The following is a 115343-nucleotide window of genomic DNA, read 5'->3' as shown; positions in this document are numbered from 1 at the left end:
TTTCTTGAGGGGGAGCCGCTAGTCGGAGGGCGAGTCAGGGTTCTGGCCGCAGGCTCTTGAGCTATCCAGGATACAAGCCCCGTGCTGTTTGAGCGCGACGCTTATAGCTCGTCCGGGGGACGAGCTATCGCGCGAGTTCACGGGGCGCCTGGATAGCTCAAGAGACAAGGGTACCCGTGCGCAGCACGGGCCAGGGCCCCGCCTGCCGACTAGCGGCCCCCCCTCAAGAAAACTGAGGCATTCTTTACTAAAGGCTGAAACAGAGGCGGTTTTTTAAAAATACGGAGAGTGCCAGTAGTTACCTTGAACACTTGAACCCAGATGTTGCGACAGCTTTTACCCCCTCGCCCACAACAGCGATATCTGACAGGTTCCCGAAATAAAAAAGGACGCCTACTGGCGTCCTTTCCTTAACCTTTAACAAGCAAACAATCCAATCTCAAATCCTACAAAGTCGCATTACCCTTGCTCTTGCGCTTGAAAATCTTCCACAAGGCCCCAGCCACGACAGGCACCGCGGCAGCCGCAATACCAATCAGCACAATGGTATTCAAATGCGCCTTGATGAAAGGCACATTACCAAAGAAGTAGCCCAGGGTAATCAAGCTGCAAATCCACAGTACCGCGCCAGTAATGTTGTACATCTGAAAGCGCATGGCATTCATATGGCCCACACCCGCTACAAAAGGCGCAAAAGTACGGAACAAAGGCAGGAAGCGGGAAATGACGATGGTCTTGCCACCATGCTTTTCATAAAAAGCATGGGTTTTGACCAGAGCACGACGATCCAGGAATCGGGATTCCTGGGTAAAGACTTTCGGGCCTATATACCGCCCCACGTGATAGTTCACGGTATTACCCAGCACGGCTGCCACGATCAGCAGGCCACCCAGCATGACCGGGTCCAACATGCCCGAAGCGCCAAAGGCCCCGGCAATAAACAACAGGGAATCGCCCGGCAGGAAGGGCAAAACCACAAGCCCGGTCTCGCCAAATATAATCAAGAACAGAACAAGATAAATCCAGGCTCCATACTGCTCGACCCACACACCCAGGTACTGGTCAATATGAAGGATCATGCTGAGTAAATCGGGCATAGTTCCACACCAAAATAACAATCCAGCCAGTCCAATACTGGCCAGACCGACACCATAGAGCAAGCGGTTAAAATAAGCCGCTACCGTTTGAAACCCGTTGAACGTGTAATGTTCAACCCTGAATACACACAAGGCCAGCCGCCCTATGTCATCAAGACGCCGTATTATCCCACTCCCGGACCTGCTTGTAAGCCAAATTGCGGCCGGTGAAGTTATCGAGCGCCCGGCATCTGTCCTGAAGGAATTGCTGGAAAACGCGATTGACGCCGGAGCCAGTGCCATCGAGATTCGCCTGGACGGCGGCGGCATACGCCGCATCTCTGTCAGCGACGATGGCCACGGCATCACCCAGGAAGAATTGCCCCTGGCGCTGCTGCAACATGCCACCAGCAAGATTCGCTCGCTGGAAGAACTGGAGTCCGTGGCCTCCATGGGCTTTCGGGGGGAAGCCCTGCCCTCAATTGCCTCGGTAGCCCGCCTGACGATCAACTCGCGCACTCAGGACGACCCGCACGCCTGGGAGTACTCACTGGGTCAAAGCGAACCCCAGCCCGCCTCCGGGCAGATTGGCACGCATGTGGATGTACGCCAGCTGTTTGACGAGATCCCCGCCCGTCGCAAGTTTTTGCGCACGGAAGGCACGGAGTACGGCCACTGCGTGACCGCGCTGGAGCGCATCGCCCTGGCACAGCCGCAAATCGCTTTCCGCCTGTTTCACAATGACAAGCCCCAACGCCACTGGCGCAGCGGCACACTGGAGCAACGCCTGCTGGATATCTTGGGCAAAGAGTTTATTGAGCAAAGCCTACCTGTCGCCCAGGAGCAAGGTCTGATCAGCTTGCGTGGTCTGGTGATTCACCCCGCCCATGCTCGCCCCAGTGCAGACAAACAGTTCTTGTTCGTGAATGGCCGTTTTGTGCGTGATCGTACTGTGTCACATGCTATACGCAGTGCTTATGCCGATGTACTGCATGGAGATCGCCAGCCTGCCTATGCCTTGTTTCTGGACATTGCCCCATCCACGCTGGATGTGAACGTACACCCCGCCAAGCACGAGGTTCGCTTCCGTGACAGCGGTGCCGTCTACCGCTTTGTGCTGCAGTCTGTTGGACAAACCCTGGCGCAAGGTAGCATGGCCGGGGAAACGCCAGTTGCCGCCATGCCTTTGCCTGAAGGCGCTACTCAGCCTCCTGTAACGGGCACACCCTACCCTTCGGCCACGCCTGGCACACCCAGCAGCTCCTACACCAGCAGCGAACCCGCCATGCCGTATAGCCATCCGGCCCGCCAAGGCTGGCAATCCAGTTTCAGCCTGCGCGAGCCATCTGGTGGCGGCAATGTCGACTGGAAAAGCATGTATCGCCCGATTGAACCTGCTCCCAGCAACACGCCAGTCACCAGCTATCAAAGCGAGGCAGACAGCACAACGGACGAGTTTCCCTTGGGCATGGCCCTGGGGCAGTTACACGGCATCTATATTCTGTCCGAGACACGCCAGGGCATGATTCTGGTGGACATGCACGCCGCACATGAACGCGTGGTTTACGAACAATTGAAACAGGCTCTGGATGGCCGCGAACTGCCTCGTCAGGATCTGCTGGTGCCGGTCGTATTCAGTTGCTCGGAAAGTGATATCGCCTTGCTGGATGAGCATCAGGAAACCCTGGCCGATCTAGGCCTGAGCATGAACCCGGCAGGCCCCACCACCATGGCCGTGCGTGCCGTCCCCGCCCTCCTGGCCCAAGGCGATATCGAATCGCTGGCCCGTGCCGTACTGCGCGATCTGGCCCAGGTAGGCTCGTCACGCCACCTGGATGAGCAACGCAACGAACTGCTCTCCACCATGGCCTGCCACGGCGCCGTACGCGCCAATCGTCGCCTGAGCATCCCCGAGATGAACGCCCTGCTTCGCAAGATGGAACAAACTGACCGGGCCGACCTGTGTAATCACGGCCGCCCCACCTGGTTCCAATGGAAGCTCAGCGAGCTGGACAAACTTTTTATGCGTGGACAATGAACGATTTACCCATTCTGTGCCTGGCTGGCCCGACGGCCAGTGGCAAAAGCGCAAGCACGCATATCCTGGCGCAACACTGGCCGATTGAAGTGATTGTGATGGACTCGGCCACGATTTACCGTGACATGGACATTGGCACCGCCAAACCCAGCGCCGAAGAACAAGCCGCTATCCCCCACCACTTGCTGGATATACGCGACCCGGTAGAGAGTTACTCAGCCGCAGAGTTCGCCACCGACGCAACCCGTCTTATTCAAGAAATCCGGGCGCGCGGGCATTACCCTGTGCTATGTGGCGGCACCATGCTGTATTACAAAGCCTTGCGCGAAGGCTTGAACGATTTACCGCAGGCAGACCCTGCCATTCGCCAGCAACTGGATGAGCGTGCCCAGGAAATTGGCTGGCCCGGCTTGCACGAGGAACTGACCCGCATCGACCCGGTGACGGCTGCCCGACTGGCTCCCCGCGACAGCCAGCGCATTCAACGTGCGCTGGAGATTTTCCATATCAGTGGCAAGACCATGAGTGACTGGCTCAAGGACAAAGCCCAGCCGCAAGAAGAGAGTCACCAATACGTCACCATGAGCCTGGAGCCAGAAGATAGATCCTGGCTGCATAAGCGCATTGCGGCTCGCTATCACGACATGATCGAGCAAGGACTGCTGCAGGAAGTGGAGAAGCTGTACCAGCGCCCTGATTTGCATCCCGGTCTGCCCTCCATTCGCTGTGTGGGCTATCGGCAACTGTGGTCGTATCTGGACGGCGAAGTCAGCCTGGACGTGGCGATCGAACAGGCGATTGCCGCGACTCGCCAACTAGCCAAACGTCAATTGACCTGGCTACGCTCCGAACCCGAGCGTCTGCAATTCAACTGCCAGAGCCCGCAAGCCGCCGAGCAGATTGTGCAAGCGGCACGCCAGATCTGGCCAGCCTGATACACCAGGCTCGCTCGTAGGAACGGCCCCTTGACGGCCGGATAGTATCCGACTGCCAAGGGGCCGTTCAAAGAGACCGTTTTTTTACCCGAAACGACTCTTACACCGAAGCGCTGCTCAGCTTGGGCAAGACTTTGGTACGCATGGCCACGTATTGGAACGCCCCCCCCAACAAAGCGCCGATCAGCCAGCCGTAACCCGCCATATTCGCCAGCGCAGGCACCCACACGGTCGCTACCGAGAACACGGCCGCCAGGAAGAAAGCGGCCATTGCACGCTTGTTCCAGCCGTTCTGGAAGTAGTAGGTACCGCTTTCTGCCAGGCTGAACAGATCCGACACCACGACACGCTGTTTGCGGATCAAGTAGAAGTCCACAATCATGATGCCGTACAAGGGAGCCAGCAAGGCGCCCAAGGTGTCCACAAAACCCGTAATGCCGATAGCGCTGATCAAGGGCAGCCACAAGGCACCGATAAAGAAAGCAATTACGGCTGTCAGAATGCCGCCCATCTTGGCAGAGATCAGCTCGGGCTTGAGGTTGGCCAAATCAAAGGCCGGTGGAATAAAGTTCGCCACCAGGTTGATACCCACGGTTGCGGCAAAGAAGGTCAAAGCCGCGATCACCGTTAAAGCCAAACTATCGACGCGATCCACAATATCGGTAGGGTTGGTCAAGGTTTCGCCAAACAACACAGCTGTACCGGCGGTAATGAACAAGGCCAGGAAGGAGAATACGGCCAGGCTGACAGGCAAGCCCATGAAGTTACCGATACGCATGCTGCGCTCGTCTTTCACAAAGCGCGAGAAGTCGCCGTAGTTGATCACAACGGCAGCAAAGTACGCCACCATAGTGCCCACCACCGCACCAAAGGCCATCAAGGGTCCGCCTTCGTAAGAGCCTTTACCGGCAAAGATCTCACCCACTTTATCGAGCAAACCACCGCCAGCCTTGTACCAGATCACGGCCAGCAAGGCGAACATCACCAGATACACCAACGGGCCCGCCCAGTTCAGGAAGCGCGTAATCCACTTCATGCCCATCAGGAAAATACCCAGCTGCAGGATGCAAACCACCACGTAAGACGCCCACCCCACCCAATCCAGCCCCAGGAACAAGGCTCCGCCGGGATGATCCAGCAAGGCATTGAACAACAGCGCCAAGGCCGTGGAGGCAAAGTAGGTCTGCACGCCATACCAGAAAATGGCCACAATCCCGCGCACCAGAGCAGGAAACTTGGCGCCCTTCACCCCCATGCTGATACGGGCAATCACAGGATAGGGAACGCCATACAGCACGCTGGGTTTACCGCTCAGATTCACCAGCCCCATCACAATAAAACCGGCCAGCAAGATGCCAGCAAATACGGCCCAACCATTCAGACCATAAGAAATAAACAAGGTGGCGGCCAAGGTGTAGCCAAACAGACTTTGAATATCGTTAGACCAGACGTTGAAAATCTCGAACCAGCCCCACAAGCGTTTTTGTCGTGGCAAAGGCGCCAAGTCTTCGTTGTGCAAAGCAGGATGCGGGTCTTTCAAAGATAAATCGCTGTGCTCCATTTTCTTCCCCCTAAGAAATTGCTTCTAACATTTCAGCTGAAATTTCTATGTGCTTGCCGTTACTGTAGGAGCCTTGCTGTTCGGGGAACATTATGGAATGTACGAGTAATACCTAAATTCGGATTAGCTCGAAAAACGACATAATCAAATCCATATAATATTTATTTGAAAAACAAATACATCAGATTCGATGCGGTAATACAGGGCAATTCAAAGCAGGATGCAGGAATAAAAAAAGCCAGCTTGATGAGCTGGCTTTTTTACTGACGGAAAGATCAGAGGTTTTTAGACCACTTCGGTCTGTGCCTGACCTTCCTGACGCTCCAGGATTTCGCCCAATTGGTAGACGGTTTCGCCTTGCTCGGACAAAGTGGCGCTGATGGCGTCTGCCTTGTCAGCAGGAACAATGATGATCATACCGATACCGCAGTTGAACACACGGTACATTTCTTCGTCGGCCACGTTACCGTTGCTTTGCAACCACTGGAACAAGGCAGGCATGGTCCAGGAATCGCGCTTCAGACGGGCAGTCAGGTGCTTTTGCAGAATGCGTGGCACGTTTTCCAGCAAGCCGCCACCCGTGATGTGAGCCAGGCCCTTGATGTCCGCACCGTGGGCAGCCAAGGCAGCCAGCACGGATTTCACGTAGATGCGGGTGGGTTCCATGACCACGTCAGCCAAAGGACGGCCATCAAGCTCGTCGGTAGGCTTGGCGTTGGCGTGCTTGAGAATCTTGCGAATCAGGGAGTAACCGTTGGAGTGGGCACCGCTGGAAGCCAGACCCAGAACCACGTCACCAGGAACAATGGACTTGCCATCGATAATGCGCGATTTTTCTACCGCTCCCACTGCAAAACCGGCCAGGTCGTACTCGCCTTCGGGGTACATGCCGGGCATCTCTGCCGTTTCACCACCGATCAGGGCACAAGCGGACAGTTCACAACCCTTGGCAATGCCGCCAACTACTTGAGCTGCCGTGTCGACCGACAGCTTGCCGCAGGCAAAGTAATCCAGAAAGTACAAGGGTTCTGCGCCCTGGACTAGAATGTCGTTGACACTCATGGCCACCAGGTCTATACCCACAGTGTCGTGGCGCTGCCAGTCAAATGCCAGGCGTAGTTTGGTACCAACACCGTCGGTGCCGGACACCAGAACGGGCTCTTTAAGGTGGGTAGGCACTTCAAACAAAGCGCCAAAGCCTCCGATTCCAGCCATGACGCCTGCACGCATGGTTTTGGCAGCCAGTGGTTTAATACGATCGACCAGGGCATCGCCCGCGTCGATATCCACGCCTGCATCGCGGTAGGTCAAGGAAACAGAAGTAGTGTTTTTCATGGGAAAAGCCGTGGGATATGTGAAAATTGCGAGTTGGACGAAATTGTACGACACATGACCGAGCAACTGATTCTGGATATATCTCCAGCACCGCCTGCCTCTTTGGACAACTTTGTTGCCGGAGCGAATCAGGCTGCGTTGCAGGCTCTGCGTCAATGCAGTCCAGGACGCGCGGTTTACCTGTGGGGACCGCCCGGCGCAGGTCGAACACATCTGCTGCGGGCGATGGCCAGTCAAGACGACAGCCGCTATTTTAGTTCAGATACACCCTCCCAGCCCATCTTTGACATCGCTACCGATGACAAAGCCCCTCCCAGCCTCTTGGCCATCGACGATATCGAACGTTTTGACGAGCACGGACAGGCTGCCGTATTTGCACTGTACAATCGCTGGCGCGAGTCGGCCACCCGGCCAGACGCCTTCACGCTGCTGGTCTCCGGCGACCGGGCTCCCAAAACCATGTCCGTGCGCGAGGACTTGCGCACACGCCTGGGCTGGGACCTGGTATTCAGGCTGGAATACCTGTCGGACGCCCATCGGGCCGAAGCCATGCAACAGCGAGCCGCTGCCCGCGGTCTGCAGCTGCAAGCGGAAGTGCTCAGCTGGATACTGACTCACTACGATCGCGATATGAACCGCTTGAGCGCACTGATCGATGCGCTGGACAATTATTCACTGGTAAAGAAACGCCCCATCACTTTACCCCTGCTCAAAGAACTTCTGGCCAACAGCCAGACCCAATCTTCTAGTTGAGTCATGACTGCTTCTTCTTTTATTGCCCTGTTTGATCTGGACCACACTCTGCTTCCTTTAGATAGCGATTACCAGTGGGCTGACTTCCTGGCCCGTACCGGCCGCGTCGGTGACCCCGCTGAAGCCATTCGTCTGAATGAAGACCTGATGGAACGCTATAACCAGGGATTGCTGACGGCCGAGGAATCGGCCGAATTCATGTTGGGCCTGCTCACCAATGCCAGCCAGGAAGAGTTGCTGGCCTGGCAGGACGAATTCATGCAGGCCGTGATCCTGCCCTCGATCAGCCCCGCTGCACGCGAACTGTTGGCCCAACATCAGGACCAGGGCCATCTGGTGGCAATCGTGACCGCTACCAACGAATTTGTGACACGCCCCATTGCTGCGGCATTGGGCGTAGACCACCTGATCGCCACCACCCCCGAAATGAAAGACGGCCGCTACACCGGCAAGATCAGCGGCGTGCCCAGCTTTCAGGCTGGCAAGATCACCCGTGTGGAGCAGTGGCTGCAAACCATGGGCAAAACTTTGGCCGACTTCGAGCGCAGCTGGTTTTACAGCGATTCGCCCAACGATCTGCCCCTGATGGAAGTGGTGACCGACCCCGTGGCAACCAACCCCAGCGACAAGCTGCGTGCCGTGGCCACCGAACGCAATTGGGTCGTCATCGATTTGTTCGCTGACATGATGGACAGCAAATCGTAAAATCAGACGCATGCTCAAGCGAACAATAAAAACATTTGTCGACCGGCTGCTCAAACCAGCCAAAAGCGCGCGTCCCAAAGGGCCGCGCCGCTACACACGAGAAGAACATGGCATAGACCGGCGTCTGGTCTCGCGTCATGCCATCAAAGTGTGCGAGGTCCTGAACCACGAAGGCTATCAAGCCTATGTCGTGGGCGGCGCAGTGCGCGATTTGCTGGTGGGCCTGGAGCCCAAGGACTTTGACGTGGCGACCAACGCCACGCCCGAGCAAATCCGCCCCCTGTTCCGTCGTGCCCGCATCATTGGCCGCCGCTTCCGCCTGGTACACGTGGTGTTTGGCCAGGAAATCATCGAAACCTCGACCTTCCGGGCCGACGATAGCGGCAAGCAAACGGACGAACATGGCCGCATCCTGCGCGATAACGAGTACGGCACCATCGAAGACGATGCCGCACGCCGCGATTTCACACTGAACGCGCTGTACTACGATCCCCTGACTGAAACCGTCATCGACTACCACAACGGGGTAGCCGATCTGAAAGAGCGTCAGGTACGCATTATTGGTGATGCGGAAACCCGCTATCGCGAAGACCCGGTGCGCATGCTGCGTGCCGTGCGCTTTGCCTCCAAGCTGGATGCCACCATTGAACCGGCAACGGATGCGCCCATTCGTTCCTTGTCGCGTCTGATCGAGAACGTACCCGAGTCCCGTCTGGCTGACGAAACACTCAAGCTGCTGAACTGCGGCCACGCCATGGACTGCATCCAGCGCCTGCAGGCGCTGGGTCTGCACAGCAAGCTCTTGCCTATGGTCGAGCCGGTTCAACGCCTGCCCGCTGGCTCTGAATTCCTGGATATGGCCCTGGCCCGCACCGACACCCGCGTTCGTGCTGGCAAATCGGTCAGCCCCAGCTTTATCTATGCCTGCCTGCTCTGGAAGCTGGTCAAGCAAGAGTGGGAACGACGCAGTGCCCAGGACATGCATCCCCAGCAGGCCTTGCTGGAAGCCGCCGACCTGATCCTGGAAAAACAAAGCCGCATCATGCCGATTCAAAAGCGCTTCCAGTCGGATATGCGCGAAATCTGGTTCATGCAGCCCCGTTTTGAGCGCATCGCCAATCGCGCTATCTGGCGCATGACGGAACAACCTCGTTTCCGTGCCGCTGTGGATTTTTTACAACTACGCGCCGAAGCCAAAGAGGTGGATAGCGTGCAGGCGCAGTGGTGGATGGATCTGGCCGATGCTGGTGACGAAGAACGCAGCAATATGATTGCCGTACGTAAACCCGCTGGCACCGCCGCTACCGGCTCGCGCAGCGGCCAGCGCCGTACCCGCCGCCGTCGCTCCAACGCCAAGCGCAGCAACGCAACGGGTGGAAGCGAATCGTGATTCCAGGCAGCACCACCGTTTTCGTCGCCATGGGCGCGAATCTGGGCGAAGCACGACAAACTCTGGAAACAGCAGCGGCTGAACTGGCCGCTACTGCTGGCATCCAGGATCTGACGCTGGCCCATTTCTACGGCACGGCTCCCGTCGATTCCAGTGGCCCGGATTACGTCAATACAGTCGTTCGCTTCACCTGCACCCTGGCTCCCGAGACCTTGCTGGACCGTCTGCAACACATCGAGCAAGAGCACGGCCGCACGCGCCTGTACCGTAATGCCCCCCGTACCCTGGATCTGGACTTGCTGCTTTACGGGCAAGAGCAGATCAACACAGAGCGGCTGATCGTACCCCACCCCCGCATGCATGAACGTGCTTTTGTGCTGGTACCGCTGGCTGATCTGGCTCCTGAACTTGAACTGGCTCAAGGCCACATCAGGGAGTTACTGATCAACGTGCAAGACCAGGAAATCAAGCGGATGAGTTGATACCTGCGGCCAGGCCTGCGTCCGTAGCGGAGCCTGTCGCCAGCCGCCAGCCCATTTGCAAGACCTGGGTAATACTGCTGACAATTTCCTCGCGGCGGGCCGCAGAGTCCACACGCAGCGCATACGAAGGATGCCAAGCTGCAATTACCCACGTCTGCCCTAAAAGAAACGGCTTGGCCAAATACTGAGCAAGCGGCACTTGGGTTCCCAGCAAAGCAGTCAAGGCCGTCGCCCCCAAAGTGACGATGACAGCAGGTTCAAGGCGCGCCAGTTCTTCCTGCAACCAGTGCCCACATGCCTGCACTTCGGCTTGAGAGGGGCTGACATGCAAACGCTGCTTGCCTCGCCCTTTCCATTTGAAATGCTTGACGGCATTGCTCAGATACAACGCATTGCGTTCAATACCGGCACGCTGCAAAGCCTGATCCAGAACCTGCCCTGCAGGACCGACAAAGACACGCCCTGCCAAATCCTCGTAATCACCGGGTTGCTCGCCCAGCAACATCATACGCGCTGTTGTCGGGCCTTCTCCCGGCACGGCTTGCGTAGCGTGCTCCCATAGGCCGCAGCGACGACAGGCTTCCAGTACAGACGGTTCACTGCGGTAAGGCTGTGCGCTGTGGGCCTCCACGGCGACTGACTTGCCCGGCATCCGGGCTACCGCACTAAACTGCCCCACTCGCCGGGCGCCATTACGTGCCTCGCTAATCATGGCGGGAATCAAGCTGGCTTCGGGCAGGCCTTTCCAGAATCGCACTGGCATGCTCTGCTGCAGAGCGGTTTCATTCAGCCGAGCCGGATTGAAAATGCTTTGGTAATAGCGCAACCACAAGGCCTCCACCTGATCATCGGCCGGGCCCGCCCGTAACGCCTCTATATTGTCGGGGGCATCCTGCAGCTGCAGATTCTGACCATCCCACAATGCAAGCCCTTGCGGCGTCGCGATACACCACGACGTGCCCCCCATGCGTTTGGAGAAATAGTCCGCAATCCACTCCAGCACATCATGCTCGGGTTCAAACCAGGCCCAGTACTCGGGCTGCATGCCCTTGCCACAATGGCGGAACCGTACATAAGCCATCATGTCGTGTTTTTCCTTACGTACCGCTTTAGCCATCTCGTACAAACGGGCACCATCTTCGTCTGCTACCGACTCCACACTGCGATCACCCTGATGCCAGCGCCACAGGACACGGTAAAGTAAAGCCCAACGCGCTGGCGCACGACACAGGGCCGCATCCTGCAGCAAGGCTGCCAGCCCTTTGGAAATACGCACAGACACACTGGAAACGGGCTGCTGCGCCTGGGGCTCTTGCAAGGAAACAGGCGGGGAAAGCGGCGTATGGATTGCTTCATACTCCAGCCCGATTTGCTGCCCTTGCCGCCCCGAATCCGGGCTTGCTTCTGCCCAACAAAGCTCCTCCGGCGACCAGCCCTCGGCCAACGCGCGTAATGCCTGCTCACGCCAGGCCAGATAACCGCCGTTCACCATCAGAGTCATCATGACTGTTGGCTCCTGCTGCCAGAAAGAAGCAAGGTCGTCACACAAGGAGGATTCATAGCAAGCTCAGTTGCTGCGGATTGCTCGAGAGCATGCGTCGCAGCTTGTCTGACGCAGCCTCAGCAAGGCCAGGACGGTAATCCTGGACCACTACAAACGGCTGCAATGTCTTGATGGAACACCGCAAGCGAATCAAGTCCTGATATCGGATCGCCCGCATCTGACGAAGCTCGACCAAGCGCTTGGCATTGCGTATGCCTATACCCGGAACACGCGCAATCAGACGCTCGGGCGCCCGATTCAGATCTACCGGAAAAACCGCTCGATTGGACAAGGCCCAAGACAGCTTGGGATCAATATCCAAGGGTAAATCGCCCTTATCCTGAAACAGCTCCTCGGCCCGGAAACCGTAGCTACGCAGCAGGAAATCGGCCTGATAAAGACGATGCTCCCGCAAGAGCGGCGGCGGCTGGGCTGGCAGCGCCGACGAACTGTCCGGGATGGGGCTGAATGCCGAGTAATACACCCGCTTGAGCTTGTAGGCCCCGTACAAGGTCTGCGCCGTTTTCAAGATATTGCGGTCATCCGCTGCATCCGCACCGACAATCATTTGTGTACTTTGCCCGGCAGGCACTTTAGGCCGCTTCTCCTCCTGAGCCTGTTCCTGGGACAGACGAATGACGCCCATGGCGCGCTTGATCGTATGCCCACTTTTCTCGGGCGCAAGACGGCTCAGGCCAGCGTCTGTGGGAAGCTCGATGTTGACGCTGAGGCGGTCTGCATAAAGACCAGCCAACGTAATCAGTTGGGGATCAGCATCCGGAATGGTTTTAAGGTGGATATAGCCGCGAAAATGGTGATCTTCGCGCAAGGAGCGCGCCACCTCGACCAGACTCTCCATGGTGTAGTCCGAACTTCGTATGATGCCCGAGCTCAGAAACAGACCATCTATATAATTACGCCGATAAAAATCCAGCGTCAGATCAACCACTTCAGCAGGCCGAAAACGCGCGCGTGGCACGTTGCTGGAGCGCCGGTTCACGCAATACAGGCAGTCATACTGACAAAAATTGGTCAGCAGTATTTTGAGCAGCGAAACGCAGCGCCCGTCAGGCGTGAAGCTATGACAGATGCCGGCCCCCGTACTGGCCCCAAGACCCGTACGCCCACGGGAATCCCGTTTGGGCGCGGCACTGCTGGCGCAAGAGGCATCGTACTTTGCCGCGTCGGCCAGAATCTCGAGTTTGCGCGATAGCTCCATGATCGAAATACTGTATATAAAAACAGCATTATACAGTTTTCGGTCAAGGCGTCACTTATCAAAAAAATGCTCAAAGAGGCCAAGCGGCCTGGCCTGTCCGGCAAAGGACAAGCCAGGCAAACCAGCTCAAGCTAAAGGATCACGCGTCCAAAAGCTTGATCAAGGCCTCTTGATGATTGGATCGAGCTTCCAGCAATTGCCGCCCTTCTTCGGTCAACATGGCTATCAGGGGAGCGGGGAAAGGGGAAGGAGTCTGCGTCGTTTGCGGGATGGCTTGGACTAATCCCAGCGACTGTAATTGTTCAAAAACTGCTTGTTTCTTGTGCCAGGGGGTTTGGCGTAAGCGCACGAGCTCAAGAGTGTTCCAGATTGTGGGGTTGAGCTGCGGAATAGTGATGGAGCGCTGAAGTTGCGTCATACAAGGCCCTTAATTAAGACCACCCATACCGACGTTGTGTGCCCATAAGGGAGGTCAGCCAGAAAGCATCCCTATACCGTACAACATAACGATGTACAGAATATTTCAAGGAGTTCTGACAGACATCGTCGCAGCGCTCCTCCAAGACTCCAATAAGCAATAACCCGCGCTTGCGCCCTGGCAAACCCGGAAAAATCAGTCCGGGCCCGTTTTTTCTGCTCATTTTTTTTGATGCAAAATTGTTCCGAAAAGCAGCAAAAACACAACAAACGATCCGGCTCCAGCCAACCCCAGATTCGCGCTTAAACCGTAGGCATCCACAGTCTGCCCGCCCAGCCAGGAGCCAAGCGCTATGCCGATATTGAACACAGCCACGTACAACGACGTAGCCACCTCAACAGCATTGGCAGCGGCCTTCATCATCCAGCTCATCAGCCCTACCGACACCCCGCCATACGCCAGGCCCCAAAGCAGCAAAATCGCACCTCCACTCAGCGGTGACCTACCCACTGTCAAGAAAAGCAAAGCAGTGATGCTTAGACCCAACGCTATCGCCATCAAGCTGGCTTCAGTGCGTTTGGCCGCCGACATCCCGATCAGGAAATTGCCCACAATCCCGGCCACTCCATAAGCAAACAACAAGGCTCCTATCCATTGAGCACCTATGCCGGAAACAGACAGCAAAAGAGGACGTACAAAGGTAAATGCGCTGAAATGCCCCGCGACCAGAATCAGGGTCAAGAGCAAACCAAACCATAACTGCCGATTGCCAAACTGCTCGGCGAACTGACGCCATGTGGTCGAGCGCGACACGGACAGGGGCGGAATCACGGCCAGATGGAAGATCAACACCAAAGCGCTCAGCAGCGCCATGCCGCCAAACGCCCAGCGCCATCCAGCCAGCTCGCCCATCAAGGCGCCCAGTGGCACGCCCAACACAGAAGCGGCGGCAACCCCACCGAAGATGATCGAGGTTGCCAAACCTACAGACTGAGCCGGAACCAGACGGGATGCCAAGCCACCTGCAATGGCCCAGATGCCTCCCATACAAAAACCAACCAGAACACGGGCGGCCAGCATCCAGGCGATGCTGGGAGCCAGGGCGGAGGCTATATTGGCCATCACCAGCAAGGCCAGCAAACCGCACAGAATGCGGCGTCTGTCCACGCCACCAGAGGCCAGCACCACCAGAGGCGCAAACAGGGCTGCCAACAAGGCAGGCAAGGAAATCAGCAAAGCAGCCGTCCCCGTGGAAGTCTGCAAACTGTCTGCAATAGGAGTCAGTAAACCTACGGGCAGCATTTCCGTCGTGACCACAGAAAAAGTGGCTAGGCCAACGGCGATAACGGCCAGCCAGGACTGCCGCTTGCTGGGCTGCCCGGTCATGGATAGAGAAGAGGTATTCATCGCTACATGCTCAAAGAAAGAAGTCTAGACAGCGCAGGAGCGGGCTACTACGGGTGCGCGCAAACTTTGATAGCTGCACAAGGCAAGCAAGACGATCAGGGCAGCGGCATAGAGCGCAACCATAAAGCCGGAACTGGCTCCGCCCTGATCCACCATCCGCCCCGAAGCGGCAGCCCCCATAGCCACACCAATATTCAGACCAGCCAGCAGCCAGGTCATGCCCTCGGTTAATTGCTGCTCCGGCACCACACGCTCGACCAGCGACATGGCCACAATCATGGTGGGGGCGAAAAACAGACCAGCCAGCAAAACCGCCCCTGCCAGCTGTACCACGCTGGCCACCAGCAATAAAGGCAAGGTCGTAGCGGCGGTAGCCAAACCGCCCAACAGCAGCAGGCGATGCAAAGGGATGTTCAGCTTCAAACCACCAAACACCAGACCTGCTGCGCAAGAACCCAGGGCGTAAGCCGACAGCACCAGGCTGGCCGCCCCCGGCTGCCTCATCTGCTGGGCAAAGGCCACGCTGACAATATCCACGGTGCCCACAATCACGCCCATGGCGACCATCAGCAATGCCAGCAAACGCACACTATTCAGACGCAGGACCGAAGGGCGGCTGCCCTGCTCCTGCGCTTGGATCGGCGGCTCAGTCCCCCTTTGCAACAACAGAGCCGATACACCGGCAATCAGCAGTAGCGCGGCAGCCAGCACACCGGCTTGTGGAAACACCAGGACCGCCAAACCCACCGACAAAGGCGGCCCGGCAATAAAGGTGACTTCATCCAGCACGGTTTCCAGCGAATACGCTGTTTGCAAGCGATCCTGCCCACGATAAATTGCCGTCCAGCGAGCACGCACCATGGCCGACATGCTAGGTATGAAACCGGCCAGCACCGCGCCTGCAAACAAGGTCCAGTCAGGCGCTTGCCACCATGTCGCCCCCAACAAGAGCAATAAGCCCAGAACACTAATGGCTGTTGCTAGCGGCAGAACACGGCTTTGCCCACGCCGGTCCACCCAACGGGACACTTGTGGCGATAGCAGCGCATAGCTCAATACAAAGGAGGCGGAAACCGCCCCCGCCAAGGCATAGCTGCCCCGCAGTTGCGACAGCATGGTGATGATTCCTATCCCTATCATGGGCAGTGGAATCCGGGCCAGCAGCCCGGCCAGGGCGAATCCCCGGGTGCCAGACGCAGCAAAAAGTTCTCGATAAGGCTGAGCCATTACATTCTCCGTGAGCGCCCGCTTGCCACGACACGGTGATGCGTCGACAATACATACAAGGCGTATGTTTAAAATGATATATACATACGCCACGCATGTAAATATACATTCAGCTCGTATGTAAGGAGAAACTATGGCACGCCGTACCCGCGCCGAGATGGAAGAAACCCGCGCCACCCTGCTCGCCACCGCTCGCACGTTCTTTACGGAACGTGGCTATGCCGACACATCCATGGACGAGTTGACGGCGCAAGCGGGCCTGACACGTGGTGCGCTCTACCATCATTTCGGTGACAAAAGGGGTTTGCTGGCGGCGGTGGTCGACCAGATCGATGCGGAAATGGACGAGCGCCTGCAGGCTATTTCAAACAATGCCGAGGACGCCTGGGACGGGTTTGTACGCCGCTGCCATGCCTATCTGGAAATGGCGCTGGAACCGGAAATGCAGCGCATTGTCTTGTGTGATGCCAAGGCCGTACTGGGGGGCGCATCACCCGAATCGCATCAGTACTGCGTGGGTTCCATGGAAGGCTTGATTCAGGCACTGATGGATCAAGGTCGGATTGAACAGGCAGATCCCCACGCCCTGGCTTCCCTGATTTACGGCAGTCTGGCCGAAGCCGCCTTCTGGATTGCGCAGGGAGAGGATGGGGATGCCCGCTTGGTAAAAGGGCTGGCTGCACTGGATTTATTACTGCGCGGCTTGCTGATCAAGTCCTGAACGGGCGATGCTGAAAAAGCCAGTACCCAGGCAAAGGGCGGGTCTGGGATCATCTGCTTCTAACGGCAGGCAGATCAACAGATCGAATTCTTTTTTACGCGACCTCCTGAGCCGCCAGAAATATACGGCCCTGGCATCTATAGCGGTAATGAACCTCTCCTAAAACCAGAACATTCAGGCAGCCAAGCAAAGCTCATACAAACGACAGACATAAAAAAACCCGCATTGAATGTTGTGCTGACACTGCTTTTACAAACAGGCCAAAAACACTCAGGCGGGTTTTGTATCGATAGCGCCGGGAAGCCCAAGCCTCCCATTTCACGTCTTACACAGCGACCAAAGAGATCTCTGCGATACGCTTGCGCCACTCGGCAGGACCGGTGTTATGCACGGATACGCCTTGCGAGTCCACAGCCACGGTCACGGGCATGTCCTGAACTTCGAACTCGTAAATGGCTTCCATACCCAGGTCCTCGAAAGCCACCACTTTCGCATTGCGAATAGCCTTGGAAACCAGGTACGCGGAACCACCCACGGCCATCAGGTAAGCCGATTTGTGAGCACGAATCGCTTCAATCGCGGTTGGGCCACGCTCGGCCTTGCCGATCATGGAGATCAAACCGGTTTTAGCCAGCATCATCTCGGTGAACTTGTCCATGCGAGTGGCGGTGGTTGGGCCTGCTGGACCAACAGCCTCGTCACGCACAGGATCAACCGGGCCTACGTAGTAAATCACGCGGTTGGTGAAGTCCACAGGCAGGGACTCGCCCTTTTCCAGCATGTCCTGAATACGCTTGTGAGCGGCGTCACGGCCAGTCAACATCTTGCCCGACAGCAGCAAGGTCTGACCTGGCGTCCAGGAAGCCACTTCTTCAGGGGTCAGCTCATCCAGGTTCACCTGGCGGGACTTGTTGTAGTCCGGCGCCCAGTGAATGTCAGGCCAGGCCGACAGTGGTGGAGGTGCCAGCTCGGCGGGGCCATTGCCGTCCAGCGAGAAATGTACGTGACGGGTTGCCGCACAGTTGGGGATCATGGCCACAGGCTTGGACGCCGCGTGGGTCGGGAAGGTGTTGATCTTCACGTCCAGCACAGTCGTCAAACCGCCCAGGCCTTGAGCGCCAATACCCAGAGCATTGACCTTCTCGTACAGCTCGATACGCAGCTCTTCCAGCTTGCTTTGCGGGCCGCGTTGCAGCAGCTCGTACATATCGATGTCTTCCATCAGGGCTTCCTTGGCCATCAGCATGGCTTTTTCAGCCGTACCGCCCACGCCAATACCCAGCATGCCCGGAGGACACCAGCCAGCGCCCATCGTAGGAACCGTCTTGAGCACCCAGTCCACCAGAGAATCGCTGGGGTTGAGCATCACGAACTTGCTCTTGTTTTCCGAACCACCGCCCTTGGCGGCCACTTGAATGTGAACCTGATCCCCAGCGACCAGTTCCACATTCACAATACAGGGTGTGTTATCGCGCGTGTTTTTACGGGTGAACAAGGGGTCGTTCAGGATGGAGGCACGCAGTGGATTATCCGGATTCAGATAACCGCGACGCACCCCCTCGTCACAGAGCTCCTGCAAGGAACGCTTGGTATCAAAGCGCACACCCATGCCCACTTTCAGGAATACGTTCACCACCCCGGTGTCCTGACAGATGGGGCGATGGCCCTCGGCACACATGCGCGAGTTGGTCAGGATCTGGGCGATGGCATCTTTGGCCGCCGGGTTCTGTTCGCGCTCATAAGCGCGGGCCAGATGTTCCAGATAGTCGGTGGGATGGTAGTAACTGATGAACTGCACCGCATCAGCGATGGACTGAATCAGATCGTCTTCTTTGATCGTGGTCATGGTGGCGTCTATATAAAAAACGGGATGAACAAGGGGAAACTATTTGCCCTGCCAGACAGGCTCGCGCTTCTCGGCAAAAGCCGTCGCGCCTTCCTTGGCGTCTGCAGAGGTAAAAATGCCGGCGATACGGGGGCGCTGCAGATCGAACAGATCCGACTGACGCCAGTCGCGCGACTGGGAAATAATGCTCTTGGCGGTTTGCACGGCCAAAGGACCGTTGGCGGCGATCTGCTCGGCCAGTGCCAGCGCCTGCTCGGTGGCTTTTCCGGGTTCGGCCAGACGGCTGACCAGACCCAGCTCGGCCATGCGGGCAGCGGGGTACATACCCCCGGTCAGCACCATTTCCATGGCCATGTGGTAAGGAATACGGCTAGGCAAGCGCACCATGCCGCCCGATCCGGGGACAATGCCGCGTTTCACTTCAGGCAGGCCAAAGTTGGCGCTGTCGGCCGCAACAATCAGGTCGCAGGACAGGGCAATTTCAAAACCACCGGCCAGGCAGTAGCCTTCTACAGCAGCGATCAGGGGCTTGGCTGGCGGGCGCTCGCAAATACCGGCAAAGCCACGGTCGCCCACATAGGGACGCTGACCTGTCTTGGCAAAGGCTTTCAAGTCCATACCGGCGCAAAACGTATTGTTTGCCCCCGTCAGCACGCCCACGGCAATGCCGGGATCCGCATCGAACTCATCCAGGGCCTGGGCCAGTGCCTGCGCGGTTTCCAGGTTGATGGCATTACGTGCCTCGGGACGGTTCAAGGTAATCAACAATACCTTGCCGATACGTTCAAGCGTGACAAGTTCACTCATGGACCTAGCCTCCTTTAGACTGCTGCCCGAGATTCTGTTTCAAGATCAGGTCAGCAAATAAGCAGTATTTGGACAAACGCATATGATACGTCTAAAAACAACTTGACCGCCCGGTACACAGCGGCCTTGCCCATGGCCCGGACGGCTAAAATAGCCCATTGCGGGCGCTTTTCTGCTGCAAGGGCGCAGTTCACGCTAAAATAGAAAAATTTTGCAGATTCTCGCTTTACTGGCCATTGCTCATGCTCACCTTTCAGCAAATCATACTTACGCTCCAGCAATACTGGGACAAGCACGGATGCGCTCTGCTTCAGCCCTACGATATGGAAGTCGGTGCCGGAACCTCTCATACGGCAACCTTTTTGCGGGCCATCGGCCCTGAACCGTGGCGCGCTGCCTATGTGCAGCCTTCGCGCCGCCCCAAAGACGGGCGTTACGGGGACAACCCCAACCGCCTGCAACACTACTACCAGTTTCAGGTCGTGCTCAAGCCCGCACCTGAAAACATTCTGGACTTGTATATCGGCTCGCTGGAAGCCTTGGGCATCAACCCCAAAGCGCACGACATCCGTTTTGTTGAAGACGACTGGGAAAACCCGACACTGGGCGCCTGGGGTCTGGGCTGGGAAGTCTGGCTCAATGGTATGGAAGTCACCCAGTTCACCTACTTCCAGCAAGTAGGCGGTCTGGACTGCACGCCAACCACGGGCGAGATCACCTACGGTCTGGAGCGTCTGGCCATGTACTTGCAAGGTGTGGAAAGCGTCTACGATCTGGTCTGGACCGAAGGTCACAACGGCCAGCGTATTTATTACCGCGACGTGTTCCACCAGAACGAAGTGGAGCAATCCACCTACAACTTCGAGCACGCCAGCACCGATGTACTGTTTGCGCATTTCAACGACTACGAAGCCGAAGCCAAGCGCATCATTGACGTGCCGCTGGCCCTGCCCGCTTACGAGCAAACGCTGAAAGCTGCCCACACCTTCAATATGCTGGATGCCCGCGGCGCCATCAGTGTGACCGAGCGCGCTGCCTATATTGGCCGTATCCGCAATCTGTCCCGCGCTGTCGCACAGGCTTACTACGACTCCCGCGAACGCCTAGGTTTCCCCATGCTGAGCAACAAATCCTCGGAGGCCAAGTAATGAATGCCTCCACGACACAGCCTTTGCTGATTGAACTGTTCACCGAAGAACTGCCCCCCAAAGCGCTGCAACAGCTGGGGCAAGCCTTTAGCGAAGGTCTGCAAAAAGTATTGGGCGAGCAAGCCCTGCTGGCCCCGAACTGTGAAGTGCGCGCCTATGCTACGCCTCGCCGTCTGGCGGCCTGGTTCAGCGCTGCGTACCAGCAAGCCGAAGACCAGCCTTATACCGAAAAGCTGATGCCCGCCCATATTGGCCTGGATGCCAATGGTGAGATCGCCCCGGCACTAGCCAAGCGCCTGGCTGCCAAAGGCCTGGAGCATCTGAAGGCCAGCGACCTGCTGCGCGAATCCGATGGCAAGCAGGATTACCTGTACGCCAGCGGCATTGCCACTGGCGCCGCCCTGAAAGACGGTCTGCAAGAGGCCATGGAATGGTCCATTACCCACCTGCCCATCCCTAAAGTGATGCGCTATCAGTTGGCCGATGGTGTCAGCAGCGTGCGCTTTGTACGCCCTGCTCACGGCCTGGTCGCCCTGTGGGGGTCGGACATCGTTCCCGTCAGCGCCCTGGGCCTGCAAGCCGGTCGCCAGACACACGGTCACCGCTTCATGTGCGATGCCCCCTTCGACATCCGTGATGCCGACAGCTGGGCCGCACAAGTCCAGGAGCAAGGCTGGGTGGTTCCTTCCTTCGAAGTTCGTCGCGAGCAGATTCGCACCGACCTGGAAGCTGAAGCCAAACGCCTGAACTCCACCTTGGGCAACGATCCCGAAGTGGAAGCCCTGCTGAACGAAGTCACCGCTCTGGTCGAATACCCCACCGTGTACGTGGGCCAGTTCGACGAGCAATTCCTGCAAGTGCCTTCCGAATGTCTGATTCTGACCATGCGTCTGAATCAAAAGTATTTCCCGCTGTTTGACCCCGCCACACAAAAGCTGACCAATCGCTTCCTGATCGTCAGCAATATGAAGGTGGACGATCCCAGCAACATCATCGAAGGTAACGAGCGTGTGGTGCGCCCCCGTCTGGCGGACGCCCAATTCTTCTTTGAAACCGATCGCAAGCAAACTCTGGCCGAGCGTGTTCCTACGCTGGCCGGCAGCGTGTACCACAACAAGCTGGGTTCGCAGTTGGACCGCATCGAGCGCCTGCAGTCCGTGGCTGGCTACATTGCCAAGCAACTGGGCGCGAATGAAGAGCACGCCCGTCGTGCCGCTTTGCTGGCCAAGGCGGACTTGAACTCCAATATGGTGGGCGAATTCCCCGAGCTGCAAGGCGTGATGGGCGCTTACTACGCCCAAGGCGATGGCGAGCCCGAGGACATCGTGCTGGCTATTCGCGAGCAATACCGTCACCGTCTGGACCAGCCTGTCACAGAAGCCAGCCTGACCCAAGCCATTCTGTTCCTGGCCGAGCGTGCCGAAGTTCTGGTCGGTATCTGGGGCATTGGTCTGGCTCCAACTGGCGAACGCGACCCCTACGCCCTGCGCCGTGCGGCGCTGGGCCTGATCAGCGCCTACGAACAACTGCAAGCCGGTTCCCAATTGAAGGCCAATAGCCTGAATCTGGATACGCTGCTGAACACCACCGCTTCCTTCTTCAAGGACGGGGTTCTGGCCGATGACACGGTCGATGCGGTTCAGACCTTCATTTCCGAGCGCTACCGCAATCAGCTCAGCAACGATTACGAGCGCAGCGTGGTCGATGCCGTGCTGGCCCTGCGCCCACCGCTGGAACAGGTTCACTCCCGCATTCAGGCTTGCGCCTCTTTTGCCCAACGCCCTGAAGCCGAGAGCCTGGCTGCCGCCAACAAGCGCGTCAGCAATCTGCTCAAGAAAGCCGAAGGCGAACTGGCAACACTGGACGACCAACTGCTGGTCGAGCCCGCCGAGCGTGAGCTGGCTACCAAGATTCAGGAATTGCAGCCCGTTGCCCAGGCCCAGTTTGAAGCCGGTGAATTTGATGCTTCCCTGGCCACGCTGGCCCAGGCCCGTGGTGCCGTGGACAACTTCTTCCAGGACGTCATGGTCATGGCCGAAGACCCTGCCATCCGTGCCAATCGCCTGGCCTTGCTGGCCAAGCTGCATGCACTGATGAACCAGGTTGCGGATCTTTCCAGGCTGGCTAACTAGTGAAACTTGCCATCATTGATCGGGACGGTGTCATCAACCATGACAGCGATGCCTTTATCAAAAGCCCACAAGAGTGGGAGGCCATCCCAGGCAGTCTGGAGGCCTTGGCTCGCCTGACCGAAAACGGCTGGAAGGTGGTCATTGCCACCAACCAGTCCGGTCTGGCGCGTGGTTTGTTTTCCATGACCACGCTCAATGCCATCCATGCCAAGATGCGCCGGGAACTGGCCTTGCTGGGTGGCTTTATCGACGCCATCTTTATTTGCCCGCACGGCCCGGATGATGGCTGCACCTGTCGCAAACCGGCCCCCGGCATGTTTCGCGACATTGCACATCGCTATGAAGTGAACCTGCAAGCCGTACCCTCGGTGGGCGATTCCTTGCGCGATCTGCAAGCGGCCAGCCAAGCCGGTTGTGCCCCCTGGCTGGTCCAGACCGGCAAAGGCATGCGTACCCTAGAGAAAGGCGGCTTGCCCGAAGGCACGCGCGTCGAGGCCGATCTGGCCGCTGTTGTCGACAAATGGCTCCACGGAAACTGATATGGGCATTATCCGCGCTTCACTCTATCAACTCTTTTTGTTGATTACCGTTATCCCCTACGCCTTTGCCTGCCTGATTATTGCGCCACTGCCCCTGGATATACGCTATCGCTTTACCACTGGCTGGCCACGTCTGGCTGTCTGGGGTGCGCGCACGATCCTGGGCATACGCTGGCAGACCAAGGGCTGGGAAAACCTGCCCGATGGCAAGGCCATCATCCTGTCCAAGCACCAGTCGGCCTGGGAAACGCTGTTCTTCCCTTCTTACATGCCGCGTCAGGTGTGCTTTGTGTACAAGCGTGAACTGCACAAAGTCCCCTTCTTTGGCTGGGGGCTGGCCTTGCTGCGCATGATCCCTATTGATCGTGCCAAGGGCCGGGATGCCTTTGAACAGGTGATCAAGATCGGGCAGCAGCGCATTGACGAAGGCCGCTGGCCCTTGTTGTTTCCCGAAGGCACCCGTACCGCCCCAGGCTCTACCGGCCGCTACAAGATGGGTGGCGCCTTGCTGGCCAGCCGTACTGGCACGCCCATTATTCCCGTGGCGCATAATGCGGGCGAATGCTGGCGTCGCAATGCCTTTATCAAGACGCCGGGCTTGGTTACTATCTCCTTTGGTCCTCCCATTGATCCTGCCGGGCTGACCCCTGAAGAAGTAAACCAACGCGTACAGACATGGATTGAAACCGAAATGCGCGTCTTGAATCCGGAACGCTATGACGGTCCCCCCACAACTGGCTCTGTTTCCTGACACAGCCTTTCCCCACCCGGCGAAGCGGCAAGAAAAGCCGCCCGCCGGTTCTGCTCTGCCCCCCAAAAGTGCCCTGACTGTCCGGCCCGAAAGCTTGCCGGAAGGTGTGCAATGGCAGCAGGTGGAGCTGGATGGCCACACCATTGGCTATCAGCTCAAACGCTCCCGCCGCCGGACTCTGGGGTTGACCATTAACGACAGTGGCCTGACCGTTGCCCTGCCCTCCTGGGTCAAGATCAGTCAGGCCGAGCAGGTGCTGCACAGCAAAAGCGCCTGGATACTGCGCAAGCTGCGCGAATACCAGCAGCGTCGTGAACAACTGGCCTTGCAAAGCCTGCAATGGGTCGATGGCGACACCCTGCCCTTTATGGGCGAGCCCATCCGCCTTAGCCTGAACCCGCAGATTCAGCAGGTACATTTCGACGGACGAGCCGGTCAGGTTCAAGGAGGTCAACGCCTGTCCCTACCCCTACCCGTCGATGCCGAACCACAACGTGTTCAGGAACTGACTCAGGCCTGGCTGCAAAAACAGGCCAAACAGTGGTTTGAGCAGCGGCTGCAACATTATTTGAACCTGTCGGGCTTGAGTGCCAGCAAATTGCGACTGGCGGCCCCCGCCAAACGCTGGGGCTCCTGCAACAGTGACGGCACGATCATGCTGAACTGGCGCCTGATACACTTTCACCCATCCATCATTGATTACGTCGTCGCTCACGAGGTCGCGCATCTGCAAGAGATGAATCACGGCCCACGTTTCTGGGCCTTGGTCGAAACTCTCTACCCTGATTTTGTCAATGCGCGCAATCAGTTACGACAATATGATCCAGGCACCCTGCCCCTGCTTTAAGGCAGGTTGAACTCTAGGAGCTCTACCTTATGCGTATCCTGCACACCATGCTGCGTGTCGGCAATCTGGACCGTTCTCTGGCCTTTTACACCGAAGTGCTGGGCATGAAATTGCTGCGCCAGTCCGACTACCCGGACGGCCGCTTCACCCTGGCTTTTGTTGGCTATCAGGACGAGTCCGAAGCCGCCGTATTGGAGCTGACCCACAACTGGGACACCCCCTCCTACGATCTGGGCGACGGCTATGGCCACATTGCACTGGAAGTGCCTGATGCCTACAAAGCCTGTGAGGACATCAAGGCTCGTGGCGGCAAAGTCGTACGCGAAGCCGGCCCCATGAAGCACGGCACCACTGTGATCGCCTTTGTGGAAGACCCGGACGGCTACAAGATTGAACTGATCCAGGCCAAAGGGCGCGTGGATTAAAGCAAACAGAACCGGCCTTAACTGGCCGGTTTTTTTATGCACCCCTGATGATTCAACTTGGCACAAAGGTGCCTGAATCATATTTTGCGACTATTTGTGCCGCTACCCTTACATACCGTAGCCGCTAAAACCCGCCTGTATTCTGCGACAATCTAGCTTGGCTTTTCACTGCCCTGTTTTCTGCCAACACTATGCTCAATACTCTTTGGCTGTTTTTCTTCCTGATTGCCGCCGTCAGCGGGTTTTACCAGTGGCTGGTCGGGGGAAATAGCGAAATTTTTGCGCAGATGGTGCGCAGCCTGTTCGATATGGCCGCCCTGTCCGTGCAACTGATGCTGCTGCTTTTTGGCACGCTCACCCTGTGGTTGGGTTTCTTGAAGATTGCCGAGAAGGCCGGGCTGATCGACACCCTGGCCCGCTGGCTAGGCCCCTTGTTCAGCCGCCTGATGCCCGGCGTGCCTGCCGGTCACCCCGCTCTGGGGCTGATCACTCTGAACTTCGCGGCCAATGGCCTGGGTCTGGACAATGCCGCCACGCCCATCGGCTTGCGGGCCATGAAATCGCTGCAAACGCTGAACCCGCATCCGGACACGGCCACCAACGCCCAGATCCTGTTTCTGGTGCTGAATGCCTCGTCGCTGACGCTGATCCCCATCAGCATCTTCATGTACCGGGCTCAACAAGGTGCACCCGATCCTACAATGGTGTTCCTGCCCATTCTGCTGGCCACCACCGCCTCTTCCCTGGCGGGCTTGCTCAGCGTTGCCCTGGTTCAGCGCCTGCGTTTATTTGATCCCGTTCTGATGCTGTGGTTCGGCGTTTTTGCGCTGATCCTGGGCTCTTTCATGGCCTTGCTGGCAACACTCAGTGCGGCAGCCATCCAGTCGCTGTCCTCTCTGATGGGCAACCTGACCTTGCTGTCCATCATCTGGCTTTTCCTGCTGATGGGCTGGCGACGCAAGATTCCTCTGTATGAGGCCTTTGTAGAAGGTGCTAAAGAAGGCTTTGGCGTCGCCAGGGATCTGTTGCCCTATCTGGTGGCCATGCTGTGCGCTGTGGGCGTGCTACGCAGCTCTGGCGCTCTGGATATCGTGCTGGACGTGATCCGCTGGCTGGTGAACCTGACCGGACTGGATACGCGTTTTATTGATGCTCTGCCTACGGCCCTGGTCAAACCCTTTTCAGCCGGTGCCGCTCGTGCCCTGTTGATTGAAACCATGCAGCATCACGGCGTGGACAGCTTCCCGGCCCTGCTGGGTGCGACCGTGCAGGGCAGCACAGAGACAACTTTCTATGTGCTGGCGGTCTACTTTGGTGCGGTCGGCATCCAACGTGCCCGCCACGCGGTTTCCTGCGCCTTGATTGCTGATCTGGCAGGCGTGCTGGCCTCGATTGCGGTTTGTTATTGGTTCTTTGGCTAGAAGCCAGGGCTCTGCATGAGGACAGGAAACTCTGCCACTGCAGACTCAGCCAGGAATGGCCGATCATTCCGTATGGCCTCAACGGTGTCCCTCATAAAAAAACACCCCAAAACGGAATCTATATCCTGTTTTGGGGTGTCGTTCATTATGGAGTTTTGTCTATCAGACGGCTTGGATAACGCCCTTATCCATCAGGTGATCGGCCAGGGCAATGTACTGTTCCAGGGACAAATCAGCCGGTCGGCTGGTAGGTGCAATTTCCAGCGCCTCCCAGTCGATATGAGCCGTCCAGTCACCCAGACCACCGCGCAACATCTTGCGTTTTTGCGAGAAGGCCCGCGCCACAACCTGGCTGAACACACGCGCGTCACGCGCCTGGGGACGATCTGCCGCCAGGGGCACCATACGCACGACTGCCGACACAACACGCGGTGGCGGGTTGAATGCCTCGGGCGGCACTTCAAACAACTTCACCATGCGATAGCGCGACTGCAACATCACCGACAGGCGGCTGTAGTCTGAAGAGCCGGGTTTGGCGACCATGCGATCAATCACTTCGCGTTGCAGCATGAAGTGCTGATCCACCACGGCATCGGCATAGTCCAGCAAATGAAAGAGCAAGGGGCTGGAGATGTTGTACGGCAGATTACCCACAATACGCAGATTCGGGCCTAAAGCACCGAAGTCCACACTCAAGGCATCAGCCTCAAAGATTTCCAGCTTGCTGGGCGAATAGTGATTACGCAGACGGGCAGCCAGATCACGGTCAATCTCGACCACACGCAAACGCTCCAGCGCCTGCGTCAGCGGTCGGGTCAGGGCCGAGAGGCCCGGACCAATTTCCACCATATTATCGACAGGCCGAGGGCCAATCGCACGGATGATCTGGTCGATGATGGCCTCATCTTCCAGAAAGTTCTGTCCAAAGCGCTTGCGCGCCTGATGCTGGGCCATACTTATCCTTAGCGACGGCGGGTGCTGGACTCGGGGTCCAAACGGTTATCAATGTAAGCGCGGCCACGCAGGCTGTTCAGCCAATCTTCAAAGGCAGGCTCGGCACGCTGCTGGAACAGAGCCTGACGGGCCTGCATGCGCTTGTACTCACCTTCCATATTGCGGGTACGGCGCTCGATCACCTGGATCAGGTGCCAGCCAAACTGGGACTCCACCACGGCGGTATCGTTACCGGGTTGCAGCTTGTTCATGGCTTGCTCAAACGGAGGCACTGTCTCACCAGGCGAGAGCCAACCCAAATCACCACCTTGTGGTGCGCTGCTGTCTTCCGAGTACCGCTTGGCCAGATCCTGGAAGGACTCGCCATTGCGCAAACGCACTTGCAGTTGCTCAATACGCTGACGAGCCTGCTCGGAAGTCATAACCTTGGACAGCTTGACCAGAATATGGCGAGCATGAGTCTGGGTCACCATCATGGGACCGGACTGCGCCGATGCCGCACTGGGCACAGGCGAAGTATTGCCAGGCGCAGCACCGCCTCGCTCCAGCACCTTCAGAATATGGAAACCTTGACCACTGCGAATCAGGTCGGAAACCTGGCCGGGGGCCAGGTTATGGACAGCTTGTGCAAATAAGTCAGGCCAGTCGGACAAGGAACGAGTTCCCAACGCACCACCGCTCAGGGCCTCTTGACCATCCGAGTTGGAGGCAGCCAAACCGGCAAAGTCTGCGCCGGAACGAACCTGGGCCAGCAGGCCCTCTGCTTTGGTCCGCAAACGCGCTTCTTCGCTGGAGTTCGCGCCTTCCGGCACTCGCACCAGGATCTGCGCCAGACTGACAGGTGCATTTTGCGCCTGTGCCGCCGATTGCCCCAAATTGCCCAAACCTGCGCCACCTTGAGAGCGCAGGTAAATATCAATGTCGGCGTCCGTAATATTGATGCTGCTGTCGACCGCACGCATGCGCAACTGATCCAGCAGGATTTCCTGCTTCAGATTGGCACGGTACTGCTCCCAGCTAATGCCATTCTTTTCAATCTCAGCTCGCAACTGGGCTTCGGTCATATTGTTGCGCGAAGCAATCATGCGCACACCTTCATCCACTTGCTGTGGACCGACTGAAATCCCCATGGCGCGAGCTTCCTGCTGCTCCAGGCGCTCATTGATCAGCCGTTGCAAAACCTGTTTGCGCAAGATGTCATGATCAGGAGCAGGAATTTTCTGCTGCTTTAACTGTTCCAGCACCTGTGCGGCTTCCAGATCAACCTGACGCAGGGTAATCACCTCGTCATTGACCACGGCAGCAATGCCATCCACAAACTGGGAGGGAGCAGCGGGTGCCGCCTTGGCTGCAGCGGGCTTGGACTGCGCCTGAGCCATTTGAGCCGTGCCCAGCCCCATGACGGCCATCAAAGCCAATGACAGGGTACGGTTTTTCAAGCTGAAACGCATATTATTCATACCTCTCATGAATCATTTTTTCCTGTACGGGATTGGTGACGGGTTCATAGCCAATCACACGGTCACGCAGCATTTTGATAGGGTCGTTGCCAATTCCGCCCAAACCGGATAGCTCCAGCTGGAAGAACAGGGCCTTATTGGTTTCCCTGGCCGAAACCGCATAGCGTTGCATCACCACACGAGCCGCCCAACAACAGTCGCCTTTATACTCCAGCCCCAGCACCGTTTGCGTGCCACGGCTTTCCTGGATGGAATAATCGTAACGTCCCACAGCGTACACCTTGTTGCTCAACGGCCATTGGCCCGTCATGGAGACGTATTCCTTGCCACGATGATCTTCATCAGTCGGCGTGAAGTTGGGGTCAACGACTTGACGGGGGTCACGCTCATAACGATAGTTCACACCCAGTGTTGCCAGGCGTTTAGGACGCCAACGAATACCGGAGGCCAGACGGTTGCGGCGTTTTTCGTCTGGATTGAACTGCGCATCGAAGTTGACCGAGAACGTATTGGTCAAAGCCGCACTGGCACCGACCAGATAGTCTGAGCGGGTGCTGGTACGCGCTTTTTCAGCGCCCAGTGTTACGGTTTGCTTATCAAAATACAAGCGCTGAGCAGCCTGCAGAACCAGACGCTCATAGCCCGTGTCAGCATCCAGCCAGCGGGACGTCAGGCCGACGGTGACCTGGTTTGCATTGGAGATACGGTCCCAACCACCGGAGAAAATGTTTTCACTGAAAGCCTGGGCAAAGTTGAAACTGGCCAGACTGGTGTCGTACAAGGGCAGCGAGGATTGGTCGCGATAAGGCACGTACAGATAGTAAACACGCGGCTCCAGGGTTTGAATGGAGTCGTTGCCAAACAAGGTGGTGTCACGCTCGAAGGTCATGCCGGTATCCAGGGACAGGATAGGCAAAACACGACTTTGCGTACGGGCCCGGTCCGCGAAACGCGCCATATTAGGATCACCCACATACCAGTCTGTCTGGTACTGGCTCATGTGCAGGCCCGCTTTGGGCGTAATGTACCAGCCTGGGCGAATGACAGGATAAGCCACCGTTGTGTAGGACGAGAAACGCGTACCATCTGGAGCCAGACGGGTACTGCGCATGCTGTCAAATTCGCTTAGATTGCCACTGTAAAACGGCAAACGGAAACGGGTTGCGTAGTTATCGCTGACTACATCAAAGCCACCCCAGTTATAACGGGATGCACCCAAATACCACTCAGGCAATTTGTCGTACTGTGGCTGACGATATCCAGTAGAAGAATCCTGCAGGGTCTGATACCGCGTCGCACTGACGTGAGAGCGGAAATACTTGGAACCACCCCAACCCAGAGTCACCGTGCTGGCCAGATCCTGAATGGTGGAATCGTTCAATCCAAAACTGCTGAAGTCACGGAAATAATCATCATCCGAGACACGGCGGATATCCGCATTCAAATAGAAACTGGCAGGCAGGCTCTGGCGATATTGCCCCATGAACAACCAGCGTTTATAACCCAGCTCCTTGTCATCAGGCAGATAGTTACCGGTCAACTCTCCGGAGAAGCTGTCACCCAGATAACGGAACTCCCCCCCCAACATGGCGCCGCGTTTAGCCATGAAGCGGGGCGTCAGGGTGGCATCGTAATTAGGGGCCAGATTCAGGTAATACGGCACGCTCAGGTCTATGCCACCCCGCGTCGTCATGCCGTAAGTAGGCAAAAGGAAACCGGACTTGCGCTCTTTACGGAGCGGAAAGGTCAGGTAGGGAGAATACAACAGGGGCATACCCTTGAAGTACAAGACGCCATTACGCGCCACCCCTTCGTTTTCCTTGGAATACAGATCAACCTTGGGCGACTGGATATACCAGGCAGGCTCAGGACATGGACAACCCGAGTAATTCACATCGGATAGCCGCATATGGTTGGAACTGAGAATATCAGCCTGCGTCGCGGTACCGCTACCGCCGGTGGCCCCCAGCCAGAACTCCGGGGACGACATGCGCCCTGTATCCGCGTCCAGGTTGTAATCAAACTCCGGGCTGCGCACCAGGGCCCCATCACGCATGATCAGGCCGTTGCCGCGTACTTCCACCTGGCCGGTTTTTTCCTGATAGTCGATCCGGTCGCCTTTGACGACAGAATCAATGCGCCGGACCTGAGCACCGCCTTCCAGACGCAAGGTGCCATCTTCCAGTGTTTTCATCTGGTCGCCTATCAGATAGACAGCCATATCCTCTTCCTGGAGCTTGCGCACTTGCAAACCGGGGGACGTCTTTAAAGACGGACGCACGGACGACTGAGCCTGGGCGACCCCCATGCCTGTCATCATCAACACGATATACCACGCCGCAACTCGCACTAAGACTGCGCCTCCAGTTGTGTCCTGCATTTATGTCCTGCATTTGTTCCACCAGAGACGAAAAACCCTGGCGACCCGGTATTATAGTTAAGCCTGCCGTTTAGCGGCACTGCTAAACACTAATCCGTTACGATCTTCTGCTTCCCCTTATTTATGTCTGCTTCTATTTCTGCCGCTACCGACCCTCGTTTGCAGCAAGCAATTACCTGGCTGAACACCCTGAAGTCCCGGTTTGGACTGGATCTGGACAGCCTGCAAGCGGCCTCCAGCGACGCCAGCTTTCGTCGTTACTTTCGCCTGCAAGCCCTGGACCGAACCGTCGTTCTGATGGATGCGCCTCCGGCCACGGAAGACTGCAAGCCCTTTGTGCACGTTACCGAACTGCTGGCACCGACGGGCATCCACGTGCCCGAAATCCTGGCAGCAGACACTGAACAAGGCTTTTTGCTGCTCAGCGATCTGGGTCAGGACAATTTCCAGACCGCACTGAAAACCCCCATGCCGCAAAGCGAGCTGGACAAACTGTACCGCAGTACGCTGTTGACCTTGGTGAAATTGCAACAAGCCGACACCACGGGTTTGCCTCCCTACAACGAACAGCGTTTGCTGGAAGAACTACAGGTGTTCCCCGAGTGGTACATCCAAAAACATCGCCAGTTTGAACTAAGCGAAAAAGATCAGGAGATGTTGCGCAAAACCTTTGCCGAGCTGGTTCAGGCCAATGTGCAAAGCGCTACTGTACTCGTGCACCGGGATTTCCACAGCCCTAATTTGATGATGCCCCTGCCCGGCCAAAGCGAGCCCGGTGTTATCGACTACCAGGACGCCCTGGCTGGCCCCATCACCTATGACATTGCCTCCCTGGTGATGGACGCGCGTGTTACCTGGACGGAAGAGCAGCAACTGGACTGGGCAATTCGCTACTGGCAAGCCGCCATGGAAGCCGGCCTGGATGTGCCTGCCGACTTTGCCGTGTTCCACCAGCAATACGAATGGATGGGCCTGCAACGCAATCTGCGCATTCTGGGTGTGTTTGCCCGCCTCTCTCTGCGTGACGGCAAACATCATTATCTGGACCATATGCCCCGCCTGCTGGGCTATGTACATCAGGTGGCCAGCCGCTACGAGTGCTTTAACGGTTTGCTGCGCCTGCTGAACCGCCTGGAAGGTCGCCAAACTGTTTTGGGCATGACGGTCTGATGCGCGCCATGATTCTGGCGGCCGGTCGAGGCGAGCGCATGCGCCCCTTGACCGACACCTGCCCCAAACCCCTGATTCCGGCAGGTGGTCGGCCTCTCATCGTCTGGCACTTGCGCGCGCTGGCCAAAGCCGGCTTTCGAGAAGTCATCATCAACCACGCCTGGCTGGGTGAGCAGATTGAATCCACTCTGGGTGATGGCAGCCAATGGGGCCTGCGCCTGGGCTACTCGCCTGAATCATCTGCCCTGGAAACGGCCGGTGGCATTGCCAAGGCACTGGATTTTTTCCAGGACCAGCCTTTCCTGTTAATGAATGGCGATATCTGGTCCGATTGGGATCCTGCCCAAGCCTTTGCCATGGCCGAACGTTTGCAAGCTGGCCCGGAGCAGGCCTGGTTGATCCTGACCCCCAACCCGCCCCACCACCCCGAAGGCGACTTTGGCATGCAAGAAGGACAATTGCACCTATGCGCCAAAACCCTTGGGGGTGCCCGCAGCGCCACCTTGAGCGGCATAGGGGTCTACAAACCCGAACTCTTTGCCCATCTGCCCAAAGATCAGCCTGCCAAAGCCGCCCCCCTGCTGCATGCCGCCATCGAGCGCCGGCAGGTGCTGGGCAGTCTGCATGAAGGTTTCTGGATGGATGTCGGTACCCCCGAACGATTAGCCCAGTTAAACCAACACTTGGAATCGTTAGCACCCTCACAGTAAACTGATATTTTCCAGGCTAGCTGGCAGACGTTTCCAAGCACAACAAAGGGCAACAAAGCCAGCCATCCCGCCTCCATAGCCCCAATGACGTCTATGCTAATGGGTTTTGTAATCGGGACTTGATTTGCTTTGAGTCCCTTGTCTGACAGGAACGTCTGTTCTCATGCTTGGTTCCTCCAAACGCACCGTATTCAAACCCACCGCCTACGGCTCCAGCCGTCGAAAACGCCGTATTCCACGCTGGTTTGTCCTGCTTTTGACAGGTATTACCCTAGGTGCTGGTGGCCTGCTGTTCTTGCAAAAAAGTTATGGCCCTACGCGCCTGACCGTGGAGCAGTCGGAACAACTGCACTATGACCTCAACAGCGCCAACGCTGACAAGCAACGCCTGCAGGCTCAGTTGAACCAGACCAGTCGCGAACTTGAAGATGTCAGCCAGAAGGAAGACAAGCTGGGCAAACAGACCAGCGATCTGCAAGCCATGGTCACCAAGCTGGAAAAGGATATCGCGCTATTTGCCGATGCCATGCCTCCTGACCCACGCGGCACCTCCCCGGGCATTCGCGCTGCCGAGTTCTCGGTTACGGACGGCCAACTGAACCACTTTGTGCTGCTGATGCAGGACAAGGGCAAGGACGCCGAATTCACCGGCACCATGGAGTTGGTTGCTGCTGGCCGCTACAGCAATGGTCGCAGCGGCAATGTGGACCTGCCCAGCCAGCCTGTCAGCGTCGGCCGTTATGCCTACATCAATGGCTCTGTAGAACTGCCAGCCGGCTTTACGCCCCGTCAGGTCACGATCCGCATCAAGCCGGATGGTGCGAACCGCGTCGTTGCCACGCGCACCATCTACGTGACGCCTTCCCGATAAGCACGAGCCTGTCACGCACAGGCTGGTAGTCACAAGAAAGCCCTTCAGGCCCTTGGCTTCATCGCCAAAATCCTGAAGGGCTTTTTTATAGCCGACGATCCAGCCAGACTCTTAAGCCACGTGCTGCAAAAAGTCTTTCAAACGTTGGCTAGGTGGATTGCTCAGCAACTCCGCAGGTGGACCATCGTGCGCCACCCTGCCCTGATCAATAAAGATCAGACGGCTACCCACACGACGCGCAAAATCCATCTCGTGTGTCACCACCACCATGGTCATGCCCTCTTCCGCCAGCAACTGCATGACCTTGAGCACTTCCTGACGCAGTTCCGGGTCCAGTGCGGAGGTAGGCTCATCAAACAGCATCAGCTTGGGTTTGATCGCCAGGGCACGAGCAATGGCGACCCGCTGCTGCTGGCCACCGGACAGCTCGTTAGGATAATGATTCATACGCTCGGCCAGGCCGACCTTGGCCAGCAACTCCGTCGCTTCCTCGCGTGCCTGAGAGCGGCTGGTTCCACGCGTATGGATGGGCCCGAACATGACGTTTTCCAACGCGCTCATCTGCGGAAACAGATTGAACTGCTGGAACACCATCCCTGCTTCCCGGCGCAAGTCGCGCACCTGAGCGGGCGTGCCATTGACGCTCAAACCATTGACCACGATATCGCCAGCCTGAATGTCTTCCAGCTTGTTGATGCAGCGCAGGAAGGTGGATTTCCCCGATCCGGACGGGCCAACCACCACAACCACTTCGCCTTTATCAATATTCAGACTGATATCGTCGAGCACGATATTGTCGCCAAAGCGCTTGGTTACCTTCTTGAACTCGACAATACTCATACAATCCTCATGCGATGTTCAATAAACTTCAGAGTCAGGGCAATCAGGCTGGTCAGGATCAGGTAGATCACCGCCACCGCTCCCCAAATCTCCACCGAACGGAAGTTGTTCGCAATAATTTCCTGGCCCTGACGAGTCAGCTCAGCAACCCCAATCACAATAAATAGCGAAGAATCCTTCAAGCTGATGATGCACTGGTTACCCATGGCGGGAATCATGCGGCGAAACGCCACCGGTCCAATAATGTGGCGCAAGATCTTGTGAAATGGCAGGCCCATGGCCTCTCCGGCCTCTTTCAGGCCCTTGGGCACAGATTGCAAGGCACCACGCACAATCTCGGAAATATAGGCCCCGGAGTTGATCATCAAGGTAAAGATCGCCGCGGTCAGCCCGTCAATTCGGATACTGGCCAGCATGGGCAGTGCGAAGTAGATGAACATCACCTGCACCACGATAGGCGTGCCGCGTATGAACAGCACGTAAAGCTGGCACAGGAAAGAGAGCACATACAACAGATAGCGTCTGAAAAAGCCCAATAGCGACAGAGCGATCAGCGCCTGTATGGAGCTCCAGATCCAGGCTGGCACAAAGCTCAGCCAATTGCTCATCAGCCAGGACAGGCCCTTGAGCGCAAAGCCCAGTGCAAACACGCCCAACACGAACAAGGCGGCTCGGCGCCAGGTGACCGGTACCCGAATATAGGTGGTAATCACCCCGGTCAGAAAACCCAATATAGCGCCACCCACCAACCCCAAAAGGGTAATGAGCAGCGTCATTTTTGTACCTTCCAGCAGGCTGGGTAAAGCCCCCCAGATAGCGTCCCATTCAAAAGTCACAGTGCTACCTTTGTCTTTGAATAAACGCCCACAACAGAGCGTCAAAAAATAAAAGCGGTGATCCCGTTACGACACGCGATCACCGCTTGGCATGCGCTTGGCTTTACGCCTGTTTATTCAGGCTGTTTACCAAACCATTTCTGGTAGATTTTGTCGTAGGTGCCATCAGCACGAATATCTTTCAAAGCCTGGTTCACGACCGGAACCAGTTCGCTGTCCTTGGGAAAGGCAATACCGTAGAAGTCACCACTTTTCACGGCACCAGTGACCTTCACACGATCTTTGCCGCCAGTCTGGGCGTAGTACTGCACGTTAGGCGTATCGTGCACCACCGCGTCCACACGGCCAGTTGCCAGCTCCAGGAAGGCATTGTCGATATTGGGGAACAGCTTGAGCTTGGCAGTAGGAACCGAGCGCTGCATGAAGTCCACCGTGGCGGTGCCGATCTTCACCGCCACAGTCTTGCCTTCCAGATCGGAGGCAGTCTTGATGGCCGAGTTATCGGTGTTGACCAGAATGGCCAGACCGCTTTCGTAGTAAGGATCGGAGAAATCGATCACTTGCTTGCGGTCATCACGAATGGTGATCCCGGCCAGCGCAGCATCCAGATTGCGAGTTTGCAGGCCCGGAATAATGCCGTTGAAGTCCATGGGCTGGAAGCGGTAATTCAGATTGGCCTTCTTGGCGACCGCATCCCACAGGTCGATGTCAAAACCGGTGTATTTACCGTTTTGCTTGAACTCAAAAGGCACAAACGCCGTATCGGTTGCGACCACCAGCTCTTTGCCTTGTTGTGCCAGAGCCTGCCCAGCGGGCAAAGCCAAAGCCAAGGCCAAACCGGCCATCAGGGTTTTCATTTTCTTATTGAACATCCGTTACTCCTCTGTAGGGACTGACCAAAAACCAGCCAGTTCGATGTTTTACCCAAGTCAGCGCAGGCTCATGACCTGCCCCAGCGTTGATCTATCCTACCCGAAGCAGCACAACTGTTTGTATTTAATAGTTTTAAAAAAAGAAAAACCTCGGGAAATCCCGAGGTTTTTTCATACAGCGAGTCGTATCAACACTCAAATTCAGAACGCAGGAACAATAGAACCTTTGTACTTGTCAGCGATGAATTTCTTCACGTCTTCGCTATGCAGAGCCTGGATCAGCTTGGCCACGCGTGGGTCATCCTTGGACTTGGCAGCTACAGCGATCAAGTTGGCGTAAGGGGAGTCTGCACCTTCGATAGCCAAAGCATCCTTGGTGGGGTTCAGACCGGCTTCCAGCGCGTAGTTGGTGTTGATCAGGGCGATATCCACATCAGCCAGAACGCGAGGCAAGGTAGCGGCTTCCAGCTCCTTGAACTTCAGCTTCTTGGGGTTCTGGTCCACATCACGCGAGGTTGCCAGAATGTTGGAGGGATCTTTCAGAGTCAGAACACCGGCTTTTTGCAGCAGCAGCAAGGCACGGGCACCGTTGGAAGGATCGTTAGGGATCGCCACCAGCGCGCCTTCTTTCAGCTCATCCAGGCTCTTGATCTTGGTGGAGTAAGCACCGAAGGGCTCAACGTGAACCACAGCCACCGACACCAGATCGGTTTTGTGTTCTTTGTTGAACGTATCCAGGTAAGGTTTGTGCTGGAAGAAGTTGGCATCGATATGGCCGTCAGCCACTTGCTGGTTGGGCTGCACATAATCGGTGAACACCTTGATATCCAGGTTCACACCTTCCTTGGCCAAAGCAGGCTTCACAAACTCCAGCAGCTCGGCATGCGGCACGGGGGTAGCAGCAACCGACAGGGTCTCGGCAGCTTGGGCCACACTGGCCAGCAGAGCCGACACGGACAAGGCCAGAACGGGAACAAATTTCTTCAAAGACATGAGCGACTCCAGTTTCAGAAAGGCAAGACTATGACGATAGCTGCCAGGACTTATTTTCGGCTCAAGCGAGCCACCATGGCGTCTCCAAACACCTGCAGGAGTTGCACCAGCACCACCAGGATAGTCACGGTCACCACCATGACATCCGTTTGATATCGTTGATAACCAAAGCGCAAGGCCAGGTCACCCAGGCCACCGCCGCCGATCACACCGGACATGGCCGAATACCCCACCAGGGCAATGGCGGTCACAATCAGGGCCGCCACTATGCCAGTCGTCGCCTCAGGCAGCAAAGCCAGCAAGACGGTCTGACGGGAGTTCGCTCCCATGGCACGGCAGGCCTCATTCACACCGGGGTCCAGTTCACGCAGGACGTTTTCCACCAAACGGGCAAAAAACGGCGCGGCGCTCAGGACCAAGGGTGGAATAGCGCCCTGCACGCCCAACGACGTACCGGCCAGAATGCGCGTCAAAGGAATAATGACGATCAGGAGAATCAGGAACGGCACGGACCGCAAGATATTCACGATCAGGGACAAGCTCTGGTAGATCCAGGCATTGTCCAGCATCTGCTTGCGGCTGGTCAGAAACAGCAGCACGCCTAATGGCAAACCAATAATTGCGGTAAAGCCCAGCGAAATACCCGTCATCAACAAGGTATCAATCGTGGCTTCACCAATCAGCGCCCAATCCAGGTTGCTAAAGTTCATGGTCGCAATACCTCAAATTGGACATTCAATTCAGTCAGCAAGGCATCCAGCCCTGCTTTAGCCTGCACATCGCCTTCCACGGCCACGACCAGTTGTCCGTAAGGCTCGGTCTTGATGCGGCCAATGGCCCCCTGCAAGATGCTGACATTCAGCCCCAGCTGGCTGGTAATGCGGCTGATCAAAGGCTCCGTTGTCGCCACACCGCGCACGCTCAAGCGCATGACACTACCGGGCACACCTTCTGCCAAGGCATGCCAGTCGTCAGCGTTCACGCCGCTTTCACTGAGCAAGGACTGCGTAGTGGGATGATGCGGGTGCAGGAACACATCCAGCACTTCACCACACTCCACGATCTTGCCGGCATCAATCACGGCAACCCGATCACAGACAGAGCGAATCACGTCCATGCCGTGCGTAATCAGGACAATCGTCAGCCCCAATTCCTGATTGATCTCACGCAGCAAACGCAAGATCGACTGGGTGGTTTCTGGATCCAGTGCCGAGGTCGCTTCGTCGCACAGCAAAAGCTGCGGCCGATTAGCCAGGGCACGGGCAATACCGACGCGCTGCTGTTGTCCGCCCGACAACTGACGGGGATACTTATTGGCATGGTCCTTCAAGCCCACCAGCTCCAGCACTTCCAGAGCGCGAGCGTGACGTTGGGCGCGATCCACCCCTGCCAGGCGCAGAGGAAAACAGACATTATCCAGAACCGTGCGGGAATGGAGCAGATTGAAATGCTGGAACACCATACCCACGCCCTGTCGGAACGCGCGCAACTGCGCACCCGAAAAGCGTGTGATGTCCTGATCCTGTACCCAGACCTGACCTGAACTGGGTTGCTCAAGCAGATTGAGCATGCGGATCAGCGTACTTTTCCCAGCACCCGAGCGACCAATAATACCGAAGACCTCTCCTTGGTGAATCTGCAAGGAAACGTCGTTCAAAGCATGAACGGTCTTGCCTGCCAGGGAATAGGTTTTTGAGATGTGTTCAAGACGAATCAAGATGAACTCAGCCTAGTTAGTCAGTCGAGTTATAAAAGCCTGAGCTGTAAGCGAAATTTACCATAAAGCAAATTTGACTATGACCAGATAGATATAACCCAAGGAAATATTGAAACCATACTGAGGGCTGCACTGTATAGCAAGATTTCCGACCGGCCAATGCGCGGATGTGACCTTGGCTGTGCAAGGCAAGCGCCCAAAGAAAAAGGCCGCTAAGAGCGGCCTTGTTTCTACGTTTCAGTTTAGTGGTGGGTCGTGCGCGACTCGAACGCGCGACCAACGGATTAAAAGTCCGCTGCTCTACCGACTGAGCTAACGACCCCCGACTGAAAGATGAAATTATGGCCTGATTCGAAGGAACCGTCAAGCACTAAATGCAAAATAATTGGGAAAAAGGCGTTTTTCTTTAAAAAAACTGAAAACAGCGTCTTGCCAAGGCCCCGCCCCTGCCCTTTTCCCTGTTTCAGAAACAAAATCGGAACATCTATCCAGGAGTATTTACTGCTGAAAATAGAAAATGCCTCCCGAGACTGAGGTCAGACCCCAATGCCGGGAGGCATTCAAAGACGATCAGGTTCGTCTAGCGCTTAACGGGCACGAGAAATACGGACCTCGGCACCACGGCGTTTGACCTCCAGCCCTTCGGACGGCAGGATCTTCAATCCTTCCAGACCCTTGATGTAGCTGGAACCCTGCATCTGCATGACGCGAATCTTGTTGCGCATCACAACCGGGCTGTGCTCGGGCATGCCAAACATCCAGACCTCATCCAGCAAACGAGCCGAGTTGAACTCGGATGTATGCTTGACCACCGGTCCCAGACACAGCATATGGCCTTCGCGTCCAAAGACCGGCAAGCGATCCAGACCCACAGTCATTTTCAGGATGGTGCCGCCTTCATAGCGCCAGCCTGTGCTCAGATCCCACCAGGCATCGCCCTCAGGCAGATAGACCTCAACATCCTGACCAGGCTGCAAGACAGGAGCCACCAGCAAGGCAGGACCCAACAAATACTGGGTATCCCACAAGCGAGCCTGGGCATCTGCCGGGAAGCTTTGAGCCATGGAGCGCTGTACCGGCAAGCCTGTACGCACGGCGTCTTCAATAATGCCCAATACATAAGGCACCAGACGGAAACGCCACTCCAGCCAATGAGCAACCTGAGCCTGGGTTTCTTCGTCAAACGCATCAGGACGCAAGGCAGGAATACCTTGCAGACTGAAGTTTGCCGAGAAAACCGACATGGCCAACCAACGCAGATACAGTTCTGGCGTCATTTCGCTAGTCGATGCTGATGCATTGCCCCAGCCATGAATCTGAATAGGCACGCCGCTATTACCCGTAGCCAGGGCCGACTTCAGGGATTGCGTCAGACCTGCCCAGGTGTTTTCCACCTGCGGGCCCAACTGCCAGGCAAAGCGCTGGGAAGATGGGCTCAAGTCACGGCTGGCAACCACGCCTTCTTGCGGTGTCTTGTGACCGGCAACAGCATCAAACAGGGCCTGACGTGCCAGCACAGGGTAAATCGCACGCAACAGGGCGCCCGACTCGCCACCACGGCTGGTGATGGCATCCGGAATATCAAAGCGGGCATTGCACAGCACGGCACCCAGACCATCGTCGACCATCTGACGCTGGCGCTCGGTCCACATGCGGAACACGTCTTTGTGGGTCAGGTCCAGCAAACCGTAGTCGCGTCCACCGCTTAGCTCATCGCCAGGGAAGACATAGGCGCAGCCGTCGTCATCATTGATAAGCAACCAACCGCGATCTTCCCACTCTTCGAACAAGCTGGTGCCCGCCAGTACGCAAGGACGAGTCCAGGCGGCCAGCTGCAACTGATCATTCTGCAAGGCAGAGAAAGCGTCGCGAGGGTCAGCCATGCGGGCGGCATCCCACTCCAGCGTAGGCTTGTCCTGCTGAAAATCGTAAGGCTCCGGTGGCGGCAAGACGGCCACATCCAGCGCAATACCCCGCTCGCGGCACTGATTGGCCAGCTCACGCAAGGACGTTACATCCTGCGCCTGAGCGCCATCCAGCCACAAGCCCATAGGCGTGACACCGGGCTGACCGGCACGACCCGTCAAGGCCGAGTACTGATTGATGATTTCGCTGGGATCACCCAGGAACAGGAAGAAATCCAGTTCGGCAGCGTGTACACGAGCGCGGTACGCATCCAGGTCTTGCTGACCCAGATCATGTTCAACCCGCTCGAAGGTATTGATGTATAAACCCCAGCCTTGGGTGCTCCAGAGCAAAGGCAGGCTGCGGTCGTCCGGACGATCGGTATCAACCGTTTCCTCGCGGCGGTCCAGTTCGCCCAGGGTTTCGCCCAAACCATACAGGGCGTCTTCCTCGGCCAGGGCCAGAACCAGCTGCCAGCAACTATTGGGCTCCTGCTCGAGCATCAATGGCTGATCGCCACTGCTCAAGAGCAGTTGCTCGCCACGCCGGACTTCAAAGCGCCACGGATTGGCCTGAATGTGCAGGGCAAGCTCGCCCTGCTCAATCCGCCAGCCCGAATCGGCTGCTTCCAGTTGAAATTCGCTGACCGCCTCATGGCGGGCCAGCAGCATATCGCCCAAAGCTTTGGCACGGGTACTGAGCTTTTCATTATCGAGCCGGGTAGCCGGCATACAGCGGAAACGAAAAACACCCGGCGCATGAGCTTCGATGCGCAGCGCAAAATCGGTTTCGACAAAAGCGAAATCGGCCTGGGCCGGTTTCGTCGTCAACAAACTCAGATGATTAAACAATTGTGTCACGTCGTCAGAGTGGAGCGAACGGCACGATGCTGATCGCAGGGTCACGCTCAAGATTACTTAACAAGGCCACTATTTTGACGTATTTGCGCTACAAAGGAAAATGTTGCTTCACATTTCGCCGAAATAATTCGAAAAAAGGGCCTTAGCGAGGTATTAAGGCTTGCTCCAAACGCCGCTCCAAAGGAATGGGTTCCTCCAGACAATAAGCGGCAAACAAACTGGCTGCCAGCAGGCTCCAACTCAAACCACGTGAGCCGTAAGCCGCAGCCATAAACAAACCGGGCAGGCCCGGCACAAAACCCATCACGGGCAAATGATCACTTAAAGCACAGCGCCAACCGGCCCATCCTTGTGCAGGTGTTGCCACCGTCACAGCGGGATTGGCCAGCATGACAGAAACTTTTTCTATATTTTGCTGATGGCCCTGGCGGCTGACCTGGGCAGATTCACCAAAACGTTCGTAGGTGCTGCCGATAACTTGCCCCTGCGGGTCTACAGGCAGGATATAGCCCTGACCACTTAAAGTCACTTCACCACGAGTCAAAGCCTGGTCGGCAGGCAAGTATGTCACCTGCCCGGCCAGACGTTGCATGGCCGCCAACCGTGGTAGAGGATGCTGGGCCAAGAACTCGTCGGGCAGCAAACTCAGGCTTTGGGCTGCCGCGGCTATCACTACACGATTGCTGCTTTCCAGGCGCTCCCCCTGCTGATTGCAGATATCCCACACCCCCGGCTCCTGGCCGGCTCGCAAGGACACCTGCTCTGGCAGACATTGAATCAAGGGGTGATCCAGCAGATGAGCCACCAGTGCACCGGGATTCACTACCATGCCTTGCGGAAAATACAGGCCACCGCCTTGCAGCGGCACCCCAGCCAAGGCCGAGCCCTGCTCACGATCCAGCCATTGCACCCAATCCTGGTCCAAGGCCAAACGCTCCAGCGCCTGCTGAATTTCGGCATCACTATTGCCCGCCTGCCCAAACACCAAGGTTCCGACTCGACGCGGGCGAGCCGCTTCCGGCAAGTCTTTCCAGCCCTGCCAGGCATGCAGAACAGCATTACGGCTCAAGCGGGCCAAGGGGGCATCATCCAGGGCGAACACGGGGGAGATAGCAGCCAGACGGTGACCTTGATGCGTCGCATCCAGGCCCTGGCTCAGTGCCGGATCACAAACCAGAACGGGCACACCTTTGCGGGCCAACTCCCAGGCACAGGTCGCCCCCGCCAAACCGGCACCAATCACTACCGCCCGCCCTTGCTGTGGTGGCAAATTGCTGCGTCGTCCCAGGTGGGGACGCAAGCGAGCGCGAATGGTGCACCACTTCCCCCCGGCACCGGGGACTTTTTCCACTTCAAAACCTACCGAGGCCAGATCACGTCGCACCTGCCCGGCACAGCACCAGGAAGCCGCTGTCGCCCCCGGCGCAGCCAGACGCACCAGTTGCCCCAGGACCGACCGCGACCACATGGAAGGATTGCCACGGGGCGCAAAGCCATCCAGGTAAAACGCGTCCGCATGGCAGTGCAACTCGCGCATCATGGTTTCGGCTTGCCCAAAGGCCAAGGTCAGTGTGACTTGTCCCCTATCCAGCTCCAGCCTGTGTATGCCCGGCACCAGTATGGGCCAGGCTGCCAGCAGTTCCTGGGCTTGGGTCTGCAACTCCTCGGGCAAGCGGGCGTACAGAATCGCCAAATCTGAATGGCGGAAAGGATGAGCCTCAACCGACACGAAATGCAGCCGCTGGCTGCGCTCCGGGTCCTGACGCCAGGCCTGCCAGGTAGCCAGAAAGCTGGCCCCCAGTCCAAAGCCGGTTTCACAAATCGTAAATTGGGATCGCCCCCGCCAACGCTCGGGCAGACCATTACCGTGCAGAAACACCCGTCGTGCCTGCCCCAAAGGGCCATCTGCCGGGTGATAGCTATCCTGATACACCGCGCTGACAGGCACGCCACGCTCATTGAATTCCAGAACAGCCGGGACCAGGGGCTCAAACGCAGAGGCAGCCATTAATTTTCTTGCCCATAACAACACTCACACACGCTCTAACCCCTTAAACTGGCCTTAATCAAACTGACACCAACAAACACGTACAATGAAAAGTCTCAGCTTCAGACTTTTCTTTTTTAAAACCGGATTGCCATGCCATTGTCACGTTTACCGCTCAGCGCCTGCCTGGACGCTGCTGTTACCGCAGCCCATGCCGCCGCCGCTATTTTACAAGCCTATGCGTCGGACCGTAGCTCTCTGGTGATCAGCAACAAAATGCACAACGATCTGGTGTCGCAAGCCGATCACGAAGCCGAGCAGGCCTGCATCAGTGTGCTGATGGAGCGCACCCCGGACATTGATATCGTGGCCGAGGAAAGCGGCGGCGTGAATACAGGCCGTCCCACCTGGTATATCGACCCGCTGGATGGCACGACCAACTTCCTGCACGGCATCCCCCACTATGCCGTCTCAGTAGCACTGATTGCTCCTGCCGGCACCCAAATGGATAACGGCGTACTGACCCAGGACACCCCGGTCATTGCCGTGGTCTACGACCCCAATCGCGAAGAGCTGTTTACCGCCATGTACGGTGTGGGCGCCTGGTTGAATGGCAGCCGTATTCAGACATCCTCATCGAAAAAACTGGCGGACTCGGTCCTGGCCACAGGCTTTCCTTTCCGCGACTTCTCTTTTTCCGACCAATACATGCCCAGCCTGAACGCCTCCATTACAGGCAGCCGTGGTGTGCGCCGCATGGGTGCCGCCGCACTGGACCTGGCCTGGGTGGCTTGTGGCCGTTACGACGGTTACTGGGAAATGGGTCTGGCCCCTTGGGACGTTGCCGCTGGCACCTTGCTGGTGCGTGAAGCCAAGGGTGTGTGTCAGGACCTGTATCAGGAAGAGCCCTGGCCCGTCAGCGGTCACGTCTACGCAGGCAATGCCCACATTGCCGATGAGTTGCTGGGCATGGTGCGTCCGTCGCTGACACAGCGTCCGACCAAACCCAAGCCTTAACGCCTTATTCGGGGCCAGTTGCCAAACCTCCTGCTCTGATCTTCATCGCCCGATAAAAAAGCGAGCCATTTAAAACGGCTCGCTTTTTTCATACAGATCAGGTTGCAGGCCAGGTTTAGCGATTTGCTGAGTAATCGTCCCGCCAAATCAAGCCTGCGCTTCAGGCTTGATTTGCTCATCCCGCAGGACGCGGCGCAAGATCTTGCCCACATTGCTCTTGGGCAGTTCATCACGGAACTCAATAATGCGGGGACGCTTGTACGCCGTCAGACGCTCTTTGCACCATTGCTTGATATCGGCTTCAGTCAAGGACGGATTACGTTTGACCACGAACAGCTTGATGCTTTCACCACTGTGCTCGCTGGGCACCCCCACCGCCGCCACTTCCAGCACATCAGGATGCGCCGCCACCACGTCTTCAATTTCATTCGGATAAACGTTGAAGCCCGACACCAGAATCATGTCTTTCTTGCGATCCACTAGACGAATACGTCCCTGCTGATCCATGACACCGATATCACCTGTCTTCAAGAAACCATTAGGCGTAAAGACATTGGCGGTTTCCTCCGGCTGGTTCCAGTAAGCCGACATAACCTGCGGCCCTTTGACGGCCAGCTCGCCTTGTTCGCCCATGGCAACCGGTTGCCCCTGTTCATCCAGCAAGAGCACATCGGTTGAAGGCAAGGGAAATCCAATCGTGCCACTGTAATCGCGTGAATCCGTCGAGTTCACCGCCACCACCGGGGAGGTTTCCGACAGACCATAGCCTTCAATCAAAGGGCAGCCCGTCACAGCCAGCCAACGCTCGGCCACGGCTTTTTGCAAGGCGGCACCACCGGCCAGACACAGTTTGAGCTGCGCAAACGGCAAGGTACGGAATTTTTCGTGATTCGCCAGCGCATTGAACAAGGTATTCACCGCTGGAACGACTTCAGGCGGATTGCGTTTCCAGGCCTTGTAAACCGAATTGAGATCGCGCGGATTCATCACCAGCACCATATGCATACCTGCATACATTGCAAACAGACCGCAAACCGTCAGCGCAAAGATGTGATACAGCGGCAAGGCCACCATCATGGTGTAAGCCGGACCTTTAAAGTCGCCCAAAGCGGGAAAGCCCACGGCCTCCACCTGCAAGACGTTTGCCATCAAATTGCGCTGGCTCAACATGGCGCCTTTAGGGCGGCCCGTTGTACCGCCCGTGTATTGCAACAGCGCCAAATCATCCGGTTTGGCGGGCTGACGGCTCAGGCTCAATTTGCTGCCCTGCTCCAGCACGGCCTTCAGACTGTGCGAACCCGGCAAAGAATAAGACGGCACCATGCGTTTCAAATAACGCACGGCGAAATTCACCACGCTGCCCTTGAGCCCCATCAGATCACCCACGGTACTCAACACCACGTGGGCAGGCTTCACATTGTCAGGAACTTGCTGCAGCACATGCGCAAAGGTTTCCAGAATCACAATGACCTGAGCCTGGCTATCGGCCAGTTGGAACTCCAGTTCGCGTTCGGTGTATTGCGGGTTGGTATTGACGCCCACCATGCCCGCCCGCATGGTGCCCAGCAAGCAAATCAGGAAGGGCAAACCATTGGGCAGCATCAACATCACACGGCTGCCACGCTCCAGACCCTGTGCCTGTAACCAGGCCGCGAAGGCATCCGCGCTGCGGTCCAGATGTTCATAGGAAATGTCATGCCCCATAAAGGTCAGCGCAGTCCTGTCCTTATGCTTTTTCATGGCGGCATCCAGACAATCGATCAAGGTCTGCTCGGCGCCTAACTGAATCTCATGGGGCACGGAGGCCGGATAATGCTCGAGCCAAGGTTTTTGCTGAGTATCCAAGGGCTTGTCACCTAATACGTGTTTATTTATGGTTAACTCTACTCTACTTTATTGTTCAAACCCAAGGACAAGCCCGCATCATGAAGCTGTTTGAACCCATTTCCGCCTGGTCGCATGAAATTGCGGCTATCCGGCGCGATCTCCACACCTACCCCGAACTGGCTTTCGAGGAAACCCGGACGGCCGATCAAGTCGCGTCCTGGCTGGAGAAATGGGATATTCCGGTACATCGTGGCCTGGGCGTGACAGGCGTTGTCGGTATCCTGAAGGGTACGGGCAGCGAAGGTCCATCCGTGGGGCTGCGCGCCGATATGGACGCCCTGCCCATGCAGGAGCTGAACGAGTTCGAACACAAAAGCCGTCACGACGGCAAGATGCATGCCTGTGGACACGATGGACATACCGCCATGCTGCTGGGTGCAGCGCGCTACCTGTCCGAGCACCGTGATTTTGCGGGCACCATCTATCTGATTTTTCAGCCTGCCGAAGAAGGTTTTGGCGGCGCACGCGAAATGATCAAGGATGGCTTGTTCACGCTGTTCCCCATGCAAGCTGTTTTTGGCCTGCATAACTGGCCCGGCATGCCTGCCGGCACCTTCGGGGTTTTGCCAGGCGGCATGATGGCCTCCAGCAATACCTTTGAAATTCGCATTGAAGGCAAAGGCGCCCATGGAGGCATGCCCCATCTGGGCGTGGACCCCATCATGGCGGCCGTGCAACTGGCGCAAAGTCTGCAAACCATTGTCAGCCGCAATGTGGACCCCCTCGAACCCGTGGTGCTGAGCATTACCCAGATTCATGCCGGCTCTGCCGATAACGTTATTCCCAACGAAGCCGTCATGCGCGGCACGGTACGCACCTTCTCCACCGAAGCCCTGGACCTGGTCGAGACCCGCATGCGCGAACTGTGCGAGCAAAGCTGTGCCGCCCAGGGTTGCAAGGCCGAGTTCGACTTTGACCGCCGCTACCCTCCCACCATCAATAATCCCGAGCAAGCGGCCTTTTGCGCACAAGTCATCAAGGAGCTGGTTGGCCCCGACAAGCTGCGTCAGGACATCCGCCCTTCAATGGGCGCCGAAGATTTCTCCTTCATGTTGCAAGAAGTCCCCGGCTGCTATGTCTGGCTAGGCAATGGCGATGGCGACCACCGCAGCCAGGGCCACGGCATGGGTCCGTGCATGCTGCACAACGGCAGCTACGACTTCAACGACGCCCTGATTCCTATTGGTGCCAGCTATTGGGCCAAATTGGCTCTGGACTGGCTGGCACAACACCGTTGATGCTTTAACAAATGTTTCATAGCGGGGCCAAAGCTTGCCGTTACAATGGCAGGTTCTATTGTTGACGGCGTGCGCTCCGCGCGACGGGCATCTGTCCCACCACCCTTTCTTCCAATACGGGAGTATTTGTGACTACTTCAAGCAACATCTCTTCGCTCCCGGACGGAGCCCCCACCCTGCGCGTCATGCCCATGCCCACAGACGCCAATATTCACGGTGACGTGTTTGGTGGCTGGATCATGTCCCAGGTGGACATTGCCGGAGCGATTCCTGCAACACGACGCGCCCAAGGCCGGGTTGCCACCATTTCCGTGAATGCCTTCACCTTCAAGCAGCCCGTGTTTGTGGGTGATTTGCTCAGTTTCTACACAGAAATCATCAAAACAGGCCGCACCTCCATTACGGTTTCGGTGGAAGTGTATGCAGAACGCAAACGCCTGCAACTTGAAACGGTCAAGGTAACGGAAGCCACGCTTACCTATGTGGCTACCGATGACGAGCGCCGCAGCCGCCCGCTGCCCCCTCTCTAAGTATTCGTGACAGGCAGGCCTATGCAGGAAAACCTGGTACCCCCTACTTCGCCCAGTGACACTCCCAAGCCACGCCGCCTGGAGCCCGAGGATGCGCAGCAGGCACTTTATCGCCTGAAAAACATCCTCAAGCGCCAGGAAGTGGTGGAATCGCTGGCCCAGCGCCAGTTCGAGGACGACGACCGCTCCAACCTGCTTGAGGGCTTGATCCATCGCCAGCATGAAAGCGAGATCAAGGCCATCCTGAACGATCTGCACCCGGCCGACATTGCCTTCATTCTGGAGTCCTTGCCCGAGCTGGAGCGCCAGGCCATCTGGCAATTGGTGGATGCCGAGCACGACGCCGACGTGCTGCTGGAAGTAGCCGACTGGGCACGTGAATCGCTGATTCGTTCCATGGACGCCGCGGACCTGATCGCGGCCGCCGGCAATATGGATGCCGACGAAATTGCCGATCTGGTCCCTGACCTGCCGCCCGATGTGGTGGCAGCCGTGCAGCGCGGCCTGACGGACGAGGAGCGTGCACAGTTGATCGAAGCCATGGGCTACCCCGAAGACACCGTGGGCGCCATCATGGACTTTGACATGGTGCGCGTGCGCGAGGATGTCACCCTGGAAGTGGTCCTGCGTTACCTGCGTCGTTTGCAGGAACTGCCAGACCACACTGACCAGATTTTCGTGGTGGACCGGGCCGATAAACTGCAAGGCACACTGTCCCTGACCCGCATGTTAGTCAGCGAGCCTGAAACCCTGGTGTCCTCTGTCATGTCAACCGATTATCTGACTCTGAATCCACTGGATTCGGACTCGGATGCGGCCGGGGCCTTTGAGCGTTATGACCTGGTGTCTGCTCCTGTGGTGGACGATATTGGCCGCCTGATTGGCCGAGTCACCATTGACGAAGTAGTGGACGTGCTGCAAGAGGACTCGGAAGAACAGGCCCTGTCTCGTGCCGGTCTGCAAGAGGACGATATTTTCTCGCCCATCCGTACGGCGATCCGCAACCGGGCTCCCTGGCTGCTGATCAACCTCTGTACAGCGGCAACGGCTTCCTTCATTGCCTCGCGCTTTGAGGATACCGTCAGCCACATCGTGATCCTGGCTTTCCTGATGTCGATTGTGGCCGGTATTGGTGGCAACTCCGGCAACCAGACCATGACCATGATCATTCGTGCCATTGCCACCGGCCGAGTCACAGGTTCCAACGTCCTGCCATTGATCAAGCGCGAACTGCTGGTGACCTTTCTGGTTGGTGTCTGTGGCAGCGCGGTAACGGCATTCTTTGCCTGGTTTATCTCCGACTCGATCGCCATTGCTGCCGTGATGATGGCCGCCATGATCGGCAATATGTTGATTGGCGCGGCGCTGGGCGTGATGATCCCGATTCTGCGTGATCGCTTTGGCAATGACCCTGCTGTGGGCTCCTCGGTATTGCTGACCTTTGCGACGGACTCACTGGGTTTCTTGCTGTTTCTGGGGCTGGCAACAGTTTTCTTGCTGTAAATCACCTGCAGGCATGATTAAAAAAAGCCGGCTTCTGGCCGGTTTTTTATTTCTGCATCAAAGGGAATCAATCGACTCTTTTAATCTTTTGGCCCCAGAGGGCCTGAAAATCCGGCCACTGGAACATCTAAATATCGGACTGCTGAACGTTGAATTTCAGTATGTGTGCTTCATCTTATTAAGCACAAGCTCTTTACCCTTTCCCGAAGGGAAAAACTTGATAGCCCCCCAAAAAAGTTACCTCAGACTCAAACGCGAGCAACAAACTGTCCTTCCGAACAACTAAGAGCGTGAGGACGACTGTCGGGCCTCTTCCAAGAACACCTCCAGACTTTCCTGTGTCCCCACGGCCTGAGCTCTTTGCAAAGACTCGGTCTGCGCCGTGTGCTCAAAAAAATCCAGTACGCCATTGGTCACTCGCGGCGCAATGCCTGCCAACTCCAGCTGACGACGCACTTGCAGAACCTCGTCACGGCGGCGCACGCCGTGCACCAGATGGCTGCGCAGGCAGGACTCCATGAAGTCCTGCAAGCCCCGCTGATTCAAATCCTCCAGGACTTCATACAGCTCGGCCCGCAAACCCATGCGCTCGGCCAGCATCAAATTTTCAATTCCCAAGGCCTCCAGCCCCTTGGTCATCAAACTGCGCAGCAGCTTCAAGCGCATTGCATCCCCCGCCTGTCCCGGCAAGATACGCACAGAAGCGCCCTGAGCCTGCCAAAACGCCGCAGCCCTGCCTGCCCCTTGCCCTGCCGCCAACAAAGCCGTCTGAGCGCCTGTAGAGGGCACAGAGCCCATAATCGCCAGGTCAGCCAGCTCGATTCCATGCTGTCGCGCCAAAGCGTCCATGCTCTCCATGTCCTGGGGCTCGGCCGTACACAAGTCCATGTACAGCGTTCCCACAGACAAATGCGGCATGACGGCCTTGGCCACTATGTCTGCCTGTGTTCCCGTCACTGCCGACAACACGCCGTCAAGACTCCGCCAATCCGTATCCGCCTGCAAACACAGTTTCGCTCCCAATTGCTGCGCCAGTTCGCCGGCTGCGGCACTTTCCCGGCGCACCAGGATAAACGGCACCTGCACACCAGCCGACTTCAAGGCAGCACCATAAAAATGCGCGACTTCGCCCGCCCCGATCAGGGCAACACGATGCAATAAGGGAGATGTTGTCATAGAAAAACACACAGAAGAAACGATCAGCTGCAGCCGGTAGCACCAAGCTGCGTCCTGTAGCTTACAGGGAAAAACGGCACTGCATGAGCGGGATATAACCATTCACAGATCAGTTCGCAGCAACAAAACTGGCATCCAAGAAAAAACCCCATGCGCCAGGGGCTCATGGGGTTTGATCTCGCAGCCTGCAGGCTGGGCAGCTTGAGTCAGAATCAGTTCAAGCGCCCATGGCACTGCTTGTATTTCTTGCCGCTGCCGCATGGGCAAGGATCGTTACGGCCTACGCGTGGCACTTCGCCCTTGGCCGCTTCGTCCAGACCGGGATCTTCACCGCTCAAGGCAGCATCGTAATCCGAATGATGGAAACGGACATTGGAATTGGCAGGAACCTCAACCGCGGCTTCCTCGACCTGCTCCGGAGTCTGAATACGCACGGTCATCAGCACTTTGACCACTTCATCACGCACACGGTCCAGCATGTCGGAGAACAGCTCGAAAGCTTCACGCTTGTATTCCTGTTTGGGGTCTTTCTGGGCATAACCGCGCAGATGAATCCCCTGACGCAGGTGATCCAGGGCCTGCAAATGGCCACGCCATTGCGTATCAATGGACTGCAAGAGCACGGAGCGCTCGAAGTTGCCCCAGTTAGGCTGCCCCACCAGATCAATCTTGGCTTGCAGCAGACGCTGGGATTCTTCGATAACGCGATCATGCAAGTCATCGTCGGTCAGATTGGATTCTTTCTCCAGCATTTCAGCCAAAGGCAGCTCAATCTGGAAGGTGCTTTGCAAAGCGGTGGTCAAGCCGGGAATATCCCATTGCTCTTCCATGGTGTCTTGCGGCACGTATTCACGGAACAGACGGCTGACGGCGGCTTCGCGCAGGCTGCTGATGGTGTCGGAAATATCAGCCGACTCCAGCACTTCATTACGCTGGGCGTAGATCACCTTGCGCTGATCGTTGGCCACGTCGTCATACTGCAGCAACTGTTTACGAATATCGAAGTTGCGGGCCTCGACCTTGCGCTGAGCGGATTCGATGGAACGAGTCACCATGCGGGCTTCGATAGGCTCGCCTTCCGGCAAACGCAGACGCTCCATGATAGCGCGCACACGATCACCGGCGAAGATGCGCATCAGCGAATCTTCCAGCGACAGGTAGAAACGCGAGGAACCTGGGTCACCCTGACGACCAGCACGACCACGCAGCTGGTTGTCGATACGGCGGGATTCGTGACGCTCGGTACCAATAATGCGCAAACCACCAGCCTGTTTGACCTGCTGGTTCAGCGGTTCCCAAGCAGCACGAATAGCCTGGATCTTGGCTTCTTTCTGCTCGGCACTCAGGGACTCGTCTTCACGCACCTGAGAAATTGCACGTTCGATGCTGCCACCCAAGACAATGTCCGTACCACGACCGGCCATATTGGTGGCGATGGTCACGTGACCGGGCATACCAGCTTCAGCCACGATGTCGGCTTCACGGGCGTGTTGCTTGGCGTTCAGCACCTCGTGCTTGACGCCAGCGGCATTCAAGCGTGTGGAAATCAGCTCGGAGTTTTCAATGCTGGTGGTACCTACCAGTACAGGCTGACCACGCTCGTGGCAGTCCTGAATGTCTTTCAGAATGGCATTGAACTTCTCGTCATCGGTTTTGAAGACCTGGTCGTTCTGATCCTTGCGGGCCAGCGGACGATTCGGTGGAATGATGACGGTTTCAAGACTATAGATTTCCTGGAACTCATAGGCTTCGGTATCGGCCGTACCCGTCATGCCCGACAGCTTGTCGTACATACGGAAGTAGTTCTGGAAAGTAATCGAAGCCAGCGTCTGGTTTTCGTTCTGGATGCGAACGCCTTCCTTGGCTTCCACAGCCTGGTGCAAGCCATCCGACCAGCGGCGACCAGCCATCAAACGGCCGGTAAATTCGTCCACAATCACCACTTCGCCGTCCTGGACCACGTATTGCTGGTCGCGGAAGAACAGGTTGTGGGCGCGCAGAGCGACCATCAGGTGGTGCATCAGGGAAATGTGGCGCGGTTCGTACAGCGACTCGCCTTCGGGAAGCAAACCGATTTCGGTCAGGATCTGCTCGGCACGTTCGTGACCGGCTTCGGAAATATGAACCTGCTGGCCCTTTTCATCGACCCAGAAGTCGCCTTCGGGCTCGGGCTCGTGTGGACGAGGCTCTTGCGTCATGCGGGTCAGCATGGGCGGAACCACGTTCATGCGCACGTACAGCTCGGTATTGTCTTCGGCCTGGCCGGAGATGATCAGCGGTGTACGGGCTTCGTCGATCAGGATGGAGTCAACTTCGTCGACAATCGCGTAGGACAAACCGCGCTGGCGGCGATCCTCGGCGCGGTATTCCATATTGTCGCGCAGGTAGTCAAAACCAAATTCGTTGTTGGTACCGTAGGTAATGTCAGCCTGGTAGGCAGCAATCTTCTCGGCATTGTCTTGCTGGGGAACTACGACGCCCACGCTCAGACCCAGGAAGTTGTACAGACGCCCCATCCAGTTCGCATCGCGTCGAGCCAGGTAATCATTGACGGTCACCACGTGCACGCCTTTGCCGGACAGTGCATTCAGGTACACGGCCAAAGTCGCGGTCAGGGTTTTACCCTCACCCGTACGCATTTCGGAAATCTTGCCGTTGTGCAAGGCAATGGCACCGAGCATCTGCACGTCAAAGTGGCGCATGCCAAATACACGGACACCCGCCTCGCGTACTACAGCAAAAGCCTCGGGCAGGAGCGAGTTAAGCGAGGCGCCATCCTGAACACGTTGGCGCAGCTCCTGCGTCTTGGCTGCCAAGGCCTCGTCGCTCAGGCCCTGAATAGTAGGCTCAAGAGCATTAATCTGGGCGACCTGCTTACGGTACTGTTTGAGCAGTCGGTCGTTACGACTGCCAATAAGCTTTTTCAGCAATGAAACCATTCTTGTGTCGTCAATGTAGGCGAGGCCGCAAGGGCTTGAATCTGTGCCTCGAGCCTATCTCTGGTTAAAAGGGATGCGCAAGCAAACAATCAGTTTAACGCACATGCTGCAAGACGGAACTACTTGTCCGAATCCAATTGCGCGATCTGCTGTTCTACATACTCACGCGCCGGCAGAAAAAGCTTGGGATCCAGAGCATGTCCGGCCATGCGCACTTCAAAGTGCAGGTGCGAACCTGTGGACTGCCCGGTAGATCCGACACGGGCGATCAACTGCCCTTTTTCTACTACGTCGCCTAATTTAACAACGATTGATGACGCATGGGCGTATCGCGTGCTCATGCCATTGCCATGATTGATTTCCACCAGCTTGCCGTAGCCGGTCATATAGCGGGCTTCCGATACCACCCCACCGGATGCGGCATAGATAGGCGTCCCCTTGGGTGCTGGAAAGTCCAGGCCTTCGTGCAAGGCATGACGGCCCGAAATCGGGTGACGACGCCAGCCAAAGGAAGAAGCTACCTCGTCATAATCCACCGGACGGTAATTGGGCAGACGGGCTTCGTTGCCGGTACGCTCGGTCAGCACGGAATCCAGCATCTGAAACCAGTCCTGTTGCTCGGACATCTGTTTGGCCAGATTATCCAGCTGCTCGCCCAGACGGTCGGCGTTCCAGACCAGATCGGCTCCATCCATGCTGTCCATGACGGCCAGATCCTGCACGGGCATGGCACCGGCCAGCTCCGGATCGGTGTACTCAATGCCGGCCGCCTTGGCCACGCGCTTGCTGACACCGTCCATCTCGATCAGTTTGGCCTGCAAACCGCCGACTTTTTCGGCCAGGCGGGTCACGTTGTCCTGCATGGCAGCGGCCTGGCTCTGGGCCATATCCGCGTCCAGCGACACGCCACCGCGTTCACCCCAGTGCGACTGCACCAGAGCTCCCGCCGCTGCGGAAACGCCCAGCGATACCAGAGCCACCAGGGCGATCACCGTACGGCGCACCCCTTTGGCTTTGGCATCTAAGGACGTATAGTCTTTATGTTGATCCACTATCGTATAACCTCGAACATGACCTGGAAGCCCCCTTTTTCCTCATCCGCGCCAAAACGCAGTAGCGGGCAAAGCCACGCTTTGGGTTGGCTGGCCAGCGACCAGCAAGGTTCCCAGGTACTGGAAATGGCCCGGCAGCTGATGGCGGCGCAGACCCATGTAAGCAAAGCCTTGCCACCTGCTTTGGGCAAGGCTTGTAAAGTAGCCCGTATAGACAGACAGCAATTGACGCTGGCAGTTCCCAGCGCCGCACATGCGGCCAAGCTGCGTCAGCTGTTGCCCACTGTCACACGGCAGATGAATGCCGCTGGCTGGAACATTAGCGAGGCGCTGGTGCACGTGCAAGCCCATTTGTTTGCAGCTGTGACAGAAAAGCCCGCGCGCCAGGTACAAGTCCTGGACGAACGGGCCTTGGAATCATTTGAAAAGCTGCATGACTCATTGCCGCAAGGTCCCTTGGCGCAAGCCATCGAACGCTTGTTGCGTCATCATCGCGGCTAAGCAAAGCACCAGGAGCGGGACCCTAAACAAATATCAAGCGAATTTCCACTCGCTGGAAAAAGCGTGGGGTGCACTGGCAGCCGACTCGAAAGTCACCAGTTCCCAGCTATCCTGGGCGGCCAGCAAGGCACGCGCCAGCTGGTTATTCAAACCATGGCCGGATTTGCACGCCACATAGCGTGCAATCAGGGGGTGGCCAATCAGGTACAAGTCACCAATAGCATCCAGAATCTTGTGCTTGACGAACTCGTCCTCGTAACGCAGACCGTCGCTGTTCAGGACACGGTACTCGTCCATGACGATGGCATTATCCAAACTGCCGCCACGGGCCAGACCGGCCGCACGCAAAGCTTCCACTTCGCTGGCGAACCCGAAGGTGCGCGCACGTGAAATAGTCTTCACGTACGAGTCATGCGCAAAATCCACCTCGGCAAAATTGGCCGTTGCATCAATGGCCGGGTGGTGAAAATCGATAGAAAACTGAAGGGCAAAGCCTTCGTAGGGCTCCAGACGGGCCCACTTGATGTCCTTCCCCTCGCCTTCAGAGACTTCGATGGGTTTGAGGACACGCAAAAACTTCTTGGCGGCTTCTTGCTCCTGCAAGCCCGCCGAACGCAACAAATACACAAATGTGCCGGCGCTGCCATCCATGATGGGCACTTCTTCAGCCGTCAGGTCCACGTGCAGATTATCAATGCCCAGGCCAGCGATGGCCGACATCAAATGCTCGACGGTTGAAACCCGAACATTATCCTTGATCAGCACCGAAGCCATACGCGTACCACCGACCTTGTCTGCCTGTGCGGGCAAATCCACGATTTCGGGCAGATCGATACGGTGAAACACAATACCCGTGTCAGGCGCAGCAGGGCGCAGTGTCAGTTCGACACGACGGCCAGAGTGCAAGCCGACTCCTTTGGTACTGATGACATTCTTGATGGTGCGCTGACGAAGCATGGCTGTTCTTGTATTTGTAAAGTGTTGTTCGCAAAGACTATTGTAACCGTAATACGGGTTATCCACTATACGCTTTCTAAAAACATAAGCAATTGTCAAGCGTCAAACACCCCGACACAACAAAGCACTTACGCCCCCTGAGCGCGAACGCCCAGGGGGAGTCGTGGGAGAAATCAAATTGGCGACTCGGGTAATCGCCGAACCTGATTTTTAATCAGCCTGCTTGCGCAAGAACGCCGGAATGTCGAAGTGATCCATGCCAGCAGTCTCCAGCGCACGCACCTGGGCCGAAGCCTGGCTGCGTGGATTGCGGATGACGGCAGGCACGTCGGCGTTGGCGTAATCCGCACCGATGACAGGCATGTTGTCCGTACCTGTACGTAACACTTCTTCGTTGTTTTGTACCAACTGTGGGCGCGCTTGCTTGCGACCCAGGCCAGTAGCAACAACAGTCACACGCAGGCTGTCGCCCATGGACTCATCGTAAGCCGTACCGAAGATAACGGTTGCATCTTCTGCTGCGTAGCCACGGATGGTGTCCATGATTTCGCGCGTTTCGCGCATCTTCAGGGACGACGAGGAGGTGATGTTCACCAGCATGCCGCGGGCACCGTGCAGGTCCACACCTTCCAGCAATGGGCAAGCGATGGCGCGCTCAGCCGCTTCACGAGCGCGGTTCGAGCCGGAAGCCACAGCGGTTCCCATCATGGCCTGGCCTTGCTCGCCCATGATGGTTTTCACGTCTTCGAAGTCGACGTTCACGTTACCTTCAACATTGATGATCTCGGCAATACCGGCGCAGGCATTGTGCAAGACATCGTCAGCTGCCTTGAAGCAATCGGACTGTGTTGCGTCCTCATCCATCAAGTCGTACAGGTTTTCATTCAATACAACGATCAGGGAGTGAACGTGCTTGCTCAGTTCCTCGATCCCTTCCTCGGCCATGCGCAGACGGCGATTGCCTTCAAAGGAGAAAGGTTTGGTGACGACACCCACGGTCAAAATGCCCAATTCCTTGGCCACTTCGGCCACAACGGGGCTGGCACCCGTACCGGTGCCACCGCCCATACCGGCTGTAATAAACACCATATGGGCGCCGTTCAATGCTGCGCGAATTTCTTCGCGAGCGGTTTCCGCTGCTGCACGACCTTGATCAGGCTTGGCACCGGCGCCCAAGCCGCTGCGGCCCAGACGAATCTGAATAGGTGCCTCGCTACTGGCCAGCGCCTGCGAGTCGGTATTGGCGCAAATGAAATCAACGCCCTGAACACCAGAGTTGATCATATGCGTCACAGCGTTACCGCCTGCGCCGCCCACGCCCACGACCTTGATGACCGTGCCGCTACCGCTGGTATCTAACATTTCAAAGTTCATCATGATTGACTCCCACTCAAACACTTAATTAGTCAAGTTTCTACGTACTTCCCCGATACAACTGAAATTTGGAATCAGCTCAAAACATCTGCCAACCAAAGGGTTCGCACCCGATTTGAACTGCCTCCTGGACAGCCCTTTCAGGCTGCCCGACCTGAGCGTCTTGCAACGCCCTTAATTCATGAACCATTCCTTCATGCGTGCCATCAGCCCTTTCACACTGCCTTTTTGCTGGGCCACTTTGCGGCCACGAGCGCTTTGCAGGCGAGCTTCGGTCAACAGACCCATCACCGTCGAAAAACGGGGGTTGCGCATGACATCAGCCAAGCTACCTTCATAGCTGGGCACAGCAATACGCACAGGTTTCAGGAACACGTCCTCGGCCAGCTCCACGATGCCCGGCAACATGGCCGTACCACCAGTCAGCACCACGCCCGAGGACAGCAAGTCTTCGTAGCCCGATTCGCGCAGGCTTTGCTGCACAAAGGTGAACAACTCCTCCACACGCGGCTCGATCACGGCACCCAGGGCCTGGCGCTTGACCTGGCGGTTGGGACGATCACCCAGACCGGGCACTTCAATCATTTCTTCCGGATGGGCCAGCGATTGCTTGGCCACACCAAAACGCAGCTTGATCTCTTCCGCATCCGGCGTAGGGGTGCGCAACATGGCGGCAATGTCGCTGGTGATCTGGTCGCCCGCGATCGGGATCACGTCGGTATGACGAATCGCACCGCCGGTGTAGATGGCGATATCGGTTGTACCGCCACCAATGTCTACCAGCACCACGCCCAGCTCTTTCTCGTCCGCCGTCAGGCAAGACAGGCTGGAGGCCAAAGGCTGCAAAATCAGGTCCTGTACTTCCAGACCACAACGACGCACACACTTGACGATGTTCTGCGCTGCGCTGACGGCACCGGTCACAATGTGTACCCGCACTTCCAGACGCAGACCGCTCATGCCTATGGGTTCGCGAATATCTTCTTGCGAATCCACGATGAACTCCTGCGTGAGCACGTGCAGCACTTGCTGGTCGGTGGGGATATTCACGGCCTTGGCCGTTTCAATCACGCGTGCCACATCGGTCGCCGTGACTTCCTTGTCTTTGACCGCCACCATGCCGCTGGAGTTAAAGCTGGTGATGTGGCTGCCTGCAATTCCGGTGTAGACCTCACGGATCTTGCAATCGGCCATCAACTCCGCCTCTTCCAAAGCGCGCTGGATAGAATTGACTGTCGTCTCGATATTGACGACCACCCCTTTGCGCATGCCCTGGGATTCATGCTGTCCCAGACCAAGCACTTCAAACCGGCCTTCCGGCAGCACTTCGGCCACCACCGCAACCACTTTGCTGGTGCCGATGTCCAATGCAACGATCAGGTCTTTGATGTCACGAGTCATATGTTCTTTACTTCACAGGGGTAGATGAAACCGGAGCCAGCGTTATCGCAAAGCCATTCGGGTAACGTAAGTCGGCACTTTGCAAAGCACGGTCGCCAAGCCGTTGCATCAAGGCAGGCCAAGCCTGCACAAATCGTTCAACACGTACCGCAAAGGGCAATGCACCTTTACGACCGTGCGGGTCGGCAATATCAGCAGCCGGGTCACGCCCCAGGCTTAGCTGCATGCCGTTGGACAACACTACATCCCAGGCGTAGCGCGGGCTCAGCGTCACTTCACTGACCTGTACATCCAGCGGCCCAAACCAGCGTGCCAACTCGGCATACCGTTGCACCACCAGACGCTCCGAATTCGGAGGACCGCTTAGCTGGGGTAAATCCACATCATCAGGCACCACGGCTTTATTGGCCGAAAATGATTCACCCCAGGTGTTGATCATTTCGTCTTCGTTCCAATAGGCCAGCGGCTGCTGTTCTTCAATCCGTACCGACAAGCTATTGGGCCAAACGCGGCGGATCTGCGCGCGACGTACCCAAGGAGCCGTTTCAATCAGAGCGCGGGACTTGTCCAGATCTACTGTGAAGAAGTTGCCTTGCAGGCGACCGGCAATCGTGGCTTTCACCCCTTCAGGAGTCACATAGGCCAGACGTTCGCCTTGCGAGGACTCGATCTGAATGCGTTCGATATTGAAGTACGGACGACGCACAGCCCAAACCACAACACTGATCACCAATGCCGATACCGCTAGCAAAGCCAGCGTATTGGCGATCAGGTTGGTCAGACGTGCATCGGAAAACATGAGTCAGGCTCCCCGTTCTATAGGCTGCGAGCAATGGCCTGCACCTTGCAGCGCGCCGTTGCCAAAATGTTCACGCACAACTGGGCGTAGCTGGTGCCCTCTGCTTTGGCTGCCATGGGCACCAAAGAGTGGCTGGTCATGCCCGGAGAGGTATTCATCTCCAGCAGCCAGGGGCGGTTTTGCCCGTCCAGCATGAAATCGGCACGGCCCCAGCCTTCGCAGCCCAGTGCATTGAACGCACGAACAGACAGATCCTGGATATGTGCCGTCAATTCGGGCGACAGATCTGCAGGACAGAAGTACTGGGTTTCGTCCGAGTAATACTTGTGTTCGAAGTCGTAATTGCCTTGTGGGGCCACAATATCGATCACGGGCAAGGCACGTGCCTGGGCGCCAACGCCGATGATGGGTACAGTCAATTCGCGACCACGAATGAATTGCTCAGCCAGCACGACGGTGTCGTAATGCATGGCGGTTTCAAAGGCGGCAACAGCCTCCTCGGCGCGGTCCACACGCACCACCCCCACGGTGGAACCTTCATGGGGCGGCTTCATGATCAGGGGCACACCCAGACGTTCAACCGCAGCGGCAACCTGGCTGACATGATCCAGCTGCGCAAAACCGGGAGTGGGCAAACCCAGGTGCTGCCAGATGTGCTTGGTCATGATCTTGTCCATGGCCAAGCCGGAGGCCATCACACCGCTGCCGGTGTAAGGAATGCCCATCCACTCCAAAGCACCCTGCAAGGTGCCGTCTTCGCCGTAACGACCATGCAAAGCAATAAACACGCGGTCAAAACCGGCCTGAGCCAGTTCGGTCAGTCCTTTCTCGCCCATATCGAACAAATGCGCATCCACGCCCATGCTGCACAGCGCTTCATGCACGCCTGCGCCAGACATCAAGGACACTTCACGTTCGGCGGACTTGCCGCCGTACAACACGCCGACCCGACCAAAATCCGCTGTCATGCCATTTCTCCCAATTGAGCAGGAATCCGGCTGATGGACCCTGCACCCATTACCAACACCACATCGCCGTCACGGACAAAGTCCAGAACGGCTTGTGCCATATCGCTGATTTCGGCCACGAAAATGGGTTCGACCTTGCCGAGCACACGCACTGCGCGACTCAAGGCTCGGCCATCGGCGGCCACAAGGGGAGCCTCACCGGCGGGATAGACCTCTCCAAGGAGGACCGCATCGGCCTGGCTAAGTACCTGCACGAAATCTTCAAAGCAATCACGGGTGCGTGTGTAGCGGTGCGGCTGGAATGCCAGCACGATGCGGCGATCAGGCCAAGCACCACGTGCGGCCGCCAAGGTAGCAGCCATTTCGACAGGATGGTGACCATAATCGTCAACAACAGTAAACGTGCCACCACCCTGCGCCTGGGAAACCGGGAAGTCACCCACCATGGAGAAGCGACGCCCCACGCCGGTGAACTCTTTCAGACCACGGGCAATGACCTCGTCACTGACACCCAGCTCAGTGGCAACCGCAATGGCAGCCAAGGCATTGAGTACATTGTGCTTTCCGGGCAGATTCAGGCACACGGACAGCAGGGGAAGATCGCCTGTGGCCCCTTTGCGCTGCACATCAAAACACATGGTGGTGCCACGGCTTTCGATGTTGATCGCGCGGACCTGGGCATCGGTATCAATGCCGTAAGTCGTGACAGGACGCGATACAAAAGGAATGATTTCGCGCACATTCGCATCGTCGTTGCACACGATGGCGCTGCCGTAGAACGGCAGGCGGTGCGTGAAGTCGATGAAGGCGCTTTTCAGTCGGGCAACGTCATGGCCATAGGTGTCCATATGGTCGACGTCGATATTGGTGATGATGGCCATCACCGGCAACAGGTTCAGGAAAGAAGCATCGGACTCATCCGCTTCCACCACGATGTAATCGCCCTGCCCCAAGCGAGCATTGGCACCGGCCGAATTCAGGCGACCACCGATCACAAAGGTGGGGTCCAGATCAGCCGCGCCCAGCAGGCTGGCTACCAGGCTGGTGGTGGTGGTCTTGCCATGCGTACCAGCCACGGCAATGCCGCGCTTCAAGCGCATCAGCTCGGCCAGCATCAGGGCACGTGGCACCACCGGAATGCGGGCGGCACGCGCGGCCAGCACTTCGGGGTTGTCACCCGCAATGGCGGTGGAGGTGACGATCGCGCCCATGCCAGCGACGTTTTCGGCTTTATGGCCGATCACGATACGAGCACCCAGCTGTTCCAGGCGACGAGTTACCGCCGTTTCCTGAATATCCGAGCCACTGATGGCAAAGCCCAGGTTCAGCATGACTTCGGCAATGCCGCTCATGCCCGAGCCGCCAATCCCTACAAAATGAATATGTTGAATGCGGTGTTTCATCCCACCCTCCTTGCCGCCTGCTGACATGCTTCGGCAATCTGCTGCGTGGCATTCAACTGTGCATGTTCTTGCGCGTGGCTGGCCACACGACTTAGCTCTTCACGGTTCAGTCCTTGCAACCATTGCGCAAGCCACTGAGCCGTCAACTCCGATTGTTTCTTGAGCCACGCACCCGAGCATTCGCTCAGGTAGCGGGCGTTGGCTGTCTGGTGATCGTCAATCGCATGGGGCAGCGGCACGAACAGAGCTGCTACGCCGATTGCAGCCACTTCAGCTACCGTCATGGCACCGGCGCGGCAAATCAGCACATCGGCCTCTTTCATGGCCTGCGCCATATCGCCAATAAAGGCCTTGCAGTCGGCCTGCACCTGATTGTCCGCGTAGCTTTTCTGCAAGCTTTCCAGATGCTGCTGGCCGGACTGATGGGTTACATGCGGGCGCTGCTCGGCAGGGATCAGCGCCATGGCCTCAGGCACCACTTTGTTCAGCGCTGCAGCCCCCAGGCTGCCGCCCACCACCAGAATGCGTAGCGGTCCGCTGCGTTTGGCATAACGCTCGGCAGCCGAACCTTGGCCTACGAAAGCATCGCGCACCGGGTTGCCCACAGTTACTGCACCAGGCAAGGCACCGGGGAAGCCGGTCAACACACTGGTCGCCATTTTGGCCAGGTAGCGATTCGCCGTACCGGCCACCGCATTTTGCTCATGCACTACCAGCGGGCAGCGCGACACAAAAGACATCAGGCCACCGGGGAAAGCCACGTAGCCGCCCATACCCAGTACCACATCCGGCTTGGCTTCCTGCAGGCAGCGATGCGCCTGCCAGCAGGCACGGATCAAAGTAAAGGGTAAGGAGAGCAATGCCTTCACGCCTTTGCCTCGTAGTCCGGAAAATCGCAGAGGCAGCATTTTAATCCCATGCTGTGGGACCAAGCTACCTTCCATGCGCTCGGGATGACCCAGCCACAACACTTGCCAGCCGCGTTGCTGCATGGCTTCAGCCACGGCCAGCCCGGGCATGATGTGCCCGCCTGTACCGCCTGCCATGATCAGGATGGTTGGAGTGCTCATGTGCGCTTACCTCGCATCATTTGCCGATTCTCAAAATCCACCCGCAGCAACAAGGCAAAAGCCACCAGATTCATCACAATGCCCGAACCACCGTAACTGACCAAAGGCAAGGTCAGACCCTTGGTAGGCAACAAACCCAGCACCACACCAATATTGATAAAAGCCTGCACGCCAAACCACAGCGCCACACCTTGAGCGACGACACCGCTGAACAAGCGATCCATGGCGCAGGCCTGACGACCAATATTGAAGCTGCGCCATACAACAAAGCCAAAGGTCAGGACTAGAGCGGCCACGCCAACAAAGCCCAGCTCTTCGCCAATTACCGCGACGATGAAGTCGGTATGGGCTTCAGGCAGGTAATGCAGTTTTTCCACGCTGGAACCCAGACCCACGCCAAACCATTCGCCTCGGCCCAAAGCAATCAGCGAGTGCGACAACTGATAGGCACTGCCATAAGCATTGTCAGGATTCCAGGGGTCCAGATACACGAACAAACGTTCACGACGCCACGGTGAGAGCCAGATCAGCAAAAGGAAGCTGCTGACCATAATGCCCAGCAAGGCAGAGAACAACTTGCCGTTAATTCCGCCAATGAACAAAATGCCCACCGCAATGGCCACGATGACCATGAAGGCGCCCAAGTCAGGCTCCATCAACAGCAACACACCAACCAGACCCAGGGCCACCGCCATAGGCAGGAAACCTCGAATAAAGGTATGCAGGTGCTGCTGCTTGCGCACGGTGTAATCAGCGGCATACAGAACCATGGCTACTTTCATCAGCTCCGAAGGCTGGAAGTTGATGATGCCCAAAGGCAACCAGCGGCGTGCACCGTTTACTTCACGGCCAATGCCGGGAACCAGCACCACCAGCAGCAAGAAAATAGCCAGAGCAAACAGAGGCACGGCCAACTTCTGCCATACACGCAGCGGCACGGTTGCGGTAAACATGGCCAGCACCACACCCACCACAATGAACAAGGCGTGGCGAATTACAAAGTAGTAACGACCGTAGCTTTCATAGCGCGGTCCGTCTGCCAAAGCGATCGAGGCCGAATACACCATCAGCAAACCAAACAGGGTCAGCATCAGTGTGGCGGCCAGCAAGGGGCGATCAAACGCAGGCAATGCCGTGCGTCCGGGGCGTACGGCATTGACACCCGAGGTCAGCTCAGCAAACAGACTCATGCCGGCTCTCCTCTATCCAGTGCCATCTCGGTCACGGCGGCGACAAAACACATGCCGCGATGGTGATAGCTTTTGAACATATCCATGCTGGCGCAGGCCGGAGACAGCAAGACCACATCGCCCGAACGCGCCTGCTCGGCAGCAGCGTGCACAGCAGCTTCCAGACCCTCGCAGAAACGATGACGGACATCATGAGCGTCCAGAACAGAGGCAATCAGCTTGGCGTCCTGCCCAATCAAGAATACTTCGGCCACATTCGAGGCAGCCGCAACGGCCAGCGGCTCAAAATCCTGGCCTTTGCCCAAACCACCGGCAATCAGCCAGACACGCTGATCAAACCCACGCAAGGCGGCAACAGTCGCGCCGACATTAGTACCTTTGCTGTCATCCAGATATTGAACACCGTCCATCACACGCACCAGTTCGACACGGTGCGGCTCCCCTTGATAGGTGCGCAGACCATTGAGCAACTCAGCCCAACCCAGACCCAGACAACGAGCCAGCAACATGGCTGCTTGGGCATTCAAGGCGTTGTGACGCCCCTTGATCTGCAAAGCCTCAACCGGCATCAGGCGTTTCAAGCCACCTTTACCGCGCACGGCAGGCTCAGCCGGTGCATTACGTTTTTTCAGGCCTGTTGCCGGCAGCTCAAAATCGGTAGGCTCATTGGTCACCAACCACTGCATGCCGCCATCCGTCAGCAAGCCCATATCGCCCAGCAAAGCGGGCTGGTCCAAACCGAAGCTGCGCACCGACTCCTGGCTGGCATCGGGAATCATGGCCATAACGGCTGGATCATCACGATTGACCAAGGCCACATCACACATGCTGTACATGCGCTGCTTGGACTCGACGTAAGCGTCCATGCCGCCATGCCAGTCCAGATGGTCCTGGGAGATATTCAGTACAACGCCAGCATCTGCCTGCAAGCTAAAGGTGCTGTCCAACTGGAAGCTGGACAACTCCAGAACCCAGACCTGAGGCAAGGCATTGTTTTCCAGAGCGTCGCACAGGGCGGTCAGCGCAGCAGGGCTGATATTGCCCACGGCCAGTGCAGAAACACCTGCCTGCTCCAGCAAGTGGCGCGTCATGGCCGTGACGGTAGTCTTGCCATTGGTGCCGGTAATGGCCACCACACGGCTTGCATGGCCTTGATCAGCCAGGTCTTTCAAGGCACGGGCAAATAGCTCGATCTCGCCAATGACTTCGATTCCACGATCTCGTGCCTGGCTTAAAAAGCCGGCCAGAGCAGGATCCAGAGGCGACAAGCCGGGGCTGATCACCAGGGTATGCACGTCGTTCAGGCTATCGGCCTGCAGGGCATTTTGCCCCAGACGCGTATCCAGAGCCGAACTGCTCAGGGCCTGAAGCTTGTCCAGACCCTGCACGTTCTCGCGTGTATCCGCCAAACGAATGCTGGCCCCCTGGGCCAAAGACCAGCGAGCCGCAGCAAAGCCTGTCTCGCCTAACCCAAGGATAAGCATGAGACCGTCTTTACGGATCGAAGGAAAACTCAGAGCATTCATCGCAATTTCAATGTAGACAGACCAACCATGACCAGCATCATGGTGATGATCCAGAAGCGAACCACCACCTGTGTTTCTTTCCAGCCGCCAACTTCAAAATGATGGTGCAGCGGCGCCATGCGGAACATTCGTCTGCCCTGCCCGTAGCGTTTCTTGGTGTACTTGAACCAGGTCACCTGCAGCATCACCGACAAGGTTTCCACCACAAACACGCCACCCATAATGAACAGCACGATTTCCTGGCGAACGATCACCGCGATCGTGCCCAGCGCACCGCCCAGGGCCAGCGCACCCACATCACCCATGAACACTTGGGCGGGATAGGCGTTGAACCACAAAAAGGCCAGACCCGCACCGGCAATGGCTGCACAGATCACCATCAACTCACCCGCGCCGGGAATATAGGGGAACAAGAGATATTTGGAGTAGTCGACCCGGCCAACCACGTAGGCAAAAATACCCAAGGCAGCGCCCACCAGCACGGTAGGCATGATGGCCAGACCGTCCAGGCCGTCCGTCAGGTTGACGGCGTTGCTGGAGCCAACAATCACTGCCCAGGTCAGCACCACAAAGCCCAGCACACCCAGCGGGTAGCTGACGGACTTGAAGAACGGCACGATCAGGTCAGCCTGCGCAGGCAGGGGCATGGTGAAGCCGCTCAGGACCCACTCTTTGAACAAGGGCCACAGCTCGGTATTGGCAGGCACCGAAACGGCAAAGCTCAGGTACACGGCCGCAACCATACCGATCAAGGCTTGCCAGAAAAATTTCTGACGCGAGGACATGCCTTCGGGGTCACGATTGACGACTTTCTTGTAGTCGTCTGCCCAACCAATCCAGCCAAAACCAAAAGTCACCAGCAGAACGACCCACACAAAACGGTTGGTCCAGTCTGCCCACAACAAGGTACTGATACCGATAGAAATCAGGATCAGGACACCGCCCATGGTGGGGGTGCCATTCTTTTGCAAATGCGATTCAGGGCCGTAAGCGCGCACAGCCTGACCGATCTTCAGTTCGGTCAGCTTGCGAATAACCCAGGGACCTGCCAACAAGCCAATTGCCAGCGCAGTGGCGCTGGCCAAAATAGCACGCAGGGTGATGTACTCAAACACCCCAAAGGCGCGAATATGATCGTCCGATAGCCAACGTGCCAGTTCAAGAAGCATGAGTGGCCCCTTCGTTATGGGAGAAGTGGTTTTCCAGGGCGGCAACCACACGCTCCATACGGGCGCTGCGCGAACCCTTGATCAACACATGGGATGGCTCCAGGGCCAGCAGATAAGCCACCATGTCTTCCAAAGTCTCGAATTGATGCGCACGTGCACCAAAAGCCTGGGCAGCATGGCTGGCATCGCCACCCAAGGTCAGCAATTCATCCATGCCACGCTCTTTAGCGTAGGCACCCACTTCAGCGTGCAATTCGGAGCTGTTATCACCGATCTCGGCCATATTGCCCAGCACCAGCACCTTGCGGCCTTTCAGCTGTGCGAGCACATCAATGGCAGCACGTACCGAATCCGGATTGGCGTTGTAGGTGTCGTCAATCAACTGGTAACCGGAAGACAGTTGCTTGGGCTGCATACGGCCCGTGACAGGACGGAAGCTTTCCAAACCCTGCACAATCGCGCTCAACGGCGCACCGGCGGCATGTGCGCAAGCGGCAGCGGCCAAGGCATTGCGCAGGTTGTGGATACCGGGGCTGTTCAAGGTCAGGGCAGCAGACTGGCCTGCCACATGCAACATAAAACGGGTTTGAGCTGGCTCGACAAACATATCGGCCGCAAAGACCGTTTCCTGACCGCTCAGGCCAAAGCGCAATACGGGACGCTGACCAGCCTGCTCAGCCCACATGGCGCTGAAGGCATCATCATCAGGAATCACCAGCGCGCCATCTTGTGGCAGCGCGTCAATCACGGCACCGTTTTCACGAGCCACTGCTTCCACACTGTGCATGAACTCCTGGTGTTCACGCTGTGCGTTATTGATCAGGGCGATCGTGGGGCGAGCCATGGACGCCAGCACGGCGATTTCGCCGGGATGGTTCATGCCCATTTCCAGAACGGCGGCTTTGTGCTCGGAGCTCAAACGCAGGATGGACAGGGGTACACCCAGATCGTTGTTCAAATTACCGCGAGTTGCCAGGCTTTCTGCTTCGCCCAACCAGGCGCGCAAGATCGCGGCAATCATTTCCTTGGTCGTGGTCTTGCCATTGCTGCCGGTCACGCCGATGACAGGGATGTCAAAGCGCGAGCGCCACTCGGTCGCCAAGGTCATCAGCGCACGACGCGTATCGCCCAGCACAATTTGTGGCAGTTCGACTTCGGCATCACGCTGAGCCACGAGGGCCGCCACAGCGCCCTGCTCTTTCGCTTTTTCCAGATAGCGATGACCATCGAACTGCTCGCCGCTCAGGGCCAGGAACACATCACCTTTGCTCAGACTGCGGGAATCGGTGCTCAAACGCACGCCACGCAACCACAGCAAGGCGGCTTTGGCCCAGTCGGAATCATCAAACACAGAACGCTCGCCCTGGACTTCCTGATAGGTTTCGTGGCCCTTACCGGCCAGCAAAACAATATCTTCAGGGCTGGCAGCCCAGATCGAAGACAGGATGGCGCGAGCCCGATCCATTTGCACGGCCGGCGCCTCAGGCATACCAGCCACGATCTGACGAATGATTTCGGCAGGATCTTCAAAACGTGGGTTGTCGGTCGTAACCAGAACGCTGTCGGCCAGACGGGCCGCCACTTCACCCATAATGGGGCGCTTGGCCGTGTCGCGGTTACCGCCGCAACCAAATACGCAAATCAGCTTGCCGCCACGTACGCTGGCCACTTCACGCAAGGCTTGCAGGGCGCGTTCCAGTGCATCGGCAGTATGAGCGTAATCCACCACGACCAAAGGCAAGGGCTGACGACCTGCGGTGCTCTTGGGCGTCACAATTTGCAAACGGCCAGGCACGGACTCCAGCTTGTCCATGATGCGGGCGATCTTGGACACAGGCCAGCCCACTTCCTGCAGCACACCCGCCACCAACAGAAGGTTGGCCACGTTATGCTCGCCCAGCAAGTGGGTCAAAATTTGTGCGGTGCCGTGAGCGGTCACCAGATTGAATACCTGGCCGTCGGCACCGGTATGCACGTCCTGAGCCAGCAGATCCACCTCGGGCTGGCTCATGGAGTAGGAAATCACACGGGCAGCCAGACCGGCCTGCATCAATTCACGGCCCGTTTCATCGTCAGCGTTCACGACGGCGCTACGCAGACCGGGCCAACTGAACAGGCGCAGCTTGGCCTGTTTGTATTCTTCCATGCTGTGGTGATAGTCCAGATGGTCATGCGTCAGGTTGGTGAACCCGGCAATATCAATACGGACACCATCCAGACGGCCTTGTTCCAGACCAATGGACGAGGCTTCCAGGGCCACGGCATTGCCGCCTTGAGCGCGAATAGCAGCCAGGCTACGGTGTACGGTCAGCACGTCCGGCGTGGTCAGAACGCCACCCAGATTGGAGCCATCAGGCAAGGTCACGCCCAGCGTACCGATCGTGCCGCAAGGCACTTGGGAATGATTCAAGGCCGACGCCACCCACTGCACGGTGGACGTCTTGCCATTGGTGCCGGTCACCGCCACGACAGTCATGGCCTCGGAAGGACGGCCCCACCATTCGTGGGCCACTTCACCCAGCAAGCCCCCCAGATTGGGAACCTGCAAAACAGGCACACCGGGATCAACTGCTTGATCGCCCTGCTCGCGCACAATGGCCACTGCACCTTGCTGCACAGCCTGAACTTCGTACTCACGACCATCACCCTGATGGCCGCGGCAGGCGAAAAACGCATCACCCGCCTTGATCTGGCGGGAATCCAAACACAGATTAGCCGTGGGCGCTACATGCTGCGCCAGCCACTCCAATATTGCTGCGGCGTTCATCGTACATTCTCCGCACCGGGGCCAACGGCCACCAGCGAATCTATGGGCGCATCAGGCTGGACACCTAGGCGTCGCAAGCTCCGGGCCACAATTTCTGAAAAAATCGGCGCGGCAATACGCCCGCCGTAATAATTGGAACTATGTGGTTCGTCAATCGTGACGGCCACCACAATGCGAGGGTCGGAGACAGGCGCGAAGCCGACAAAAGAGCCGCGATACAAGGACTTGCTGTAACGACCATCCACAATCTTGCGGGCCGTGCCGCTCTTGCCAGCGACGCGATAGCCTTGCACCTGAGCCAGACGGGCACCGGCTGGGCCCGCCGCAGCTTCCAGCATGGCGCGAACTTCCGCGGCCACTTTAGGGGTGTAAACCTGAACGCTGGCGGGCTTGCCTTCGCGCTTGAGCAAAGTCATGGAAACCATGTCGCCATTACGCGCAAACGCCGTGTAGGCGTGGGCAATTTGCAGCAGGGAAACCGACAGGCCATAGCCATACGACATGGTGGCGCGCTCGATGGGACGCCAGCGCTCCCAGGGGCGCAGTCTTCCGCTGGCAATACCGGGAAAATCGGCCTGCGGAGAACGGCCAAAACCCAGCTCGGTAAACTTGTTCCACATTTCCTGCGAAGTCAGGCGCTCGGAAATCATGGTCATGCCAATATTGCTGGACCGACGCAAAATACCGGCAGCATCCAGCATGCCATTGTTGCGACTAACGTCACTGATCACACTACCTTGGTAGCGGTACTGACCATTGCCCGTGTTGAACTGGGTGGCGGTGGTGATGCGGTTGATATCCAGTGCCAGAGCCACGGTAAACGGCTTCATGATGGAACCGGGCTCAAAGGTGTCGGTCAAGGCACGGTTACGCAGGGCCGGACCCTTGCGATCGTCCCGGTCGTTGGGGTTGTAGGTAGGCAAGTTAACCAGGGCCAGAATCTCCCCGGTTTTCACGTCCATGACCACGGCCGCAGCGGCATTGGCCTTGACGTCTTCCATACCTTTTTTCAAGGCGGTGTAAGCGTCGAACTGCAAGCCGGCATCAATGGACAAGTGCAAGTCCTGACCGTGGGTAGGCGGGATGATGGCGCGCACGTCCTCCACCACACGTCCCAGACGGTCACGAATTACGCGGCGCGAACCGGGCGTGCCGGACAAGGCGGAGTTGAAGGCAAGCTCAATGCCCTCGATGCCCTGGTCTTCAATATTCGTAAAGCCCACAATGTGCGCCATGACATCCCCTTCGGGGTAGAAACGACGCATTTCTTCTTGTTGGTGGATACCAGGGATCTTCAGTTCAGCGATTTGAGCGGCCACATCCACATCCACCTGACGCTTGATGTAGACGAAGTTACGATCTTCAACGGACAGACGACGCTCGATATCGGACTGCCCCATACCAAGGAGCTTGGCCAACTGACCGATCTGCTCGGGTTTGGCATTCCGAGCATCATCAGGAATAGCCCAGATGGCTTTGACAGGCACACTGGAGGCCAGCACCACGGAACCACTACGATCAAAAACCTTGCCACGCATGGGCGGCAGCACCTGGGTGCGCTCGTAACGGCGCTCGCCTTGCTGCTGCAGAAATTCGGTAGACAGGCCCTGCAAATACAAAGCCTTGACGATCAGGGCGCCAAACCCCAGAAACAAGAGGACCAGCACCAAACGCGAGCGCCAGAATGGAATCTGGACGCTCAGGACGGGATTTTCGTGATAGCCGAATCGTTTCATGGCCGCCCTCCGGACTGCACCTGGGTCGAGCTCAGCTCACCCCCTTGCAAATAGAGAGTGCGCTCGGGAGAGCTCAGCACCAGGCCCAATTCGTTGCGACCAATATCGTCCACGCGGGCGTTACGGGCCAGCTCGGCCCGTTCCAGTTGCAGACGACGCCAGTCCGTATCCAGTTCACCGGCTTTGGTGACCAGACGATCGGTTTGCACAAACAGCTCGCGCGCCTGATAGCGCGCCGTCACCAAAGAGATGGCCGAAAGCATCAACACCAAAGAGAGGGTGATGACCAGGCGCATCATCGGCGGCCTCGCTTGCCGGCGGGCTGTCGGCTATAGGCGGCCTGTTGCAGCAGACGCTCGCTGGCGCTGCGCATCCAGTCCTGGGGGATGGGAGTGTCGGTGCGTTGCACCACACGTAATACCGCCGAGCGGGCTCGGGGGTTGTCGCTGGACTCCTCGTCGGTGGGCAAGATTCTGCCCAAAGACTGCACCAGAGGCTGGGGCAAGTCTTTTTCCAGGATAGGTAGACGTGACTGTTCCTGCGCGGGACGCGCAGCTGCGTTCATGAACTGTTTGACCATGCGGTCCTCCAGTGAATGAAATGCAATCACCGCAAGCCTGCCCCGAGTCGCCAATCGACTCAGAATTGACGGAAGCGCGTGCGCGAGCTCTTCGAGCTCACGATTGAGGTAAATCCGTATAGCCTGGAAGGTCCTGGTTGCCGGATGTTGACCCTTTTCGCGCGTGCGGACGACACCGGCGACGAGCTCGGCGAGATCACGCGTTGTATGTAGCGGGCGGGATTGGCGGCGATCAACAATCGCCTTTGCAATCTGGAAAGCAAACCGTTCTTCGCCATATTCTGCAATGACCTCCTTTAAAACTTCTACGCTGACCTCGGCCAGCCACTGTTCAGCGGTCAAACCACCGCTGGTATCCATGCGCATGTCCAACGGACCTTCGCGCATAAAAGAGAAACCTCGTTCTGCGTCGTCGATTTGTGGCGAGGAAATGCCCAAATCCATCATGACGCCTTGCAATGGCCCCACATCCAGCTCGTCCAGAGCCTGAGCCAAATCACCAAAACCACTATGTACAACCGTCACACGACTATCTTGTGCTGCCAGCTCCTGGGCCACGGCGATCGCTTGCGGATCCTTGTCGATCACGATCAGGCGCCCCTGGGGACTCAAGTGCGACAACAACAGACGGCTGTGACCACCACGACCAAAAGTGCAATCAACGTACACACCATCGGCCAAACCCTGGATTTCAGGGTTTTGCGCCCAGCGCCGGGCCTCAAAGGACGGATCCACGAGGGCCGCCACCGTAGGCTCCAGCAGCACGGATCGATGTACCAGCGTCATGACTTACTCAGAAAGAAAAAGTGTCGAATACGTCTGTGGAGTTTTCAGCCAGATCCTGGGCCTGTCGGCGTTCCAGTTCCTGCGCATTCCACAACTCAAAATGGGTGGCCATACCCAGCAGCATGGCGTCGCGCTCCAACCCCACTGCGGTGCGCAGTTCGGGAGCGATCAATATCCGACCAGCGGAATCCAGATCAACGTCCTGAGCACTACCCAGCAGCAGGCGTTGCAAGAAACGGGCACTCATGGGGAAGCGGGCAATTTGTTCGCGCTTTTCTTCCCACACACTGCGCGGATACACCAGCAAACAGCCGTCGGGATGGCGAGTGAGGGTCAAGCGGCCTTGCTCCTGCTGCAAAAGCGCGTCACGGTGCCGAGTCGGAATGGACATCCGACCCTTAGCATCCAGTGTGAGTGCGCTGCTGCCTTGGAACACTATTTTCCCCCACTTTTTTACACTATTTCCTACTTTTCCCCACTCTACGGGGGAAAGCCTTTGCGGTCAAGGCAGTGGTTGCAATTTTTTCAATCACAACAAGCACTTAGCGCACTATCCTAGAAGTGACTAAAAAAAAATACTGTGTGAAATCAAGAAATTGCAGGGCGCATTAAAAGTGAATTGTTATAAAAATGCGCGCAAGCGACTCTTGCCAAGGATTCAACATCCTTAACAATTGCTTTCAAATGTACGAAATCGGTGCAATTGGTGGCGAACGCCGGGAGAAGTGTGAGACAGGCCTATAGGCCGGATTCTGTATGCCAGCGGGAACCCGCTGGCCGGCAATCATTCCTCTGGACCGACCATTACTGGCCGGTTCTAGCTACCTACCCGCATACTGAGACGAGCCGCCTCTCGGGCTAAAAGCCTGCGTATGCCTATTTGGTATTGCTCCGGGTAGAGGTTACCGCGTTTCACCCCACAGCACTTTGCACCGAAGTACAAGAAAACACGGAAGTCGCCGTATCTGTGCCTGCTTGCGCAAGCCCTTGCTGTGGTCTCGTCTCTGTGGCCCTGGTCCTCGGCTCGTCTGGCGTGATGCCACACTTGCCGGACGGCTGTTAGCCGCTACCCTGCTCTATGGAGTCCGGACCTTCCTCGATACTTGCGTACCGCGACTGCCCAGCCTGCCTCACAGATGCATTGTAACCTGCGACAATAGAGAAATTCGCAGGACGCGCTGATTTATCTGGAGTCTTATGTCCACCAATCTGATTTCCCTGACCGATGCCCAATTGGCATTCGGCCACCATGCTTTGCTGGACCATGCCGATCTGGTCATTCAAAGCAATGAACGTATCGGTCTGATCGGGCGCAATGGTGCTGGCAAATCGTCGCTTTTAAAAATTCTGGATCAACGTCAAGCTCCTGACGATGGTCAGGTCAAACGACTGGGCGGGCTGAAAGTAGCCACCGTCGAACAAGAACCGGAGCTGGATCCGAATCTGAGCATTTACGATTTGCTGTGTGGCGATTTCACCGAAGCCGAAGACTGGCAACGCCCTGCCCGCGTCAACGCCCTGATCGACAAGCTGGGCTTGAATCCGGATGCACTGGCTGGCAGTCTGTCGGGCGGACAGCGTAAACGCGTCGCCCTGGCCAATGCCCTGGTGAACGAACCCGACCTGCTCTTGCTGGACGAACCCACCAACCACCTGGACTTTGACGGCATTCTTTGGCTGGAACAATTGCTGCTGGATTTCCGTGGCAGCGCGGTCATCATTACCCACGACCGCCGTTTCCTGGATGTGGTGGCAACGCGAATTGTCGAGCTGGATCGCGGCAAGTTGTTCAGTTTCCCCGGCAACTTCAGCCAATGGCAGGAACGCAAGGCTGAGTACCTGGAAGCGGAAAAGCAGCAGAATGCCAAATTCGACAAATTTCTGGCCCAGGAAGAGGTCTGGATTCGCAAAGGCGTGCAAGCCCGCCGCACCCGAGATGAAGGTCGTGTTCGCCGCCTGGAACAATTGCGCCGTGACCGTGCCGAGCGACGCGAGCGCTCGGGCGACGTCAAATTCGCCATTTCCGAAGGCCAGCGCTCCGGTAAGCTGGTCGCTGAACTGCAAGATGTCACGCACGGCTACGACGACCGCATTCTGATCAAGGATTTCTCCACCGTGCTGATGCGTGGTGACCGTATTGGCCTGATCGGCCACAACGGCGCTGGCAAAACTACCCTGCTACGCATCATGCTGGGCTTGCAAGAGCCTAACTCTGGCACCGTGCGCCACGGCACCAAACTGAACATAGGCTACTTTGACCAGATGCGCAGTCGCCTGGACGAAAACGCCACTCTGGCGGACACCATCAGCCCCGGCAGTGAGTGGGTAGAAATTGGCAATCAGCGCAAGCACATCATGAGCTACCTGGAAGACTTCCTGTTCCCGGCAGCCCGCGCTCACTCCCCGGTACGCAGTCTGTCTGGCGGTGAACGTGCCCGACTGGCGCTGGCCCGCATGTTTGCCCAACCTACTAATGTATTAGTACTGGACGAGCCGACCAACGATCTGGATATCGAAACTCTGGAACTGCTGGAAGACCTGATTCAGGATTACACAGGCACCGTGCTGCTGGTCAGCCACGACCGTACCTTCCTGGACAACGTGGTCACCCAGGTGATTGCAGCCGAAGGCGACGGCCATTGGGGCGAGTATGTAGGTGGTTACGACGAGTGGCTGGCACAACGCCCGCAAGCCAAAGCCGAGACACCGGCAGCCAGCACTCCAACTCCCGCCGCCACTGAAAAGCCTGCTGCTGAGCGCAACAACAAGGCTAGCAAGCCTGGCCGTCTGGCCCCATGGGAAGAAAAGGAGCTGGAAGCTTTGCCCGAGAAGATTGCGGCTATAGAAAGCCAGCAAGCCGAACTGGCAGAACAGTTGAGCGCACCGGATCTGTATAAAGATGGCTCTGCTCGAGCCGACGAAATCAACCAACAACTGGATCAGCTCAACACTGACCTGGAGCAGTTATTTGAGCGTTGGGAAAAGTTGGAAGAAAAGCGCTTGGCCAGCTAAAGGGAGACAGGGGAATCAGGGATTCAGCCCGGTAAAGCCGAACTGATCCTCTGCTTCCTCCTCAATCCGGGCAATGCGCTGACAGTCGACCATGATCGGTTCGAGTACCGTGCAACAACACGGCAGAACCTCGCCTGGGCCGACATACGCTAAAGGCTGCTCTTTATAAGCAACCTTTCCATACACAAGAGGAATACGGCAGGAGCCGCAATAGCCGCTCCTGCATTGATACTCAACCTGATGGCCGGTTCGTTCCAAACCTTCCAACAAAGTTTCGCCGTCCCGCAACTGAAAGTCATGATCAGTTGTCCGGACTTGACTCATAACTCGATACCGTCGAAGTCGCCAGCCGACACGGCCGAATCGATCTGACCGACCAGGTAAGAGCTCAGTTCCACCTCTTGAGGTGCCACCTGCACGGTGTCCGAGGACAGCCAGGTGTTGATCCAGGGAATAGGGTTGTGTTTGACGGACTCAAACGCAGGCTTCAGGCCCACAGCACCCATACGGATATTGGTGATGTATTCCACGTACTGACCCAGAATGTCCTTGTTCAGGCCAATCATGGAACCGTCGCGGAACAGATAGTCTGCCCACTGTTTCTCCTGCTCGGCCGCATCCTTGAACATGTCAAAGCAGACCGGCTCCAGTTCGCGGGCAATCTGAGCGAACTCGGGATCATCGCTACCGGAACGCAGAATATTGATGATGTGTTGCGTACCAGTCAGGTGCAGCGCTTCATCACGCGCAATCAAGCGAATGATCTTGGCATTACCTTCCATCAACTTGCGCTCGGCAAAAGCGAAGGAGCAGGCAAAGCTGACGTAAAAGCGGATGGCCTCAAGAATATTGACGCTCATCATGCACAGGTACAGCTTCTTCTTCAGCTCGTAGACGCTTAGCGTGCGGGTTTCACCGTTGATCTCATGATCGCCCGCGCCCAGTTGGGCATACAGCATGGTGTCGCTGATCAGATCGTCGTAGTACGAAGAAATATCGGCCGCACGCAGCTGAATGTTTTCGTTACGCACGATGTCGTCAAAAATAACGGACGGATCATTGGCAATATTGCGAATGATGTGCGTGTACGAACGCGAGTGAATCGTCTCGGAGAAAGCCCAGGTTTCAATCCAGGTTTCCAGCTCCGGAATCGATACCAGAGGCAGGAAGGCCACGTTGGGGCTGCGACCCTGAATGGAATCCAGCAAGGTCTGATATTTCAGGTTGCTGATGAAAATATGCTTTTCGTGGTCAGGCAGGTTCTGGTAATCGATTCGATCCTGGGTGATGTCCACTTCTTCCGGACGCCAGAAGAAAGACAACTGCTTTTCAATCAGCTTTTCAAAAATCGGATATTTTTGCTGATCGTAGCGAGCCACGTTAACCGGCTGCCCAAAGAACATGGGTTCTTTGAGCTGGTCGTTATCCGTTTTGGAAAAAGTACTATAGGTAGTCATGATGCTATTTACCCTTGCTTAGATCTTGCACGCGCCGCCTGCGCAACCGTCATCCTCTACTTCGCCATGCGAATCATCGGCACCGTCGCGGGTGTTGTGGTAGTACAAGGTCTTCACACCGTATTTGTAGGCCAGCAGCAAGTCCTTGAGCAGTTGCTTCATCGGTACGCGACCACCCTCGAACCGCTGTGGGTCATAGTTGGTGTTCGCAGAGATCGACTGGTCAACGAACTTCTGCATCACGCCAACCAACTTCAGGTAGTCGTCGTTACCAGGCATTTGCCACAGCAACTCGTACTGATCCTTATATTTTTCAAACTCAGGCACCACCTGACGCAAGATGCCGTCCTTGGACTGCTTGACGGACACCAGGCCACGCGGAGGCTCAATACCGTTGGTGGCATTGGCAATCTGGCTGGAGGTTTCCGAAGGCATCAAGGCTGTCAGAGTGGAGTTGCGCAGACCGTGCTTGACGATGTCAGCACGCAGGGCTTCCCAATCCAGGTGCAGTGGCTCGTTGCAAATGCCGTCTACATCTTTCTTGTAGGTGTCGGTAGGCAGCAGACCCTTGGCATAGGTTGTTTCGTCAAAAGCATCGCAAGGACCGTATTCACGCGACAACTGTACCGAAGCCTTCAACAGGTAGTACTGGATGGCTTCAAAGGTACGGTGGGTCAGGCCCAACGCTGCCGGGTCGGAGTAACGGGTGCCGTTCTTGGCCAGGTAGTAAGCGTAGTTGATGACGCCAACGCCCAAGGAGCGACGCTTGTTGGTTGCGTTCAGCGCAGCCTTGACCGGGTAATCCTGATAATCCAGCAGAGCATCCAGAGCACGAACAATCAGTTCAGCCAGACCGTCCAGCTCGTCCAGGGACTCCAGAGCACCCAGGTTGAAAGCCGACAGCGTGCACAGCGCGATTTCGCCTTCGGGATCGTTCAGATCGTTCAAAGGCTTGGTGGGCAGAGCAATTTCCATGCACAGGTTGGACTGGCGCACGGGAGCGCGGTCGGCCTGGAATGGGCTGTGCGTGTTGCAGTGGTCCACGTTCTGAATGTAGATACGGCCAGTGCTGGCACGCTCTTGCATCAGAAGGGAGAACAGCTCCACGGCAGGCAGGCTGCGCTTGCGGATGGCAGGATCTTGCTCGTACATCTCGTACAGACGCTCGAACTCGTCCTGGTCGGCAAAGAAAGCTTCGTACAGGCCGGGCACGTCGTGCGGCGAGAACAGCGTGATATGGCTGCCCTTGATCAAGCGTTGGTACAGCAAGCGGTTGATCTGAACACCGTAGTCCAGGTGACGGATACGGTTTTCTTCCACACCGCGGTTGTTCTTCAGAACCAGCAGTGTTTCCACTTCCAGGTGCCACATGGGGTAGAACAAGGTTGCCGCACCACCACGCACGCCGCCTTGCGAGCAGGACTTCACAGCCGCCTGGAACATCTTGAAGAAAGGCAGGCAGCCGGTGTGCTGAGCCTCTCCGCCGCGAATTTCGCTGCCGACGGCGCGAATGCGGCCACCATTGATACCGATACCGGCGCGCTGCGATACGTAACGAACAATGGCGCTGGTCGTAGCATTGATGCTGTCCAGGCTGTCATCACATTCGATCAGCACGCAAGAGCTGAACTGACGGGTGGGTGTGCGCACGCCAGCCATGATGGGCGTGGGCAAGGAAATCTTGAATTGCGATACCGCGTCGTAGAAACGTTTGATAAAGCTCAGACGTGTGTCGGCTGGGTAACGGGCGAACAGACACATGGCCACCAGTATGTACAGGAACTGGGGGCTTTCGTAGATGCGCTTGGTCACGCGGTTTTGAATCAGATACTTGCCTTCCAGCTGCTTGACGGCACCGTAGGAGAAGTTCATGTCACGCCAGTGATCCAGATGAGCATCCAGCTCATCGAACTCGGCGCGCGTGTAGTCTTGCAGCAGATGCGGATCGTAGCGACCTTCCTTGGTTTGCAAGGTCACGTGATCGAACAGGCTTGGAGGTTCAAACTGACCAAAAGCGATTTTGCGCAGATGGAAAATCGCCAGACGGGCAGCCAGATATTGGTAGTCAGGCGTATCTTCGGAGATCAGATCCGCAGCCGACTTGATGATGGTTTCATGGATGTCGCTAGTGCGAATGCCGTTATAGAACTGAATGTGAGAGCGCAGCTCTACTTGGGAGACGGACACATTACTCAGACCTTCAGCGGCCCAATCAACCACTCGGTGAATCTTGTCGAGGTTAATAGGTTCTGTACGGCCATCTCGTTTGGTGACCATTAGCTGTTCGGTTGATTGCATGTCAGTCTCTGAAATCGGGGGTGATTGACGGAAGACGCGGCTTTTGCAGCCGCCAGCGTCAGTTGATGCACACCATATATAGTGTGATATTGGCGTCATTCTACTACATATAGCGGATTGAGCGAATAGCGGTTTTGCGACTGCAGAGCAGATTCAGCGCATAAAAATGCAACTAATCTTTGCTCTGCTAACAATTTCCTATTGCGTCTGGAGCTCTTGAACGCAGCGCAGCAAAGCCTCGCCATAGGCCTCTCTTTTGCGTACGCCTATGCCTGTAATCGGCTCCAGATCAGCCTCTGAACTAGGGCAGCGAATGGCCACTTCGCGCAAAGTAGCATCATGGAAAATGACATAGGCTGGCACACCATGTTCGCGTGCGGTGGCCGCACGCCAGGCGCGCAAAGCCTCGAATCGTCTTTGTTGATCGGGTTCAAGAGCAGGTCCGGCAGGCGCCTGACCTTTTACTCGGTGTGCAGCCGGTCCGCGTGTTACGGTTTCGCGCCGCAACATCAGGGTGCGCTCCCCTTTCAGCACTTCGCGGCTGGCCTCGGTCAGCAACAAGGTGCCGTAGCCCTCCGGGTCCACCGTGACCAAGCTATGCGCCAGCAACTGGCGCAGCACTCCGCGCCAGGCTTGATCGGTCAAATCCTTGCCCACACCAAAGACGGTCAGCTTGTCGTGCTCGTGCTCTTTGACACGATCCGTCAGCTTGCCCAGCAGGATGTCGATCAGGTGCCCGGCCCCGAAGCGCTGACCGCGCTCACGCCATAATCTATAGATGGTGGAGAGCATTTTCTGCGCCGCCACTGTGCCATCCCAGGCTTCTGGCGCTTCCAGACAGGTGTCGCAGTTACCGCAAGGTTCTATTTGCTGGTCAAAATACGCCAGCAAGCGCTGGCGACGGCAGGAAATGGTTTCGCAAAGGCCCAACATGGCATCCAGCGCCTGTCCCTGCTGGCGTCGGTGTGCCGCATCGCCTTGCGACTGGTTAATCATGCGGTGCAATTGCACCACGTCCTGCAGGCCATAGGCCAGCCAGGCCGTGGCCACTTCGCCATCGCGCCCTGCCCGCCCGGTTTCCTGGTAATACCCTTCTACCGATTTGGGCAGGTCAATGTGGGCTACAAAACGCACATCCGGTTTATTGACGCCCATGCCAAAAGCAATGGTCGCCACCATGACCACCCCTTCTTCTCGAAGGAAGCGAGCCTGGTTGATGGCGCGCTGCTGCGCGTCCAGTCCTGCATGATAGGGCAAGGCATGAATACCGTTCTTGCACAGGAACTCGGCCGTGTCTTCCACGCGCGAGCGCGACAGACAATACACAATCCCCGCATCTCCGGAGTGCTCTTCCTGAATGAAACTCAAGAGCTGCTTGCGCACCTCGTTCTTTTCAATGATGCGGTAGCAAATATTGGGACGATCAAAACTGGCAACAAAATGCCGGGCATCCTCCAGCTTCAGGCGCTGGGCAATTTCTACCCGCGTCAACTGAGTGGCGGTAGCGGTCAAGGCAACCCGTGGCACACCTGGCCAACGCTGGGCCAGCAAATCCAGACCCAGATATTCAGGGCGAAAATCGTGACCCCATTGCGATACGCAGTGGGCTTCGTCAATGGCAAACAGGGAAATCTGGCCGCGTGCCAGCAAATCCAGGCAGCGGTCTGTCAGCAAACGTTCGGGAGCCACATAGAGCAGATCCAACTGCCCCGTCAGAAATTCGCGCTCGACCTCGCGGGCAGTTTGCCAATCCTGGGTGGAATTCAGATACGCCGCGTTAACGCCCAACTCGTTGAGGGCGTCCACCTGATCCTGCATCAAGGCAATCAGGGGAGACACTACCACGCCGGTGCCGGGTCTCACCAAAGCAGGAATCTGGTAACAGAGCGACTTGCCGCCGCCGGTGGGCATCAAGACCAGGGCGTCACCGCCTTGGATCAGGGTCTCGATAATCTCGTGCTGAGAACCACGAAAACTGTCATAACCAAAAACTTCCTGAAGAACCTCAAGTGCTGACTGGGCCATGCCGCCTGCTTAAAAAATCGGAATAGAAAAACGCAGCGCGATGTTCGACTGACGACTTTCCAGATGACGGCGAGCTTGCAAACCCACCCTAAGGTGGGGACTGTACCAGAACTGCTGCGTGACCCCAAGGTAGCGGTTCTCCCCGCCGGCAACTACCTGCTGCACCTCGTACTGAGTCTTCACTTCACCCCAGCGGCGCAGGGGCACGGACAGACCGACAATCTGCCGACTGCTGGCCGCATCCACCTTCATGCCCTGGTAACGGCTCAAATCCAGAAAATTGTCCTGGTAGCGTTCACCCTGCCACTGCAGGTGCAAATCATCCAGCACATCCAGGCCGTAGGCTGCCTGATATCGCCACCCCTGCCCCACCGCATGGGAAGCTTTGGCCACGCTGGCCTGCCACACGCCAAAGTCCGGCGATCGATAGGTTGCACCCAGACCGGTCAGCCCAAAATCACGAGCGCTTTCCATCTGGGTATCAATACTGGTACGACTGGTGACATCGGTACTGAGCATCAAGCTGCCAGCCGAAGAGCCATACACAAGATCCCCGTTATCCTGCTTGCCCGTCATGTCCAGCGCGCCAACGGCCAGGGCATAGCGCCATGGCCCGGCCGGGCCCTGCTCGAACTGCTGAGTGATATTGATACCGCCCAGTTCCACGGGCCGCGCCCAGTCCGGTGCGGTAACCGTGTCATTGCCCAGGGTCAGTTGCAGCCCGTCTTCATTCACATAGCGCCAGTTGCGCTCGCCAAACTGCCAGACCTGGTCGGGCGCGCTGCTCAACCAGCGGGCACTCCAAATTGGAGAGGACTGCTGACTATATTGGATGGAGCGCGCCAGACTGGCGGTGCTGGCACCGCTTAAACTGAAATCGGAAAATGTGTAATCCATGGAGGCCGCTGGACTGAGCAGGCCCTGATCTCCTTGGCGATGCCACTGCGTAGCATCAAAAAATGGCTCCACAGGCGGGAGCTCCTGGGCCGGAATGGCCTGTGCCTCATCCACGCCATACACGCGGGTAGCAGACAAATTCTCCAGCCCAACACGATTTTGAGCGGTGGCCAATGGAACAGCGAACAGCATGGCAAGACCGACCAACAGCCCGCCTGCCAAGCCTCGCTGGCAAGCTTTTGTACGCATGATTTATGTCACAAAAAGAGTTTAGCGCCGGGCATCCAGCATCACTTCGCCGCTCGCATCCAGGGAGCGTTTGATGGCGGAGTATTTTTCCAGCACAGCAGACTTATAGACTACACCAATCAGACGGCCCGAGCCGTCACCATTCAATACAGGCAGACGCTCCCCGGCAAAGCTCACAAAGTGTTCCTGAGCCTCGTCCAGACTCATATTCGGGTAGAGCGTCTTGACGAAATCCATGCGCAGAATATCGCCCACCACACGCTCCTGGGCAGCGTTGTCGTCCAACAACATTCGAGTCAGGTCAGGCTGAGCAATCACACCTTGATAAACTTGCTCCTCGTTCACCACATACAAATAGCGCACGGGGTAGTCCAGAAACATCTGCAAGGCATCACGCATTTGGGTAGTAGTGCTGACGACGGTATCAGCCGGACGTACCAGCTCGGCCAAGGTGGTGTGACGCAACTTGTGGCGCAGCAAGGCATCGCGCTCGCGCACCAGGGTGACTTCATACATGGCGACCTCGGCCACACCACGGGACACAAAATAAGCCATGACACAGGCCACAATCAAGGGCAGCACCAACTGATAGCTCAACGTCATTTCAAACAACATCAGTATGGCCATGAAGGGAGCGCTGGTGGCGGCCCCCAGAAACGCGCCCATGCCCACCAAGGTGAACAAGTACAACGGTAAATCCAGACCTGGCAAGATCAGCAAAGTCAGTTGACCAAACAAGGTACCGAAGGCCGCGCCCACAAAGATGGCGGGGGTAAACACACCGCCGACAGCGCCCGAACCAACTGTCAGCCCTGTGGCCAGAACCTTGAACGCCAGGATAAGCAGCACGCTGTACCAGGCCCAGTCGCTGTGCAGCATGGAGGACACTACGCTAAAGCCATTACCCGCCACGCGCGGCATGACAATCAGCAAAAATCCCAGCAACAAACCACCCAAAGCCAAGCGCAAAGGCAAACCCAGGCCAGTACGCTTGAACAGGGTACGGAACAGATTCAACAATTTCAGGAAAGCGGGTGCAGCCAGACCAATCAGCACACCCAGGACCAGAAAGGGCAAGATGTCCCAACCCGCAACGGCCTGAACATTCGTCATTTCGTAAGGGGCATGATAACCACCCAGCATACGCATGGTCAGGTGAGCACTGACAGCCGCCATCAACAGGGGGCCAAAGCTGCTCATGGTCATGGTGCCCAGCACAATCTCGGCCACAAACACGGCACCGGCGATCGGGGCGCCATAAGCGGCAGCTACACCGGCTGCGGCGCCACAGGCCACCAGCAGGCGCAGACGGGCTTCACCAAACAAGGTGAAGCGGCCAATCGCGGAAGCGGACAAGGAGGCCAGATGCACCATCGCCCCTTCGCGGCCAATCGAGCCGCCCGAGGCCACCGTCATCAAGGACGACAAGGATCGCAGCAGCCCCTGGCGAATGGACAAGCGGCCATCGCCAATGGCCACAGCTTCCATATAGTCAGAATTGCTTCCCGACGGCAGACGCCCTGCCAGCCATAGCAGCATACCGGCACACAAGCCGCCCAAGGTGGGAAACAGGAGGCGCATGTACCAGGGCAGACTTTCCGTGACTGCGACGATCCCCCCGTGCTGACCCGTGACAACTTGCTGCACCAAGCGCATGCCCTGATGAAAGGCCAAAGTCGCCAAGGCACCCAAAATACCAGCCAAGACCGCCCAAGCCAGCATGGCGGGCATATCAGACAACCACTTGAAACCCTGCAGACGCTTGCGCATCGACAGCACGGAATGGGCAATCATAAAAAAGGTCAGCCTTTAAAGCTGGGCGGCAAAGGTGGGCGAGACAATCCAAACATGCGCCAGTACACCCACACGTTGAAAATCAGCACGATGGGCAAGGTAATCACAATCGCCGACAGGATCAGGCTCAGGGCTGGCACCCCGGCAGCGGCGTCCCAGATCGTCATCTCGTCCAGGATCAGATAGGGGAAGAAACTGAACGCCAGCCCGGCCATGACGGACACCATCACGAACAGGGTCAGCAAAAAGGGCAAGGTCGTGGTGCGATAGCTGCTGTTGATCATGCGCTGCAGGCTCATTTCAATCGACACAAAGCAGCTGAGAATCAAGGCCCACAGGAACAATACCAAGCCCCAATACGGCCCGTCGCTCCATTTAAGCAGCACGCCGGCATTCACAAAGGCCAACACGACGGACACACCCACGGCACCGGCTGCAAACCAGCGTACCGAACGACGGCCCCAATTGACCGCTCGGGCACGCAGCTCGCCGGCTTCACGCATGATGAGCCAGCTAGCGCCTAGCAAGCAGTACGCGGCAATAGCACAAAAGCCCATGAAGACAGAGAACCAGATATAACCGGCATCGCTCTGAAAGCCCACTACGACCTGCGCCAGCAGCACACCATGGGAAAACGCCGTCAACCAGGACCCCAGGGCAAAACCCATTTGCCAGCGGGACTGACGCTCTACCGGCGCGCGCAGTCGGAATTCGAAGGAGACGGAACGGGCAAAAACGCCCACACCCAGCGCACATAACGGTCCGTACAGGCCGCCCATCACCGCCCCCCAGGCTTTGGGGAAAGCGCAGACAAACAAACCCAGGCCCAGAAACAGCCAGAACTCGTTGGCATCGCGCCAGGGGCTCAGCAATGACAGCATGCGGGGACGCAAGGAGTCTGGTGCCAGCAAGGACAGGCAGCCCACGCCAATATCGAAGCCGTCCAGAACCGTACCGGCCACAATGATCAAAAAGAACAGGGCCAGAAACGCCAGCGGCATCCAGAACGCCGGATCATGGGCACCCAGGCCCAGCGCATTTGCAAAAGAGTCAATCATGCCCGCCCCCGATGACGTGCGATCGGTACCACACCAAAACGAACGGCATGTCGCAACTTCTGGAAAAAACCAATCATGCACAAGACGTAGACCAGGCCGTAACTCAGCAAACCCAGCCCGACGGTAAAGACGCTCTCGGTGCTTTGCACTTGCACGGCCTGAATATCGTTACCGACCAGATAAGGCAAAAAGCCCAACAGGACGTAGGCTGCGCCACCCAGCAACATGATCCAGCCCAACACCGAGGCGACCACCATGAGCTGACGTTCTCTATAAGAAAGAGAGTGCGGGTCCAGGCCATAACGGCGAGTGCGCAACAAGACCCACAACAGCAGGAACAGCATCAAGGCTCCTGCCAGCACGGCTACACGGAAGGACCAGAAGGTCAGGGTGACGGGCGGCATGGCGTCGGAAAACTGATCCAGACCCATCAAAATGCCACTGTCATTACGCCCCAACCAGCGTCCACCTGCATGAGACCAGCGCAGCACACCCAGAACACTGTCCTGCATGGCGGAGGGCGCCGCCACCAGAATCAAATCAGGCTGCGAGCCGCTTTCCCAGTACGCCGCCGCAGCCGCTGCCTTGGCAGGCTGATGCTCCGCAGTCATGAAACCATTGCCTATCACGGCGAGGATCAGGGCCAGCCAAGCCACCCCGCCCAGAAACAAGGCACTGCGAAAGGCCAGACGCTCCTGATCGGTAACCGGCTTTTGCATGGTCTGGGCGCAGGTTACACCCAACATGAAAAAGGCCACCGTCAGCAAACTGCCTGCAAACAAAAGACCGGCATACCAGGGTAAGGCGGGCGTGCTGAGCACATCCAGCCATTCCATCACCACATAATGGCCTTCAATCACATCGACACCCGTTGGCACCTGCATCCAGGCCACAATCGCCACCAACCAGAACGCCGTGACGGTAACGCCCAGGGCCACCATCAGCACCACCACGGTATGAACCAGATTGGACAGCATGCGCTGGGCAAACAGCATCACACCCAAAAAGCAGGATTTGAAAATGAACAAGGACAGCATGGAGGCGGCCAGCATGGGACCGATGACATCGCCCACCTGCTCCATCAGGCCCGGCCAGACACTGCCAAACTGAAGCAGCACGGGCATGGACGCCGCAAAGCTTAAAATAAACGCCAGCGCAAACAGACGCACCCAAAAACGGTACGCCCCCATCCAGGCCGCGGCCTTGTTGCCAAAGGTTCTGATCTTGAAATACAGCAACACCCAGGCCAGTCCCAGCTCCAGGGCCAGAAACAGCAGCATGAAGCCCAGGCTAAGGAAAAACTGGGCATGAGACAGAGAAAGGGCGGAGTGCGTCATAATGAGCGCTAGTGTAGGGTGAATTAGCCTGCAAACGCCACCATACTACCCCAAGTTCTTCCCTGATTTTTTAGAACCCGTTCATGGGGTAAATACCCCTCTAAAACAAGAACGTGGCAAAATGGTCGATTAGTCTGTCGGCTTCTTTATTTCAAACGTGTATGACCTCTGACACCACTCCCGCTCCCGTATCTAATTTTCTGCGCACGATCATCGACCAGGATCTGAGCGCTGGCCGTTACGCACAAAAATCCTGGGCCGGTCAGCCAGGCCCGGCCAGTACCCAGGAAGGGGCGGCTGTTGATGCCGCGCGTATCCGTACGCGCTTTCCCCCCGAGCCCAACGGCTATCTGCACATTGGGCACGCTAAAAGTATCTGTTTGAACTTCGGACTGGCCAGCGACTACCAAGGTGCCTGCCACCTGCGCTTTGACGACACCAATCCTGAAAAAGAAGAACAGGAGTACGTGGACGCCATTATCGACATGGTGAAATGGCTGGGCTTTGACTGGACCTTCAATAAAGAAGAGAACCTGTACTTTGCCAGCGACTACTTCGACTATATGTACCAGTTTGCCGAAGCCCTGGTGAACGCGGGCCATGCCTACGTTGACGAGCAAAGCGCTGAAGAAATGCGTGCCAATCGTGGCACCCTGACTGAAAAAGGCGTGAACTCGCCCTGGCGCGACCGCCCTGCCCAGGAGTCCATCAAGCTGCTGCGCGAAATGCGCGACGGCAAGCACCCCGATGGCAGCATGGCCCTGCGCGCCAAGATCGATATGGGCTCGCCCAATATCAATATGCGCGACCCGGTCATGTACCGTATCCGCCATGCCGAACACCATCGCACTGGCGACAAATGGTGCATCTACCCCATGTACAGCTGGGCGCACCCCGTGGAAGACGCGCTCGAGCGCATCACCCACAGTCTGTGTACCCTGGAATTTGAAGACCAGCGTCCCTTCTATAACTGGATTCTGGAACGCCTGGTCGAACTGGGTCAGTTGTCCGACCCGCTGCCCAGGCAGTACGAATTCTCGCGTCTGAACCTGTCCTACGTGGTCACCAGCAAGCGCAAGTTGCGCCAGCTGGTTCAGGAAAACCACGTATCGGGCTGGGACGATCCGCGCATGCCTACCCTGGCCGGTTTGCGCCGCCGTGGTTACAGCGCCGGTGCCATCCGCCTGTTCACCGACCGCCTGGGTGTGTCCAAGGCAGCCCAACACGTGGACTACAGCCTGCTGGAACAAGCCCTGCGCGATGATCTGGACCCGGTGGCCGACCGCAGCGTTGCCATCCTGGACCCGATCGAACTGATCATTACCAATTACCCGGAAGGCCAAAGCGAGCTGTGCCACGCACCGCGCAATCCGCACAATCCGGAAGCCGGTCAGCGCGAGTTCCCCTTCTCAGGTCGCCTGTACATCGAGCGCGAGGACTTCAAGGAAGATCCACCCAAAAAGTACTTCCGCCTGTTCCCCGGCAATACCGTGCGTCTGAAGTACGGCTATGTCGTGCGTTGCACCGGCTGCGTCAAGGACGAGCAAGGCAATGTCACCCAGGTTTTGGCGGAATACCTGCCCGACACCAAGAGCGGCACGCCCGGCGCGGACTCGGTCAAGGTCAAGGGCAATATCACCTGGATCAGCGCCGAGCACGCGATTGCCGCCGAGATTCGTCTGTACGATCGTCTCTTTGCCCACCCTCAGCCCGATGCAGCCGACCAGGACTTCCTGGAGCACATCAACCCGAACTCGCTGCGCGTGATTCAGGGGTGGCTGGAACCCGGCACCAAGGCCACGCCCGATGCCCGCTGGCAGTTTGAACGCCTGGGCTACTTTGTGGCGGACCGTGTGGACTCCACGCCAGAAAAACCCGTTCTTAACCGTACTACGACTCTGAAAGACACTTGGGTCTAAGGCTATTGACGTGAACGATCAGACTCATGCCAAAGGGCCGCAGGCCCTGGATTTCAAAAGCGCCACGCTGTACGCCGTACGGGTGGTCCTGCGTTCGGCTGACACGGCCGAGCAGTTAGCCGCTCTGTCTCAACGCATGAAAGACGCTGGCTCCTTCTTTGAGGACGAACCCGTCGTCATTGATGCCAGCGCGATTGATGCGCCGGTGGATTGGGCCACCCTGGTTGCCGCTTTGCGTGAGCACAAGCTGCACCCGGTGGGTATCATTGCCCACCCTGACCATGCCGATAACGCCATCGACAGCGGCTTGCCGCATGTGGAGTTGTCCAACCCACCAGCCCGCCCCCAAACCCAGGCCGCACCGGACAAGGAAGTGCCCGTGTTGTCGCAAGCCTCCCAGCAAGAAGCACCAGCGGCGGTCGCCCCGCCACCGCCCGCTATTGCTCCGGCTGCGCTCATCATCAACCGTCAGCTGCGTTCCGGCCAGCGCATCTACGCGCGCCACACGGATCTGATCGTGATCGGGGCGGTCAGCCAAGGTGCAGAAGTGGTAGCCGATGGCAATATCCACGTCTACGGTCCACTGCGCGGCAAGGCCATGGCTGGTGCCCGTGGCGATGCAAAAGCACGCATCTTCACCACCGAGCTGGACCCGGAACTGATTGCCATTGCCGGTGTGTATCGCATTATTGAAACGCGACTGGATGCACAGCTACGCAACAAGCCCGTTGTCGTCACGCTGGAAGAAGATACGCTCAGATTTGATCCTCTGAGCTCCTAGCAGTACAAGGCGCCGGCTTTTGCCGGCGCTTTTTATAGAGGCTTGCACTGAGAGCCCGCATGAGAGCAAGCAAGTGCAAGCGCAACCGTGTAAGCTGACACGGAACAAAGCAATTGATATGTTTTGTTTCTAAGCAGTAGGCTAAGTGGCAGAACGGATGTCAAAATTAGGCCCGTTATGCTTTACGATTATGTGACTTGAAAAACAAAGGAATCCGATTGTCATGGCGCGTATAGTTGTAGTGACCTCCGGCAAGGGTGGTGTGGGCAAAACCACCACCAGTGCCAGTTTTGCATCTGGTCTTGCGATGCGCGGTCACAAGACCGTGGTCATCGACTTTGACGTTGGCTTGCGCAACCTGGACTTGATCATGGGTTGCGAGCGACGCGTGGTGTATGACTTCGTCAACGTGATCCAGGGCGAAGCCACATTGAACCAGGCCCTGATCCGTGACAAGCAGCTGGAAAATCTGTTCATCCTGCCCGCTTCCCAGACGCGTGACAAAGACGCGCTGACCCGCGAAGGTGTGGAGAAAGTACTGGAAGAGCTCAAGGGCATGGGTTTTGAATACATTGTGTGCGACTCGCCCGCAGGTATCGAAACCGGCGCCTTGATGGCCTCCTACTTCGCAGATGATGCGCTGGTTGTGACCAACCCCGAAGTGTCCTCGGTTCGTGACTCGGACCGCATCCTGGGCATTCTGGCCGCCAAATCGCGACGTGGTGAACAGGGCAAAGAGCCCATCAAAGAATATTTGTTGTTGACCCGTTATAGCCCCAAACGCGTGTCGGACGGCGAGATGCTGTCCTTGCAAGACGTTGAAGATATCTTGCGCATCAAGCTGATCGGTGTCACCCCCGAGTCGGAAACCGTGCTGCAAGCATCCAACCAAGGAGTACCCGTTATCCATATCAAGGAAAGTGATGTGTCCCAGGCCTATCAGGACATCGTAGATCGTTACCTGGGTGGCGAAAAACCATTGCGTTTTGTGGATTACGAAAAGCCAGGTCTGTTCAAGCGCCTGTTCGGAGGAAAGTAATATGTCTTTCCTGTCCTTCCTGCTCGGTCACAAGAAAACGTCGGCAACAGTTGCCAAGGACCGTCTGCAACTGATCCTTATTAACGAACGTGGCCAAGGGGGTGTTGCTCCGGACTACTTGCCCCGCTTGCAAAAAGAGCTGGTCGAAGTGATCTCGCGCTACGTGAAGATTAATCCCGATGACATCAAGGTGAACCTTGATCGCCAGGACTCGCTGGAAGTGCTGGAAGTTAAAATCGAAATGCCGCAAATTGATGCCAGCACGCTGGAAAACAAGTAAAGCGTTGCTGACAGAAAAACTTTGCTGCTTGAAATGGCCATCCGCAAGGGATGGCCATTTTCATGGCTGCTCCCTATACCAAAAGCAAGCCGCAAAACACCTGCAACGAGCAGCGCAATGCGGCTAGGCGGCTAATAGATCAGGTACAATTTTCCCTTGGTAATCGGCCCGTTCCGATTTTTCTTCGCGCCAGAGATGGCAAGTAGTGCCATCGATGTCCCCTGAGGCCTGGCTTATTGACCCATGCGGAGGGAATCATGACCGAGCTCGGTCAGATGGCACGTCTTGTGCCCGCTCACCCCCAGCTTCCTGTTAGCGCCTATTTCGACCACGCTCTGTTCGAGCGCGAACAAGAGCGTATTTTTCAGCAGTCGGCCTTGTACGTCGGCAATGAAAAACTTGTTCCCGAACCCGGCGACTGGCGCACCTTGATCCAGGAAAACGCTGCCCGTACTCTGATACGCAGCCAACACGGCGTAGAACTGCTCTCGAACGTCTGCAGGCATCGCCAGGCCCTGATGCTTGGTGGCATGCCCGGCCAGTCCAATCAGGCCAGCCACGGCTCCCTGAGCAGCACAGGCGGCAATATTGTCTGCCCCCTGCACAACTGGACCTATAACGCGCAAGGCGACTTGCTGGCGGCTCCCCGTTTCAAGGACAAGCCCTGTCTGAACCTGGAACGCTACCCCTTGCGGGATTGCCATGGCCTGCTGTTTGAAGGCCCGCGCGATCCAGCCCAGGATATGGCCGCCTTGTTCAGCCGCCCTGAATTCGACTTTCAGGACTATGTGCTGGATCACGTCGAAATCCACCAGTGCAACTACAACTGGAAAACCTTTATCGAGGTCTATCTGGAGGACTATCACGTCGCTCCCTTTCACCCTGGTCTGGGTCAGTTCGTAACCTGTGACGATCTGGAGTGGGAGTTCAGCGACTGGTATAGCCTGCAACGAGTCGGCGTGCATCAGGCCCTGGCCAATCCAGGCTCAGCTACCTATCGCCAATGGCATGACAATCTGCTGGCCTACCGCCAGGGCGAAGCACCGGATTTCGGTGCCGTCTGGGTAACCTACTTCCCCACCCACATGATCGAGATCTATCCGCATGTGCTGGTGCTCTCTACGCTGTACCCCAAGGGGCCGCAGGAAACCATGAATGTGGTGGAGTTCTACTACCCGGAAGACATCGTGGCCTTCGAGCGTGACTTTGTGCAAGCACAACGCGCCGCCTATATGGAAACGGCCATAGAAGATGATGAGATTGCCGAACGTATGGATGCCGGCCGCCGCGCCTTGATGGAGCGTGGGGTCTGCGAGGTAGGCCCCTACCAGTCACCGCTGGAAGACGGCATGAAGCACTTTCACGAATGGTATCGCTCCATGATGGACGAGCGGCACCACCCGTAAGACATCACCGCAAGCCTGCTTACTGCCCTAAGCAAGAAAAAAGCCTCAAAGCCGGGAGGGATCTCCCAGGCTTTGAGGCTTTTAATCCGATGAGCGTTTCAGCTCAATCAGAGAATTTGAATTTAGCGGTTCTTGCCGATCTGATCGCCGATCACGCCACCAATCGCTGCGCCACCGACCGTACCCAGAACGCCACCATTAGTGATGACTGCACCAGCCACACCACCCAGACCAGCGCCGGTTACGGCACCCTTTTGACGTTTGCTCATACCATCCCAGGAAGAGCAGCCCGCCATCACGACGGCCAGAACCGTGGCCATACCCACTTTAGTGATAGTCGTCATTTTCATCCGTAAACCTCCGTGAAGTATCCGTGCTCAACACGGCATTAAAGTCTATCTTCACCCTACGGAGCCAATTAGTCCAGACCCTATTGTTAGGCAACGCAACAGATGTAATTCAGCTTTTGTTCAGTTTATTTGATCAGGGCCAGAACCTGCTTGAATACGGGGTTAGCCGGCGTTTCCAACCATTCAAACATGGCCATTTCGGCGCTAACGCGCTCCAATCCATGCATCGCCCAGCGATCCCAGGCAGCTTGTCGGGACTCGGGATGGCGCGAGCCTACGCAGTCCCCGACCAGCACAGGTTCATAACCACGCTCCATCAAACCCAGGCCAGTTTGTAACACACACACGTGAGACTCTGTACCCAGTAACAAGACTCGTGTGCGCCCTACCGGCAAGGCAGGCAAAAAATCGGCTTCGCGCGTGGCATCGAAGTGGGTTTTATGCAGCACTTTATCAATATGTGGTAACAAAGAAGCATCGGTTGGGCCGATTTTCTCGGCCCAATGCTCGGTTGCCAGCACCGGCACCCCTAAAAGACGCGCCGCCTGTGCCAGCTTCCCGGCCCGTTCGACCAAGGCTTGGTGGTCTGCAATGGCGGGCAGGAGCCCCGTTTGCATATCCACAATCAGGACGAAAGACTGGTGAGCATTGAGCACAGGCATGGCACTTTCCTTATTTCAGGGACTTGTAGCGGATACGACGAGGTTTGGCAGCATCTTCGCCCAGACGCTTCTTCTTGTCTGCTTCGTATTCCTGATAGTTGCCATCAAAGAATACGACCTGCGAATCACCCTCAAAAGCCAGAATGTGGGTGGCGATACGGTCCAGGAACCAGCGATCGTGACTGATCACCATGACCGAGCCGGCAAACTCCAGCAGGGCATCTTCCAGAGCACGCAGGGTTTCCACGTCCAGGTCGTTGGATGGTTCGTCCAGCAGCAAGACGTTGCCGCCTGCGATCAGGGTCTTGGCCAGGTGCAGACGACCACGCTCCCCGCCAGACAGATTGCCCACGATCTTGTTCTGATCCGCGCCCTTGAAGTTGAAGCGGCCCAGGTACGCACGCGATGGCATTTCAAAGCGGCCCACGGTCAGCAGGTCTGCGCCATCGGCAATCGCGTCAAAGACGGTCTTTTCATTAGCCAGGGCATCGCGCGACTGATCCACATAAGCCAGCTTGACGGTTTGGCCCAGTTTGACCGTACCGGAATCAGGCTGCTCTTTACCGGCCAGCATGCGGAACAAGGTGGACTTACCTGCACCGTTAGGACCAATAATCCCGACGATGGCACCAGCTGGCACCTTGAAGCTCAAGTTGTCGATCAGCAGACGATCGCCATAGCCCTTGCTGACGTTTTCAAACTCAATAACTTCATTACCCAAACGCTCGGCCACAGGAATGAAGATTTCCTGGGTCTCGTTGCGCTTCTGGTATTCGTGCGAGGACAGTTCCTCGAAACGGGCCAGACGGGCCTTGGCTTTGGCCTGACGTCCCTTGGGGTTCTGGCGCACCCACTCCAGCTCTTTCTTGATGGTGCGCTGACGAGCACTTTCCGACGCCTCTTCCTGCTTCAGACGGTCGTCTTTCTGCTCCAGCCAGGAGCTGTAGTTGCCCTTCCAGGGAATACCGTGGCCACGGTCCAGTTCCAGAATCCACTCGGCGGCGTTGTCCAGGAAGTAACGGTCGTGAGTGACTGCTACGACGGTGCCGGGGAACTGGCGCAGGAACACTTCCAGCCAATCCACACTTTCCGCGTCCAGGTGGTTGGTGGGCTCATCCAGCAGCAACATATCAGGCTTGGACAGCAGCAACTGGCACAAGGCCACGCGACGCTTTTCACCACCGGACAGGTTGGCAATGGAGGCATCCCAAGGTGGCAGACGCAGCGCATCGGCCGCGATTTCCATTTGGGTTTCGATATCGTCCGCACCGCTGGTCGCGGCGGCAGCAATGATGGATTCCAGTTCGGCCTGTTCGGCGGCCAGAGCGTCAAAATCTGCGTCGGGCTCGGCGTATTCGGCGTAGACCTGTTCCAGACGCTGACGCGCCTCGAACACCTGGCCCAAACCGGCCTGCACGGCTTCGCGCACGCTGTGTTCGGGATTCAGCTGAGGTTCTTGTGGCAGGTAACCGATCTTGATCCCCGCCATGGGGACGGCTTCGCCCTCGATCTCGGTATCTACCCCGGCCATGATCTTGAGCAAGGTGGATTTACCCGAGCCGTTCAGGCCCAGCACACCAATCTTGGCACCTGGAAAAAAAGACAAGGAGATATTGCGCAGAATCTGCCGCTTGGGCGGCACAATCTTGCCCACGCGGTTCATCGAATAAACGTATTGAGCCATATAAACCTAAAAAGGAAAAACAGGTCGTGTTCGGAAAACTGGGATTGTAGGCGTTTGGCGCCCGAAAGGTGCGCTTCTGTCAGGTTCAGAACGAAACACCCGGCCTGAGTGCAGGCCTGTCTCAGGTAATATACTCACTTTTGCTAACAATCCAAAAACGCCATGCCCACACCTGACGCCCCTGAACTTGTATTTACCACCGAAGAGATCGAAACCCTGGGCCGCACTGCCGATGCGCTGAGTGCCTACCTGGGTCGTGCCGTCCTGGCCGAGATCGTGGGAGCGGAAGAAACCGGCTTTGAATGGGTCATCTTTGCCATGCCCCTGGACAAGAATGAAGACGAAAGCGAATTCACGATTGTGCAGGTAGGCGGCGAACAGGCCCGCATCGTGGGCAACCGCGGCGGCTTGGACCCCAAGGACACGGCGGTCTACGCCTGCCGTTACCTGTGGGCCATCCAGTTAAGTGATGCCGAGCCTGTGCGCTTTATCAAAGTGGACGAAGAAGGCGAGGAAGTCGCCTGGACCGAGACCCTGGAAGAATTGCTGCCCTTCGCCCTGAGCGAAGATGCCTTCGCCGTCGAGGATGATACGGATGAAGACGACGAGGACGATGATGATGACAGCCCGGAACCGGGCGTGCACGGCCACACCCTGCACTAATCGCGTTCAGGCCCGTCGCTTGTCCCGCAGATATAAAGCGACACCCACCGGCCACATCAAACCCACCAGCAGATAAGAGGCCAGGCCTTTCAAGCCATAACCTGCTGGTGGCTTGCGCCCACTGGCACGCAGGTGCAGCCCAAAGCGGGTGTAACGCGCGGCAGCCATCAAGAACGCCTTGGGTTCGTAGCGGAACCAGGGCAGACACTTCACCACCGTATCCTGCGCCAGCAGCCACAAGCCCAGTGCATGTTGCTGGCTGGTTTTGCCTTGCACCGACAAGGAGTCCGGGCTGTCGTGGTAGACACGGAATACGGTGTTCACAAATCGGTTCTTGTAGCCCGCACGGGCAATCGCCCGCCACACCAGGCTTTCTGGCACAAAGCCGTCGATCTGATCGGGAAAGGGAAACTTGCGCAACACAACGGTACTCAAACAGCCGAACTTCTCGCCCCGCACGTGGTAGCGAAAACTCATGTCCAAAGAGCTGGCATCAAAAATATCCTGGGGGAACATATCACCGACGACCTTACCATCCGGTCGCACACACAGGCCTGTAATGCCCGCATAGCCCGCTCGTTCTGATACGGGGATGTCGGCCCAGATCTGCGCCATATCGTAGAGCGCATTCACCAGCAGGGTGTCATCACTGTCCAAAGCAACGACCAGTTCACCTTGGGCCAGAGCCACGCCGTGATTGAACGCCGCCTTCTTGTGACGATTTTCCTGCCAGGCATAATGAATTGGAAAGGAGGCTTGCTGTTGCCAGCCTTGCACCAGTTCCCTTGTCCCGTCTGTGGAACCATCGTCAATGACCACCCATTCAAAATCCTGACAGGTTTGCTCGCACAAGGAAAGATACACGCGCTCCAAGGTGTGAGCGCGGTTATAGCTAGGTGTCAGGACGGTGAACAAATGGCGCCATTCCATACGCGGGTGTCCCCATAAACCACTGTTTTGATTATTGTTACGGGCAGCTACTTAGATCTGCATCAGAATGACATCATCATAAAGCAAGCACGGCGCTGTGCAGCGCACTATCTGCAGGGCTCCAGACAAACCCGAAGCAAAATCAAACGCGCACAAAAAAACCACAGGCAAGCCTGTGGTTTTTTTGCTGCTGGGTGTGATTTCAAGCTGAAAAATCAGGTTTCTGCTTGTACACCGCTCAAGCCAGGCACTTAGACGCGCTTGACCTTTTCCAGCATTTTGAAAACGCCCTTGGGTGCGCGCACAAACAGACGTTTGAATGCTTTACCCAGGCAACGACGCTCCAGCGTGTTGCGGCGAGTGCGTTTGATTTCCGCCATGGTGATCTCCGATCTTAATGTAAGCCCTGCCGGATGATCCCGACAAAAGCGCAATAGCTAACCAGAAATTCTACCGTAATCCGCGTTAAGATACAAAGGCTAGAGTGTGCATCCCTGGCAACACCTTGCTGGCGTGTACCGCTCTCACTGGCGCATGGGGCCTGTTTGACAGGCCTTTTCGCTGCCGCTTCCCTACTCTGCCCTCTCCAGAAAGCCGACCTTGCCATGAGCTCAGAAATTCGCATTTTTGGCGCCCGCCAGAACACTCTGAAAAACCTGAATGTACGTATCAAAACGGGCGAGTTATTGGTTATTACCGGCGTTTCCGGCTCAGGCAAAAGTTCGCTGGCCTTTGACACTCTGTATGCAGAAGGCCAACGACGCTATGTAGAAACCTTCTCCCCCTATGCGCGCCAGTTCCTGGACCGCATGGACAAACCTCAGGTCGATCGCATTGAAGGCATCTTGCCCGCCATTGCCATTGATCAGGTGAACCCGGTACGCAACTCGCGCAGCACCGTGGGCACCATGACGGAGCTGAACGATTACATCAAGCTGCTGTACGCCCGCTTGGGCGAGTTGTATTGCCGCCAGTGCGCCCAGCCTGTGCGCCGCGACAATGCCGACAGCATCGCCAAGCAGATTCGCAAGCTGGCAGAGGACCACGATGACCCACGCCTGGTTCTGACCTTTGCCGTCAAGGTTCCGGCCAACTTCACGCAGCAAGAAATTGAAACCTTGCTGCATCAGCAGGGCTACACCCGCCTGCACCACGAAGAAACACAGACCGTCACAGCCAGCAGCAGCACGAAAAAGGGCAAAAGCAGCAAAGCCGCCCCCACGGAGCAAAAGCTTCTCTATGTGATTCAGGACCGCTTCCGTGCCAGCACGGTAGAGCCGGAACGTTTCATGGAAGCGATCGAAGCGGCCTTGCGCCACGGACAAGGCAAGTTGACGGTGTATGCTTCGGCCAGTGTCGATGGCCCGGAAACCGCCTGGCGTTTCAGCCAGGGCCTGCACTGTGCTCAGTGCGATATTGAATACAGCACGCCCGTAGCCAGCACCTTCTCCTTCAACTCGCCCCTGGGCGCGTGTGAATCCTGCCGTGGTTTTGGCCGCGTGATGGGTATTGATTACGGCCTGGTCGTTCCCGATCCCAGCAAAAGCCTGCTGGAAGGTGCGATCCGCCCTTGGCAGACAGCCAGCTACAAAGAATGTCAGGTCGAGATGGAGCGCTACGCTCCGGCAGCCGGTGTACGCCTGAGCGTGCCCTGGAAAGACTTGAGCCAGGAAGAGCGCGACTGGGTGATTAACGGCACCCCGGACTGGAAAGGCGGCAATCAGGCCTGGAAAACCCAGTGGTACGGCGCGCAACGCTTTTTCGACTGGCTGGAGTCGCGCGCCTACAAGATGCACGTGCGTGTGCTGCTGTCCAAATATCGCAGCTACAACACCTGCCCGGCCTGCGCCGGCTCGCGTCTGAAACCCGAAGCCAGCTTGTGGCGTGTAGGCGATCAGGCGGCCCCCGCCGATTCCCGCTACCCACGTTTCATGCCCGTGCATTCCAACTGGCTGCGCGAGCAACTGGATGCCATGCCCGGCCTGAGCGTTCCGGACCTGATGCGTTTGCCTATAGAGCACGTACGCAGCTTTTTCCAAGGCCTGCACTTTGGCGATGCACGCGATGCGGCCATTGATCTGCTCTTGAAGGAAACCCTGTCCCGCCTGAATTATCTGTGCGATGTGGGCCTGTCTTATTTGTCCCTGGACCGCCAAAGCCGCACCCTGTCTGGCGGAGAAGTGCAGCGTATCAACCTGACCACGGCACTGGGCACCTCGCTGGTGAACACCCTGTTCGTGCTGGACGAGCCCTCGATTGGCCTGCACCCACGCGACATGCACCGCATTATTGAAGTAATGCATCGTCTGCGCGGCAATGGCAACACCCTGGTGGTGGTCGAGCACGACCCGCAAGTGATGGTGGCCGCCGACCGTATTCTGGACATGGGCCCCGGCCCTGGCGAGCGTGGCGGTCAGATTCTGTTTGATGGTTCTCCCCAAGCCTTGCGCGGTGCAGAAACGCTGACAGGCCGCTACCTGAGTGGCGAGCTCAGCATCGAATCGCCCCGCCCCATGCCGGTGGCCGAAAACACGCCCCGCCTGCTGCTGGAAGACGTCAGCGCGCACAATCTGCGCCATATCTCGGTGTCCATTCCACTGGGCCGTCTGGTCTGCGTGACGGGCGTCTCCGGCTCGGGCAAATCCACGCTGATTCAGGACGTGCTCTACCCGGCCATCCTGAAACAGCAAGGCAAGCCGACGGAAGCCCCTGGCCCTTACGGTGCCTTGCTGGGCGCCGAGCAAATTGCCGAAGTAGTGATGGTGGACCAGACGCCTATCGGCAAAACGGCCCGCTCCAACCCGGCCAGCTATGTCGGTGCCTTTGACCCTATCCGCAAGCTGTTTGCCCAGGCCCCGCTGTCCAAAGAACGCAGTTACACGCCCGGCACCTTCAGCTTCAATAGTGGCGATGGCCGCTGCCCGACTTGTGGCGGCACGGGCTTTGAGCATATCGAAATGCAGTTCCTGTCGGACGTGTACCTGCGCTGCCCGGATTGCGATGGCAAGCGCTTCCGCCCCGAAGTGCTGGAAGTGCGTATCGAACACTTTGGTCGCAGCGCCTCGATTGACGAGGTGCTGGACATGACCGTGCATCAAGCCATGGAGTTCTTTGAAGGCCTGCGCGATGTGCAAACCGGCCTGGCACCCCTGGCCGATGTGGGCCTGGATTACCTGAAACTGGGCCAACCTGTGCCTACGCTCTCGGGCGGTGAGGCACAACGCTTGAAACTGGCGGCTTATCTGGCCCAGGCTTCGCGCACCCGTCTAAGCCAGGTGAAGGTCGCCAAGAAAGGCAATCTGTTCCTGTTCGACGAGCCCACCACCGGCCTGCACTTTGACGATATTGCCCGCCTGATGCGCGCCTTCCGCAAGCTGCTGGCCGCCGGTCATAGCCTGCTGATCATTGAGCACAATCTGGACCTGATCCGCGCGGCAGACTGGATTATTGATCTGGGTCCCGAAGGTGGCGAGCATGGCGGCCAATTGCTGGGCGCGGGTACGCCTGGCGACATCATGGCGCTGGAGCAGTCACACACTGGCCATGCCCTGAAAGAGTACGAACAAGCCATTCTGGGTAAAGGCTCGGCCCTGTTTCAGGAACCCGAGGTGGACTATCAGGCCAGCTCCGGCGGCAGCAACGATGGCCAGATCGCCATCCTGAATGCGCGCGAACACAACCTGAAGAACATCTCGGTGCACATCCCGCATAACACCTTCACCGTCGTGACGGGTGTCTCCGGTTCGGGCAAATCCACCCTGGCCTTCGATATTCTGTTTAACGAAGGTCAGCGCCGTTACCTGGAATCCCTGAACGCCTACGCCCGCGCGATTGTGCAGCCTGCCGGTCAGCCCGATGTGGACGCGATTTACGGTATTCCACCTACCGTTGCCATTGAGCAGCGCACCAGCCGTGGGGGTCGCAAATCCACCGTGGCCACCATGACGGAAATCCACCATTTCCTGCGCTTGCTGTATGTGAAGCTGGCCACCCAATACTGCCCGGACTGCCATGTGCCTGTGGCCCCTCAAACGGCCGAGCAAATCGCCGCGCAATTGCTGCGTGATCATAAGGGTGAGCATATTGGTTTGCTGGCTCCCCTGGTCACCGCTCGCAAGGGCTACTACACCGACCTGGCCAAATGGGCGCAGGGCAAGGGCTATACCCATTTGCGCGTGGATGGCGAGTTCATCCCCGTCAACCCTTGGCCGCGCCTGGACCGTTACAGCGAACACACGCTGGAACTGCCGGTGGCCGACCTGATTATTGATCCACGCCATGAACTGCAACTGCGCCAAGCCATACGCGAGGCGCTGGAGCTGGGTCACGGCTCCTTCAGTGTGCTGGCTCCCCTGACGCCATCGGGTTCCATGTCGCTGGAGCAACGCCGACAAGGTCAACCGCTGTCCACGGCCAGCCAGCAACACTTCTCCGTCAAGCGGGCTTGCCCGTGCTGCGGCACCAGCTTCCCCGAGCCGGACCCACGCATGTTCTCCTACAACTCCAAGCACGGCTGGTGCAAGGACTGCTTTGGTACGGGCTTGAAGCTGACCGGCTTCGACCAGGAACAAACGGGCGAGGAAAACAGCTGGAATAACGGCTACGAAGGCGAAGCCGTGGAATGCCCAAGCTGTCACGGCCAACGCTTGAACCCAGTCTCTCTGGCCTTTGAATGGCGCGACCAATCCATTGCCAAGCTGGCCGGTTTGCCCGTGGATGAAGCGCAGACCTTTTTTGGCAGCCTGAACATGAGTGGTCGTGAGGCCGATATTGCGCGCGACATTCTGAACGAAATCCGCAGCCGTCTGGACTTCATGCACGAAGTGGGCCTGGGATATCTGGCGCTGGATCGTGCCGCCCCCACCTTGTCGGGTGGGGAAGCCCAGCGTATCCGTCTGGCGGCCCAGTTAGGCTCAAACCTGCAGGGCGTGTGCTATGTGCTGGATGAACCCACGATCGGTCTGCACCCGCGCGACAACCAGATTCTGCTGAACGCCATGGCGCGTCTGGAAGGCAACGGCAATACGCTGGTGGTTGTCGAGCACGATGAAGACACCATACGCCGTGCCCAGCACATTATTGATATGGGCCCCGGTGCGGGCAAACGCGGCGGTGAAGTCATCGCGCAGGGCACACTGGCAGAAATCGAGGCCAACCCCAATTCGCTGACTGGCCGCTATCTGCGCGAGCCGCTCAAGCACCCCATGCAGGCACGCCGTCCCGTCCAGGCCGATGCACCCATGCTGACGGTGCACGATGCCAGCCTGCATAACCTGAACAAGGTCCAGGCCGGTATTCCGCTGGGCAAGCTCAGTCTGGTGACGGGCGTGTCAGGTTCCGGCAAATCCACCTTTGCCCGCGATGTGCTGCTGGATAATTTGCAGCGCGTGGTCGGCAGCAAAGAAAAACCGGTGTGGCAGGGTTGTTCCAGCATCAGCGGCTGGGAAAGCCTGGACCGCGTGCTGGAAGTAGACCAGACCCCCATTGGCAAAACACCCCGCTCCTGCCCGGCCACCTATATCGGCTTCTGGGACGAGGTGCGCAAACTGTTTGCCAACACCAACGATGCCCGTCTGCGCGGCTGGAGCGCCTCACGCTTCTCCTTTAATACCGGCGATGGCCGTTGCCCCTTGTGTGAAGGCCAAGGCATGCGCACCCTGGAAATGAGCTTCCTGCCGGACGTGAAGGTGCCTTGTGACGCCTGCCACGGCCAGCGCTTCAATCCGGAAACCCTGGCGGTGACCTGGCGCGACGTCTCCGCCGGTCAGCTTTTGCAAATGGATGTGGATGAGGCGGTTGAATACTTTGCCGCACATCCTAAAATATTGCGCCCCCTGCAACTGATGCAAAGCGTGGGCCTGGGTTATCTGACCCTGGGCCAACCCTCCCCCACCCTGTCCGGTGGCGAGGCGCAGCGCGTCAAGCTGGTCAGCGAACTGGTCAAGGCTCGTTTGGACGAAGGTCTGACTCGCACAGGCCGCGCCTACAAGGCTCCGCACACCCTATACGTGCTGGATGAGCCTAGCGTGGGCCTGTCCATGGCGGATGTGGAAAAGCTGATTGTGGTGCTGCACCGACTGGTCGATGCCGGCCATACCGTGCTGGTGATTGAACATAATCTGGATTTGATTGCCGAAGCAGACTGGATTGTCGATCTGGGCCCCGAAGGCGGCTCGGGCGGCGGCAGACTGGTGGTGCAAGGCACGCCGGATCAAGTACAAGCCAACCATGCCTCGCATACCGGCATGGCCCTGGCGGAATTTTTAAAGGAACACGGCGCATGTATGGCCGATTTGAAGACAGACTAAAAGGCTATGCGCTGGAAATGCAGGGCTACCTGGGCCATATCCAGGCTCGTACCCCTGAGGACTTAAGTACTGCTTTTGAAAAAATCGAACAGGCTCGCCAAGCCGGCCACTGGGTGGCCCTGGCACTGGACTACGAACTGGCCGAGTTGTTCGAACCCCGTCTGTCTGCGCGTGATGCAGCGTCCCATGCGCCCCTGAATGCGCTGGTGTTTGAGCAGGCTCAGGAAGTGGCTTTATGGGATAGTCAGGCAAAGCCCGAATTGAAGGTCAGCCTTCAAATCAGTCAGAAAGACTATCGGGATGCGCTGGCCCAGGTTCAGCAAGGTTTGCAGGCCGGGGATTTTTACCAGATCAACTACACCATGCCCCTGTGCATTCAATCCGGCATGGCACCGCGTGATCTCTATACCGCACTGGCCAGCCGCCACCCTGTAGCCTACGGTGCTTATCTGGATCTGGGTGATCGTCATATCCTGTCGCTGTCACCCGAGCTGTTTCTGGAAAAACGTGGCAACACTGTGCGGACCCGCCCCATGAAAGGCACGCGCCCGCGCGACACCGACCCTGTTCAAGATCAGAAAAACGCCCAGGATCTGCAAAACAGCCTGAAAGACCGGGCCGAGAACCTGATGATTGTGGATTTGCTACGCAATGATCTGGGTCAGGTGGCCCGCACGGGCACGGTGCACACCACCAGTCTGTTCGATGTAGAGCAATATGCCTCGGTCTGGACCATGACCTCCAGCATTCAGGCAGAGGTAGACCCGGACTGCAGCCTGGAGGCCCTGCTACGTGCCCTGTTTCCCTGTGGTTCGATTACCGGCGCCCCCAAGCTGGCCGCCATGCAATGCATACGCCAGCTGGAAACGCAGCGACGCGGTATTTACTGCGGCTCGGTGGGGTATCTCAGCCCCCAGGGCGACTTGTCCCTGAATGTCAGCATCCGCAGTCTGGAGCTGAACAATCATGGTCAAGGAACATTTGGCGTGGGCGGTGGCATTGTGCTGGATTCGGACCCGGACCAGGAATGGTTGGAGTGCTTGTGGAAAGCACGCGTATTGCAGGCCCCTGTAACACTGATTTAAAGGCAGCATCATGAGCCAAAGCAAACCTGAATTGATAGAAACCTTGCGGGTAGATGCAGACGGCCAGATCCCCCTGCTGGAACTGCATCTGGAGCGCGTGGCACGCAGCTGCGCGGAACTGGGCTACGACTGGGATGCACAAACCTGGTTGCAGGCCATGCATACGGCGCTGGGCCAGGCTCCGGTCAACACACCCTTACGACTGCGTATCTTGTGGGGTGCCGACGCCAGCGCCCAGGCACAGGCGAACGCACTGCCAGCACTGGAAGGCCCCTTACAGCTATGCCTGTCCCGCACACCCCTGCCCGCTCAGGACCCGCTGCTCTCGCACAAGACGACGCATCGCCCCTGGTATCAAGAGGCCAGCGCCCTGCTGGAAAAGCATCCCCAAATCTTTGATGTGATCTATCTGGATACACAGAATCGGGTTTGTGAAGGCAGCCGCAGCAATATTTATATTCAGGACGAACAGGGCCAGTGGTGGACACCGCCCGCCCAAGGCTGGCTCTTGCCCGGCGTGCAACGGCAGGCGCTTCTCAATAGCAAGCTGGTTCGTGAAACCGAGATTTCCCTGGAGGATTTACTGAACGCCAAGGCAATCCGAGTCTCGAATGCCTTGCGTGGCTGGCAGGACGCCTTACTGGTTCAGTATCCGGTTTAAGGCGTAGTCGGCGGCCTGCATGCCCATGCTGGCCGTCACAGTGACCCCGGAGCCATAACCCGCGCAGGCCAGTCCTTGCAGCGCACCGTCTTCGGCCTGGGTCCAGTTCTGTGGCAGACGCGTTTCCTGCTCGAACCACAGGCAATCCACTCCCATGCGAGGCACACGCTTCAAGGCGCGGCCCTGAGCATCGCTGCCACGTGCAAAGCCATGCTGCTTGCGCAGGATCTGGCGCAGCTTGCCCAACAAGGCATCATGGCGTGCTACCGACAAGTCTCCCCGGCGCAACGTCAGCGGGTCGGTTTTGCCTCCTGCCCCGCCGCAGCTCAGCAGGGGCACCTTGCAGCGCCTGGCCTGCAAGATCAGAGCAATCTTGGCACTGGCCTGGTCAGTGCAATCCAGAAACACGTCGGGACGCTGCTCCATCAGGCTGGCCGCATTATCCTCAGTGACAAAATCTTCAATCAGCTGCAGCTGGCACTGAGGATTGATCTGCGCAATGCGCTGGGCCATGGCTTCAATCTTGGCCATGCCCAAGGTGCTGTCCAGGGCAGGCAACTGGCGGTTGATATTCGATTCGGCAATATTATCCAGATCAATCAGGGTAATCCGGCCCACAGCAGAACGGGCCAGCGCTTCCACCGCCCAGGTTCCCACGCCCCCGATACCCGCCACCATCACATGGGCGGCCGCCAGACGCTCGCGCGCTCCGGCTCCATACAAACGATCCAAACCGCCGAAACGGCGTTCGGCATCCATGTTGTGCTGCTCTGTCATGCAATCTGTCCATCACCGGCCCATGCGGCCAAACCCGTTAATTCTACGTCTAATTGCCCCTGACCAGCCTGTGAAACGGGCCTTATGCCCTGGTGGCTTGACTGTGCCCTGCCAAATAGCAACACTCATATAAGCAAATTAGTATTTTTCCTTAGTTATCAGCATCAAAGCCCGCTACAGTGGACTGTGCTTGCTCTACAATTGTCATAGGTTTCAAGCATCTGTGATTTTGGCTTACCACCCCTTTTTGCCGTGAACATCGATTCTATTTCCGCCTCGCCTTCCGCCGTACCCACACCGTGCAGCTTTCGTGTCCTGACTGACGAAGAGCGCAACGCCTCTTTGCGTCAATCCTTGGAAGAGGTGCAGTGGTGTGAAAAACAGGACCTGTGGGTCTATGGTTACGGCTCTCTGATCTGGCGTCCCGATTTTGAATTTGCCGAGCAGCGCCAAGCCTTGCTGCGCGGTTACCACCGGGCGCTGTGCTTGTGGTCACGTATCAACCGCGGTACGCCCGAGCAGCCCGGTCTGGTTTTCGGGCTGGATGTAGGCGGTTCTTGCCGGGGCATGGCTTTTCGTATTCCCGCCGAAAGCGTACCCAAGGTATTTGACGCCCTATGGCTGCGCGAGATGCCCAGCGGTGCCTATATTCCTCGCTGGTTGCGCTGCCGCACCAGCCAGGGCGATATTCGTGCCCTGGTCTTTACCATGAACCGCAAGACCGACGCCTACGTCCCCCGTATGCCGGACGAACAGCTGCGACAAGTGGTGTACTCGGCCCAGGGAACCAACGGCCCTTGCATCGAATACGTCATGGAAACCGCCTCGGCGCTGCAACGCTCTAAAATTCTGGATAAACGCCTGCAATCAGTGGTTCAATTACTACAGAGCCAGACTGCACTGCTTAATCCTCAACAAGCCTGAGAGCGCCCCATGTCCCTTGCCGATTTGCGTAACGAATACGAACGCTTTTCCCTGAGCGAAAACGAACTCTGTGCCGATCCTAGCCAGCAATTTCAACGCTGGCTGGATCAGGCGATTGAGCTGAAGGAAGTCGAACCCACGGCGATGACGCTGGCCACCGTGAACCCGGAAGGTCGCCCATCGGCGCGCATTGTTCTGCTCAAAGGTTACGACGAACAAGGCCTGGTGTTCTTTACGAACTACCAATCTCGCAAGGGTACGGACCTGGACCATAACCCGTGGGCCAGCCTGTCCTTTTTCTGGGCCTCCATGCAACGCCAGGTGCGTTTTGAAGGCCGCATCAGCCGCATCAGTGCGGCCGAGTCCGACGAATACTTTCACAGCCGTCCTCTGGGCTCGCGCATTGGGGCCTGGGCCTCGCCGCAAAGCCAGCCCATCAGCCGCGCAGAGCTGGATGCCCGTGCCAAGCAGTACACTGAAAGCTTAGGTGAACATCCCGCCCGCCCTGAACACTGGGGTGGCTTCCGACTGACTCCAGACCATGTCGAATTCTGGCAAGGCCGTGCCTCGCGCCTGCACGACAGGCTGGTGTTCGACCGCAAGGACACATCTGACTGGCAGGTGAGCCGACTGGCTCCTTAAGCCGTTCCCTTGGGGACGCCTGCCCTCAGCATTGATGCAATGACTGTTTTTTCTTCTACCTTCGATAGCGACTTCTTCCGTTCGGCACTGGGCCGTTTCGCCACTGGCGTGACGGTCGTGACCGGTGCCAACAAAGACCACCCGGATCAGGCCATTGGCCTGACCGTCAGCTCCTTTAACTCTGTTTCCCTGGACCCACCTCTGGTGCTGTGGTCGCTGGCCAAGCGCTCCCAGTCCCTGCCACACTTTGTGGACGGCCAGGGCTACGTGATTCACGTTTTGGGAGCCAGCCAGCTATCGCTGGCCAAGCGCTTTGCCTGGGGCGATCAGGCCGAGCGTTTTCGCGATCACCCCATCAAGCGTTCCCCGCACGGCTTGCTCATGCTGGACGACGAGCGTTGCAGTGCCTGGTTCGAGTGCAAGCCTTATGCCGTGCATGAGGCAGGCGATCACCTGATCTTTATCGGTGAAGTCACCCACTGCGAACGTAGCGCCCATCAGCCCCTGATCTACCATGCGGGCGACTTTGACCTGACTCCCTCCCTGGCGTGACGGGGTGTTGCAACGCAGCCCTGACGCCGACAGCATGGCGGGAGTACACTACGCCTTTTGCTCCAACGCGCCAATAAGGTCCTGATTCATGGCAAACGATGTCGATTGCATAGTGCTGGGAGCGGGAGTCGTAGGTTTGGCCTGCGCCCGAAAAATGGCCCAGCAAGGCATGGAGGTTCTGCTGATCGAGCAAACCGCCAGCATTGGCAATGGCGTCAGCTCCCGCAATTCAGAGGTCATACACGCGGGCATTTACTACACGCCGGGCAGCCTGAAGGCTCGCCTGTGTGTAGAAGGCAAGGCCCGGCTGTATGACTACTGCCAGGAGCACCATATAGCCCACGCCCGTTGCGGCAAGCTGATTGTGGCGACCACGCCCGAACAGGAAGCCGATCTGCTCAAGCTGCAGGCCCAGGCGCGCGCTTGTGGCGTGGACGATTTGCAGTGGCTGGATGCCGCCCAGGCCCATGCTCTGGAGCCGGCCTTGAATTGCAGCGCCGCCCTGCTCTCTCCTTCCACCGGCATTGTAGATACCCATGCCTTGATGCTGGCCCTGCAAGGCGATGCAGAAAACCACGGTGCCCAACTGGTCTTCAATACGCCTTTTGTCAGTGCGCGAGTCCTGCCCGGACAAGGTTTCGAAGTGCATGTGGGTGGCGCAGAAGCGTTCAGCCTGACAAGCACCCATCTGATCAATGCGGCTGGTTTGGGCGCTGTGGCCGCTGCACGCCAGATCGAGGGGCTGGATGCCAGCCATATCCCGAACGCTTATCTGTGCAAAGGCAGCTATTTCTCTTTGGCGGGTCGCTCGCCCTTCAAGCACCTGATCTACCCCATGCCCAATAAAGCCGGGCTGGGTGTGCATCTGACGCTGGATCTGGCCGGTCAGGCCCGCTTTGGCCCGGACACCGAATGGGTACAGGACGAGAACTACGATATGGACCCGCAACGAGGCCAATCTTTTTACGCCGCTGTGCGTGAATACTGGCCCGCTTTGCCCGATAACAGCCTGAACCCCGCCTATAGCGGTATCCGGCCTAAAATCGTGCCCGCAGGTCATGCGGCAGCCGACTTCGTCTTTTCAGGTCCCGCCGAGCACGGCATACCCGGACTGCTGAATCTGTTCGGCATCGAATCCCCCGGCCTGACCGCGTGTTTAGCGATTGCACAACACAGCCAAGAAACCCTGGCCCAGGCAGCTTAAAAACTTTTCTGAAATCTTTACAATACTGTCGATGAACGATTACATCTTGACCCTATCCTGCCCGGATCGTACCGGCATTGTCCACAGCGTATCGGGCTGGCTGCTTGAGCAGAACGGCAACATTCTTGAGGCACAGCAGTTTGGCGATGCCGCCACCAACCGCTTTTTCCTGCGCATCCAGTTTTCCCTGCCCGAAAAGCAGGACGTCAACGCGCTGCAAACCAGCTTCGCCCCCATTGCTGAAAAATTCAGCATGGACGCCAATATTTATGACGCCCAGCGTAAAGCCCGCCTGCTGATCCTGGTCAGCCGCCAAGGCCACTGCCTGAACGATCTGCTGTTCCGCGCCCATAGCGGCCAACTGCCGGTGGAAATTGCTGCTGTGGCCTCCAACCATACCGATCATGCCGGTCTGGCTTCTTCTTATGGCATTCCTTTCCATCACCTGCCCGTGACACCGGAAACTCGCCCCGAGCAAGAGCAGCAAATCATCGACCTGGCTCGTGATCTGAAGATTGATCTGGTTGTGCTGGCCCGCTACATGCAGATTCTGTCCACCAATCTGTGCCAATCCCTGTCTGGCCGCGCCATCAATATTCACCACAGCTTCCTGCCCAGCTTCAAGGGCGCACGCCCCTACCATCAGGCACATGCTCGCGGGGTGAAGATTATTGGTGCTACCGCCCACTACGTAACAGCTGACCTGGACGAAGGCCCGATCATCGAGCAGGACGTGGAACACGTGACCCACTCGGTCAGCCCAGCCGAACTGACCCAGATCGGTAGCGATGTGGAGTCTCTGGTTCTGGCCCGTGCCGTGCGCGCCCACGTGGAGCACCGTATCTTGCTGAACGATCAGCGCACGGTGGTATTCCGCTAAGCAGCGAGATCAGGCCTACCTTAAGCCTAAAAAAGCCCTCAATGCTGTGGATACAGATCCACGCATTGAGGGCTTTTTAATGGTCTCCCATTTTTCAAAATGCCAGACGATTTGAGCCTGCTAGCTACTTGGCAATCAGCTCTACCAGCCTCAGGCAACGATCGACTGCTGTCTCTGCCAATCTCTGACGAGTATCTGCTTCAAATCGCCAACAGCCTCTCCCGCATACTGACTGCTTCCCCAATTCCACCATACGCTTGCAGCATGTCTCGTCGGCAAGACCCATGTTTACCGCGGGTACACGGCTACAAGCTCTGCTTATTGCCCTAACGCCAAACCTTCACGCCGAGGGTCTACCCCGGCCTCCAGTCCATCCTGAGTCCAGCGAATCACATGCGTACCGCTAGGAAAAGGCTGCTCACGCACCTCGTGCCCCATTGCCCTCAAAGCCTGCGCCTGTTCCGTCACAGCGGTCCCAGCCTCCAGCTCTGTCGCCCAATTGCGGCTGCCGTAATGAGGCAGGCTGACTGCCTGTTGAGCATCCAGATTCCACATCAACATGCCGGTCAGGGCTTGAGCTACGTAAGGAATGATGGCACTGCCACCGGGTGAGCCCAGGGCAATGACAGGACGGCCATCCTGCATCACCATCATCGGTGCCATGGAACTACGTGGACGCTTGCCGGGTTCCACCCGATTCACGGACAGGCGTCCCATTTCGTCTTTGGGGCTCAAGGCAAAGTCAGTCAGCTGATTGTTCAGCAAGAAACCATGCACCATGATCTTGCTACCAAAAGCTGACTCGACCGAAGTGGTCATGGACACCACTTGCCCCTTGGCATCCGCCACGGACAAATGCGTCGTGGAAGGCAGCTCGGGCGTGTTGTCGCTGGGGGCTTGTGAGTCGGCCAAGGGCTTACCCGGTTGAGCATGTCCCATGGATCGGTCTGGCTGAATCAAGGCAGCGCGGGATTTCAGATACTCCGGAGCCAGCAAAGCCTGCTGAGGGACAGACACAAACGCCGGATCAGCCACCCAGGCATCCCGATCCGCAAAAGCCAAACGCCCCGCTTCAGAGAAATAGTGAATCGCTTCCACAGATTGCGGCTTCGCTGCAGCAATGGGCGTGTGCTGCAAGATACCCAGCATCTGCATCACACTGATAGCCCCGGAGCTGGGCGGTGCCATGCCACAGAGAGCCACTTGCTGCCAGTCCATACAGAGGGGTTCACGACGCAAGGCGCGGTACTGCGTCAAGTCAGACACAGCCAGATCACCCGCAATGGGATCGGCAGCGACGGCAGCCACCATATCCTGGGCAAGTTCACCTTGATAAAAAGCCTGTGCACCCTGCCTGGCCAAAAGACGCAGCACCTGCGCGTATTCCTTGTTCTGCAAACGATGACCAACTGGCCAGGGCTTGCCTTGCTCGTCCAGAAAATAGGCACGTGTAGCCGCCTTGTCAGCCAGTTCAGGATTATCGGCAATCAAGGTATTCAAGCGTGGGCTGACCTCAAAACCGACCTCGGCAAGCTCAATCGCCGGGTCAAACAAATTCGCCCACGGCAGCACGCCACCGTCTTTATGCATCAAATCCAGGGCACGCAGCAAACCCGGTACGCCTACCGAGCGACCACTATTGACCGCCTGCTTGAAGGACATGGTTTTACCGTCCAGCTCGAAGCGATCCAGACTGCTGGCTGCGGGCACCGTTTCCCGTCCGTCATAGCTCATCAGGCCGGTCTTGGGCTGGAACATCAGCAAGAAGCCGCCACCGCCAATGCCGGAAGACTGTGGTTCCACCAGCCCCAGAACCAACTGAGCCGCAATGGCTGCATCCACCGCACTGCCTCCCTGATCCAGGATGCGCAAACCCGCTTGTGTCGCCAAAGGATGTGCCGTCACCACCATGCTTTTCTGGGTGACAAGCTTGTCACGCTGCATGACACTGCTGGCGGTTTCCGGGTTCAAATGCTGGCTGGCTGCTTCCCGAGCATGCGCAGGTAGCGCCAGAGCCAAGGTCAAGGCAGCCGACAACAGAGCCGGTTTCCAGTGCAATCTCATGTGTTCTCCTTTTGGTCCTCAAGCAGCCATTGTTCCAGCAAAACCACCGCTTCGCTGGGCTCATTGGCCGTGGGATAACTAAAAAAATAGGCCTCACTGACAGGCATGGCATGGTCCAGCGGCATGATCAGCTCGCCCTGCTCCAGCGCCTGTTGCACCAGAAAACGCGGCATCAAGGCCACGCCCATGTCGGCATGCAATGCCGACATCACCAGGCTGAACAGCTCGTAACGCGGGCCGGAACTGACACGCAAATCAGGCTCCAGACCGGCAGATCGATACCAGTCCGACCAGCTATCGGGGCGAGTGGACATATGCAGGTGAACCAGCTTTTGCCAATCGCCACTGGCGGCCAGCTTGGGCGAGCAGACCGGCACCAGTTCGCCTTCGTCAAACAGCTTGATCCCTTCAGTTTGCGGCCACAACTGCCGTCCATGATAAATGGCAGCATCAAAGGGGTGGTCGCCAAACTGAAACGGAGTGGTACGCACGGACAGGCTGACGGTGATATCCGGATAGCGCTGGGAGAAACGGGCCAGACGCGGCATCAACCACACGGTCGACAAGGTAGGCAACACGGCCAGATGGATGCTGCGGCCCACACCGGCGCGTGCAATCAGGCTGAAAGTATCCTTGCCGATTTGCTCCAGATGGTGACGGATGCGAGCAGCATAATCGCGCCCTGCCGGAGTCAACACCAGACGCCGCCGCACCCGTGTCAGCAAGGTCACACCCAGCCGCTGCTCCAGGCCGCTTACCTGCCGGTACACCGCGCTATGCGTCAAGGACAATTCCTCGGCCGCACGGGAAAAAGTCCCCAAACGGGCCGTGGCCTCAAAGGCCTGTAATGCGCCCAAACTGGGTACGCCTTGTCTCATAGGTCTTCCTCTTAATCATGCCGCCTCCGCCCTCCTCATTCAGTGCAGGACCGGATCGTTACGCCAGAACACGACATTGTGCAATTTTATCAATTGCCTTGTGCGCTTTATGCACACTATGCTGAGACTTTATATTGATCTCGCTGATTCACAGCCACCTGATGATGCGCTTGCTGCTCATAGTGGCGACTGTCAGCGATACTTAAGCAGCTCTTTTCTATTTTCCAGACTGATGGCGCCCATCCAGGCTCCACCTGACTGACCCTCTTTGATCTTCCCGGAGTACCTCTATGTCTGCCAATCCCTCTTTCCATTGGGACGACCCCCTGCTGTTGAATCAGCAGTTGAGCGATGAAGAGCGCATGGTGCGCGATGCCGCCCACGCCTATGCACAGGAAAAGCTGCTGCCACGCGTACTGGAGGCCTTTCGCCACGAACAGACTGACCCCGCCATCTTTGCCGAGATGGGCTCGCTGGGCCTGTTGGGGGCCACCATTCCTGAAGCCTATGGCGGCGCTGGTCTGAACTACGTCAGCTATGGTTTGATCGCCCGCGAAGTGGAGCGTGTGGATTCAGGCTACCGCTCCATGATGAGCGTGCAATCCTCTCTGGTCATGGTGCCGATTTTTGAATTTGGCAGCGAAGAACAAAAACAGAAATATCTGCCCAAGCTGGCCAGCGGCCAATGGATTGGCTGCTTTGGCCTGACTGAACCCAATCATGGCTCAGACCCCGGTGCCATGGAAAGCCGCGCCGTAAAAGTGGACGGTGGCTATCGTCTGAGCGGCAACAAGACCTGGATTACCAACTCCCCCATTGCTGATGTGCTGGTGGTCTGGGCTAAAGTCGTGGGCGGTGACGACGACGGCAAGATCCGCGGCTTCATTCTGGAAAAAGGCATGAAGGGTCTGTCCACCCCGGCCATTCACGGCAAAGTAGGCTTGCGTGCTTCCCTGACCGGCGAAATCGTCATGGCCGATGTGGAGATTGCAGACAGCCAGATGCTGCCCCATGTCTCGGGTTTGCGTGGCCCTTTCACCTGCCTGAACTCAGCCCGCTTCGGAATTGCCTGGGGTGCCTTGGGCGCCGCCGAATCCTGCTGGCATACCGCCCGCCAGTACACCCTGGACCGCAAACAGTTTGGTCGCCCCTTGGCGGCCAATCAGTTGATCCAGAAAAAGCTCGCCGATATGCAGACCGAAATTACACTGGCGCTGCAAGGCTGCCTGCGTCTGGGACGCATGAAAGACGAAGGCACAGCGGCGGTCGAAATCACCTCCATCATGAAGCGCAACTCCTGCGGCAAGGCACTGGATATTGCCCGACTGGCGCGCGACATGCTGGGCGGCAATGGTATTTCTGACGAGTTCGGTATTGCCCGCCACCTGGTCAATCTGGAAGTGGTGAACACTTACGAAGGCACCCACGACGTACATGCCCTGATTCTGGGACGCGCACAAACCGGGATTCAGGCTTTCTTCTAAAGCAAACCAAACAGGGCAAAGCCAAAGGCTTTGCCCTTGTCCGTTTCAACCCGAACAAACTGGTGAATTACATGCTGTAAGGGGATTTCTCTCCCGTCTGCATTTGCGGTTATTACTACCGAAAGACTCGAGGTAAACAGCATCCCTTCATAAGCAGCGGGCAAAAGGTCTGGAATGAAGGCTCTTTCCAGTC

General features: G+C 57.3%; 95 protein-coding genes, 1 tRNA gene and 1 other RNA gene. 38 read left to right on the top strand and 59 right to left on the bottom strand.

What is annotated here, in order from left to right; translation table 11 throughout:
- Positions 1 to 446 precede the first annotated feature (446 nt).
- Complete coding sequence (locus ACU6HM_RS09940) at positions 447 to 1097, bottom strand: VTT domain-containing protein (protein WP_009461283.1); 651 nt, start codon at positions 1095 to 1097, stop codon at positions 447 to 449.
- Between the two features lie 145 nt (positions 1098 to 1242).
- Here ACU6HM_RS09940 and mutL point away from each other — a divergent pair, with 145 nt between their 5' ends.
- The gene (mutL, locus tag ACU6HM_RS09935) at positions 1243 to 3114 is read left to right on the top strand and encodes a DNA mismatch repair endonuclease MutL (protein ID WP_446763734.1); all 1872 of its coding nucleotides are present in this window, start codon (positions 1243 to 1245) and stop codon (positions 3112 to 3114) included.
- Entirely contained in the window at positions 3111 to 4049 is a 939-nt protein-coding gene (gene miaA, locus ACU6HM_RS09930; RefSeq protein ID WP_446763733.1) for a tRNA (adenosine(37)-N6)-dimethylallyltransferase MiaA, read from the top strand. Before mutL ends, miaA begins: the two co-directional genes overlap by 4 nt.
- A 100-nt stretch (positions 4050 to 4149) precedes the next feature.
- On the opposite strand, the gene ACU6HM_RS09925 is transcribed toward miaA, so the two are convergent.
- Positions 4150 to 5610, bottom strand: coding sequence for an NCS1 family nucleobase:cation symporter-1 (locus ACU6HM_RS09925; protein ID WP_446763732.1), 1461 nt, complete (start codon positions 5608 to 5610; stop codon positions 4150 to 4152).
- A gap of 285 nt (positions 5611 to 5895) precedes the next feature.
- Positions 5896 to 6945: a phosphoribosylformylglycinamidine cyclo-ligase gene (gene purM, locus ACU6HM_RS09920; RefSeq protein ID WP_022983476.1), complete on the bottom strand. Its 1050-nt coding sequence runs from the start codon at positions 6943 to 6945 to the stop codon at positions 5896 to 5898.
- 54 nt (positions 6946 to 6999) lie between these two features.
- Between purM and hda the strand changes: the two genes are divergently transcribed.
- Genes hda through folK form a run of 4 tightly spaced genes read left to right on the top strand, consistent with a single transcriptional unit; the run spans position 7000 to position 10275 of the window.
- The gene (hda, locus tag ACU6HM_RS09915; protein ID WP_022983475.1) at positions 7000 to 7698 is read left to right on the top strand and encodes a DnaA regulatory inactivator Hda; all 699 of its coding nucleotides are present in this window, start codon (positions 7000 to 7002) and stop codon (positions 7696 to 7698) included.
- Between the two features lie 3 nt (positions 7699 to 7701).
- Positions 7702 to 8403 carry an HAD family hydrolase gene (locus ACU6HM_RS09910; RefSeq protein ID WP_009461280.1) on the top strand — a complete coding sequence of 234 codons (702 nt, stop codon included), beginning with the start codon at positions 7702 to 7704 and terminating at the stop codon, positions 8401 to 8403.
- 10 nt (positions 8404 to 8413) lie between these two features.
- The gene (gene pcnB / locus ACU6HM_RS09905; protein WP_446763731.1) at positions 8414 to 9793 is read left to right on the top strand and encodes a polynucleotide adenylyltransferase PcnB; all 1380 of its coding nucleotides are present in this window, start codon (positions 8414 to 8416) and stop codon (positions 9791 to 9793) included.
- Between the two features lie 29 nt (positions 9794 to 9822).
- Positions 9823 to 10275: a 2-amino-4-hydroxy-6-hydroxymethyldihydropteridine diphosphokinase gene (gene folK / locus ACU6HM_RS09900; protein WP_446763836.1), complete on the top strand. Its 453-nt coding sequence runs from the start codon at positions 9823 to 9825 to the stop codon at positions 10273 to 10275.
- Here folK and ACU6HM_RS09895 read toward each other — a convergent pair.
- The 5 genes from ACU6HM_RS09895 to ACU6HM_RS09875 all read right to left on the bottom strand — a co-directional run bounded on the left by ACU6HM_RS09895 (position 10259) and on the right by ACU6HM_RS09875 (position 16089).
- Positions 10259 to 11779: a UdgX family uracil-DNA binding protein gene (locus ACU6HM_RS09895; protein ID WP_446763730.1), complete on the bottom strand. Its 1521-nt coding sequence runs from the start codon at positions 11777 to 11779 to the stop codon at positions 10259 to 10261. The genes folK and ACU6HM_RS09895 overlap by 17 nt on opposite strands.
- A gap of 52 nt (positions 11780 to 11831) precedes the next feature.
- Positions 11832 to 13037 (bottom strand): putative DNA modification/repair radical SAM protein, encoded by a 1206-nt coding sequence (locus ACU6HM_RS09890; protein ID WP_353639843.1) that lies wholly within the window; start codon positions 13035 to 13037, stop codon positions 11832 to 11834.
- Between the two features lie 139 nt (positions 13038 to 13176).
- Complete coding sequence (locus ACU6HM_RS09885) at positions 13177 to 13455, bottom strand: hypothetical protein (protein WP_022983473.1); 279 nt, start codon at positions 13453 to 13455, stop codon at positions 13177 to 13179.
- A 219-nt stretch (positions 13456 to 13674) separates the two neighbouring features.
- Positions 13675 to 14862 (bottom strand): MFS transporter, encoded by a 1188-nt coding sequence (locus ACU6HM_RS09880; protein ID WP_254499687.1) that lies wholly within the window; start codon positions 14860 to 14862, stop codon positions 13675 to 13677.
- 24 nt (positions 14863 to 14886) lie between these two features.
- Positions 14887 to 16089 (bottom strand): MFS transporter, encoded by a 1203-nt coding sequence (locus tag ACU6HM_RS09875; protein ID WP_446763729.1) that lies wholly within the window; start codon positions 16087 to 16089, stop codon positions 14887 to 14889.
- Positions 16090 to 16222: 133 nt separating this feature from the next.
- On the opposite strand from ACU6HM_RS09875, the gene ACU6HM_RS09870 reads away from it, so the two are divergent.
- Positions 16223 to 16810, top strand: a complete 588-nt coding sequence (locus tag ACU6HM_RS09870; RefSeq protein ID WP_336972699.1) for a TetR/AcrR family transcriptional regulator — start codon at positions 16223 to 16225, stop codon at positions 16808 to 16810.
- A gap of 325 nt (positions 16811 to 17135) precedes the next feature.
- Here the strand turns inward: ACU6HM_RS09870 and ACU6HM_RS09865 are convergent, their stop codons facing one another.
- The 3 genes from ACU6HM_RS09865 to ACU6HM_RS09855 are packed head-to-tail and all read right to left on the bottom strand — an operon-like array spanning position 17136 to position 19759.
- Positions 17136 to 18656, bottom strand: a complete 1521-nt coding sequence (locus ACU6HM_RS09865) for a fumarate hydratase (RefSeq protein WP_022983469.1) — start codon at positions 18654 to 18656, stop codon at positions 17136 to 17138.
- A gap of 39 nt (positions 18657 to 18695) precedes the next feature.
- Positions 18696 to 19463: a crotonase/enoyl-CoA hydratase family protein gene (locus tag ACU6HM_RS09860; RefSeq protein ID WP_254002740.1), complete on the bottom strand. Its 768-nt coding sequence runs from the start codon at positions 19461 to 19463 to the stop codon at positions 18696 to 18698.
- Positions 19464 to 19513: 50 nt separating this feature from the next.
- Positions 19514 to 19759: a hypothetical protein gene (locus tag ACU6HM_RS09855; protein ID WP_162473396.1), complete on the bottom strand. Its 246-nt coding sequence runs from the start codon at positions 19757 to 19759 to the stop codon at positions 19514 to 19516.
- Between ACU6HM_RS09855 and glyQ the strand changes: the two genes are divergently transcribed.
- The 7 genes from glyQ (at position 19706) to ACU6HM_RS09820 (ending at position 26726) form a co-directional block, all read left to right on the top strand.
- On the top strand, positions 19706 to 20611 hold the full coding sequence (gene glyQ / locus ACU6HM_RS09850) for a glycine--tRNA ligase subunit alpha (protein ID WP_026485201.1): 906 nt from the start codon (positions 19706 to 19708) through the stop codon (positions 20609 to 20611). The two genes, ACU6HM_RS09855 and glyQ, sit on opposite strands and share 54 nt — an antisense overlap.
- The gene (gene glyS, locus ACU6HM_RS09845; RefSeq protein WP_446763728.1) at positions 20611 to 22743 is read left to right on the top strand and encodes a glycine--tRNA ligase subunit beta; all 2133 of its coding nucleotides are present in this window, start codon (positions 20611 to 20613) and stop codon (positions 22741 to 22743) included. The genes glyQ and glyS overlap by 1 nt, the downstream gene beginning before the upstream one ends.
- Positions 22743 to 23282 carry a D-glycero-beta-D-manno-heptose 1,7-bisphosphate 7-phosphatase gene (gene gmhB / locus ACU6HM_RS09840; RefSeq protein WP_026485199.1) on the top strand — a complete coding sequence of 180 codons (540 nt, stop codon included), beginning with the start codon at positions 22743 to 22745 and terminating at the stop codon, positions 23280 to 23282. The genes glyS and gmhB overlap by 1 nt, the downstream gene beginning before the upstream one ends.
- A 1-nt stretch (position 23283) precedes the next feature.
- Positions 23284 to 24033: a lysophospholipid acyltransferase family protein gene (locus ACU6HM_RS09835; protein WP_009454973.1), complete on the top strand. Its 750-nt coding sequence runs from the start codon at positions 23284 to 23286 to the stop codon at positions 24031 to 24033.
- A complete protein-coding gene (locus ACU6HM_RS09830; RefSeq protein ID WP_446763727.1) occupies positions 23999 to 24880 on the top strand; it encodes a M48 family metallopeptidase in 882 nt (293 codons plus the stop codon). Before ACU6HM_RS09835 ends, ACU6HM_RS09830 begins: the two co-directional genes overlap by 35 nt.
- A gap of 29 nt (positions 24881 to 24909) precedes the next feature.
- Positions 24910 to 25305 carry a lactoylglutathione lyase gene (gene gloA, locus ACU6HM_RS09825; RefSeq protein WP_035271035.1) on the top strand — a complete coding sequence of 132 codons (396 nt, stop codon included), beginning with the start codon at positions 24910 to 24912 and terminating at the stop codon, positions 25303 to 25305.
- A gap of 191 nt (positions 25306 to 25496) precedes the next feature.
- On the top strand, positions 25497 to 26726 hold the full coding sequence (locus tag ACU6HM_RS09820) for a nucleoside recognition domain-containing protein (protein WP_250756772.1): 1230 nt from the start codon (positions 25497 to 25499) through the stop codon (positions 26724 to 26726).
- A gap of 162 nt (positions 26727 to 26888) precedes the next feature.
- Here ACU6HM_RS09820 and rsmA read toward each other — a convergent pair whose 3' ends face one another.
- Genes rsmA through ACU6HM_RS09805 form a run of 3 tightly spaced genes read right to left on the bottom strand, consistent with a single transcriptional unit; the run spans position 26889 to position 31520 of the window.
- Positions 26889 to 27680, bottom strand: coding sequence for a 16S rRNA (adenine(1518)-N(6)/adenine(1519)-N(6))-dimethyltransferase RsmA (gene rsmA, locus ACU6HM_RS09815; RefSeq protein ID WP_446763726.1), 792 nt, complete (start codon positions 27678 to 27680; stop codon positions 26889 to 26891).
- Positions 27681 to 27688: 8 nt separating this feature from the next.
- Positions 27689 to 29140 (bottom strand): peptidylprolyl isomerase, encoded by a 1452-nt coding sequence (locus ACU6HM_RS09810; protein WP_446763835.1) that lies wholly within the window; start codon positions 29138 to 29140, stop codon positions 27689 to 27691.
- Positions 29133 to 31520 carry an LPS-assembly protein LptD gene (locus ACU6HM_RS09805; RefSeq protein ID WP_446763725.1) on the bottom strand — a complete coding sequence of 796 codons (2388 nt, stop codon included), beginning with the start codon at positions 31518 to 31520 and terminating at the stop codon, positions 29133 to 29135. Before ACU6HM_RS09805 ends, ACU6HM_RS09810 begins: the two co-directional genes overlap by 8 nt.
- Positions 31521 to 31643: 123 nt before the next feature.
- On the opposite strand from ACU6HM_RS09805, the gene ACU6HM_RS09800 reads away from it, so the two are divergent.
- From ACU6HM_RS09800 to ACU6HM_RS09790, 3 genes are all read left to right on the top strand, one after another.
- Positions 31644 to 32690 (top strand): aminoglycoside phosphotransferase family protein, encoded by a 1047-nt coding sequence (locus ACU6HM_RS09800; protein WP_250756769.1) that lies wholly within the window; start codon positions 31644 to 31646, stop codon positions 32688 to 32690.
- Positions 32690 to 33400, top strand: a complete 711-nt coding sequence (gene murU / locus ACU6HM_RS09795; RefSeq protein ID WP_250756768.1) for an N-acetylmuramate alpha-1-phosphate uridylyltransferase MurU — start codon at positions 32690 to 32692, stop codon at positions 33398 to 33400. Before ACU6HM_RS09800 ends, murU begins: the two co-directional genes overlap by 1 nt.
- A 163-nt stretch (positions 33401 to 33563) precedes the next feature.
- Complete coding sequence (locus ACU6HM_RS09790) at positions 33564 to 34271, top strand: hypothetical protein (RefSeq protein WP_250756767.1); 708 nt, start codon at positions 33564 to 33566, stop codon at positions 34269 to 34271.
- 111 nt (positions 34272 to 34382) lie between these two features.
- On the opposite strand, the gene glnQ is transcribed toward ACU6HM_RS09790, so the two are convergent.
- From glnQ to mnmC, 9 genes are all read right to left on the bottom strand, one after another.
- Complete coding sequence (gene glnQ / locus ACU6HM_RS09785) at positions 34383 to 35111, bottom strand: glutamine ABC transporter ATP-binding protein GlnQ (RefSeq protein WP_009454997.1); 729 nt, start codon at positions 35109 to 35111, stop codon at positions 34383 to 34385.
- Positions 35108 to 35887: an ABC transporter permease subunit gene (locus tag ACU6HM_RS09780; RefSeq protein ID WP_022983464.1), complete on the bottom strand. Its 780-nt coding sequence runs from the start codon at positions 35885 to 35887 to the stop codon at positions 35108 to 35110. Before ACU6HM_RS09780 ends, glnQ begins: the two co-directional genes overlap by 4 nt.
- Before the next feature lie 173 nt (positions 35888 to 36060).
- Complete coding sequence (gene glnH, locus ACU6HM_RS09775; RefSeq protein WP_373568170.1) at positions 36061 to 36792, bottom strand: glutamine ABC transporter substrate-binding protein GlnH; 732 nt, start codon at positions 36790 to 36792, stop codon at positions 36061 to 36063.
- A gap of 228 nt (positions 36793 to 37020) precedes the next feature.
- A complete protein-coding gene (locus ACU6HM_RS09770) occupies positions 37021 to 37812 on the bottom strand; it encodes a MetQ/NlpA family ABC transporter substrate-binding protein (RefSeq protein ID WP_009455007.1) in 792 nt (263 codons plus the stop codon).
- Between the two features lie 50 nt (positions 37813 to 37862).
- On the bottom strand, positions 37863 to 38522 hold the full coding sequence (locus tag ACU6HM_RS09765) for a methionine ABC transporter permease (protein WP_022983463.1): 660 nt from the start codon (positions 38520 to 38522) through the stop codon (positions 37863 to 37865).
- A complete protein-coding gene (locus ACU6HM_RS09760) occupies positions 38519 to 39529 on the bottom strand; it encodes a methionine ABC transporter ATP-binding protein (RefSeq protein WP_446763724.1) in 1011 nt (336 codons plus the stop codon). Before ACU6HM_RS09760 ends, ACU6HM_RS09765 begins: the two co-directional genes overlap by 4 nt.
- Before the next feature lie 246 nt (positions 39530 to 39775).
- Positions 39776 to 39851: transfer RNA gene (locus ACU6HM_RS09755), tRNA-Lys, on the bottom strand.
- Between the two features lie 265 nt (positions 39852 to 40116).
- Positions 40117 to 42285 carry a glycoside hydrolase family 31 protein gene (locus ACU6HM_RS09750; RefSeq protein ID WP_446763723.1) on the bottom strand — a complete coding sequence of 723 codons (2169 nt, stop codon included), beginning with the start codon at positions 42283 to 42285 and terminating at the stop codon, positions 40117 to 40119.
- 151 nt (positions 42286 to 42436) lie between these two features.
- Positions 42437 to 44302, bottom strand: coding sequence for an FAD-dependent 5-carboxymethylaminomethyl-2-thiouridine(34) oxidoreductase MnmC (gene mnmC / locus ACU6HM_RS09745; protein WP_022983461.1), 1866 nt, complete (start codon positions 44300 to 44302; stop codon positions 42437 to 42439).
- 132 nt (positions 44303 to 44434) lie between these two features.
- Between mnmC and ACU6HM_RS09740 the strand changes: the two genes are divergently transcribed.
- Entirely contained in the window at positions 44435 to 45298 is an 864-nt protein-coding gene (locus ACU6HM_RS09740) for an inositol monophosphatase family protein (RefSeq protein ID WP_009455018.1), read from the top strand.
- 147 nt (positions 45299 to 45445) lie between these two features.
- Here the strand turns inward: ACU6HM_RS09740 and ACU6HM_RS09735 are convergent, their stop codons facing one another.
- The gene (locus tag ACU6HM_RS09735) at positions 45446 to 47143 is read right to left on the bottom strand and encodes an AMP-binding protein (RefSeq protein WP_415708993.1); all 1698 of its coding nucleotides are present in this window, start codon (positions 47141 to 47143) and stop codon (positions 45446 to 45448) included.
- Positions 47144 to 47223: 80 nt separating this feature from the next.
- On the opposite strand from ACU6HM_RS09735, the gene ACU6HM_RS09730 reads away from it, so the two are divergent.
- The 3 genes from ACU6HM_RS09730 to mgtE all read left to right on the top strand — a co-directional run bounded on the left by ACU6HM_RS09730 (position 47224) and on the right by mgtE (position 50456).
- The gene (locus ACU6HM_RS09730; protein ID WP_446763722.1) at positions 47224 to 48423 is read left to right on the top strand and encodes a M20 aminoacylase family protein; all 1200 of its coding nucleotides are present in this window, start codon (positions 47224 to 47226) and stop codon (positions 48421 to 48423) included.
- Between the two features lie 185 nt (positions 48424 to 48608).
- Entirely contained in the window at positions 48609 to 48953 is a 345-nt protein-coding gene (locus ACU6HM_RS09725; protein WP_003803527.1) for an acyl-CoA thioesterase, read from the top strand.
- A 21-nt stretch (positions 48954 to 48974) separates the two neighbouring features.
- The gene (gene mgtE, locus ACU6HM_RS09720) at positions 48975 to 50456 is read left to right on the top strand and encodes a magnesium transporter (protein ID WP_009455029.1); all 1482 of its coding nucleotides are present in this window, start codon (positions 48975 to 48977) and stop codon (positions 50454 to 50456) included.
- 282 nt (positions 50457 to 50738) lie between these two features.
- On the opposite strand, the gene ACU6HM_RS09715 is transcribed toward mgtE, so the two are convergent.
- From ACU6HM_RS09715 to ACU6HM_RS09705, 3 genes are all read right to left on the bottom strand, one after another.
- Entirely contained in the window at positions 50739 to 51632 is an 894-nt protein-coding gene (locus ACU6HM_RS09715) for a DUF1932 domain-containing protein (RefSeq protein ID WP_022983459.1), read from the bottom strand.
- 212 nt (positions 51633 to 51844) lie between these two features.
- On the bottom strand, positions 51845 to 54571 hold the full coding sequence (gene secA / locus ACU6HM_RS09710) for a preprotein translocase subunit SecA (RefSeq protein WP_009455031.1): 2727 nt from the start codon (positions 54569 to 54571) through the stop codon (positions 51845 to 51847).
- Between the two features lie 119 nt (positions 54572 to 54690).
- Positions 54691 to 55623, bottom strand: coding sequence for a M23 family metallopeptidase (locus ACU6HM_RS09705; RefSeq protein ID WP_009455033.1), 933 nt, complete (start codon positions 55621 to 55623; stop codon positions 54691 to 54693).
- 18 nt (positions 55624 to 55641) lie between these two features.
- On the opposite strand from ACU6HM_RS09705, the gene ACU6HM_RS09700 reads away from it, so the two are divergent.
- Positions 55642 to 56124, top strand: coding sequence for a DciA family protein (locus ACU6HM_RS09700; protein ID WP_115634326.1), 483 nt, complete (start codon positions 55642 to 55644; stop codon positions 56122 to 56124).
- 33 nt (positions 56125 to 56157) lie between these two features.
- Here the strand turns inward: ACU6HM_RS09700 and lpxC are convergent, their stop codons facing one another.
- The 16 genes from lpxC to rnpB all read right to left on the bottom strand — a co-directional run bounded on the left by lpxC (position 56158) and on the right by rnpB (position 74982).
- A complete protein-coding gene (lpxC, locus tag ACU6HM_RS09695) occupies positions 56158 to 57081 on the bottom strand; it encodes a UDP-3-O-acyl-N-acetylglucosamine deacetylase (RefSeq protein ID WP_022983456.1) in 924 nt (307 codons plus the stop codon).
- 210 nt (positions 57082 to 57291) lie between these two features.
- Positions 57292 to 58458, bottom strand: coding sequence for a cell division protein FtsZ (ftsZ, locus tag ACU6HM_RS09690; RefSeq protein WP_022983455.1), 1167 nt, complete (start codon positions 58456 to 58458; stop codon positions 57292 to 57294).
- 171 nt (positions 58459 to 58629) lie between these two features.
- Positions 58630 to 59856 (bottom strand): cell division protein FtsA, encoded by a 1227-nt coding sequence (ftsA, locus tag ACU6HM_RS09685; protein WP_009455039.1) that lies wholly within the window; start codon positions 59854 to 59856, stop codon positions 58630 to 58632.
- A 7-nt stretch (positions 59857 to 59863) separates the two neighbouring features.
- Positions 59864 to 60655, bottom strand: coding sequence for a cell division protein FtsQ/DivIB (locus ACU6HM_RS09680; RefSeq protein ID WP_009455041.1), 792 nt, complete (start codon positions 60653 to 60655; stop codon positions 59864 to 59866).
- 17 nt (positions 60656 to 60672) lie between these two features.
- Positions 60673 to 61623, bottom strand: coding sequence for a D-alanine--D-alanine ligase (locus tag ACU6HM_RS09675; protein WP_022983454.1), 951 nt, complete (start codon positions 61621 to 61623; stop codon positions 60673 to 60675).
- Positions 61620 to 63026 carry a UDP-N-acetylmuramate--L-alanine ligase gene (gene murC, locus ACU6HM_RS09670; RefSeq protein WP_022983453.1) on the bottom strand — a complete coding sequence of 469 codons (1407 nt, stop codon included), beginning with the start codon at positions 63024 to 63026 and terminating at the stop codon, positions 61620 to 61622. Before murC ends, ACU6HM_RS09675 begins: the two co-directional genes overlap by 4 nt.
- Positions 63023 to 64096, bottom strand: a complete 1074-nt coding sequence (gene murG, locus ACU6HM_RS09665; RefSeq protein WP_009455043.1) for an undecaprenyldiphospho-muramoylpentapeptide beta-N-acetylglucosaminyltransferase — start codon at positions 64094 to 64096, stop codon at positions 63023 to 63025. The genes murC and murG overlap by 4 nt, the downstream gene beginning before the upstream one ends.
- Positions 64093 to 65286: a putative lipid II flippase FtsW gene (gene ftsW / locus ACU6HM_RS09660; protein ID WP_026485176.1), complete on the bottom strand. Its 1194-nt coding sequence runs from the start codon at positions 65284 to 65286 to the stop codon at positions 64093 to 64095. Before ftsW ends, murG begins: the two co-directional genes overlap by 4 nt.
- The gene (murD, locus tag ACU6HM_RS09655) at positions 65283 to 66812 is read right to left on the bottom strand and encodes a UDP-N-acetylmuramoyl-L-alanine--D-glutamate ligase (RefSeq protein ID WP_446763721.1); all 1530 of its coding nucleotides are present in this window, start codon (positions 66810 to 66812) and stop codon (positions 65283 to 65285) included. The genes ftsW and murD overlap by 4 nt, the downstream gene beginning before the upstream one ends.
- Positions 66809 to 67981: a phospho-N-acetylmuramoyl-pentapeptide-transferase gene (gene mraY / locus ACU6HM_RS09650; protein ID WP_009455045.1), complete on the bottom strand. Its 1173-nt coding sequence runs from the start codon at positions 67979 to 67981 to the stop codon at positions 66809 to 66811. Before mraY ends, murD begins: the two co-directional genes overlap by 4 nt.
- Positions 67971 to 70748, bottom strand: a complete 2778-nt coding sequence (gene murF / locus ACU6HM_RS09645) for a bifunctional UDP-N-acetylmuramoyl-L-alanyl-D-glutamate--2,6-diaminopimelate ligase MurE/UDP-N-acetylmuramoyl-tripeptide--D-alanyl-D-alanine ligase MurF (RefSeq protein WP_250756762.1) — start codon at positions 70746 to 70748, stop codon at positions 67971 to 67973. Before murF ends, mraY begins: the two co-directional genes overlap by 11 nt.
- Positions 70745 to 72484 carry a peptidoglycan D,D-transpeptidase FtsI family protein gene (locus ACU6HM_RS09640; RefSeq protein WP_022983449.1) on the bottom strand — a complete coding sequence of 580 codons (1740 nt, stop codon included), beginning with the start codon at positions 72482 to 72484 and terminating at the stop codon, positions 70745 to 70747. Before ACU6HM_RS09640 ends, murF begins: the two co-directional genes overlap by 4 nt.
- Entirely contained in the window at positions 72481 to 72783 is a 303-nt protein-coding gene (gene ftsL, locus ACU6HM_RS09635; protein ID WP_009455049.1) for a cell division protein FtsL, read from the bottom strand. Before ftsL ends, ACU6HM_RS09640 begins: the two co-directional genes overlap by 4 nt.
- Positions 72780 to 73850, bottom strand: a complete 1071-nt coding sequence (gene rsmH, locus ACU6HM_RS09630; protein ID WP_009455051.1) for a 16S rRNA (cytosine(1402)-N(4))-methyltransferase RsmH — start codon at positions 73848 to 73850, stop codon at positions 72780 to 72782. The genes ftsL and rsmH overlap by 4 nt, the downstream gene beginning before the upstream one ends.
- A 7-nt stretch (positions 73851 to 73857) precedes the next feature.
- The gene (gene mraZ, locus ACU6HM_RS09625) at positions 73858 to 74286 is read right to left on the bottom strand and encodes a division/cell wall cluster transcriptional repressor MraZ (RefSeq protein ID WP_009455053.1); all 429 of its coding nucleotides are present in this window, start codon (positions 74284 to 74286) and stop codon (positions 73858 to 73860) included.
- Positions 74287 to 74575: 289 nt separating this feature from the next.
- Positions 74576 to 74982: RNase P RNA component class A (gene rnpB, locus ACU6HM_RS09620), an RNA gene on the bottom strand.
- A 65-nt stretch (positions 74983 to 75047) separates the two neighbouring features.
- Here rnpB and ACU6HM_RS09615 point away from each other — a divergent pair.
- The gene (locus tag ACU6HM_RS09615; RefSeq protein WP_446763720.1) at positions 75048 to 76862 is read left to right on the top strand and encodes an ATP-binding cassette domain-containing protein; all 1815 of its coding nucleotides are present in this window, start codon (positions 75048 to 75050) and stop codon (positions 76860 to 76862) included.
- 15 nt (positions 76863 to 76877) lie between these two features.
- Here ACU6HM_RS09615 and yfaE read toward each other — a convergent pair whose 3' ends face one another.
- The 8 genes from yfaE to ACU6HM_RS09575 form a co-directional block, all read right to left on the bottom strand.
- Positions 76878 to 77186, bottom strand: coding sequence for a class I ribonucleotide reductase maintenance protein YfaE (gene yfaE, locus ACU6HM_RS09610; protein ID WP_446763719.1), 309 nt, complete (start codon positions 77184 to 77186; stop codon positions 76878 to 76880).
- The gene (gene nrdB, locus ACU6HM_RS09605) at positions 77183 to 78319 is read right to left on the bottom strand and encodes a class Ia ribonucleoside-diphosphate reductase subunit beta (protein ID WP_009455059.1); all 1137 of its coding nucleotides are present in this window, start codon (positions 78317 to 78319) and stop codon (positions 77183 to 77185) included. Before nrdB ends, yfaE begins: the two co-directional genes overlap by 4 nt.
- A gap of 18 nt (positions 78320 to 78337) precedes the next feature.
- Positions 78338 to 80617 carry a class 1a ribonucleoside-diphosphate reductase subunit alpha gene (gene nrdA, locus ACU6HM_RS09600; RefSeq protein WP_031232983.1) on the bottom strand — a complete coding sequence of 760 codons (2280 nt, stop codon included), beginning with the start codon at positions 80615 to 80617 and terminating at the stop codon, positions 78338 to 78340.
- 198 nt (positions 80618 to 80815) lie between these two features.
- Positions 80816 to 82642, bottom strand: a complete 1827-nt coding sequence (gene recQ, locus ACU6HM_RS09595; protein WP_254499703.1) for a DNA helicase RecQ — start codon at positions 82640 to 82642, stop codon at positions 80816 to 80818.
- 9 nt (positions 82643 to 82651) lie between these two features.
- Entirely contained in the window at positions 82652 to 83788 is a 1137-nt protein-coding gene (locus ACU6HM_RS09590) for a hypothetical protein (protein WP_446763718.1), read from the bottom strand.
- 21 nt (positions 83789 to 83809) lie between these two features.
- Positions 83810 to 85582: a ClcB-like voltage-gated chloride channel protein gene (locus ACU6HM_RS09585; RefSeq protein WP_446763717.1), complete on the bottom strand. Its 1773-nt coding sequence runs from the start codon at positions 85580 to 85582 to the stop codon at positions 83810 to 83812.
- A gap of 8 nt (positions 85583 to 85590) precedes the next feature.
- Positions 85591 to 86640 (bottom strand): cytochrome d ubiquinol oxidase subunit II, encoded by a 1050-nt coding sequence (locus ACU6HM_RS09580; RefSeq protein ID WP_009455069.1) that lies wholly within the window; start codon positions 86638 to 86640, stop codon positions 85591 to 85593.
- Positions 86637 to 87977, bottom strand: coding sequence for a cytochrome ubiquinol oxidase subunit I (locus ACU6HM_RS09575; protein ID WP_009455071.1), 1341 nt, complete (start codon positions 87975 to 87977; stop codon positions 86637 to 86639). The genes ACU6HM_RS09580 and ACU6HM_RS09575 overlap by 4 nt, the downstream gene beginning before the upstream one ends.
- Positions 87978 to 88138: 161 nt before the next feature.
- Here ACU6HM_RS09575 and ACU6HM_RS09570 point away from each other — a divergent pair, with 161 nt between their 5' ends.
- The 5 genes from ACU6HM_RS09570 (at position 88139) to ACU6HM_RS09550 (ending at position 93402) form a co-directional block, all read left to right on the top strand.
- On the top strand, positions 88139 to 89896 hold the full coding sequence (locus ACU6HM_RS09570; RefSeq protein WP_446763716.1) for a glutamine--tRNA ligase/YqeY domain fusion protein: 1758 nt from the start codon (positions 88139 to 88141) through the stop codon (positions 89894 to 89896).
- Between the two features lie 10 nt (positions 89897 to 89906).
- Positions 89907 to 90677 carry a septum site-determining protein MinC gene (gene minC / locus ACU6HM_RS09565; protein ID WP_009455075.1) on the top strand — a complete coding sequence of 257 codons (771 nt, stop codon included), beginning with the start codon at positions 89907 to 89909 and terminating at the stop codon, positions 90675 to 90677.
- Positions 90678 to 90900: 223 nt separating this feature from the next.
- Positions 90901 to 91716 (top strand): septum site-determining protein MinD, encoded by an 816-nt coding sequence (minD, locus tag ACU6HM_RS09560; RefSeq protein ID WP_009455077.1) that lies wholly within the window; start codon positions 90901 to 90903, stop codon positions 91714 to 91716.
- A gap of 1 nt (position 91717) precedes the next feature.
- A complete protein-coding gene (minE, locus tag ACU6HM_RS09555; protein ID WP_009455079.1) occupies positions 91718 to 91996 on the top strand; it encodes a cell division topological specificity factor MinE in 279 nt (92 codons plus the stop codon).
- 257 nt (positions 91997 to 92253) lie between these two features.
- Complete coding sequence (locus tag ACU6HM_RS09550; protein WP_254499705.1) at positions 92254 to 93402, top strand: aromatic ring-hydroxylating oxygenase subunit alpha; 1149 nt, start codon at positions 92254 to 92256, stop codon at positions 93400 to 93402.
- A gap of 122 nt (positions 93403 to 93524) precedes the next feature.
- Here the strand turns inward: ACU6HM_RS09550 and ACU6HM_RS09545 are convergent, their stop codons facing one another.
- The 3 genes from ACU6HM_RS09545 to ettA form a co-directional block, all read right to left on the bottom strand.
- Complete coding sequence (locus tag ACU6HM_RS09545; RefSeq protein WP_009455083.1) at positions 93525 to 93752, bottom strand: glycine zipper 2TM domain-containing protein; 228 nt, start codon at positions 93750 to 93752, stop codon at positions 93525 to 93527.
- Positions 93753 to 93877: 125 nt separating this feature from the next.
- Positions 93878 to 94414, bottom strand: coding sequence for an isochorismatase family protein (locus tag ACU6HM_RS09540; RefSeq protein WP_009455085.1), 537 nt, complete (start codon positions 94412 to 94414; stop codon positions 93878 to 93880).
- A 10-nt stretch (positions 94415 to 94424) separates the two neighbouring features.
- Positions 94425 to 96098 (bottom strand): energy-dependent translational throttle protein EttA, encoded by a 1674-nt coding sequence (gene ettA / locus ACU6HM_RS09535; protein ID WP_009455087.1) that lies wholly within the window; start codon positions 96096 to 96098, stop codon positions 94425 to 94427.
- Positions 96099 to 96260: 162 nt separating this feature from the next.
- On the opposite strand from ettA, the gene ACU6HM_RS09530 reads away from it, so the two are divergent.
- Complete coding sequence (locus tag ACU6HM_RS09530; RefSeq protein WP_022983445.1) at positions 96261 to 96761, top strand: hypothetical protein; 501 nt, start codon at positions 96261 to 96263, stop codon at positions 96759 to 96761.
- Between the two features lie 6 nt (positions 96762 to 96767).
- Here ACU6HM_RS09530 and ACU6HM_RS09525 read toward each other — a convergent pair whose 3' ends face one another.
- Both ACU6HM_RS09525 and ACU6HM_RS09520 read right to left on the bottom strand, forming a co-directional pair.
- Positions 96768 to 97691: a glycosyltransferase family 2 protein gene (locus tag ACU6HM_RS09525; protein ID WP_009455091.1), complete on the bottom strand. Its 924-nt coding sequence runs from the start codon at positions 97689 to 97691 to the stop codon at positions 96768 to 96770.
- Between the two features lie 251 nt (positions 97692 to 97942).
- The gene (locus ACU6HM_RS09520; RefSeq protein WP_003803595.1) at positions 97943 to 98071 is read right to left on the bottom strand and encodes a hypothetical protein; all 129 of its coding nucleotides are present in this window, start codon (positions 98069 to 98071) and stop codon (positions 97943 to 97945) included.
- A gap of 225 nt (positions 98072 to 98296) precedes the next feature.
- On the opposite strand from ACU6HM_RS09520, the gene uvrA reads away from it, so the two are divergent.
- From uvrA to ACU6HM_RS09505, 3 genes are read left to right on the top strand one after another with little or no spacing between them, the layout of a single operon-like run.
- Complete coding sequence (gene uvrA, locus ACU6HM_RS09515; protein WP_446763715.1) at positions 98297 to 103999, top strand: excinuclease ABC subunit UvrA; 5703 nt, start codon at positions 98297 to 98299, stop codon at positions 103997 to 103999.
- A complete protein-coding gene (gene pabB, locus ACU6HM_RS09510; protein WP_446763714.1) occupies positions 103972 to 105084 on the top strand; it encodes an aminodeoxychorismate synthase component I in 1113 nt (370 codons plus the stop codon). Before uvrA ends, pabB begins: the two co-directional genes overlap by 28 nt.
- Before the next feature lie 10 nt (positions 105085 to 105094).
- A complete protein-coding gene (locus tag ACU6HM_RS09505) occupies positions 105095 to 105745 on the top strand; it encodes an aminotransferase class IV (RefSeq protein WP_009455099.1) in 651 nt (216 codons plus the stop codon).
- Here ACU6HM_RS09505 and ACU6HM_RS09500 read toward each other — a convergent pair.
- A complete protein-coding gene (locus ACU6HM_RS09500; RefSeq protein WP_035271118.1) occupies positions 105722 to 106522 on the bottom strand; it encodes a tRNA threonylcarbamoyladenosine dehydratase in 801 nt (266 codons plus the stop codon). The genes ACU6HM_RS09505 and ACU6HM_RS09500 overlap by 24 nt on opposite strands.
- A 252-nt stretch (positions 106523 to 106774) precedes the next feature.
- Here ACU6HM_RS09500 and ACU6HM_RS09495 point away from each other — a divergent pair, with 252 nt between their 5' ends.
- From ACU6HM_RS09495 to purU, 5 genes are all read left to right on the top strand, one after another.
- Complete coding sequence (locus ACU6HM_RS09495; protein ID WP_009455103.1) at positions 106775 to 107446, top strand: gamma-glutamylcyclotransferase; 672 nt, start codon at positions 106775 to 106777, stop codon at positions 107444 to 107446.
- A gap of 9 nt (positions 107447 to 107455) precedes the next feature.
- Positions 107456 to 108088 (top strand): pyridoxamine 5'-phosphate oxidase, encoded by a 633-nt coding sequence (gene pdxH, locus ACU6HM_RS09490; protein WP_009455105.1) that lies wholly within the window; start codon positions 107456 to 107458, stop codon positions 108086 to 108088.
- A 39-nt stretch (positions 108089 to 108127) separates the two neighbouring features.
- Entirely contained in the window at positions 108128 to 108640 is a 513-nt protein-coding gene (locus tag ACU6HM_RS09485) for a flavin reductase family protein (protein WP_009455106.1), read from the top strand.
- Positions 108641 to 108728: 88 nt separating this feature from the next.
- Complete coding sequence (locus ACU6HM_RS09480; RefSeq protein WP_446763713.1) at positions 108729 to 109844, top strand: NAD(P)/FAD-dependent oxidoreductase; 1116 nt, start codon at positions 108729 to 108731, stop codon at positions 109842 to 109844.
- 25 nt (positions 109845 to 109869) lie between these two features.
- On the top strand, positions 109870 to 110724 hold the full coding sequence (gene purU, locus ACU6HM_RS09475) for a formyltetrahydrofolate deformylase (RefSeq protein ID WP_164837966.1): 855 nt from the start codon (positions 109870 to 109872) through the stop codon (positions 110722 to 110724).
- 318 nt (positions 110725 to 111042) lie between these two features.
- Here the strand turns inward: purU and ggt are convergent, their stop codons facing one another.
- The gene (ggt, locus tag ACU6HM_RS09470; protein ID WP_446763712.1) at positions 111043 to 112788 is read right to left on the bottom strand and encodes a gamma-glutamyltransferase; all 1746 of its coding nucleotides are present in this window, start codon (positions 112786 to 112788) and stop codon (positions 111043 to 111045) included.
- The gene (locus tag ACU6HM_RS09465; protein ID WP_060185598.1) at positions 112785 to 113666 is read right to left on the bottom strand and encodes a LysR substrate-binding domain-containing protein; all 882 of its coding nucleotides are present in this window, start codon (positions 113664 to 113666) and stop codon (positions 112785 to 112787) included. The genes ggt and ACU6HM_RS09465 overlap by 4 nt, the downstream gene beginning before the upstream one ends.
- A 290-nt stretch (positions 113667 to 113956) precedes the next feature.
- Here ACU6HM_RS09465 and ACU6HM_RS09460 point away from each other — a divergent pair, with 290 nt between their 5' ends.
- Entirely contained in the window at positions 113957 to 115150 is a 1194-nt protein-coding gene (locus ACU6HM_RS09460) for an acyl-CoA dehydrogenase (protein ID WP_022983442.1), read from the top strand.
- Positions 115151 to 115343 lie beyond the last annotated feature (193 nt).

The organism is Alcaligenes sp. RM2 (genome assembly GCF_052931795.1).
Note: the sequence above shows the minus strand (reverse complement) of the source record. Positions and strands in the feature narration are given on the sequence as shown.

Coding starts and splice junctions, on each gene's coding strand:
- ACU6HM_RS09940 (WP_009461283.1), bottom strand. CDS start 1,097: ATGCCCGATTTACTCAGCATGATCCTTCATATTGACCAGTACCTGGGT.
- mutL (WP_446763734.1), top strand. CDS start 1,243: ATGTCATCAAGACGCCGTATTATCCCACTCCCGGACCTGCTTGTAAGC.
- miaA (WP_446763733.1), top strand. CDS start 3,111: ATGAACGATTTACCCATTCTGTGCCTGGCTGGCCCGACGGCCAGTGGC.
- ACU6HM_RS09925 (WP_446763732.1), bottom strand. CDS start 5,610: ATGGAGCACAGCGATTTATCTTTGAAAGACCCGCATCCTGCTTTGCAC.
- purM (WP_022983476.1), bottom strand. CDS start 6,945: ATGAAAAACACTACTTCTGTTTCCTTGACCTACCGCGATGCAGGCGTG.
- hda (WP_022983475.1), top strand. CDS start 7,000: ATGACCGAGCAACTGATTCTGGATATATCTCCAGCACCGCCTGCCTCT.
- ACU6HM_RS09910 (WP_009461280.1), top strand. CDS start 7,702: ATGACTGCTTCTTCTTTTATTGCCCTGTTTGATCTGGACCACACTCTG.
- pcnB (WP_446763731.1), top strand. CDS start 8,414: ATGCTCAAGCGAACAATAAAAACATTTGTCGACCGGCTGCTCAAACCA.
- folK (WP_446763836.1), top strand. CDS start 9,823: ATGGGCGCGAATCTGGGCGAAGCACGACAAACTCTGGAAACAGCAGCG.
- ACU6HM_RS09895 (WP_446763730.1), bottom strand. CDS start 11,779: ATGATGACTCTGATGGTGAACGGCGGTTATCTGGCCTGGCGTGAGCAG.
- ACU6HM_RS09890 (WP_353639843.1), bottom strand. CDS start 13,037: ATGGAGCTATCGCGCAAACTCGAGATTCTGGCCGACGCGGCAAAGTAC.
- ACU6HM_RS09885 (WP_022983473.1), bottom strand. CDS start 13,455: ATGACGCAACTTCAGCGCTCCATCACTATTCCGCAGCTCAACCCCACA.
- ACU6HM_RS09880 (WP_254499687.1), bottom strand. CDS start 14,862: ATGAATACCTCTTCTCTATCCATGACCGGGCAGCCCAGCAAGCGGCAG.
- ACU6HM_RS09875 (WP_446763729.1), bottom strand. CDS start 16,089: ATGGCTCAGCCTTATCGAGAACTTTTTGCTGCGTCTGGCACCCGGGGA.
- ACU6HM_RS09870 (WP_336972699.1), top strand. CDS start 16,223: ATGGCACGCCGTACCCGCGCCGAGATGGAAGAAACCCGCGCCACCCTG.
- ACU6HM_RS09865 (WP_022983469.1), bottom strand. CDS start 18,656: ATGACCACGATCAAAGAAGACGATCTGATTCAGTCCATCGCTGATGCG.
- ACU6HM_RS09860 (WP_254002740.1), bottom strand. CDS start 19,463: ATGAGTGAACTTGTCACGCTTGAACGTATCGGCAAGGTATTGTTGATT.
- glyQ (WP_026485201.1), top strand. CDS start 19,706: ATGCTCACCTTTCAGCAAATCATACTTACGCTCCAGCAATACTGGGAC.
- glyS (WP_446763728.1), top strand. CDS start 20,611: ATGAATGCCTCCACGACACAGCCTTTGCTGATTGAACTGTTCACCGAA.
- ACU6HM_RS09835 (WP_009454973.1), top strand. CDS start 23,284: ATGGGCATTATCCGCGCTTCACTCTATCAACTCTTTTTGTTGATTACC.
- ACU6HM_RS09830 (WP_446763727.1), top strand. CDS start 23,999: ATGACGGTCCCCCCACAACTGGCTCTGTTTCCTGACACAGCCTTTCCC.
- gloA (WP_035271035.1), top strand. CDS start 24,910: ATGCGTATCCTGCACACCATGCTGCGTGTCGGCAATCTGGACCGTTCT.
- ACU6HM_RS09820 (WP_250756772.1), top strand. CDS start 25,497: ATGCTCAATACTCTTTGGCTGTTTTTCTTCCTGATTGCCGCCGTCAGC.
- rsmA (WP_446763726.1), bottom strand. CDS start 27,680: ATGGCCCAGCATCAGGCGCGCAAGCGCTTTGGACAGAACTTTCTGGAA.
- ACU6HM_RS09810 (WP_446763835.1), bottom strand. CDS start 29,140: ATGAATAATATGCGTTTCAGCTTGAAAAACCGTACCCTGTCATTGGCT.
- ACU6HM_RS09805 (WP_446763725.1), bottom strand. CDS start 31,520: ATGCAGGACACAACTGGAGGCGCAGTCTTAGTGCGAGTTGCGGCGTGG.
- ACU6HM_RS09800 (WP_250756769.1), top strand. CDS start 31,644: ATGTCTGCTTCTATTTCTGCCGCTACCGACCCTCGTTTGCAGCAAGCA.
- murU (WP_250756768.1), top strand. CDS start 32,690: ATGCGCGCCATGATTCTGGCGGCCGGTCGAGGCGAGCGCATGCGCCCC.
- ACU6HM_RS09790 (WP_250756767.1), top strand. CDS start 33,564: ATGCTTGGTTCCTCCAAACGCACCGTATTCAAACCCACCGCCTACGGC.
- glnQ (WP_009454997.1), bottom strand. CDS start 35,111: ATGAGTATTGTCGAGTTCAAGAAGGTAACCAAGCGCTTTGGCGACAAT.
- ACU6HM_RS09780 (WP_022983464.1), bottom strand. CDS start 35,887: ATGACGCTGCTCATTACCCTTTTGGGGTTGGTGGGTGGCGCTATATTG.
- glnH (WP_373568170.1), bottom strand. CDS start 36,792: ATGGCCGGTTTGGCCTTGGCTTTGGCTTTGCCCGCTGGGCAGGCTCTG.
- ACU6HM_RS09770 (WP_009455007.1), bottom strand. CDS start 37,812: ATGTCTTTGAAGAAATTTGTTCCCGTTCTGGCCTTGTCCGTGTCGGCT.
- ACU6HM_RS09765 (WP_022983463.1), bottom strand. CDS start 38,522: ATGAACTTTAGCAACCTGGATTGGGCGCTGATTGGTGAAGCCACGATT.
- mnmC (WP_022983461.1), bottom strand. CDS start 44,302: ATGGCTGCCTCTGCGTTTGAGCCCCTGGTCCCGGCTGTTCTGGAATTC.
- ACU6HM_RS09740 (WP_009455018.1), top strand. CDS start 44,435: ATGCCATTGTCACGTTTACCGCTCAGCGCCTGCCTGGACGCTGCTGTT.
- ACU6HM_RS09730 (WP_446763722.1), top strand. CDS start 47,224: ATGAAGCTGTTTGAACCCATTTCCGCCTGGTCGCATGAAATTGCGGCT.
- ACU6HM_RS09725 (WP_003803527.1), top strand. CDS start 48,609: ATGCCCATGCCCACAGACGCCAATATTCACGGTGACGTGTTTGGTGGC.
- mgtE (WP_009455029.1), top strand. CDS start 48,975: ATGCAGGAAAACCTGGTACCCCCTACTTCGCCCAGTGACACTCCCAAG.
- ACU6HM_RS09715 (WP_022983459.1), bottom strand. CDS start 51,632: ATGACAACATCTCCCTTATTGCATCGTGTTGCCCTGATCGGGGCGGGC.
- secA (WP_009455031.1), bottom strand. CDS start 54,571: ATGGTTTCATTGCTGAAAAAGCTTATTGGCAGTCGTAACGACCGACTG.
- ACU6HM_RS09700 (WP_115634326.1), top strand. CDS start 55,642: ATGACCTGGAAGCCCCCTTTTTCCTCATCCGCGCCAAAACGCAGTAGC.
- lpxC (WP_022983456.1), bottom strand. CDS start 57,081: ATGCTTCGTCAGCGCACCATCAAGAATGTCATCAGTACCAAAGGAGTC.
- ftsZ (WP_022983455.1), bottom strand. CDS start 58,458: ATGATGAACTTTGAAATGTTAGATACCAGCGGTAGCGGCACGGTCATC.
- ftsA (WP_009455039.1), bottom strand. CDS start 59,856: ATGACTCGTGACATCAAAGACCTGATCGTTGCATTGGACATCGGCACC.
- ACU6HM_RS09680 (WP_009455041.1), bottom strand. CDS start 60,655: ATGTTTTCCGATGCACGTCTGACCAACCTGATCGCCAATACGCTGGCT.
- ACU6HM_RS09675 (WP_022983454.1), bottom strand. CDS start 61,623: ATGACAGCGGATTTTGGTCGGGTCGGCGTGTTGTACGGCGGCAAGTCC.
- murC (WP_022983453.1), bottom strand. CDS start 63,026: ATGAAACACCGCATTCAACATATTCATTTTGTAGGGATTGGCGGCTCG.
- murG (WP_009455043.1), bottom strand. CDS start 64,096: ATGAGCACTCCAACCATCCTGATCATGGCAGGCGGTACAGGCGGGCAC.
- ftsW (WP_026485176.1), bottom strand. CDS start 65,286: ATGAGTCTGTTTGCTGAGCTGACCTCGGGTGTCAATGCCGTACGCCCC.
- murD (WP_446763721.1), bottom strand. CDS start 66,812: ATGAATGCTCTGAGTTTTCCTTCGATCCGTAAAGACGGTCTCATGCTT.
- mraY (WP_009455045.1), bottom strand. CDS start 67,981: ATGCTTCTTGAACTGGCACGTTGGCTATCGGACGATCATATTCGCGCC.
- murF (WP_250756762.1), bottom strand. CDS start 70,748: ATGAACGCCGCAGCAATATTGGAGTGGCTGGCGCAGCATGTAGCGCCC.
- ACU6HM_RS09640 (WP_022983449.1), bottom strand. CDS start 72,484: ATGAAACGATTCGGCTATCACGAAAATCCCGTCCTGAGCGTCCAGATT.
- ftsL (WP_009455049.1), bottom strand. CDS start 72,783: ATGATGCGCCTGGTCATCACCCTCTCTTTGGTGTTGATGCTTTCGGCC.
- rsmH (WP_009455051.1), bottom strand. CDS start 73,850: ATGACGCTGGTACATCGATCCGTGCTGCTGGAGCCTACGGTGGCGGCC.
- ACU6HM_RS09615 (WP_446763720.1), top strand. CDS start 75,048: ATGTCCACCAATCTGATTTCCCTGACCGATGCCCAATTGGCATTCGGC.
- yfaE (WP_446763719.1), bottom strand. CDS start 77,186: ATGAGTCAAGTCCGGACAACTGATCATGACTTTCAGTTGCGGGACGGC.
- nrdB (WP_009455059.1), bottom strand. CDS start 78,319: ATGACTACCTATAGTACTTTTTCCAAAACGGATAACGACCAGCTCAAA.
- nrdA (WP_031232983.1), bottom strand. CDS start 80,617: ATGCAATCAACCGAACAGCTAATGGTCACCAAACGAGATGGCCGTACA.
- recQ (WP_254499703.1), bottom strand. CDS start 82,642: ATGGCCCAGTCAGCACTTGAGGTTCTTCAGGAAGTTTTTGGTTATGAC.
- ACU6HM_RS09590 (WP_446763718.1), bottom strand. CDS start 83,788: ATGCGTACAAAAGCTTGCCAGCGAGGCTTGGCAGGCGGGCTGTTGGTC.
- ACU6HM_RS09585 (WP_446763717.1), bottom strand. CDS start 85,582: ATGATTGCCCATTCCGTGCTGTCGATGCGCAAGCGTCTGCAGGGTTTC.
- ACU6HM_RS09580 (WP_009455069.1), bottom strand. CDS start 86,640: ATGATTGACTCTTTTGCAAATGCGCTGGGCCTGGGTGCCCATGATCCG.
- ACU6HM_RS09575 (WP_009455071.1), bottom strand. CDS start 87,977: ATGACGCACTCCGCCCTTTCTCTGTCTCATGCCCAGTTTTTCCTTAGC.
- ACU6HM_RS09570 (WP_446763716.1), top strand. CDS start 88,139: ATGACCTCTGACACCACTCCCGCTCCCGTATCTAATTTTCTGCGCACG.
- minD (WP_009455077.1), top strand. CDS start 90,901: ATGGCGCGTATAGTTGTAGTGACCTCCGGCAAGGGTGGTGTGGGCAAA.
- minE (WP_009455079.1), top strand. CDS start 91,718: ATGTCTTTCCTGTCCTTCCTGCTCGGTCACAAGAAAACGTCGGCAACA.
- ACU6HM_RS09550 (WP_254499705.1), top strand. CDS start 92,254: ATGACCGAGCTCGGTCAGATGGCACGTCTTGTGCCCGCTCACCCCCAG.
- ACU6HM_RS09545 (WP_009455083.1), bottom strand. CDS start 93,752: ATGAAAATGACGACTATCACTAAAGTGGGTATGGCCACGGTTCTGGCC.
- ACU6HM_RS09540 (WP_009455085.1), bottom strand. CDS start 94,414: ATGCCTGTGCTCAATGCTCACCAGTCTTTCGTCCTGATTGTGGATATG.
- ettA (WP_009455087.1), bottom strand. CDS start 96,098: ATGGCTCAATACGTTTATTCGATGAACCGCGTGGGCAAGATTGTGCCG.
- ACU6HM_RS09530 (WP_022983445.1), top strand. CDS start 96,261: ATGCCCACACCTGACGCCCCTGAACTTGTATTTACCACCGAAGAGATC.
- ACU6HM_RS09525 (WP_009455091.1), bottom strand. CDS start 97,691: ATGGAATGGCGCCATTTGTTCACCGTCCTGACACCTAGCTATAACCGC.
- ACU6HM_RS09520 (WP_003803595.1), bottom strand. CDS start 98,071: ATGGCGGAAATCAAACGCACTCGCCGCAACACGCTGGAGCGTCGTTGC.
- uvrA (WP_446763715.1), top strand. CDS start 98,297: ATGAGCTCAGAAATTCGCATTTTTGGCGCCCGCCAGAACACTCTGAAA.
- pabB (WP_446763714.1), top strand. CDS start 103,972: ATGTATGGCCGATTTGAAGACAGACTAAAAGGCTATGCGCTGGAAATG.
- ACU6HM_RS09505 (WP_009455099.1), top strand. CDS start 105,095: ATGAGCCAAAGCAAACCTGAATTGATAGAAACCTTGCGGGTAGATGCA.
- ACU6HM_RS09500 (WP_035271118.1), bottom strand. CDS start 106,522: ATGACAGAGCAGCACAACATGGATGCCGAACGCCGTTTCGGCGGTTTG.
- pdxH (WP_009455105.1), top strand. CDS start 107,456: ATGTCCCTTGCCGATTTGCGTAACGAATACGAACGCTTTTCCCTGAGC.
- ACU6HM_RS09485 (WP_009455106.1), top strand. CDS start 108,128: ATGACTGTTTTTTCTTCTACCTTCGATAGCGACTTCTTCCGTTCGGCA.
- ACU6HM_RS09480 (WP_446763713.1), top strand. CDS start 108,729: ATGGCAAACGATGTCGATTGCATAGTGCTGGGAGCGGGAGTCGTAGGT.
- ggt (WP_446763712.1), bottom strand. CDS start 112,788: ATGAGATTGCACTGGAAACCGGCTCTGTTGTCGGCTGCCTTGACCTTG.
- ACU6HM_RS09465 (WP_060185598.1), bottom strand. CDS start 113,666: ATGAGACAAGGCGTACCCAGTTTGGGCGCATTACAGGCCTTTGAGGCC.
- ACU6HM_RS09460 (WP_022983442.1), top strand. CDS start 113,957: ATGTCTGCCAATCCCTCTTTCCATTGGGACGACCCCCTGCTGTTGAAT.